Annotated in this window: 104 protein-coding genes (1 of these 104 running past the window's edge); 30 read left to right on the forward strand and 74 right to left on the reverse strand. The window is 72.7% G+C overall.

The features are described 5' to 3' along the window. Positions 1–11: 11 nt before the first annotated feature. Positions 12–662, forward strand: a complete 651-nt coding sequence (locus tag IE95_RS19440; RefSeq protein ID WP_051702692.1) for a hypothetical protein — start codon at positions 12–14, stop codon at positions 660–662. 48 nt (positions 663–710) lie between these two features. On the opposite strand, the gene IE95_RS18650 is transcribed toward IE95_RS19440, so the two are convergent. The 3 genes from IE95_RS18650 to IE95_RS0103945 are packed head-to-tail and all read right to left on the reverse strand — an operon-like array spanning position 711 to position 3,521. Beyond that, positions 711–986, reverse strand: a complete 276-nt coding sequence (locus IE95_RS18650) for a hypothetical protein (RefSeq protein ID WP_036570831.1) — start codon at positions 984–986, stop codon at positions 711–713. Further along, positions 986–2,290 carry a TFIIB-type zinc ribbon-containing protein gene (locus tag IE95_RS0103940; RefSeq protein ID WP_206053319.1) on the reverse strand — a complete coding sequence of 435 codons (1,305 nt, stop codon included), beginning with the start codon at positions 2,288–2,290 and terminating at the stop codon, positions 986–988. Before IE95_RS0103940 ends, IE95_RS18650 begins: the two co-directional genes overlap by 1 nt. Before the next feature lie 10 nt (positions 2,291–2,300). Next, positions 2,301–3,521: an SHOCT domain-containing protein gene (locus tag IE95_RS0103945; protein WP_030150328.1), complete on the reverse strand. Its 1,221-nt coding sequence runs from the start codon at positions 3,519–3,521 to the stop codon at positions 2,301–2,303. A gap of 280 nt (positions 3,522–3,801) precedes the next feature. On the opposite strand from IE95_RS0103945, the gene IE95_RS0103950 reads away from it, so the two are divergent. Then, complete coding sequence (locus IE95_RS0103950) at positions 3,802–4,230, forward strand: NUDIX hydrolase (protein ID WP_164984134.1); 429 nt, start codon at positions 3,802–3,804, stop codon at positions 4,228–4,230. Between the two features lie 123 nt (positions 4,231–4,353). On the opposite strand, the gene IE95_RS0103955 is transcribed toward IE95_RS0103950, so the two are convergent. Then, positions 4,354–5,916 (reverse strand): glutamyl-tRNA reductase, encoded by a 1,563-nt coding sequence (locus tag IE95_RS0103955; protein ID WP_030150330.1) that lies wholly within the window; start codon positions 5,914–5,916, stop codon positions 4,354–4,356. 49 nt (positions 5,917–5,965) lie between these two features. Between IE95_RS0103955 and hemE the strand changes: the two genes are divergently transcribed. The 6 genes from hemE (at position 5,966) to hemL (ending at position 13,338) form a co-directional block, all read left to right on the forward strand. Beyond that, entirely contained in the window at positions 5,966–7,075 is a 1,110-nt protein-coding gene (gene hemE, locus IE95_RS0103960; protein ID WP_030150331.1) for a uroporphyrinogen decarboxylase, read from the forward strand. Between the two features lie 105 nt (positions 7,076–7,180). After that, positions 7,181–8,623 (forward strand): protoporphyrinogen/coproporphyrinogen oxidase, encoded by a 1,443-nt coding sequence (locus IE95_RS0103965; RefSeq protein WP_240666324.1) that lies wholly within the window; start codon positions 7,181–7,183, stop codon positions 8,621–8,623. Positions 8,624–8,781: 158 nt separating this feature from the next. Next, positions 8,782–9,954 (forward strand): hydroxymethylbilane synthase, encoded by a 1,173-nt coding sequence (hemC, locus tag IE95_RS0103970; RefSeq protein ID WP_084689786.1) that lies wholly within the window; start codon positions 8,782–8,784, stop codon positions 9,952–9,954. After that, positions 9,954–10,979: a uroporphyrinogen-III synthase gene (locus tag IE95_RS0103975; RefSeq protein WP_051702693.1), complete on the forward strand. Its 1,026-nt coding sequence runs from the start codon at positions 9,954–9,956 to the stop codon at positions 10,977–10,979. Before hemC ends, IE95_RS0103975 begins: the two co-directional genes overlap by 1 nt. A gap of 32 nt (positions 10,980–11,011) precedes the next feature. Next, the gene (hemB, locus tag IE95_RS0103980) at positions 11,012–11,962 is read left to right on the forward strand and encodes a porphobilinogen synthase (RefSeq protein ID WP_051702733.1); all 951 of its coding nucleotides are present in this window, start codon (positions 11,012–11,014) and stop codon (positions 11,960–11,962) included. 5 nt (positions 11,963–11,967) lie between these two features. Further along, complete coding sequence (hemL, locus tag IE95_RS0103985; protein ID WP_030150336.1) at positions 11,968–13,338, forward strand: glutamate-1-semialdehyde 2,1-aminomutase; 1,371 nt, start codon at positions 11,968–11,970, stop codon at positions 13,336–13,338. 133 nt (positions 13,339–13,471) lie between these two features. On the opposite strand, the gene IE95_RS0103990 is transcribed toward hemL, so the two are convergent. Beyond that, complete coding sequence (locus tag IE95_RS0103990) at positions 13,472–14,059, reverse strand: HdeD family acid-resistance protein (RefSeq protein WP_036570834.1); 588 nt, start codon at positions 14,057–14,059, stop codon at positions 13,472–13,474. A 224-nt stretch (positions 14,060–14,283) separates the two neighbouring features. Between IE95_RS0103990 and IE95_RS0103995 the strand changes: the two genes are divergently transcribed. The 3 genes from IE95_RS0103995 (at position 14,284) to IE95_RS0104005 (ending at position 17,958) form a co-directional block, all read left to right on the forward strand. After that, on the forward strand, positions 14,284–14,625 hold the full coding sequence (locus IE95_RS0103995; protein WP_030150338.1) for a metal-sensitive transcriptional regulator: 342 nt from the start codon (positions 14,284–14,286) through the stop codon (positions 14,623–14,625). A 26-nt stretch (positions 14,626–14,651) separates the two neighbouring features. Beyond that, positions 14,652–15,020 carry a heavy-metal-associated domain-containing protein gene (locus tag IE95_RS20015; protein WP_084689788.1) on the forward strand — a complete coding sequence of 123 codons (369 nt, stop codon included), beginning with the start codon at positions 14,652–14,654 and terminating at the stop codon, positions 15,018–15,020. A 256-nt stretch (positions 15,021–15,276) separates the two neighbouring features. Beyond that, a complete protein-coding gene (locus tag IE95_RS0104005; RefSeq protein WP_051702694.1) occupies positions 15,277–17,958 on the forward strand; it encodes a heavy metal translocating P-type ATPase in 2,682 nt (893 codons plus the stop codon). A 145-nt stretch (positions 17,959–18,103) separates the two neighbouring features. Here IE95_RS0104005 and IE95_RS0104010 read toward each other — a convergent pair whose 3' ends face one another. From IE95_RS0104010 to IE95_RS0104040, 7 genes are all read right to left on the reverse strand, one after another. Beyond that, positions 18,104–18,406 (reverse strand): type II toxin-antitoxin system antitoxin, encoded by a 303-nt coding sequence (locus IE95_RS0104010; RefSeq protein ID WP_051702695.1) that lies wholly within the window; start codon positions 18,404–18,406, stop codon positions 18,104–18,106. Then, on the reverse strand, positions 18,403–19,353 hold the full coding sequence (locus IE95_RS0104015; protein ID WP_030150342.1) for an SPFH domain-containing protein: 951 nt from the start codon (positions 19,351–19,353) through the stop codon (positions 18,403–18,405). Before IE95_RS0104015 ends, IE95_RS0104010 begins: the two co-directional genes overlap by 4 nt. A gap of 201 nt (positions 19,354–19,554) precedes the next feature. After that, positions 19,555–20,355 (reverse strand): ABC transporter permease, encoded by an 801-nt coding sequence (locus IE95_RS0104020; RefSeq protein WP_051702696.1) that lies wholly within the window; start codon positions 20,353–20,355, stop codon positions 19,555–19,557. Continuing rightward, entirely contained in the window at positions 20,352–21,320 is a 969-nt protein-coding gene (locus tag IE95_RS0104025; RefSeq protein WP_084689819.1) for an ABC transporter ATP-binding protein, read from the reverse strand. The genes IE95_RS0104020 and IE95_RS0104025 overlap by 4 nt, the downstream gene beginning before the upstream one ends. Positions 21,321–21,415: 95 nt before the next feature. Further along, complete coding sequence (locus IE95_RS0104030; protein WP_030150345.1) at positions 21,416–21,721, reverse strand: transcriptional regulator; 306 nt, start codon at positions 21,719–21,721, stop codon at positions 21,416–21,418. Further along, on the reverse strand, positions 21,714–22,463 hold the full coding sequence (locus IE95_RS19445) for a hypothetical protein (RefSeq protein ID WP_051702697.1): 750 nt from the start codon (positions 22,461–22,463) through the stop codon (positions 21,714–21,716). The genes IE95_RS0104030 and IE95_RS19445 overlap by 8 nt, the downstream gene beginning before the upstream one ends. Positions 22,464–22,581: 118 nt before the next feature. Then, positions 22,582–23,691: a hypothetical protein gene (locus IE95_RS0104040; RefSeq protein ID WP_030150347.1), complete on the reverse strand. Its 1,110-nt coding sequence runs from the start codon at positions 23,689–23,691 to the stop codon at positions 22,582–22,584. 116 nt (positions 23,692–23,807) lie between these two features. Between IE95_RS0104040 and IE95_RS0104045 the strand changes: the two genes are divergently transcribed. After that, on the forward strand, positions 23,808–24,647 hold the full coding sequence (locus IE95_RS0104045) for a CPBP family intramembrane glutamic endopeptidase (protein ID WP_030150348.1): 840 nt from the start codon (positions 23,808–23,810) through the stop codon (positions 24,645–24,647). A gap of 84 nt (positions 24,648–24,731) precedes the next feature. Here IE95_RS0104045 and IE95_RS19450 read toward each other — a convergent pair whose 3' ends face one another. Further along, positions 24,732–25,619, reverse strand: coding sequence for an HdeD family acid-resistance protein (locus IE95_RS19450; RefSeq protein WP_051702698.1), 888 nt, complete (start codon positions 25,617–25,619; stop codon positions 24,732–24,734). A gap of 225 nt (positions 25,620–25,844) precedes the next feature. Between IE95_RS19450 and IE95_RS0104055 the strand changes: the two genes are divergently transcribed. Beyond that, positions 25,845–28,715: a lysylphosphatidylglycerol synthase transmembrane domain-containing protein gene (locus IE95_RS0104055; RefSeq protein ID WP_240666323.1), complete on the forward strand. Its 2,871-nt coding sequence runs from the start codon at positions 25,845–25,847 to the stop codon at positions 28,713–28,715. 46 nt (positions 28,716–28,761) lie between these two features. Here IE95_RS0104055 and IE95_RS0104060 read toward each other — a convergent pair whose 3' ends face one another. The 11 genes from IE95_RS0104060 to pdhA are packed head-to-tail and all read right to left on the reverse strand — an operon-like array spanning position 28,762 to position 42,217. After that, on the reverse strand, positions 28,762–29,922 hold the full coding sequence (locus IE95_RS0104060; protein ID WP_030150351.1) for an acetyl-CoA C-acyltransferase: 1,161 nt from the start codon (positions 29,920–29,922) through the stop codon (positions 28,762–28,764). Further along, a complete protein-coding gene (locus tag IE95_RS0104065; protein WP_051702699.1) occupies positions 29,919–30,680 on the reverse strand; it encodes a 3-oxoacid CoA-transferase subunit B in 762 nt (253 codons plus the stop codon). Before IE95_RS0104065 ends, IE95_RS0104060 begins: the two co-directional genes overlap by 4 nt. 1 nt (position 30,681) lies before the next feature. After that, positions 30,682–31,452 carry a CoA transferase subunit A gene (locus tag IE95_RS0104070; RefSeq protein WP_051702700.1) on the reverse strand — a complete coding sequence of 257 codons (771 nt, stop codon included), beginning with the start codon at positions 31,450–31,452 and terminating at the stop codon, positions 30,682–30,684. A 5-nt stretch (positions 31,453–31,457) separates the two neighbouring features. After that, a complete protein-coding gene (locus tag IE95_RS0104075; RefSeq protein ID WP_030150354.1) occupies positions 31,458–32,306 on the reverse strand; it encodes an HpcH/HpaI aldolase/citrate lyase family protein in 849 nt (282 codons plus the stop codon). Then, positions 32,303–32,857 (reverse strand): MaoC family dehydratase, encoded by a 555-nt coding sequence (locus IE95_RS0104080; RefSeq protein ID WP_051702701.1) that lies wholly within the window; start codon positions 32,855–32,857, stop codon positions 32,303–32,305. Before IE95_RS0104080 ends, IE95_RS0104075 begins: the two co-directional genes overlap by 4 nt. Before the next feature lie 53 nt (positions 32,858–32,910). After that, positions 32,911–34,095, reverse strand: a complete 1,185-nt coding sequence (locus tag IE95_RS0104085) for an acyl-CoA dehydrogenase family protein (RefSeq protein ID WP_030150356.1) — start codon at positions 34,093–34,095, stop codon at positions 32,911–32,913. Further along, positions 34,092–36,341, reverse strand: coding sequence for an ATP-binding protein (locus IE95_RS0104090; RefSeq protein ID WP_084689789.1), 2,250 nt, complete (start codon positions 36,339–36,341; stop codon positions 34,092–34,094). Before IE95_RS0104090 ends, IE95_RS0104085 begins: the two co-directional genes overlap by 4 nt. 5 nt (positions 36,342–36,346) lie before the next feature. Continuing rightward, positions 36,347–37,975 carry a carboxyl transferase domain-containing protein gene (locus IE95_RS0104095; protein ID WP_030150358.1) on the reverse strand — a complete coding sequence of 543 codons (1,629 nt, stop codon included), beginning with the start codon at positions 37,973–37,975 and terminating at the stop codon, positions 36,347–36,349. Between the two features lie 41 nt (positions 37,976–38,016). Further along, positions 38,017–40,023, reverse strand: coding sequence for a dihydrolipoamide acetyltransferase family protein (locus tag IE95_RS20820; protein ID WP_129429553.1), 2,007 nt, complete (start codon positions 40,021–40,023; stop codon positions 38,017–38,019). Next, complete coding sequence (locus IE95_RS0104110; RefSeq protein ID WP_030150359.1) at positions 40,023–41,054, reverse strand: alpha-ketoacid dehydrogenase subunit beta; 1,032 nt, start codon at positions 41,052–41,054, stop codon at positions 40,023–40,025. The genes IE95_RS20820 and IE95_RS0104110 overlap by 1 nt, the downstream gene beginning before the upstream one ends. Then, on the reverse strand, positions 41,051–42,217 hold the full coding sequence (gene pdhA, locus IE95_RS0104115; RefSeq protein WP_051702702.1) for a pyruvate dehydrogenase (acetyl-transferring) E1 component subunit alpha: 1,167 nt from the start codon (positions 42,215–42,217) through the stop codon (positions 41,051–41,053). The genes IE95_RS0104110 and pdhA overlap by 4 nt, the downstream gene beginning before the upstream one ends. A gap of 159 nt (positions 42,218–42,376) precedes the next feature. Between pdhA and IE95_RS0104120 the strand changes: the two genes are divergently transcribed. Further along, on the forward strand, positions 42,377–42,850 hold the full coding sequence (locus tag IE95_RS0104120; RefSeq protein WP_030150361.1) for an Lrp/AsnC family transcriptional regulator: 474 nt from the start codon (positions 42,377–42,379) through the stop codon (positions 42,848–42,850). Positions 42,851–42,899: 49 nt separating this feature from the next. On the opposite strand, the gene IE95_RS0104125 is transcribed toward IE95_RS0104120, so the two are convergent. From IE95_RS0104125 to rpmB, 6 genes are all read right to left on the reverse strand, one after another. Next, a complete protein-coding gene (locus IE95_RS0104125; protein ID WP_051702703.1) occupies positions 42,900–44,132 on the reverse strand; it encodes a YibE/F family protein in 1,233 nt (410 codons plus the stop codon). Positions 44,133–44,380: 248 nt separating this feature from the next. Next, entirely contained in the window at positions 44,381–44,662 is a 282-nt protein-coding gene (locus IE95_RS0104130) for an HU family DNA-binding protein (protein ID WP_030150363.1), read from the reverse strand. A gap of 310 nt (positions 44,663–44,972) precedes the next feature. Beyond that, complete coding sequence (locus tag IE95_RS0104135; protein WP_036570838.1) at positions 44,973–45,278, reverse strand: type B 50S ribosomal protein L31; 306 nt, start codon at positions 45,276–45,278, stop codon at positions 44,973–44,975. 23 nt (positions 45,279–45,301) lie between these two features. Then, a complete protein-coding gene (gene rpsN / locus IE95_RS0104140) occupies positions 45,302–45,607 on the reverse strand; it encodes a 30S ribosomal protein S14 (RefSeq protein ID WP_030150365.1) in 306 nt (101 codons plus the stop codon). Positions 45,608–45,628: 21 nt separating this feature from the next. Beyond that, a complete protein-coding gene (gene rpmG, locus IE95_RS0104145; RefSeq protein ID WP_030150366.1) occupies positions 45,629–45,796 on the reverse strand; it encodes a 50S ribosomal protein L33 in 168 nt (55 codons plus the stop codon). Beyond that, complete coding sequence (gene rpmB / locus IE95_RS0104150; protein ID WP_030150367.1) at positions 45,796–46,032, reverse strand: 50S ribosomal protein L28; 237 nt, start codon at positions 46,030–46,032, stop codon at positions 45,796–45,798. Before rpmB ends, rpmG begins: the two co-directional genes overlap by 1 nt. A gap of 117 nt (positions 46,033–46,149) precedes the next feature. On the opposite strand from rpmB, the gene IE95_RS0104155 reads away from it, so the two are divergent. After that, positions 46,150–47,379: a CobW family GTP-binding protein gene (locus IE95_RS0104155; RefSeq protein WP_051702704.1), complete on the forward strand. Its 1,230-nt coding sequence runs from the start codon at positions 46,150–46,152 to the stop codon at positions 47,377–47,379. Between the two features lie 101 nt (positions 47,380–47,480). Here the strand turns inward: IE95_RS0104155 and IE95_RS0104160 are convergent, their stop codons facing one another. The 5 genes from IE95_RS0104160 to IE95_RS0104180 form a co-directional block, all read right to left on the reverse strand. Further along, positions 47,481–51,821 (reverse strand): endo-alpha-N-acetylgalactosaminidase family protein, encoded by a 4,341-nt coding sequence (locus IE95_RS0104160; RefSeq protein WP_084689790.1) that lies wholly within the window; start codon positions 51,819–51,821, stop codon positions 47,481–47,483. A gap of 51 nt (positions 51,822–51,872) precedes the next feature. Then, complete coding sequence (locus IE95_RS0104165) at positions 51,873–53,771, reverse strand: glycoside hydrolase family 35 protein (protein ID WP_240666321.1); 1,899 nt, start codon at positions 53,769–53,771, stop codon at positions 51,873–51,875. Then, complete coding sequence (locus tag IE95_RS0104170; protein ID WP_240666320.1) at positions 53,768–54,721, reverse strand: carbohydrate ABC transporter permease; 954 nt, start codon at positions 54,719–54,721, stop codon at positions 53,768–53,770. The genes IE95_RS0104165 and IE95_RS0104170 overlap by 4 nt, the downstream gene beginning before the upstream one ends. Continuing rightward, on the reverse strand, positions 54,718–55,671 hold the full coding sequence (locus tag IE95_RS0104175) for a carbohydrate ABC transporter permease (RefSeq protein WP_051702705.1): 954 nt from the start codon (positions 55,669–55,671) through the stop codon (positions 54,718–54,720). Before IE95_RS0104175 ends, IE95_RS0104170 begins: the two co-directional genes overlap by 4 nt. A gap of 138 nt (positions 55,672–55,809) precedes the next feature. Then, entirely contained in the window at positions 55,810–57,117 is a 1,308-nt protein-coding gene (locus IE95_RS0104180) for an ABC transporter substrate-binding protein (RefSeq protein WP_030150373.1), read from the reverse strand. 313 nt (positions 57,118–57,430) lie between these two features. Here IE95_RS0104180 and IE95_RS0104185 point away from each other — a divergent pair, with 313 nt between their 5' ends. Further along, the gene (locus IE95_RS0104185; RefSeq protein ID WP_240666318.1) at positions 57,431–58,495 is read left to right on the forward strand and encodes a LacI family DNA-binding transcriptional regulator; all 1,065 of its coding nucleotides are present in this window, start codon (positions 57,431–57,433) and stop codon (positions 58,493–58,495) included. A gap of 99 nt (positions 58,496–58,594) precedes the next feature. On the opposite strand, the gene IE95_RS0104190 is transcribed toward IE95_RS0104185, so the two are convergent. From IE95_RS0104190 to IE95_RS0104215, 6 genes are all read right to left on the reverse strand, one after another. Continuing rightward, positions 58,595–59,608 carry a nucleotidyl transferase AbiEii/AbiGii toxin family protein gene (locus tag IE95_RS0104190; protein ID WP_129429554.1) on the reverse strand — a complete coding sequence of 338 codons (1,014 nt, stop codon included), beginning with the start codon at positions 59,606–59,608 and terminating at the stop codon, positions 58,595–58,597. Then, positions 59,589–60,155, reverse strand: coding sequence for a type IV toxin-antitoxin system AbiEi family antitoxin domain-containing protein (locus tag IE95_RS0104195; protein WP_030150376.1), 567 nt, complete (start codon positions 60,153–60,155; stop codon positions 59,589–59,591). The genes IE95_RS0104190 and IE95_RS0104195 overlap by 20 nt, the downstream gene beginning before the upstream one ends. A gap of 352 nt (positions 60,156–60,507) precedes the next feature. After that, entirely contained in the window at positions 60,508–61,797 is a 1,290-nt protein-coding gene (locus IE95_RS0104200; RefSeq protein ID WP_084689791.1) for a Dyp-type peroxidase, read from the reverse strand. Continuing rightward, complete coding sequence (locus IE95_RS0104205) at positions 61,790–62,347, reverse strand: copper chaperone PCu(A)C (protein ID WP_030150378.1); 558 nt, start codon at positions 62,345–62,347, stop codon at positions 61,790–61,792. The genes IE95_RS0104200 and IE95_RS0104205 overlap by 8 nt, the downstream gene beginning before the upstream one ends. A gap of 147 nt (positions 62,348–62,494) precedes the next feature. Further along, complete coding sequence (locus IE95_RS0104210) at positions 62,495–63,250, reverse strand: copper resistance CopC family protein (protein ID WP_129429555.1); 756 nt, start codon at positions 63,248–63,250, stop codon at positions 62,495–62,497. Positions 63,251–63,348: 98 nt separating this feature from the next. Continuing rightward, complete coding sequence (locus IE95_RS0104215; RefSeq protein ID WP_036570997.1) at positions 63,349–63,999, reverse strand: hypothetical protein; 651 nt, start codon at positions 63,997–63,999, stop codon at positions 63,349–63,351. 106 nt (positions 64,000–64,105) lie between these two features. Between IE95_RS0104215 and IE95_RS0104220 the strand changes: the two genes are divergently transcribed. Next, a complete protein-coding gene (locus tag IE95_RS0104220; protein WP_030150381.1) occupies positions 64,106–65,344 on the forward strand; it encodes an amidohydrolase in 1,239 nt (412 codons plus the stop codon). A gap of 109 nt (positions 65,345–65,453) precedes the next feature. Here IE95_RS0104220 and gad read toward each other — a convergent pair whose 3' ends face one another. After that, positions 65,454–66,854, reverse strand: coding sequence for a glutamate decarboxylase (gad, locus tag IE95_RS0104225; RefSeq protein ID WP_030150382.1), 1,401 nt, complete (start codon positions 66,852–66,854; stop codon positions 65,454–65,456). Positions 66,855–66,988: 134 nt separating this feature from the next. Continuing rightward, positions 66,989–67,417 carry a TraR/DksA family transcriptional regulator gene (locus IE95_RS0104230; RefSeq protein WP_084689823.1) on the reverse strand — a complete coding sequence of 143 codons (429 nt, stop codon included), beginning with the start codon at positions 67,415–67,417 and terminating at the stop codon, positions 66,989–66,991. A gap of 681 nt (positions 67,418–68,098) precedes the next feature. On the opposite strand from IE95_RS0104230, the gene IE95_RS0104235 reads away from it, so the two are divergent. Continuing rightward, on the forward strand, positions 68,099–69,025 hold the full coding sequence (locus IE95_RS0104235) for a quinone oxidoreductase family protein (protein WP_030150384.1): 927 nt from the start codon (positions 68,099–68,101) through the stop codon (positions 69,023–69,025). Positions 69,026–69,082: 57 nt separating this feature from the next. Then, positions 69,083–69,502 (forward strand): MmcQ/YjbR family DNA-binding protein, encoded by a 420-nt coding sequence (locus IE95_RS0104240; RefSeq protein WP_030150385.1) that lies wholly within the window; start codon positions 69,083–69,085, stop codon positions 69,500–69,502. A 92-nt stretch (positions 69,503–69,594) separates the two neighbouring features. Here the strand turns inward: IE95_RS0104240 and IE95_RS0104245 are convergent, their stop codons facing one another. Both IE95_RS0104245 and IE95_RS0104250 read right to left on the reverse strand, forming a co-directional pair. Then, the gene (locus IE95_RS0104245) at positions 69,595–71,121 is read right to left on the reverse strand and encodes a dicarboxylate/amino acid:cation symporter (RefSeq protein ID WP_084689792.1); all 1,527 of its coding nucleotides are present in this window, start codon (positions 71,119–71,121) and stop codon (positions 69,595–69,597) included. Between the two features lie 478 nt (positions 71,122–71,599). Further along, positions 71,600–73,621 carry a penicillin-binding transpeptidase domain-containing protein gene (locus IE95_RS0104250; RefSeq protein ID WP_240666317.1) on the reverse strand — a complete coding sequence of 674 codons (2,022 nt, stop codon included), beginning with the start codon at positions 73,619–73,621 and terminating at the stop codon, positions 71,600–71,602. Between the two features lie 223 nt (positions 73,622–73,844). Between IE95_RS0104250 and IE95_RS0104255 the strand changes: the two genes are divergently transcribed. Then, positions 73,845–74,492 carry a TMEM175 family protein gene (locus tag IE95_RS0104255; protein ID WP_051702710.1) on the forward strand — a complete coding sequence of 216 codons (648 nt, stop codon included), beginning with the start codon at positions 73,845–73,847 and terminating at the stop codon, positions 74,490–74,492. Between the two features lie 6 nt (positions 74,493–74,498). Here IE95_RS0104255 and IE95_RS0104260 read toward each other — a convergent pair whose 3' ends face one another. From IE95_RS0104260 to IE95_RS0104340, 17 genes are all read right to left on the reverse strand, one after another. After that, positions 74,499–75,698: a MalY/PatB family protein gene (locus tag IE95_RS0104260; RefSeq protein ID WP_030150389.1), complete on the reverse strand. Its 1,200-nt coding sequence runs from the start codon at positions 75,696–75,698 to the stop codon at positions 74,499–74,501. A gap of 51 nt (positions 75,699–75,749) precedes the next feature. Next, complete coding sequence (locus tag IE95_RS0104265) at positions 75,750–76,589, reverse strand: DedA family protein (protein ID WP_084689794.1); 840 nt, start codon at positions 76,587–76,589, stop codon at positions 75,750–75,752. 63 nt (positions 76,590–76,652) lie between these two features. Then, positions 76,653–77,240: an AAA family ATPase gene (locus IE95_RS0104270; RefSeq protein WP_051702711.1), complete on the reverse strand. Its 588-nt coding sequence runs from the start codon at positions 77,238–77,240 to the stop codon at positions 76,653–76,655. A gap of 46 nt (positions 77,241–77,286) precedes the next feature. After that, complete coding sequence (locus IE95_RS0104275) at positions 77,287–77,949, reverse strand: HAD family hydrolase (RefSeq protein WP_051702712.1); 663 nt, start codon at positions 77,947–77,949, stop codon at positions 77,287–77,289. Continuing rightward, on the reverse strand, positions 77,946–78,209 hold the full coding sequence (locus tag IE95_RS0104280) for an acyl carrier protein (protein WP_030150393.1): 264 nt from the start codon (positions 78,207–78,209) through the stop codon (positions 77,946–77,948). Before IE95_RS0104280 ends, IE95_RS0104275 begins: the two co-directional genes overlap by 4 nt. Before the next feature lie 13 nt (positions 78,210–78,222). Further along, a complete protein-coding gene (locus IE95_RS0104285) occupies positions 78,223–79,236 on the reverse strand; it encodes a beta-ketoacyl-ACP synthase III (RefSeq protein WP_030150394.1) in 1,014 nt (337 codons plus the stop codon). Next, positions 79,223–79,930 (reverse strand): AAA family ATPase, encoded by a 708-nt coding sequence (locus IE95_RS0104290; protein ID WP_030150395.1) that lies wholly within the window; start codon positions 79,928–79,930, stop codon positions 79,223–79,225. Before IE95_RS0104290 ends, IE95_RS0104285 begins: the two co-directional genes overlap by 14 nt. 46 nt (positions 79,931–79,976) lie before the next feature. Continuing rightward, on the reverse strand, positions 79,977–80,981 hold the full coding sequence (locus tag IE95_RS0104295; RefSeq protein WP_129429556.1) for an AvrD family protein: 1,005 nt from the start codon (positions 80,979–80,981) through the stop codon (positions 79,977–79,979). A gap of 95 nt (positions 80,982–81,076) precedes the next feature. After that, positions 81,077–82,573: an MFS transporter gene (locus tag IE95_RS0104300; RefSeq protein ID WP_084689796.1), complete on the reverse strand. Its 1,497-nt coding sequence runs from the start codon at positions 82,571–82,573 to the stop codon at positions 81,077–81,079. Between the two features lie 43 nt (positions 82,574–82,616). Further along, positions 82,617–83,477, reverse strand: a complete 861-nt coding sequence (locus IE95_RS20635; protein WP_164984133.1) for an MBL fold metallo-hydrolase — start codon at positions 83,475–83,477, stop codon at positions 82,617–82,619. Continuing rightward, entirely contained in the window at positions 83,474–84,322 is an 849-nt protein-coding gene (locus tag IE95_RS20640; protein WP_030150399.1) for a helix-turn-helix transcriptional regulator, read from the reverse strand. The genes IE95_RS20635 and IE95_RS20640 overlap by 4 nt, the downstream gene beginning before the upstream one ends. Then, a complete protein-coding gene (locus IE95_RS19460; RefSeq protein ID WP_051702714.1) occupies positions 84,319–85,020 on the reverse strand; it encodes a thioesterase II family protein in 702 nt (233 codons plus the stop codon). The genes IE95_RS20640 and IE95_RS19460 overlap by 4 nt, the downstream gene beginning before the upstream one ends. Positions 85,021–85,359: 339 nt before the next feature. Further along, positions 85,360–87,042: a polyamine aminopropyltransferase gene (locus tag IE95_RS0104320; protein ID WP_240668884.1), complete on the reverse strand. Its 1,683-nt coding sequence runs from the start codon at positions 87,040–87,042 to the stop codon at positions 85,360–85,362. A 2-nt stretch (positions 87,043–87,044) separates the two neighbouring features. Continuing rightward, positions 87,045–87,269 (reverse strand): DUF350 domain-containing protein, encoded by a 225-nt coding sequence (locus IE95_RS0104325; RefSeq protein ID WP_030150402.1) that lies wholly within the window; start codon positions 87,267–87,269, stop codon positions 87,045–87,047. 60 nt (positions 87,270–87,329) lie between these two features. Continuing rightward, the gene (locus IE95_RS0104330; RefSeq protein ID WP_030150403.1) at positions 87,330–88,046 is read right to left on the reverse strand and encodes a DUF4178 domain-containing protein; all 717 of its coding nucleotides are present in this window, start codon (positions 88,044–88,046) and stop codon (positions 87,330–87,332) included. A 23-nt stretch (positions 88,047–88,069) separates the two neighbouring features. Next, positions 88,070–88,426: an S-adenosylmethionine decarboxylase family protein gene (locus IE95_RS0104335; RefSeq protein ID WP_036570846.1), complete on the reverse strand. Its 357-nt coding sequence runs from the start codon at positions 88,424–88,426 to the stop codon at positions 88,070–88,072. 113 nt (positions 88,427–88,539) lie between these two features. Continuing rightward, positions 88,540–89,652 (reverse strand): serine hydrolase domain-containing protein, encoded by a 1,113-nt coding sequence (locus IE95_RS0104340; protein ID WP_051702715.1) that lies wholly within the window; start codon positions 89,650–89,652, stop codon positions 88,540–88,542. A gap of 66 nt (positions 89,653–89,718) precedes the next feature. Here IE95_RS0104340 and IE95_RS0104345 point away from each other — a divergent pair, with 66 nt between their 5' ends. Both IE95_RS0104345 and IE95_RS0104350 read left to right on the forward strand, forming a co-directional pair. Continuing rightward, entirely contained in the window at positions 89,719–90,303 is a 585-nt protein-coding gene (locus tag IE95_RS0104345) for a sugar O-acetyltransferase (protein ID WP_030150406.1), read from the forward strand. A gap of 51 nt (positions 90,304–90,354) precedes the next feature. After that, positions 90,355–91,365, forward strand: coding sequence for an LLM class flavin-dependent oxidoreductase (locus IE95_RS0104350; protein ID WP_036570848.1), 1,011 nt, complete (start codon positions 90,355–90,357; stop codon positions 91,363–91,365). 69 nt (positions 91,366–91,434) lie between these two features. On the opposite strand, the gene IE95_RS0104355 is transcribed toward IE95_RS0104350, so the two are convergent. Next, entirely contained in the window at positions 91,435–92,124 is a 690-nt protein-coding gene (locus tag IE95_RS0104355; RefSeq protein ID WP_240666313.1) for a hypothetical protein, read from the reverse strand. 214 nt (positions 92,125–92,338) lie between these two features. Here IE95_RS0104355 and IE95_RS0104365 point away from each other — a divergent pair, with 214 nt between their 5' ends. Beyond that, positions 92,339–93,556 (forward strand): AMP-binding protein, encoded by a 1,218-nt coding sequence (locus IE95_RS0104365; protein WP_084689800.1) that lies wholly within the window; start codon positions 92,339–92,341, stop codon positions 93,554–93,556. Between the two features lie 6 nt (positions 93,557–93,562). Here IE95_RS0104365 and IE95_RS0104370 read toward each other — a convergent pair whose 3' ends face one another. From IE95_RS0104370 to IE95_RS0104400, 7 genes are all read right to left on the reverse strand, one after another. Then, complete coding sequence (locus IE95_RS0104370; protein WP_030150411.1) at positions 93,563–93,961, reverse strand: arsenate-mycothiol transferase ArsC; 399 nt, start codon at positions 93,959–93,961, stop codon at positions 93,563–93,565. A 102-nt stretch (positions 93,962–94,063) separates the two neighbouring features. Then, on the reverse strand, positions 94,064–94,837 hold the full coding sequence (locus tag IE95_RS0104375; protein WP_030150412.1) for a GNAT family N-acetyltransferase: 774 nt from the start codon (positions 94,835–94,837) through the stop codon (positions 94,064–94,066). A 138-nt stretch (positions 94,838–94,975) separates the two neighbouring features. Then, positions 94,976–96,322 (reverse strand): hemolysin family protein, encoded by a 1,347-nt coding sequence (locus IE95_RS0104380; protein ID WP_030150413.1) that lies wholly within the window; start codon positions 96,320–96,322, stop codon positions 94,976–94,978. A gap of 111 nt (positions 96,323–96,433) precedes the next feature. Then, positions 96,434–97,018 (reverse strand): dienelactone hydrolase family protein, encoded by a 585-nt coding sequence (locus tag IE95_RS0104385; protein ID WP_030150414.1) that lies wholly within the window; start codon positions 97,016–97,018, stop codon positions 96,434–96,436. Between the two features lie 119 nt (positions 97,019–97,137). Further along, positions 97,138–98,238, reverse strand: coding sequence for a cell division protein ZapE (gene zapE, locus IE95_RS0104390; protein ID WP_051702717.1), 1,101 nt, complete (start codon positions 98,236–98,238; stop codon positions 97,138–97,140). Positions 98,239–98,416: 178 nt separating this feature from the next. Then, on the reverse strand, positions 98,417–98,797 hold the full coding sequence (locus IE95_RS0104395) for an SHOCT domain-containing protein (protein ID WP_030150416.1): 381 nt from the start codon (positions 98,795–98,797) through the stop codon (positions 98,417–98,419). Positions 98,798–98,926: 129 nt separating this feature from the next. After that, on the reverse strand, positions 98,927–99,958 hold the full coding sequence (locus IE95_RS0104400; RefSeq protein ID WP_240666311.1) for a LacI family DNA-binding transcriptional regulator: 1,032 nt from the start codon (positions 99,956–99,958) through the stop codon (positions 98,927–98,929). Between the two features lie 235 nt (positions 99,959–100,193). Between IE95_RS0104400 and IE95_RS0104405 the strand changes: the two genes are divergently transcribed. The 7 genes from IE95_RS0104405 to IE95_RS0104435 all read left to right on the forward strand — a co-directional run bounded on the left by IE95_RS0104405 (position 100,194) and on the right by IE95_RS0104435 (position 112,788). Further along, positions 100,194–101,132, forward strand: coding sequence for a carbohydrate ABC transporter permease (locus tag IE95_RS0104405; protein WP_030150418.1), 939 nt, complete (start codon positions 100,194–100,196; stop codon positions 101,130–101,132). Between the two features lie 3 nt (positions 101,133–101,135). After that, complete coding sequence (locus IE95_RS0104410) at positions 101,136–102,062, forward strand: carbohydrate ABC transporter permease (RefSeq protein ID WP_030150419.1); 927 nt, start codon at positions 101,136–101,138, stop codon at positions 102,060–102,062. An 88-nt stretch (positions 102,063–102,150) separates the two neighbouring features. Next, on the forward strand, positions 102,151–103,491 hold the full coding sequence (locus tag IE95_RS0104415) for an ABC transporter substrate-binding protein (protein WP_030150420.1): 1,341 nt from the start codon (positions 102,151–102,153) through the stop codon (positions 103,489–103,491). An 88-nt stretch (positions 103,492–103,579) separates the two neighbouring features. Then, a complete protein-coding gene (locus IE95_RS0104420) occupies positions 103,580–105,634 on the forward strand; it encodes a beta-galactosidase (RefSeq protein ID WP_030150421.1) in 2,055 nt (684 codons plus the stop codon). A gap of 149 nt (positions 105,635–105,783) precedes the next feature. Next, positions 105,784–109,302 (forward strand): RICIN domain-containing protein, encoded by a 3,519-nt coding sequence (locus tag IE95_RS0104425; RefSeq protein ID WP_084689801.1) that lies wholly within the window; start codon positions 105,784–105,786, stop codon positions 109,300–109,302. 240 nt (positions 109,303–109,542) lie between these two features. Then, positions 109,543–111,708, forward strand: a complete 2,166-nt coding sequence (locus IE95_RS0104430) for a SpoIIE family protein phosphatase (protein WP_051702718.1) — start codon at positions 109,543–109,545, stop codon at positions 111,706–111,708. A 66-nt stretch (positions 111,709–111,774) separates the two neighbouring features. Beyond that, positions 111,775–112,788: a sigma-70 family RNA polymerase sigma factor gene (locus IE95_RS0104435; protein ID WP_030150424.1), complete on the forward strand. Its 1,014-nt coding sequence runs from the start codon at positions 111,775–111,777 to the stop codon at positions 112,786–112,788. A 64-nt stretch (positions 112,789–112,852) separates the two neighbouring features. On the opposite strand, the gene IE95_RS0104440 is transcribed toward IE95_RS0104435, so the two are convergent. The 4 genes from IE95_RS0104440 to IE95_RS0104455 form a co-directional block, all read right to left on the reverse strand. After that, positions 112,853–113,335, reverse strand: coding sequence for a DUF1269 domain-containing protein (locus tag IE95_RS0104440; RefSeq protein WP_030150425.1), 483 nt, complete (start codon positions 113,333–113,335; stop codon positions 112,853–112,855). Positions 113,336–113,409: 74 nt separating this feature from the next. Next, positions 113,410–113,751, reverse strand: coding sequence for an SHOCT domain-containing protein (locus IE95_RS0104445; RefSeq protein ID WP_030150426.1), 342 nt, complete (start codon positions 113,749–113,751; stop codon positions 113,410–113,412). An 88-nt stretch (positions 113,752–113,839) separates the two neighbouring features. Then, complete coding sequence (locus IE95_RS0104450; RefSeq protein ID WP_030150427.1) at positions 113,840–114,274, reverse strand: DUF6325 family protein; 435 nt, start codon at positions 114,272–114,274, stop codon at positions 113,840–113,842. Positions 114,275–114,357: 83 nt separating this feature from the next. Further along, on the reverse strand, positions 114,358–114,607 hold the 3' portion of the coding sequence (locus IE95_RS0104455; RefSeq protein ID WP_030150428.1) for a DUF7144 family membrane protein. Its footprint extends 170 nt past the window's final position; the window shows 250 of its 420 coding nt (coding positions 171–420); the start codon falls outside the window, past its right edge; the stop codon is at positions 114,358–114,360.

Genomic DNA, 114,607 nt, shown 5'->3' on the forward strand with positions numbered 1-114,607 from the left:
GCAGACCCACCATGAGCACCACCCCGACGCCCCCGGCCGAGCGGCAGGAGCCCGCCCCGCCGGCTCCCCTCCCGCAGCTTCGCCTGCGACTGCCAGGGAACTGGTGGCAGGTCCCGTTGCACGACCGCGCCGAGGCACGCGCCTCGGTCCGTCGGCTCGTGGCGGCGCAGGTCGGCCCGGCCGACGACCGTGCGAACGTACGGATCGAGCTCGAACGCCGCGTCCTCGGTGCGCTCGACGACGCCATCGGTGGTGACGGCCAGGCGTTCCACGTGGCCCTGTCGATCGTCCCGGGCGTGCCGCTGCCGGTCACGGCGATGGTCTCGCTCCCCGCGCAGCAGCTCACTCCCGCGATCGGCACCAGTGCCTCCGCGACCATGGCGATCCTCGAACGTGGCCTCGCGGACCTCACCGACGGCGGCGCCGACTCCCTGCACCGCTTCACCGCGGGAGCCTCGGAGGTCGCCCGACGTACACGCCGGCACGTCGTCGCCGACCCGGACAGCGACGAGAACCTCCCGACCGTGGCGGTCGAGTACTGGATGACCGTCCCGGGGACCAAGCGGTTCGTCCTGGTGGCCTTCAGCGCACCGGCGGGCGAGCTCGAGGAGCCGTTGACCGGGCTCTTCGACCAGATCGTCCGCGTCAGCTCGTGGGACTGATGCACGTATCGCGCGATCGCGGGCGGGCTCGCGTCCCTGGTCCGACGGCTACGACCGGTGGTTCGCGCCGGACATCGAGCTGTTCGTCCGACCGATGTACCGCCGCACATGAGTGTCCGCGCCACGGACGTCGCGCACGTCCGACCGGGTCTCCCTCCGGTGGTCGTGCCGCTCGCCGGCGTTGCGGTATCGCCGCCACGTCAACCAGTAGAAGAGCGGGCCGGCGAGGAGGAGCGCGCCCACGACGACGAGCTTCACGAACCCCTCCTCGCCGGACGAGGACTCCGCGACGACCGTGAGCGCATCCAGCGCGAGCGCGTGCATCAGAACCCGATCATGACGAAGAGGGCTGCCACGGCCGCCACGGCCTCGACGACGACGGACACCGCGAACAACCGGCGACGGTTGACCGGGACGGACCCCATGGTCTCCCCCGTCCTGCCGTTGACGGCGACGTAGTGCAGGAGCGAGCTCCCGTTCTTGCGGACCTCGTGGTACGAGTACAGCCACACCGGCAGGTAGGCGGCGACCCATCGCTCGCCCACGACGTCGAGCCGCTGCTGGTCCCAACGGACACCGCGGTCGTAGGCGTCGATCATGTCCAACGCCCGGTACCGGGCGATCTCCTTGGCCTGCACCAGCGCCGGACCACGCACGTCGTCGACGTCCGTGTCGCGGCGCTCGGCGGTGAAGCCCGAGAGGTAGTTCGAGTCGTAGCGCACCGCGTTCTCGACGTCGAACGGCAGGATCGCGTTGATGACGTTGTTCGTCCTCGCACCCGCGGTGTGGTCCCGCCGATCTGCGGACGACTCGATCGTCAGGTCGTCGACGTGCAGGTCGAACTCGCGCACCACGTCGTAGAGGTCGAAGTCGTAGCGCCGCTCGTCGCGCTCCTCGCCGTCGGCGCCCTTGACCTTGACCGTGTACGACCGCACCAGGCGCTCACCCTGCCCGGCCAGGCGCGCCTCGGCGTTGAGGTCCGCGACGAGGTACGGCATGTAGACGCCGACGACGGTCTCCGGGCTGAACTCCGCACGGAACGTCTGGTGGGCGTAGAACTGCCGCTTGCCGACGAACTCACGGATGTGCGCGACGGCCACGTCCTTGGGCAGCCGGAACGGCAGCACGACGTCGGGCACCGCGCCGTTCGGGACCTGCTGGTTGACCGAGAGCACGTTGCGGCACCAGTGGCATCGCGCCTGGGTGCCGTGCGCGGTGTCGACGACGACGTCCGCCCCGCACGCCGAGCACCGGAACGTGAGGACCTCGTCGGTCGACGGGACGATGTCAGCCGTGCCCGACCCACCCACGACACCGCGCAGGGCACCGATGTCGCCGTCGAGACCGAGATCGACGAGCGTGTCGGCATCCGCCCACTCGTACCGGCAGAACCCGCAGCGCAGGTTCCCCGTCGCGACGTTGAGCGAGATCTCGGTCGCCCCGCACCGCGCGCACCTGACCAGGCCGTCCTTCGCCCCGTCGTCGGTGCGGACGACGGTCGGACCGTCCGGAGTCGGTCCGTCGGTCGCAGGCGCATCGGTCGCAGGCGCATCGGTCGCAGGCGCGCCGGTCGAGACCGGTGAGGGTGGCTGCGGTGGCGCGACGGGCTCGGGCTGGTGAACGGTCATCGTCGGTCCCTCAGAACCCGAGGACCTTGGCCTTGGCGGCGTCGTAGTCCGCCTGGGTGATGAGGCCCTGGTCGAGCAGCGACTTGAACTGGGTGAGCTTCGCCACGGGGTCGTCGGCCGCCGGTGCGGGTGCGGGCGGCGCGGCGGGTGCGGGCGTCTGCTGGACCGGGACCTGCTGGACGGGTACCACGGGCTGCTGCAGCCCGGCCATGGCCCCACCTGCGGCGTTCATCCCCATGCCGAGGATCGCCATGTTCGCCCCGCCTCCCGCACCGCCCGGGTTCTCCCCCGCGGCCTGGATGCCGCGTGCGGCGGCCTGCTGGAGGAACGAGTTGCCCCGGGCACCGGCGAGCGCGTCGGCCTTCTTGACGTCGCTGAGCAGCGCACGCGTGTCCTCGTCGTACTCGATCGCCGCGAGCGCGACCTTGACAATCGACAGTCCGCGGTAGGACGTCCACTGGTAGCCCTCCTCGACGGCACCCGCCAGGGACTGCGCGAAGCCGACCGAGTCGCTCTGGATCCGGGTGATCCGGTTCCCCTTGTCGGGGTCGTTGGTGTAGCTCGAGAAGGCTGCTGCGAGCGAGCCGACGACCTCGGTGAAGAGCTGGCTCGCGGCGTCGTTGTCGAGGTCGGTGAAGTCGAAGACCTTCGCGCTCGCACCGAGGTACGTGAGCGGCACGAACTGCTTGACGAAGAGGATCGGGTCGACGATGCGCAGGGAGTAGGTGCCGCGCGTGATCGCCCCGACCTGGGCGCCGAGGTAGGCGTCGTCCCAGTAGATCTCCGACTGCGTGCCGAACCGGTTGTTCGGCAGCTCCTTGAGGTTCACGTAGAAGCCGAGCTGCTGCGACCCGGGCTGCCCGCCGAACTTGAACCGCTCCCACGACGTCGTGATCAGGGGACTCAGGATGCCGTTGCCGGCGAAGATCGACTGGGAGTTCTGGTCGTCGGACGTGTAGACGTACCCGCCCGGCTCGGCCACGAATCCCGTGAGGGCACCGTCCTGGAAGGTCAGGAGACCGTAGCCCTCGGGGACGACGAAGCGGCTCCCGTTGGTGATGATGTTCGCGGAGCCCTTGGTGTTGGCCCCACGCCCGGCGTTCTGCCCCTGCGCGACGGCCGGGAAGAGCGCGGCGGTCGGCGCGAGGTTCGTCGGCGGCGTCAGGAAGTCCTTCCACTGGTCCGCGAGCGTGCCTCCGAGGGCACCAGCAAAGGCCTTGATGAATCCCATCGAGCTCTCCGTCCGATCGGGCGGACGGCGCCGCGCGTGACCTGTGTTCGTCGCGTCGGGCCGTGTGGGTCCGTCCGCGATCGGCACAGTATCGACTTTCGTTCCGGAACGGAACTATCGGCGAGTTTCCGGCGCATCGCCTCTCACGGACCGGACGTCGAGGGTGACGACCCCACCCGCCGACGGTGACGGCCCCACCCGCCGAGGGTGACCGACCCGCCCGCCGACGGTGACCGACCCGCCCGCCGACGGTGACGCACCGGATGACAGGATGTTCCCCGTGACCTCCCCCACCCCCCTCGCAGAACCTCTGAAGACCGTCGGCTGGATCCACGTCGTGGACGGGCGGCTGCTCGTCGTCCGCAGCCGGGACAACGACCTGTTCTTCATGCCGGGCGGCAAGCTCGATCCCGGCGAGAGCGACGAGCAGGCACTGGTCCGGGAGATCGAGGAGGAGCTCGGCGTGCTGCTCGACCCGGCCACCGTGACGTCCGGGTTCGTCGCCGAGGCGCCCGGTCATGGCCTGGGCGGGCGGCTCGTGCAGATGCACTGCCTCTACGCCGAGCCGCTCCCCGGCTCCCCCGAGCCGACACCCCGTGCCGAGGTCGGCGAGCTCACCTGGCTCGGTGCGCAGGACGCGCACCGGGTGCCGCCCGCGGGCCGGATCGTGCTCGAGCGTCTGGCGGCGAGCGGCGAGCTCGCGGCCTGACCCTGCGGAACATCCGAGCGGGTCGGCGGCGAACATGCGGTTGCCGCTCGCCGAGCATGCGGTCAGCGTCCGGATCCGGCCCGATCGCGACGTCAACCGCATGTTCGGCACCGAGGGGTCGGCTCAGCGGCCGGCGCACACCTCGTCGCGGTCCGGCACGTCGGCGCTCAGGATCGCCGCCTCGGCGTCGGCCACCACTGCCGAGGCCTCCTCGCGGGCCGCAGCCAGCGCCGACGCCCGTGCCGCGACGATCGCGTCGTGCAGCTCGGCGTGCACGCGTCGCCGGACGGAACGTGCGAGCGCCTCGGTGTCGGCGTCGTCGACCTGGCCGCCCGCGGCCCGGCGCTCGGCCACGCGTTCGGCGACCTCGGCCGCGATGCGCCGGTCGGCGTCGTCGAGCAGCGCGACGACCGCGGTGTCGGCCGCGCGCCCCAGGCGGGTCTCCTCGAAGTCCTGCGTCGCACGGTCCACGATCGTCCGCGCCTGCCCGACGACGAGCGACCCCAGGGCGGGTGAGTGCGCCTTGAGGGAGGCCAGGTCGTAGAGCAGGACGCCGTCGAGGTCCGCGACCCGCGGGTCCACGTCGCGGTGGAGGGCGAGGTCGAGGACGACCATGGGCCGGTGCGGCGCCTCGTCGCCGACGGCCTCCGCGGCGCGGGACCGGGCGCGGACGACTGCGGCGGCGTCGAGCACGTGCCCCAGGGCGTCACCGCCGCCCACGAAGAAGCCACCATCGACCGGGGCGTCGTCACCCTCGACGACCAGCACGTCACCCTCGGCCGGGTTGCCGTCACCCTCGGCGAGCAGCACGTCACCCTCGGCGACCAGCACGTCGCCCTCGGCACCCCGCCCGGTCACCCTCGGCGCACCGGCACCAGCACCAGCACCAGCACCGGCACCGGCACCCGCAGCCAGCGCCCGTCCCCGCGCACCGCTGCACGACACGACGAGGTCGGCGTCCTCGAGGGCCTCCACGAGGTCGGTCACGGCCTCGACGCCGCGGTCGGCCGCGAACTGCTCGGCGCGCCCCGACCCCGAGTACACGCGCACGTCGTCGCAGCCGCGGGCCCGCAGCGCGGCGAGCGACGCCCCGGCGTACGACCCGGTGCCGATGAGCACGGCGCGGACCTGGCGCCAGGGCGGCAGCTCGGCGCTCGCGAGGTCGAGCCCGAGGGACACGACCGACCGGCCGTTGCCCCCGAGGGTCGTCTCGTTGCTGATCTTCTTGGAGGTGCGCGACGCGGTCTGGAAGAGGAGCTCGAGCGTGGAGGACGTCACGCCGCCCTCCCGGGCTTCTTCGAGGGCGCGTTTGACCTGCCCGGCGATCTCTCGCTCTCCCACGACCATCGAGTCGAGGCCGGCGGCGACCTCGAAGAGGTGGGCGGCGACGTCGGGCCCTGTGCGGGTCGAGAACGCGCGGACGGCGACGTCCTCCGTGACGCCCGACGCGGCGGCGACGAGTCGCGCGACCTCGCGCGACGCGTGCTGCACACCCCAGCCGTCGACGGGCGACTCGACGTCCAGGTACACCTCGAACCGGTTGCACGTCGCCACGACGACGGCACCGGTGATCGCTTCGCAGGTCGCGACGGCTGCCCGTCCGACCGACCCGGCTCCGGTGGACAGGAGCTCGAGGGTGGACATGTCCAGCTCGTGGTGACTTGCAGTCATCGACAGGAGAACCACAGTGCTCCGATTCAATCATCGCGTCGGGCGCAAGGCAGAATCGGTTCTTGTGACGTTCACCGCGCTTTCCGACAACCACCCTCTCGTCGACGGTCGGACGACGAATTCCTCGCTCGTGCGCGCATTGCGCGGCGAGCGCCCCGAGACCACTCCTGTGTGGTTCATGCGACAGGCCGGGAGGTCGTTGCCCGAGTACCGCGAGCTGCGCCGGGGCGTCGGCATGCTGGACTCGTGCCTGCGCCCGGACATGGCGAGCGAGATCACGCTCCAGCCGGTGCGCCGGCACGGTGTGGACGCGGGGATCTTCTTCTCGGACATCGTGATCCCGCTCAGGCTCGCGGGGGTCGAGGTCGACATCGTCCCGGGTGTGGGCCCGGTCATGGGCCAGGCGTACCGGACGCCCGCCGACGTCGCGCGCCTCGTCGAGCACGAGCTGACCCCGGAGTCGCTCGCCCCGGTGACGGAGGCGGTCTCGCTCACGGTCGCGGCGCTCGGGTCGACGCCTCTCATCGGTTTCGCGGGGGCGCCGTTCACGCTCGCGGCGTACCTGGTGGAGGGGCGGCCGTCGCGCGACCACCTCGCGGCGCGCACGCTCATGCACGCGGACCCGGAGTCGTGGGCGCGCCTGACGGCGTGGACGGCGCAGATCACGGGCGCGTTCCTGCGGGCGCAGGTGCTGGCGGGGGCCAGCGCGGCGCAGCTGTTCGACTCGTGGGCCGGGAGCCTGTCCCTGGAGGACTACCTCGCAGGTGCGAAGCCGGGCAGCACGGTGGCGTTGTCACAGGTCAGCGACCTGGGTGTGCCTGCGATCCACTTCGGGACGGGCACGGGGCACCTGCTGGGTGCGATGCGGGACGCCCTCACGGAGGCCGGCGTGACGCACCCGACCGTGGGTGTCGACTACCGCACGCCCCTCGACGAGGCCGCCGCGGCGCTCGGCGGGTACGTGCCGGTCCAGGGCAACATCGACCCGGCGCTGCTCGCGGCACCGTGGCCGGTGCTCGAGGCGCACGTGCGCGACGTCCTGCGTCGTGGGGGCGCGGCGCCGGGGCACGTGGTGAACCTCGGCCACGGGGTGCCGCCCGAGACGGACCCGACGGTCCTGACCCGGGTGGTCGAGCTGGTCCATTCCGTCCGGAACGTGTCAGAACCTGCGTGACCTCTGGGTCTCGCACGGTCTGACACACCCTCTCAGCGGGGGCACACTTGACGTGTGCACCCCGTTGCTGAACCCTCTGGCACCTCATCTCCCACGTTCGACGCCGTGGTCGTCGGCGCCGGCATCGCCGGTCTGACCGCCGCACGCACGTTGCGCCGTCGCGGTCTGCGGGTCCTGGTCCTGGAGGCGGCCGACCGCCCGGGCGGGCCCGTGCACGGCGACAAGCTGGGCTCGACGGGTCTGTCCGTCGACGTGGGTGCGGAGTCGTTCGCGGCGCGTGGCTCGGCCGTGGGTGACCTGGTGACCGACCTGGGCCTGACGGTCGTCGAGCCCGCACCGCTCGGCGCGTGGGGCTACGCCGCGAGCCGCGCGTTCCCGCTGCCGAGGGCCGGGATCATGGGCATCCCGGCGCACCCGTTCGCGGCTGACGTGCGCCGCGCGGTCGGTTGGCCCGGTGCGCTGCGCGCGGGCATGGACCGGGTCAAGCCGCGCCGCTGGGTCGACGAGGAGAACCTCGAGACGTTCGCGCGCTCGCGTCTGGGGCGACGTGTCGCGGAGCGCCTCGTGGCGCCGGTGGCTGCGGGGGTGCACTCGGCGCCGCTCGAGCGGCTCGACGTCGACGCGGTCGCCCCGGGCCTGCGCGAGGCCTATGCCCGGGAGGGTTCGCTGACGCGTGCGGTCGCGGCGATGCGCGCCCTGGCGCCGGCGGGCTCGGCGGTGCGCGGCATCGAGGGCGGCATGCACCGCCTGGTCGAGGAGCTCACGCTCGCCGTGACGAGCGAGGGGCCCGACGGCGTCGCACCGGCCGGGAGCGCCGGCCCCGCGGGGGTGCTGCTCACGCGCCACGAGGTGGTGGACCTGGGCAGGGCCGCGGACGGGGGCTGGACGGTCCAGGTCGAGACCTCGGGGGGCCCGGCGACGTTCCGGGCGCCGCGCCTGCTCGTGACGACCCCTGCGGTCGTGGACCTGGTGTCGCCGCTCGCGGGCCGCACGGCCGACCCGGTCCCGGACCCCGAGCCGGGGGCCGACATCCGGCTCGTGACGTTGCTGCTCGAGGCTCCTGCGCTCGACGCGGCCCCGCGCGGGAGCGGTCTGCTGGTCGCCCCGAAGCCGCGCACGTGGTCGACGCGCGACGAGAACCACCGGGCGGGCGCGCACGACCCGGTCCAGGCCAAGGCACTGACCCACTCGACCGCGAAGTGGCCGTGGTTGGCCGCCCGGGTGACGGACGCCGTCGGGCCGGGGAACCATGTGGTGCGCCTGAGCTACGGGCGCATCGGGGAGTCGGTCGAGCCGAGCATCGACCAGGTGGTCCGTGACGCGTCGGTGCTGCTGGGTGTGGACCTGGAGGGGAGGGTGCGCGAGCACCTGTCGACGCGGTGGAACGGGTCGCTCCCGCCGCCCACGCCTGTGTACCGGCGTGAGGTCGCGGCGTTCGTGGAGCGGGTGTCGCACGTCGAGGGCCTGGGGGTCACGGGTGGGTGGATCGCGGGGACGGGCCTCGCGGCGATCGTGGGGCACGCGCAGGTTTCTGCCGAGCAGCTCTGATTTCTCGCGTCGGCGACATTTCCTGACGTGCTGACAATTCGTCTCTTTGTCATGACTTCATGTCAGGTCGATGTCACTCGTGGACGTTTCCCGGGAATCCGCACCGGACGGGTCGGCACGCATTTCGACATCACCGCCCGGCAGAGGACACTGGAAGCGTGAGCATTCGTGTCGGAACCCGTGGCAGCGCCCTCGCGACGACCCAGACGGGTCTCGTCGCCCGGCGCATCGAGACCCTGACCGGTCAGCCGGTCGAGATCGTGCGCGTCCGCACCGAGGGCGACGTCCGCACCGGCTCGCTCGCCCAGATGGGCGGCACGGGGGTGTTCGTGACCGCGCTGCGCGAGGCGCTGCTCGACGGCCGCTGCGACGTCGCCGTCCACTCCCTCAAGGATCTCCCGACCGGCGCGGCCGAGGGCCTGACCCTCGTGACGCCCGAGCGGGAGAACCCGCGCGACGCCCTGTGCGCCCGCAACGGCTGGACCCTGGAGACCCTGCCGCGCGGGGCCAAGGTCGGCACGGGTTCGCCGCGCCGCGCGGCCCAGCTCCTCGCGGTGCGCCCCGACCTCGACGTGCTCGACATCCGCGGCAACGTCGACACGCGCCTCGCACGGGCGCTCGGCCCCGACGCCGACCTCGACGCGGTCGTCCTCGCCTACGCCGGGCTCTCGCGCCTCGGCCGCCTCGACGCGGTGTCCGAGGTCATCGACGTGCGCATCATGGCCCCGGCCCCCGGGCAAGGCGCGCTGGGCGTCGAGGTCCGCACGGCAGACCTCTCGCCGCTGTCCTCGTTCGACCTCCTGCCCGACGGCGCCACGCACCGCCCGCTCGACCTCGCCGACGTCGTCGCGGGCCTCGACCACGTCCCGACCCGCCTCGCGGTCCTCGCCGAACGCGCCCTCCTCGCACGCCTCGAAGCCGGCTGCGCGGCGCCCGTCGGCACGCACGCCGTGGTCGAGGACGACGAGATCCGGCTCTCGGCGGTCGTCGCCCGGCTCGACGGCGGGCAGGTCCTCACGCACTCGGCGCGGGTCGCGCTGCCGTCGCCCGCGGGCACGCTGGACCCGTCGGGCGTCGCACGCTCGTCCGCCGAGAGGCACGACGCCACCGACGCGCTCGCCCGCGGCCTCGGGGTCCAGGTCGCCGACGCGCTGCTGGCCGCAGGCGCCGCCGACCTCGCGCCGCTGCGCGCGACCGGCCCCGGAGGTGACTCGCTCCCCCCGTCCGAGGCACCTGCCCTCTGGGCCCCGGGCACCGCGCCCGGCGACGGCACGGGCGACGAGCCCCCTGTCGGCGGCACCGACGCCCCTGTGGGCCCGGAGCAGCGCTGATGCCCGGACGCCTGCGCGACCCGCAGCGCGGCCGCGACCTGCCACCGCTGCACCCGGCCACTGCTGCCGGGGACACCCCCTCCGAGTCCCCCGGCCGACCGGGCGCGGCGAGCGACGCCGTCGGGCAGGACGGTGCCGGGCGGCTGGCCGGGACCACCGTCCTCCTCCCGCGGTCGCCCGAGCGTGCTGCTGCCCTCGCGGCGCGGCTGCGCACCCACGGTGCGACCGTGCTCGTGAGCCCCGCGATCGAGCGCGCCCCCATCGAGGACACGTCGGCGATGGACGCCGCCGTGGCGGACCTCGCGGCGTTCGCGTGGGTCGTCGTCACGAGCGTCAACGCGATCGACGAGCTGACCGCGAGCGCCGCACGCCGCGGTGTCTCGCTCGCCGACCTGTCAGAACGAGCGAGGGCTGGAGTGCGCGCTGGTTCTGACACGAAGTGGGCGGCGGTCGGGCCCGCGACGCGACGAGCCCTGGAGTCCGCGGGTGTCCGGGTCGATCTGGAGGCGGCCGTGAACTCGGCGGTCGGGCTGCTCGCGGCGTTCGACGCTTTTCCTGCCCCCGACCCGTCGCGGCGCGGCGTGCTCGTGCCGCAGGGCGACCTCGCGAAGCCCACCATGGCCGACGGCCTGCGCGCCCGCGGCTGGGACCCGCACGTCGTGACCGCGTACCGGACCGTCTCGCACACGCTCTCCCCGGAGGTCGTGGACGCGTGGCGCACGGGCGAGGTCGACGTGGTCGTGCTCACCTCGGGCAGCGTCGCACGCGAGGTCGCGACCCAGCTCGGCGCGGACCCGCGCGTCGCGGGCGTCGCGATCGGCGAGCCGACGGCGGAGGCCGCGCACGCCGTCGGGCTGCGGATCGACGAGGTGGCCACCCAGGCGACCGACGACTCCCTGGCCGACGCGGTGCTGCACGTCGCCGCCCGCCCCGCCACCCCCACGAACCTGTCAGAACCAGCGAGCACCCCAGGTCACGCTCGTTCTGACAACACCACCACGACAGAAGGCAGGAACCACCCGTGATCCGTCCCCGCCGCCTGCGCTCGACCCCGCAGATGCGCCGGCTCGTCGCCGAGACCCGGCTGCACGCCGCCGACCTGGTCCTTCCCCTGTTCGTCAAGGAGGGCCTGACCGAGCCCAAGCCGCTCGGGTCCATGCCGGGCATCGTGCAGCACACCGAGGAGAGCCTCGCCGGCGCCGTCGCGCAGGCCGCCGCCGCCGGGCTGGGCGGCGTCATGCTGTTCGGCATCCCCGCGCACCGCGACGCGACCGGTTCCCAGGCCGACGCACCCGACGGCATCCTCAACCGCGCGATCCGCATCGCGCGCGACGCCGCCCGGGACGCCGCCGCCGGCACGGGCCGCCCCGCCCCCGTCGTCATGGCCGACCTGTGCCTCGACGAGTTCACCGACCACGGGCACTGCGGGGTGCTGACCCCTACGGGTGACGTCGACAACGACGCGACCCTCGTCCGCTACGCCTCGATGGCCCTCACCCAGGCCGAGGCGGGCGCGGAGGTCGTGGCGCCGTCGGGCATGATGGACGGCCAGGTCGCCGTGATCCGCGAGGCCCTCGACGACGCCGGGCACACGGGCGTGAGCATCCTGGCGTACAGCGCCAAGTACGCGAGCGCGTTCTACGGGCCGTTCCGCGAGGCCGTCGACTCGACGCTCCAGGGCGACCGCCGCACCTACCAGATGGACTCCGCGAACTTCCGCGAGGGCCTGCGCGAGGCCGACCTCGACCTTGCCGAGGGCGCCGACATGGTCATGGTCAAGCCCGCGGGCTCGTACCTCGACGTGCTCGCGGCCGTGGCCGAGCGCAGCGACGTCCCCGTGGTCGCCTACCAGGTGTCGGGCGAGTACGCGATGATCGAGGCGGCCGCCGCGAACGGCTGGATCGACCGGCGCGGCGCCGTCCTGGAGTCCGTGCTCGGCATCAGGCGCGCGGGCGCCGACATCGTCCTGACCTACTGGGCCCTCGAGATCGCAGATTGGATTCGGTGACACCGATGACCATCCACCCGACCGGTTCGCCGCTGCGCGCGACCACCCTCCACGACAACCACGAGGCGTTCGTGCGCGCCCAGGGCGCGATCCCGGGCGGCGTGAACTCACCCGTGCGGGCGTACGGCTCGGTCGGCGGCGACCCGCGGTTCATCGCGAGCGCGCGCGGCGCCTACGTCACGGACGTGACGGGCCGCGAGTACGTCGACCTGGTGTGCTCGTGGGGTCCCGCGCTCCTGGGGCACGCGCACCCCGCGGTCGTCGCCGCGGTCCAGGACGCCGCGGCACGCGGCCTGTCGTTCGGCGCCCCGACGCTGGGCGAGGTCGACCTCGCGGAGGAGGTCCGCCGTCGGGTCCCTGCGGCCGAGCGCGTGCGCCTCGTCTCGACCGGCACCGAGGCGACCATGACGGCGGTGCGCCTGGCGCGCGGCGTCACGGGACGCAACCTGCTCGTCAAGTTCGCGGGCTGCTACCACGGGCACGTCGACGCGCTGCTCGCCGAGGCGGGCTCGGGCGTCGCAACGCTCGCCCTGCCCGGCTCGGCCGGGGTCACCGAGGCGAGCGCGGCCGAGACCCTGGTCCTGCCGTACAACGACCTCGAGGCCGTCGAGCGCGCGTTCACCGAGCGCGGCTCGGAGATCGCTGCGGTCATCACCGAGGCGGCGCCCGCGAACATGGGCATCGTGCCGCCGGGTCCGGGCTTCAACGAGGGCCTGCGCCGCATCACGGCCGAGCACGGAGCGCTGCTCATCCTCGACGAGGTCCTCACCGGCTTCCGTGTGGGGCCGAGCGGCTGGTGGGGCCTGGAGTCGGGTGCAGCGGCGGGCGCCGTCCCGGAGTACACGCCCGACCTGTTCACGTTCGGCAAGGTCGTCGGCGGCGGCATGCCTGTCGCGGCCCTGGGCGGCCCGGCCGCGATCATGGACCAGCTCGCGCCGCTCGGCCCGGTCTACCAGGCGGGCACCCTGTCCGGGAACCCGGTCGCAGTCGCGGCGGGCCTCGCGACGCTGCGCCTGGCCGACGACGCCGTGTACGCCCGGGTCGACCACGTCGCCCAGGTCGTGGGCGACGCCGCGAGCGCGGCGCTGGCCGCAGAAGGTGTCCCGCACGCCCTGCAGCGCTCGGGGAACCTGTTCTCGATCATGTTCGGCGACTTCGCCGCCGCGGCCGGGGTCCGCACGTACGCGCAGGCCCAGGCGCAGGACGTGTTCCGCTACCGGGCGTTCTTCCACGCGATGCTCGACGCGGGGGTCAACCTGCCGCCGTCGGTGTTCGAGGCGTGGTTCGTGTCGTCCGCGCACGACGACGTCGCGGTCGAGCGCATCCTCGCAGCCCTGCCCGCAGGGGCGCGGGCCGCGGCGCGGGCTCAACGCTAGCCCCCGCACGGGGCGAGGGGTGCCCGGCGGGGTGAGCTGCGCCGTCGGGCACCTTCCTCCGTGCCCGACGGCGCCGCTCACCTCACGCCCGACCGTGCCGTGATCGACGGCTCGGCAGGCGGCTCGGGGCCGGTCAGTAGGAGATCTGCCCGAGCTTCTTGCCGAGGCTACGGATCTGGAAGCCGAACGCGATGAGCGCGACGCCCCAGACGAGGGCGACGATCGCGAGGATCCACACGATCGACACGACGCCCGCGCTCACGTTGAACAGGACCAGGGCACCGAAGACGAGCGACAGCAGACCCGCGAAGACGCCCCAGCCCCAGCCGCTGCCGGGGACCTTGCGGAGCTCGATGCTCGCGATCGTCTGGAAGATGCCCAGGACCACGGCCCACAGACCGATGATCCACACGAGGACCTCGGCGGTCTTGCCGGGCCACACGAGGAGCACGATGCCGACGGCGACGCTCACGAGACCGACCGTGACGAGGGCCGCGGTGCCGCCCGTGCCTCGGCGGCGGATGCCCTCGACGATCTCGAACAGGCCGTCGACGAGCGTGAAGATCGCGACGATCCAGATGAAGACGACGGCCGTGATCTCGGGCCACACGAGCGCGACGACGCCGAAGAGGATCGCGACGACACCGCGGACGACTGGCCAGTACCAGACCTGCTTGGCGGTGGTGGAGAAGGCGGTGAGGATCGGGTCCTGCGTGGTCATGGTGGGCTCCTGACGTCGTGTCGTGTCCCGCCAGGAACGCTGGAGCACCGTCCGTGCGGGCTGTTCGGTTCTCATCGAACACCCGAAACGGCTGCATGTCGTGGCGAACCGCGCATTCGTCGCGGAGGGACCGTGGCCCCTTGACAAGACGATACCCCGCCGGGGTACCTTGGAGGGTTGGTACCCAGTAGGGGTATCCGAGCGAGTGATCACGGAGGCCCAGCATGAGCGACACGACCACCCAGCGCCCGGTCGAGCCGGGCGCTGCCCCCGCCCACACCGGCCCCCACGGGTACGCCTCCGACAAGGAGGCCTACCTCAAGCGCATGCGCCGCATCGAGGGCCAGGTCCGTGGCATCGCCCGCATGATCGACGAGGACGTCTACTGCATCGACATCCTCACCCAGGTCTCCGCGGTGACCAAGGCCCTCCAGGCGGTGTCCATCGGACTCGTCGAGGACCACCTCGGCCACTGCGTCGTCGACGCCGCCCGGTCCTCCGAGGCCGAGGGCGCCGCCAAGGTCCGCGAGGCGTCCGACGCCATCGCCCGTCTCGTCCGCAGCTGACACCCCACCCCTCCCCAAGGAGCACCATGAGCACCGTCACCACCCTCGGCGTCACCGGCATGACCTGCGGCAACTGCGTCTCGCACGTCACCAAGGACGTGAGCGCCGTCCCCGGAGTCGAGAACATCAGCGTCGACCTGAACGTCGGCGGCGCCTCCGAGGTCACCGTCTTCTCTGACGACCCGCTCGACGAGGCCGCGCTGCGCGAGGCCGTCGACGAGGCCGGCTACGAGGTCGTGAGCTACGACGTCCAGCTCGACGCCCAGGCCGCGCAGTCGGCCGAGCAGGCCGCCGACCGCAAGGCGCACAACTGCGGCTGCGGCTGCGGCACGGACTCGGCCGCGGACGCCGCGCCGGCACAGAAGACGTACGACCTCCAGGTCCCGCAGGCCTGACCAGTCCCGGTCGGGGTTGTCAGAACCAGCGAGGCCTCGGCCCCACGCTCGCTCTGACAACCCCACCCCGCCCCACCCCCGCAGGCCGCTTGCCGACACCTCAGCCGCGCCCCTCACGCCGCTGACCCAGGCCGCCCGCGCCGCCGCCCCGCACCTCGGGGCGCGCCCACCGTCCCCGCCCGCGACGCACGGGCCGCGACGGAGCACCCCCGCCTGGCGGGAACCGCCGGACGCACCACACTGTCGAGGAGCACCGATGACCACCCCCACCGGCCTGACCGCCGGCCCGACCTTCGTCGAGGTCGACCTCGCGATCGAGGGCATGACGTGCGCGTCGTGCGTCGCACGCGTCGAGAAGAGGCTCAACCGCGTCGACGGCGTCGAAGCCACCGTCAACCTGCCGCTCGAGAGCGCGCACGTCGTGCTGCCCGAGGGAGTCACCGACGCCGAGCTCGTCGCGGCCGTCGAGAAGGCCGGCTACCAGGCACGCGTCACGGGACGTCGCGCGGCGAGCCTCGCCGTCTCGGCGAGGGTGGCGGCCCCTGGAGCCGCCGTCGTGTCAGAACCAGCGAGCACCCCGGATCACGCTGGTTCTGACAGGCCCGCCGAGCCGGTCCCGGCCCCGGCGCCCGCTCCGTCTCCGGCCTCGGCGACCCTCGCGTCGACCGACACCTCGGCACCCACGCGCGACCGCGGCGCCGACCTCGGGCGCCGCCTCAAGGTCGCCGCGGTCCTCACGCTGCCCGTCGTGCTGCTGTCGATGATCCCGGCCCTGCAGTTCCCCGGCTGGCAGTGGGTCGTCACGGCCCTCGCCCTGCCGGTCGTGACCTGGGGCGCGTGGCCGTTCCACACCGCGGCCTTCCGCGCAGCCCGCCACGGCGCCTCGACCATGGACACGCTCGTGTCGATCGGCGTATTCGCCGCGACCCTGTGGTCCCTGTGGGCGCTGCTGCTGGGCGGCGCAGGCGAGATCGGCATGCGCATGTCGGTGTCGCTGCTGCCCTCGCGCGCCCACGGCTCGATGCCCGAGCTCTACTTCGAGGTCGCAGCCGTCGTCACGACGTTCCTCCTCGCGGGCCGCTGGTCCGAGCACCGCTCGCGCCGCAAGGCCGGCGACGCACTGCGCTCGCTCCTCGCGATGGGCGCCAAGGACGCCGAGCGCGTCACGACCGGCCCCGACGGGCAGCGCGTGACCGAGCGCGTCCCCGTCGCGGCCCTGCGTGAGGGCGACCTGTTCACGGTCCGCCCCGGCGAGAAGGTCGCGACCGACGGCGTCGTGGTCGAGGGGAGCTCGGCCGTCGACACCTCGCTCCTGACCGGCGAGCCCGTCCCCGTCGACGTGACGCCGGGCGCCGACGTCACGGGCGCGACCGTCAACACCTCGGGCCACCTGCTCGTGCGTGCGACACGCGTGGGCGAGGAGACGACGCTCGCGCAGATCGGGCGCCTCGTGAGCCAGGCACAGACGGGCAAGGCCCCCGTGCAGCGCCTCGCGGACCGCATCTCGGCGGTGTTCGTGCCGATCGTCCTGGTCCTGGCCGTGCTCACCCTGGGCGGCTGGCTGCTCGCGGGAGCCAGCACGCAGTTCGCGTTCACGGCTGCCGTGGCCGTGCTGATCATCGCGTGCCCGTGCGCCCTGGGGCTCGCGACGCCGACCGCGCTGCTCGTCGGCACGGGCCGCGGCGCCCAGCTCGGCATCCTCATCAAGGGCCCCGAGGTCCTGGAGTCCACGCGCCGCGTCGAGGTGATCGTGCTCGACAAGACCGGCACCGTCACGCAGGGCCGCATGGCCCTCGAGCGCGTGGTCACGCGCGAGGGCACGCTCGACCTGTCGTCGGACGCGGCGCGGGCTGCCGCCGGCTCGTCGAGCGAGACGCCCGACGGCGCCGCTCACCACGCCCTGCGTCTCGCCGGCGCCGTGGAGGGCTTGAGCGAGCACCCGATCGCGCAGGCGATCGCAGCCGCTGCGACGCGGATCTCGGTGCCGACCGGCGCCCGCCTGTCAGAACCAGCGGGTACTGGAGGTCACGCTGGTTCTGACAACTCAGACGCGGCGGGCGTCGAGACCGGCGCCGACGGCGTCGTGATCGGCTCGGCGCAGGTCTTCGACTTCGTGAGCTCCCCCGGCGGCGGCGTGAGCGGCCTGGTCCGCACCGCGCACTCGGGCCTGTCCCCTGACGGTGGGCTCAACGCGCAGCGGGTCCTGGTCGGTCGGCCGACGTGGCTCGCCGAGCAGGGCGTCGCGTTCGACGTGTCAGAACCAGCGGGGACCATGGGTCACGCTCGTTCTGACACCACTGAGGGTGAGCTGCGCCGCGTGTTCGACGAGGCCGAGGCCACGGGCGCGACCGCCGTCGTCGTCGCCTGGAACGGCACCGCTCAGGGCGTCCTCGTCCTGCGCGACCCCGTCAAGGAGACCTCGGCCCAGGCCGTGGCCGAGCTCCGCGACCTGGGGCTGCGTCCCCTCCTCCTCACGGGGGACAACGCGGGCGCGGCCCGCGTCGCGGCCAGCCAGGTCGGGATCGCGGACGAGGACGTGATCGCGCAGGTCCTGCCGCAGGACAAGGTCGACGTCGTCGCCCGCCTGCGCGCGCAGGGCCGCGTCGTGGCGATGGTCGGGGACGGCGTGAACGACGCCGCCGCGCTCGCCGGGGCCGACCTCGGCCTGGCCATGGGTACCGGCACCGACGTCGCGATCGAGGCGAGCGACATCACGCTCGTGCGCGGCGACCTGCGCTCGACCGCGACCGCGATCCGGCTCTCACGGCAGACGCTGCGCATCATCAAGCAGAACCTGTTCTGGGCCTTCGCCTACAACGTGGCCGCGATCCCGCTCGCCGCCGCCGGGCTGCTCAACCCGATGATCGCGGGCGCGGCGATGGCCATGAGCTCGGTGCTCGTCGTGGGCAACTCGCTCCGCCTGCGCCGAGCGGGCTGAACAGGGCTGAACAGGGCTGGACCCGGCTACCCCGGGCTACCCCACCGCGGTGCCGAGCATGCGGTTGTCGCTCGGATTCGGCCGGATCTCGACGACAACCGCATGGTCGGCCGACGACAACCGCATGCTCGGCAGCGAGCGCAGGTCACTGGGCGGGCGGGCGGCCCGGGCGGCGCGGCGGGCGCACGTCTCGTGGGAGCCGGCCCTCCGCGTCGAGGGCCCGGCGCAGCACCATGTCGATCTGGGCGTTGACGCTCCGCAGCTCGTCCGACGCCCAGCGCGCGAGTGCGTCGTGCACCGCCGGGTCGAGCCGCAGCAGGACCTGCTTCCGCTCGGTCCGGGGACGTCGAGGCGCACCCTCTCGCCCGACTGACGCTCCGCCGTCGGGCCCCTGAGCGTCCTCCCCCGGCGACCCGCCGGGGGCGGGCGCCGGGACCTCGGCGGTCACGAGTAGAGCGACCCGGCGTTCACGACGGGGGTCGCGCGGCTGTCGCTGCACAGGACGACGAGGAGGTTCGAGACCATGGCGGCGCGGCGCTCGTCGTCGAGCGTGACGATCGACTCCGCCTCGAGGCGCGCCAGGGCGTCCTCGACCATCGACACGGCACCCTCGACGATCCTCGACCGGGCCGCGATGATCGCCCCGGCCTGCTGGCGCTGCAGCATGGCCTGCGCGATCTCGGGGGCGTACGCGAGGTTGGAGATGCGGGCCTCGATGACCTCGACGCCCGCCACCACGACGCGTGCGGCGACCTCGGCGGCGATCTCGGCCGACACGACCTCCGTCGCGCCGCGCAGCGACTGCTCGCCGGCCTCGGCGTCGTCGTACGGGTGGGACATCGCGACGTGGCGCAGCGCCGACTCGGCCTGGACGCGGACGAAGTCCGTGTAGTCCTCGACGGCGAAGCTCGCCTTCGCGGTGTCCGCCACCTGCCACACGACGATCGCCGCGATGTTGATCGGGTTGCCGTCGGCGTCGTTGACCTTGAGCTCGCTCGTCTCGAAGTTGCGGACGCGGACGGACACGCGCTTGCGCGTCGAGAGCGGCACGGTGGCGACGAGCCCGGTGCGGCGGATCGTCCCGAGGTACCGGCCGAAGAACTGGACGACGAGCGTCTGGCCCGGGTTGATGACCTTGACGGTCGTGAGCGCGAGGAGGCCGAGCACGATCGCGACCACGCCGAGCAGGGTGGCGCCCGGGGTGCCGGCCATGAACAGGGGGATCGACCCGCCGAGAAGGACGAGGACGAGGAGGATCGCGAGGCCGCCTCCGCCGGCGCCGAGCGACCACGCGGGCTGCTCGGTGACGTCCACGCGGGTGCCGTCGTGCCCGACGGGGCGGCCGACCGGCTCGCCGCCCACGGACTCCTGCGGTGGGGTCGTCGTCTCGGTCATGGCTGCTCCCTCTCGTCGTCGCACGGGTGCCGGACGCCCCGCATCTATCAAAGTGATATCACATTAAACGCGGCGGGCGGAAGCGAGGTGCACAGCGCCGTCGGTGCCGAGCATGCGGCTACTGCTGCGCGAGCATGCGGTTGGCGTCGCGAATCACAGGATTCACGACGCCAACCGCATGCTCGGCACCGGGAGGGGGGCCTACTTGAAGCGGCGACCCTCGTCGCGGCGGTACGCCCACACCGCGAGGACCGCGAACACCACGGTCCAGCCCAGCAGCACGAGCCACGCGAGCGCGTACGCCGGCGCGCCCGTGAGCGCCTGGACCAGCAGGTCGCGACCGGCGCGCGTCGGGGTGGCCATCGAGATCGCGTCGAGCCACGGCGGGAACAGGAACGGCGGCACGAACAGCCCGCCCGCGAACGCCAGCGGGAACAGGATGACCTGCACCACGGGCAGCGCGGCCTTGGCCGACAGCGAGTAGCCGACCGCGATGCCCAGCAGCACGAACGGCACCGACACGAGCAGCACCGTCCCCACCCCCGCGAGGAGCTGCGTCCACGTCACGGAGGCCGCGGTCAGGAGCCACCCGATGAGGATGAGCGGCACGAGCCCGAACAGCGAGAAGATGCCGCCGTTGAGGATGCGCGCGATCATGCGCGGCGCGGGCCCGGCGGGCAGCGAGCGCAGGAACGGGTCGAACGGCAGCGCCCGGTCCTCCGCGACGCCCAGCCCGTACGTGAACAGGCTCGCGGAGCAGATCGCGAACAGCCCGAGCGACGCGACGGCCGTGGTCGCCGCGACGGGATTCCCTGCGACCGCCTCCTGCGGCACGACGAAGAAGAACATCGCGAGCGCGGGGAACAGCAGGTTCCCGAGGACCGCGATGGGCACGCGCACGGTCTCGAGGAACTGGTACTTGAGGTGGATCCAGGTGAGGGTGGCGGCACCGGGCGGGCGCCCGCTCGCACCGTGGGTCGTGGTGGCTGCGTGGGTGCTCATCGCGTGCTCCCCTCCTCGGAGGTCTGCTGGTCCTGGGTGCCCGACGGCGTCGCGCCCGTCGGGCTGGCAGTGTCACCGGGGTCGGTGGTCGCGTCACGCGAGACCATCTGCTCGAACGCCTCCTCGAGGCTCGCGCCGCGGATCTCGAGCCCGTGGAACGGCAGGCCCGACGTCACGAGGGTGCGGACGAGCTCGTCGGCGTCGGCCGTGAACAGCTCGTAGCGCCAGGTGCCGGACTTCCCCGTGCCCGCGTCGGCCGCACGCTCGGACCGCACGACGCCCGGCAGGTCGGTGCCCAGGTCCGCGGTGCTGCGCACGACCACGCGCCGCAGCCCGACGCGGCGCAGGATCGCGTCGAGCGTGTCGTCGGCCTTGACCACGCCCTGGTCGATCACGACGACACGCTGCGCGAGCGCCTGCACCTCTTCGAGGTAGTGGCTCGTGAGCAGCACGGTCCCGCCGTCCGCGTGGTACTCGCGGATCGCGGCCCACAGCGCCTGGCGTGCGCTCACGTCGAGGCCCGTGGTGGGCTCGTCGAGCAGCACGACGCGGGGGCGCCCGACGAGCGAGAGCGCGACCGCGAGGCGTCGCTTCTGCCCGCCGGACATGGCTCCGGTCTGGCGCCCGGCGAGGTCGGACAGCCCGAACTGCTCGAGCAGCTCGCCCGTGGGGACGGGGTTCGCGTAGTGCTTGCCGACGAAGTCGACGACCTCGCGCACCTTGAGGGTTGCGGGCAGGCCGGTCTCCTGCGGTGTGAGGCCCAGGCCTTGCCGGGAGGAGGCGTCGCGCGGGTCGCCGCCGGCGAGGCGGACGACGCCCGAGTCGGGCTTGCGCTGCCCGCTCACGAGCGAGAGCAGCGTCGACTTCCCGGCGCCGTTGGGGCCGAGGAGCCCGACGAGCTCGCCGGCCCCGACCTCGAGGGTCACGTCGTCGAGCGCGACGACGTGACCGAAGCGGCGGGTCACGTGCTGCACGGACACGAGGGACCCGTGCGTCGCGGTCGGGCCTCCTCGTGTCGCGGCGGCGGTGCGCCCCGGACTGGCGGCGGAGTGCTGGCTGGTCACGATCCGGCTCCTCTCAGGAGCATGCTCAAGGACTCGGTGTAGACCTCGAAGGCGCGGCGCCCGCGAGGAGTGAGGGTGATGTAGGTCGCCGGCGTGCGGCCTTCGTGGGTCTTGGTGACGGTCACGTACTCGGCGTCCTCGAGCTTGCGCAGGTGCGTCGAGAGGTTGCCCGCGGTCATGTCGAGGAGCTTCTGGAGCTTGGGGAACGCGATCTGGTCGCCCGCACCCAGCGCAGAGAGCGTCGCGACGACGCGCAGCCGTGCCTGGGCGTGGATGACCGGGTCGAGCTCGACGTCAGGCACGGGCACCTCCCGCGATCCGGCGACGGGTCCGCACGCGCAGCACCTGCTCGACGAACGCCATGAGCAGGAACCCACCGCCACCCGCGACGGCCATGACGAGGTAGAGGCCGGGCAGTCCCACGATCGTGGCGGCCCCGGCGACGAGCAGGATCCACACGCCCAGGACGTACAGGCGGACCTCCTGCCACATGGCCCCGCCCGCGAGGTACATCATCCCGACGACCAGGCACGACAGCGCGTTGCTCGCGACCGCCATGACCTCGGGGTTCGCCCCGGCGCGGGCGAGCCCGGCGAGAACGAGGCTCATGGCGGCGAACGAGATGAACCAGGCCCACCCGTAGAGCGCGCCCGAGCGGGCGCTCGCCCCACGCACCCCGCTCACGCGGGTCAGGACGTGCACGATCGTGAGCGCGACGGCCCCGATCAGGAGTGTCCCGAAGAGCGCGAACGCCCAGGGCTCGGGCTGCCCGACGGCGTCGCTCGCCCCGATCTCCAGGGTCGCCGTCGCGGGCGGCGCGGCCGTGCGCAGCGAGCTGACGTAGAGCGTGGTGTAGCCCAGGAGCCAGGCCAGCCCCCAGACGCCGTAGAGGACCCGGCCGTCGGGTTCGACGTCCTTTGCCTTCTCCTGCTGGGCCGCGATGAGGCGCAGGCTCTCGGCGGGGTCGAGCGGCCGGTCGTCGTCGGGCCCCTGGGCGGGTCCGGCGGGCCGGTCGGGTGTCTGGTCGCGTGTCCGGTCGGGCACAGGTGCTCCTCCTCCACCACGACGGTCGTGGTTTGTTCTGCAAACTACTTTGTAGCCTGCCAGGAGGGGTGCGGTCCGCGCAAGCCCCCCCACGCCGAGAGGTCGGACCTGCTGCGCGTCAGGACGTCGTGGAGCCCGAGGTCCCGGTCCCCGGAGCGTTCTCAGTACCGGCACCGGCACCTGTACCGCTCCCGGACCCGCTGCCCGTTCCCGTACCGGGCAGCTGCTCGAGGTCGCTGCCTCCCGAGCCCGAGCCGGCCCCCGAGCCACCGGTCCCGCCCGTGTCCCCGCCCGTCCCAGGCGCCGGGTCCGGCTCGGGGGTGACCGGGGTGGTCGGCTCAGGCTCGGGGGCCGTGGTCGGCGGGTCGGTCGGCGCCGGGGTCGGGGCCTCGCTCGGGGCCGGGCTGGGCGTGGTGCCCGTCGCCGGGGAGTCGCCCGTCGTGTCACCCGTCGTGCCGCCGGTCGTGTCGCCCGTGTTCCCGGTCGTCGTGGGCTCACGGGACACGACGTGGCTGATCGACGTGCCCGAACCCTCCTCGCCGCGCAGGATCTCGCTCAGCGGGCGCCCGGCGACGACCTCGACGAGGGTCACGCCCACGATCAGCACCAGGAAGACCCCGACGGCCGAGAGGATCAACGTCCTGCGGCCCGGGCGGCGGGACGTCACGTCGTCGCCGACCGGGGCGTCGCCCGAGGTGCCGTCGCCCTGCGGGCCGCCCGTGCCGTCGTCGGGCCCGTCCGTGGCAGCGGTGCGCAGGCCGTCGAGGCGCGTGCCACCCACGTCGTCGGCCGAGAGGACCGCGGTGTCCGCAGCCTGCCCGTCCGCGGCGACCGCGGGCAGCACCCTGGTGTCCCCGGAGCCGTCGCCGCTCGCCGAGTGCGACCCTGCGAGCGTCGGCAGGAGGACCGTGCGGCCGCCCTTGCCCACGGGCAGCACCACGCCCGCCTTCATCGCGGCCCTCATCTGGCGACGCGTCCTGAGGATCGAGCGCGTGTAGAGGTTGTTCCCGACGATGGTCAGGACCGACGCCACGCCCGCACCGATGATGGTCCCGGCCACGCCCAGGTACGACAGCAGGACCGTCGAGCTCACGGCTGCGAGCGCGCTCGCGACGACCTGCGTGACGGAGAGGCCTGGCGGCTTCTCGTCGAGGTCGTCGTCGGCTGCGCCCGGTGCAGGGGCGTCTGGGACGGTCGGGCTGATGGAGGCGGGTCTGTGCGAAGTCACGGTCCTCCCAGGGTAGGAAGCCCGTCTGCACGCCCCCCGGACGCCTGTTGACCAACCGACGAGGATTGTGTGAAGACCGCGCAGCACTCCCCCACGGCGGGTGCTATAACGGCCAGGTGACCACTCCTCCCGGCACTCCCCCCGAGACCGGCAAGCGCTCGCGCTGGGCGCCGACGACGGCCGACCACCCCGAGACCCGCCGCCGCATCGGGGCCGAGATCTGGATCCTGCTGGGACTGAGCCTCGGCCGGTCGGGCGTGTACGCGATCGTCAACATCGTGGCGCGCCTGACCGAGGGCACCCCGCTCGCCGAGCAGAGCACGAGCCTCAACAACTCCCAGTCGCCCCGCCCGTACCTCGACCTGACCTACCAGATCCTCAGCATCGGGTTCGCGCTCATCCCGGTCGCGCTCGCGCTGTACCTGCTCTCGGCGCGCGGCCGGTCGGTCACGCGGGCGATCGGGCTCGACGGCAGCCGGCCGTGGCGCGACACCGGGTGGGGGTTCGCGCTCGCCGCGGTCATCGGCATCCCGGGCCTGGGGCTGTACGTCGCGGGGCGCGCCCTGGGGATCACGGTCGAGGTCAACCCCGCCAACCTCGCCGACTACTGGTGGACCGTGCCGATCCTGATCCTCGCGGCCCTCCAGAACGGCCTGCTCGAGGAGGTCATCGCGGTCTCCTACCTGTTCGAGCGCACCAAGGACCTGGGCTGGGGCCGCGTGAAGTTCGTCGTGTGGAGCTCGCTGCTGCGCGGTTCGTACCACCTGTACCAGGGCATCGGCCCGTTCGTCGGGAACGTGGTCATGGGTGTCGTGTTCTCGTGGTTCTACACGAGCAGGTGGGGGCGGCACCGGGTCGTGCCGCTCGTGATCGCCCACACGATCCTCGACGTGGTCGCGTTCGTGGGCTACGCGCTGCTGCCTCGCGAGTGGCTCGAGGCGCTGGGCGTCGGCTAGCCGCCGTGGCGCATCGCTGAGTGCGGGAGCTGGACCGACTCGAGCAGCTCGTCGACCCGCGGTGGCGGCGCTGTCGCACCTGCCTCACCGGCCGCCGAGCGTCCCCGGCCCGACGTCGGAACCCGGCTCGGGCGGCCAGGTCCCGTCGCCCGGGTCTCCGGTGGGGACCGGAGGGTCGCCCGGCACGTCGCCCGACCCGGCCACCTCGCCCGCGACGTCCTCGCCCGGGGCGAGCTCCGCCGTCGGGCCGGAGGGTGCCGCACCCGGCGCAGGTGCCGCCGCTGCTTCCGCGACCACCGGGGCCGACGGCCCGGCCCCCAGGACCGACCCGCCCGTGACGACCACCCCGGCCGCGACCGCCCGCGACCGCAGGTCCGCGAGCTCGCGCGCGACCGACCGCACCCCGAAGCCCGAGACCACGTGGATCGCCCCCGCCACGAACGCGTACAGCCCGAACGCGACGACCGTGAGGCTCAGGACGTCGCCCGAGCCCACGGGCCGCGTGACGAGCATCAGGCCGAACAGCGCCGACACGATGCCGACCGTGAGCATCCACGGCCACCCCAGGTCGCGGTTGCGCACCAGACCCGCCGCCCCCACGACCGCCGTGATCCCCAGGACGAGGACCCACACGACCAGGACGTAGTAGAGCGCGGTCGTGCTGAGGTCGGGCCAGAACATGATCGCGACCCCGAAGAGCAGGTCGACGACCGCCTGCGCGAGCCACCACCGCCAGCCCACCTGCTGGCGGTGGGCCAGCCCCTGGGCCGCCACGAGGGCCGCGTCCGCGACGAGGAAGATACCGAACACCCAGCGCAGCGTCTCGAGCGCCTCGAGCGGCTGGATCATGAGCAGCAGCCCCAGGACCACCAGGAGCACACCGCGCACCACCGGGAGCCACCAGACGTTCTTGAAGGCGTTGGGCGGCTCGTGCACGTCGGTGCCGTGCTCCCTGCCGCTGCTCCGGACCATGAGCCCACCACCGTTCACGTCGTGCGCCGAGCACCTGGGCGCGGAACGCCCGCGACCCTCGTCGTCGCAGGTCAGGTGGGAGCGCTACCTACGTTCATCGTGCTGGACGTTGGTCACACTCGCGCGCCGAAGCACCCCGAACACCAGGAGCAAGCGGGCAAATCACCCGACCGAGAGTGGCGTAATACCGCGCCTCCCGGGACCCTCAGCCCTAGACTCGCAAGCATGTCTGCGCGCGCTCACGACCCGGCCGGCCCTCCGGCGACGGCCGGACCGCGCCCGCAGGTGCACGAGGTCGGATCGCTCGACACGGCCCCCAGCACCGCGCCCGACCCCCGCTCGTTCCGCGCGTTCCTCACGCCCCCACGCCCCGTGGGCGACGGCACCGACCCGACCGTCATGGTCGTCGACACCCCCGAGTCGCGCGTCCGCCACCCCAGCGACCTCGTCGGGATCGTGCTGTGCGCGCTGGGTGTCGCGCTCGTCATGTTCATGTCCGTCTACGCGCACGGCACCACCGCAGGCGTCGCCGAGGACGTCCAGGGCTTCTCCGACCTCCTCGCGCGGATCCTCTTCATCCCGGTCGCGGTCCTCGAAGGTCTCGTGACGCTCGCGATCCCCACAGCGGTGCTCATCGAGCTCGGCATCCGCAAGCTCGGGCGACAGGTCGTCGAGTCGATCGCCGCGGCCGCGCTCGGCATGATCCTGGGCATCGCCGTCACCTACTCCGTGCTGACGTTCGGCTCCGACGACCTCATCCAGGGCCTCTCGGTGCGGATCCGCGGCGAGTGGCGGCTCAGCATCCCCGGCTACGTCGCCGCGATCAGCGGGCTGCTGACCGCAGCAGGTCCCCGCACCCGGCGCCGGACCGTCGCCTGGTCCTGGAACCTGCTGTTCATCGCGCTGGGCGTCGTCCTCATCACCGCCCAGGTGTCGCTGCCCGGCACGATCATCACGCTCCTGCTCGGCCGCATCGCGGGCAACACCGTGCGCTGGGTCTCGGGCGTGCGCAGCGAGCGCGCCTACGGGCCACACCTGGTCGACGGTGTCCGCCGGGCCGGCTACTCACCCACGGCCCTCGTGCGCGTCCGTGACGTCGCCCAGCCCGCCGAGCTCGCGGAGGCCGCCGAGGACCCCATCACCGAGGTCAACGCCGACGGCGAGATCACGGGCGAGGTGCACGTCGGCGTGGTCCGCGTCGCCGGGTCCGACGAGGACTCGGCCCTGACCGCCGACGCGCGGATCGCGGGCGACCACCTGTCCGGAGCGCTCGGCGAGGGCGTCCGCGAACCCGCCGAGGCGCCGTCGGACCCCGCCGCGATCGCCCTCACCCGGTCCGGCGACAACCGCGTCTACGCGATGTTCACCGAGGACGGGGTGCGCCGCGACGTCGTCGTGCTCGACGGCGACCGACAGGTCGTCGGCTTCCTCACCCGGTTCTGGCGCTCCCTCCGGCTGCGCGGCATCGAGGGCCGCGCCGCGATCTCGCTCAAAGCCGTGGCAGAACGCACCGCCCTCCTCGCCTACGCCGCCCGCGCCGCAGGCGTCCGGACGCCGCGCCTGCTCGGCGTGGCCGAGTCCGACGACTCGATGATCCTCGTCCAGGAGCACGCCGTAGGAGCCGTCTCGCTGCGCGACCTGCCCGACGACGAGGTCACCGACGCCGTCCTCACCGAGGCCTGGCACCAGATCCAGCTCGCGCACGACGCCGGGCTCTCGCACCGCGCCCTGACCTCCGACGTCATGCTCGTGAGCCGCGGCGAACCGGGAGGGGCTGCGACGCACCCCGCCGGGACGGGCCCGGGCGCCGGCCCGGACGCCGGGTCGGCGGCCGTCGACCTGAGCCCCCGAGGCGGCCCCGACGACTCCGAGGTCAAGGTGTGGCTGACCGGCTGGGAGCAGGGCGACATCGCGTCGTCCGAGCTGTCACGTCGCATGGACCTCACACAGATGGTCGCGCTGCTCGCGCTGCGCGTGGGCGCCCAGCGGGCCGTGGCCTCGGCCGTGAGCGTGCTACCGGGCGAGGACATCGCGGCGATCGGTCCGCTGCTGCAGTCGATCGCGCTGCCCGTGAGCACGCGCGAGGAGATGCGCGCCAACAAGGAGCTCTTCAAGGACCTGCGTGCCGCGCTCGTCGAGCGCCTGCCGGAGACGGACGTCGAGCCCCAGCGCATCACACGTTTCGGCGCCCGGACGATCATCACGCTGACCCTGACGATCGTCGCGGTGACCGTGGTCGTCACGACGATGAACTTCCAGCAGATCACCGAGGCCGTCTCCGAGGCGAACCCGTGGTGGGCGGTCATCTCGTTCGCGCTGGGCATCCTCACCTGGTTCGGCGCAGCACTGACCTTCGTGGCGTTCTCGCCCGTCAAGCTGCCCATGATCCGGGCGACGCTGACCCAGATGGCCGGGTCGTTCGTGGCCCTCGCGGCACCGGCCGGGATCGGTCCGGCAGCCCTCAACCTGCGCATGCTGACCAAGCGCGGCGTCTCGACGCCCATGGCCGTCGCGACCGTCGCGCTGGTGCAGGTGTCGCAGTTCGTCGTCACGATCCTGCTGCTGGTCGTCCTGTCGATGACGGCCCGCTCGGGCGGCCTCGTCAAGCTGCCCTCGACCACGGTCCTGCTGGCCATCACCGGGGTGGCCCTCGCGGTGATCGCGACGCTGCTCGTCCCCGCGATACGGCGCTGGGTGCTCGCCAAGATCAGGCCGACCGTGCAGCAGGTCTGGCCGCGCCTGTCCGAGATGCTCAGCCAGCCGGGACGCCTGGCCCTGGGCTTCGGCGGGAACATCGTCATGACGCTCGGCTACGTGCTCGCGTTCGACGCGGCCCTCGCGGCGTTCGGCCAGGAGCTCGCGCTCGTCGACGTGGCCGTGATCTACCTGGTCGGCAACGCAGCCGGTGCGGCCGTCCCGACCCCCGGCGGCCTGGGCGCGATCGAGAGCGCCCTCATCTTCGGGCTGACGGCCGCCGGGATTCCGCTCGCGCTCGCCACGTCCGCGACCTTCCTCTTCCGCCTCGCGACCTACTGGGCCCGCATCCCGATCGGCTGGGGCGCCATGCGCTACCTGCAGCGCAAGGGCGACCTGTAGCGCTGGTTCCCGGAACGGGCGCCCGCACCGCCGCAGTCGTCGGCCCCTACCCCTGCAGCACCACCGCCGACCCCTGCCCGCCGCCGCCGCACAGCGCCGCGGCGCCCACGGCGTCGTCGCCGAGGACCGCGAGCCGCCGCGCGAGGTGACCCACGATCCGCGCGCCCGACGCCCCGATGGGGTGCCCGAGCGCGATGGCCCCGCCGTTGGCGTCGACGATCGCGGGGTCGACGCCCAGCAGGTCCGTCGACGCGAGGGCCACCACCGCGAAGGCCTCGTTGATCTCGACCGCGGACAGCTCGCCGGCGTCGAGCCCGGCCCGCGCGCACGCGGCGCGGATCGCGTTCGCGGGCTGCGCGTGCAGCGAGACGTCGGGCCCGGCGACGAGCGCGTGCCCGAGGACCCGGGCGCCGGTCAGCCCGCGCCGCGCGGCCTCCTCGTCGCTCACGAGCACGAGGGCGGCGGCGCCGTCGGAGATCTGCGACGCGTTCCCGGCCGTGAGGGTGCCGTCCTCGCGGAAGGCGGGGCGGAGCCGCGCGAGGACCTCGACCGTGGTGTCGGCGCGCACGCCGTCGTCGGCCTCGACGAGGCGACCACCGCGCCCCGGCGTCTGGAAGGGCGCGATCTCTCCGCGCAGGAAGTCGGCGGCCGCGGCGGCCCGCGCGTGCGACGACGCCGCGAAAGCGTCCTGCGCCTCGCGGCTGATCGCGAGACGCTCACCGTGCCGTTCGGTGCTGAGCCCCATCGAGTCCTGCTCGAACGCGTCGCGCAGCCCGTCGTGCGCGAGCGTGTCCACGAGGGTCACGTCGCCGAGCTTCTGGCCCGCGCGCGACCCGACCCAGGCGTGCGGTGCGAGGCTCATGGACTCCTGCCCCACGGCCACGACGACCTGCGCCTCGCCCGCGGCGATCAGCCGGTGCGCCTGCACCACGGCCTCCATGCCCGACAGGCAGACCGCGTTGAGCGTCATCGCGGGCACCGAGAAGGGCACGCCCGCACCGACGGCGGCCTGCCGTGCCGGGTTCTGCCCGGCCCCGCCCTGGAGCACCTGCCCGGCGAGGACGAGCTCGACGTCGTCAGGCGTGAGCCCTGCGTCCGCGAGCGCCGCGCCCAGCGCGTGGGACCCGAGGACGGCGGCGGGCACGGTCGCGAAGGCGCCGTTGAAGCGCACGAACGGGGTGCGCGCGTACCCCACGACGACGGTCATGACTCCTCCTGGTGTCCGGTGCGTGACGGGGTGGGAACGGGTGCCCCGGCAGGGTCGCCGGGTTCGTCCAGCCCGACGACGTAGCTCGCCTCGGTCGCGGCCCGCACCTCGTCGAGGGTCACGTCGGGCGCGACGGCGCGCAGCACGAGACGCCGCCGCGGGGTGTCAGAACCAGCGTGACCTCGAGTGCCCGCTGGTTCTGACACGTCGCCGGGCAGCACGTCGAACACCGCCCGGTCCGTGATGATCCGGTCCACCACGCCTTCGCCCGTGAGCGGCAGCGCGCACTCGTGCCGGAGCTTGGGCGTCCCGTCGCGCGCCACGTGGTCCATGAGCACGACGATCCGGGGTGTGCCTGCAACGAGGTCCATGGCCCCGCCCATGCCCTTGACGAGCCTGCCGGGCACGGTCCAGTTGGCCAGGTCCCCGGTCTCGGAGACCTCCAGGGCCCCGAGGATCGCGATGTCGACGTGACCGCCGCGGATCATGGCGAACGACGTCGCGGAGTCGAAGTAGCTCGCGCCCGGCAGGGCCGTGACGGTCTGCTTGCCCGCGTTGATCAGGTCGGCGTCCTCGTCGCCCTCGACCGGGAACGGCCCGATGCCCAGCATCCCGTTCTCGCTCTGCAGCGTGATGGTCACGCCGGGCGGCAGGTGGTTCGCGACGAGCGTGGGGATGCCGATCCCGAGGTTGACGTAGTCGCCGTCGTGCAGCTCGGCCGCGGCGATCGCGGCCATCTCGTCCCGGTCCCAGGGCATGTCAGGCGTCCTTTCCTGCGTCCGTCGGCGCGCCGACCCCGACCGCGCGGGGCCGCACCGTGCGCTGCTCGACGTCCTTGACCCGTGGCCGCGCGGGCACGAGCCGGTCGACGAAGATCCCGGGCGTGACGACGACGTCGGGGTCGAGGGGCTGGTCCAGGAGGATCTCGGCCTCGACCACCGTGACGCGCCCTGCGGTCGCGACGAGCGGGTTGAAGTTGCGGGCCGTGAACCGGTAGGTGAGGTTGCCGTAGGGGTCGGCGCGGTGCGCGTGCACCAGGGCGAGGTCGGCGACGATGCTGCGTTCGAGGACGTAGCGGCGCCCGTCGAACTCTTCGACGGGCTTGCCCTCGGCGACCGGCGTCCCGACGCCCGTGGCGGTATAGAACGCGGGGATGCCGGCGCCGCCCGCGCGCAGCCGCTCGGCGAGCGTGCCCTGCGGCACGAACTCGACCTCGAGGTCGCCGTCGAGGTAGCGCTGCGCGAACAGCTTGTTCTCGCCGACGTAGGACGACAGGACCGTGGAGACCTGGTCGCTCTCGAGCAGCAGCCCGAGCCCCTTGCCGTCGACGCCCATGTTGTTGGACACCACGGTGAGCCCGCGCACGCCCGAGTCGCGGACGGCCTCGATGAGGTCGGACGGGATGCCGCACAGGCCGAACCCGCCGACGGCGATCGTCATGCCGTCGCGCAGCAGGCCGTCGAGGGCCGTGGCGGCGTCGGGGTGGTGCTGGACCGAGCTCCGTGCCCGTCCGGTCGTGTCGGTCGTCATGGCCGCTACCTGCTTCCTGTCGGGAGGGTGCTGTGCTCGTCTCGGCCGGCGGCGCGGGCCCGTCGCAGCACGGCCTCGGCGTGCCGGAGCGAGGGTCCGTCGATCATCACGCCGTCGTGCACGAACACGCCGTCGTGCCCCTGTGCGGTGGCGAGCAGCGCGCGGGCGGCCGCGACGTCACCGGGCGGGGGTGCGTACGCGGCCCGGATGACGGGGACGTGCGAGGGGTGGATGCACGCGGTCGCGGCGAAGCCGACGGCCGCGGCGTCGAGCGCCTCGTCACGCAGGCCGTCGAGGTCGTCGATCGCGAGGTGCACCGCGTCGATCGCGGCGACGCCCGCGGCCCCGGCGGCGAGCAGCACCGCGGACCGGGCGGCGCGGGCGACGTCCCGGTAGGTGCCGTCGGGGAACCGGCTCGACGTCCCGCCGAGCGACGCGACGAGGTCGTCGGCGCCCCACATCAACGCGACGACGCCGGGGCGCCGGGCCAGCCCGGGTGCGGCCAGGACGCCTGCGGCGGTCTCGCACAGCGCGATCACGCGCAGCCCGCCGAGGTCGAGCGGCAGCCGCTCGTCGGCCTTGGGCACCATGACGGTCCGGTAGGGGGTGCGTGCGAGCGCGGCCAGGTCGGTCGCGTGGTCCGGCGTCCCGACCGCGTCGACCCGCACGATCGTCCGCGCCGGATCGAGGGGTTCGGTGAGCAGCGCGTCGCGCGCCGCGGCCTTGCGGTCCGGTGCGACGGCGTCCTCGAGGTCGAGGATCACGGCGTCGGCCCGGTCCGCGGCCTTGCGGTACCGGTCGGGCCGGTCGGCGGGGCAGAAGAGGAGCGCGGGCCCCAGGTCGAAGGTCGTCACGTCGCACCCCCGTCAGGCCCGACGGCGTCGCGCGCCACCGCGTCCGGCTCACCCTGCGCGGTGGTCGTGGCACGGGCTGCCTCGTGCGCCGCGCGGGTCCACACGAGCGTCGACCGCACGGCCCGGGCCACGAGCACGCCGTCCTGGTTGTGCCCGCGGTGCTCGAGCGTCACGATCCCCTGCCCGGGCCGCGAGGCCGACGGCCGCTTCTCCAGGACGACCGTCGAGGAGTACAGGGTGTCGCCGTGGAACATCGGGTGGGGGAACGCGACCTCGCCGAACCCGAGGTTGGCGACGATCGTGCCCTGCGTGAGCTGCGCGACCGACGCCCCGACGAGCGTCGAGAGCGTGAGCATCGAGTTCACGAGGCGCTGCCCGAACGGTTGTTCCGCGGCCCACGCCGCGTCGAGGTGGAGCGACTGCGTGTTCATGGTCAGCGTCGTGAACAGCACGTTGTCGGCCTCGGTCAGCGTGCGGCCCGGGCTGTGGACGTAGCGGACCTCGGTCTCGAGCTCGTCGTAGTAGAGCCCGCGCTGCTCGATCTCCCGCATCCTGCGCTCCTTCCTGCTGGTGGTGGTCGTTCTCGACCGCGGGGAACCGGGGCCTAGGCCGTCAGGCCCAGCCCGCGCGCGATGATCATGAGCTGCACCTCGGACGTCCCCTCCCCGATCTCGAGCACCTTGGAGTCCCGGTAGTGGCGGGCCACGGGGTTCTCGTTGAGGAACCCGTAGCCGCCGAAGATCTGCGCCGCGTCGCGCGCGTTGGCCATGGCCGCCTCGCTGCCCACGAGCTTCGCGATCGATGCCTCGACCTTGAACGGGACGTCGTTCGCGAGCTTCGACGCCGCGTCGTAGTAGCAGAGCCGTGCCTGGTGGACGCGGGCCGCCATGCGCGAGAGCGTGAACGCGATGTGCTGGTTCGAGCCGATGTCGCGGCCGAACACGTTGCGCGTCCGCGCGTACCGCAGCGCCTCCTCCAGGCACCCCTGGGCGGCCCCGGTCGCGAGCGCCGCGAACGCGATGCGCCCCTCGTCGAGCGCGTGCAGGAAGTTCGCGTACCCGCGCCCCTGCTCGCCCAGGAGGTTCGCCGCGGGGACCCGGACGTCGTCGAACGTCAGGGGGTGCGTGTCGGACGTGTGCCACCCGACCTTGTCGTACGCCGGTCCGACCGTGAACCCGGCCGTCCCGGACGGCACGAGGATGCTCGACAGCTCCTTCTTCACGGTCCCGTCGGCCCGCGTCTCCTCGCCCGTGACCGCGGTGACCGTGACGACGCTCGTGATGGGCGTCCCGGAGTTGGTGATGAACTGCTTGCTGCCGTCGATGACCCACACCCCGGCGCCGCCGTCGGGCCCGGTCTCGTGCCGCGCCGTCGTGCGCGTGGCCCCGGCGTCGGAACCCGCCTCGGCCTCGGTCAGCCCGAACGCCGCGAGCGCGCGGCCCGTGACGAGGTCCGGCAGCCACCGCTCGCGCTGCTCGGGCGTGCCGTGCCGGGCGATCGGCATGATCCCGAGCCCCACACCGGCTTCCAGGGTCACCGCGATGCTCTGGTCGACGCGTGCGAGGGCTTCGACCGCGAGGCACAGCGACAGGTAGTCCTTGCCCTGCCCGCCGTACTCGGTGGGGAACGGGAGCCCGAACAGTCCCAGGTCGCCCATCTCGCGGATGATGTCGAGCGGCAGGCGGCGCTCGGTGTCGTACGTGTACGCGGCGGGCGCGACGACGGTGTCAGCGAACTCGCGCACGGTGTCGCTGAGCTTGCGCTGCTCGTCGGTGAGCTCGGTGTTCATGGCGCTCCTGGGGTGTGGGAGGGGACGGGGACGGCCGGGGTGTCGGCCTGGGGGTGGTGCAGGGTCGCGGGCTCGTCCGCCGGGGCGGGAGCGGCGTCGTCGGGCCGTGGTTCGACGCGGGCGACCACCTCGTCGCGCCGCACCAGGTCGCCCGGGCGGGCCGTGAGCCGCACGACGCCCGCGTGCGGCGCGGTGAGCGGGTGCTCCATCTTCATGGCCTCGACCACGACGAGGACCGTGCCCGCGGCGACGGTCTCGCCGTCGGTGACGGCGACCGCGACAACCGTGCCGGGCATGCCCGCGCGGACGTCGGGGCTCGTGGGTCCGTCGGTGCGCTCGGAGGCGTCGCGGCGGGCGGCCGCGCGCCGCGCGAGGCGTTCGGCGCGCGTCGGGACGGCGACCTGCACGACCCGGCCGTCGCGAGCGAGCCACACGCTCCCGTCAGGGCCGGTCGCGAGGTGCACGGTCTCGCCCACGCCGTCCACGACCAGCCGCCACGTGTGCCCGTCGACCGGTGTCAGCGAGGCCCGCCGGGACTGGCCGTCGTCCACGTGCACGACGGCGTCGCTCGCGTCTCCGGTCACGGTCACCTCGTGGGGCTCGTCGGGCGGGGCGAGCAGCACGACCCGGCGCGGACGGGGCGCGGCGTTGAGCCGCCAGCCGTCGCCCGCACCCCACGGTCCGGTCGCGTGCGGCGCGGCGCGGCGAGCGTCCGACCCCGCGAGAGAGCACAGCGCGACCGCCACGAGGTCGTCCTCGGTCGCGATCCCCGGGGGCACTCCCCCGGCCGTCACGAACCGCTCGATCAGCCCCGTGTCGAGGTCCCCGGACCGGACGTCCGGATCCGCGAGCAGGGCCCGCAGGAAGCCGATGTTGGTGTCGACGCCCAGCACGACCGTCTCCGCGAGGAGACGGTCGAGCCGGTCGAGCGCCTGGGCGCGGTCGGCGCCGTGCGCGACGGCCTTCGCGAGCAGCGGGTCGTAGTCTCCCCCGACGCGCAGCCCCTCGGTGAGGCTGGAGTCGAGACGCCACCCGGCGCCGTCGGGCTCGACGAGCGCCAGGACCTCGCCCGTCGCGGGCAGGAACCCGCGTGCCGGGGACTCGGCGTAGACCCGGGCCTCGATCGCGTGGCCGCGCAGCACGACGTCCTCCTGCGCGAAGCCCAGCGGCTCGCCCGCCGCGACGCGGAGCTGACCCTCGACCAGGTCCAGGCCCGTGACCATCTCCGTCACGGGGTGCTCGACCTGCAGGCGCGTGTTCATCTCGATGAAGAAGAACGTGGTCGGGTCGTCCGCGGGCACGAGGAACTCGACCGTCCCGGCGCCCTCGTAGTCGACGCCGCGCGCGACCTCGCACGCGGCCTCCCCGATGCGGGCGCGCGTCGCGGCGTCGAGCAGCGGCGAGGGCGCCTCCTCGACGACCTTCTGGTGGCGGCGCTGGAGCGAGCACTCGCGCTCCCCCAGGTGCACGACGGCGCCGCGCGAGTCCGCGAGCACCTGCACCTCGATGTGGCGCGGCCGGGCGACGAGGCGCTCGACGAGCAGCGTGCCGTCGCCGAACGACCGGGTCGCGACGCGGCGGGCGCTCGCGAGCGCGGCCGGCAGGTCGTCGGCCGAGGTCACGACCTGCATGCCCTTGCCGCCGCCGCCCGCCGAGGGCTTGACGAGCAGCGGGAAGCCGACGTCGCGCGCGGCCCGTGCGAGGGCCTCGTCGTCGAGCGCCCGGCCGCTGGGGTCGCGTCCCGTGCTGCCCGGCACGACCGGGACGCCGCGCGCCGCGACGATCTCCTTGGCCGTGATCTTGTCGGCCATGGCCTCGAGCGCCGCGACGCCCGGCCCGACGAACACGATGCCTGCGTCGGCGCAGGCCCGCGCGAGCCCGGGGTTCTCGGACAGGAAGCCGTAGCCGGGGTGGATCGCGTCGGCGCCCGTCGCACGGGCCGCGTCGATGATCGCGCGCACGCTCAGGTACGAGTCGGCCGCGGGGGCCGGTCCGATGCGGACCGCGACGTCGGCGAGCGACACGTGGCGCGCGCCGGCGTCGGCGTCGCTGTGGACCGCGACCGAGCGGATGCCGAGGCGGCGCAGCGTGGCGATGATGCGGCACGCGATCTCGCCACGGTTGGCCACGAGGACGGTGCCGAAGGGGCGCGCGCCCCGGTTGTCAGAACCAGCGTGACCTGGAGTGCTCGCTGGTTCTGACAGCCCGGGGGTGACGAGCGGGGCGGGGGTGCGCAGCGGGTGCATGGCCCTCACATCCTGAAGAGCCCGAACCGCGGGCCCTCGGTCGGGGCCAGCGGCGTGCGGGCGCACACGTCGAGCGCGAGTCCCAGCACGCGGCGCGTGTCGGCCGGGTCGATGACGCCGTCGTCCCAGAGCCGGGCCGTGGCGTAGTACGGGTCGCCCTGCTCCTCGTAGCGCGAGCGGATGTCCTCGCGGAAGGCGGCCTCGTCGTCGGGCGCCCACTGCTCGCCGCGCGCCGCGAGCTGGTCGGCCTTGACCGTCGCGAGCACCGACGCGGCCTGCGGGCCGCCCATGACCGAGATCCGGCTCGCGGGCCACGACCACAGGAAGCGCGGCGAGTACGCGCGCCCGCACATCGAGTAGTTGCCCGCCCCGAACGACCCGCCGACCACGACCGTCAGCCTGGGCACACGCGTCGTCGCGACGGCCGTGACCATCTTGGCGCCGTCCTTGGCGATGCCCCCGGCCTCGGCGTCGGTGCCGACCATGAACCCCGAGATGTTCTGCAGGAACACGAGCGGGATGCCGCGCTGGTCGCACAGCTCGACGAAGTGCGCGCCCTTGAGCGCCGAGGGGCTGAACAGGACCCCGTTGTTCGCGACGATCCCCACGGGGTGCCCGTGCAGGTGCGCGAACCCCGTGACCAGGGTGTCGCCGTACTCGCGCTTGAACTCGTGGAGCACGCTGCCGTCGACGAGCCGCGCGACGACCTCGCGCGCGTCGTAGGGCGCCTGGACGTCGACCGGCACCGCGCCGTACAGGCTCTCGCCCGGCCCGCCGGCCTCGTCCTGCCCGACGACGGGCGGCGCACTCTCCTGCACGGCCCACGCGGGCGCCGGGTCCGGCGGGAGCGTCGAGACGATGCGTCGCACGATCGCGAGCGCGTGCTCGTCGTCCTCCGCGAGGTGGTCCGTGACGCCCGAGCGGCGCGCGTGCAGGTCGCCGCCGCCCAGCTCCTCGGCCGTGACGACCTCGCCGATCGCGGCCTTCACGAGCGGCGGGCCGCCCAGGAAGATCGTGCCCTGGTTCCGCACGATCACCGTTTCGTCGCTCATCGCGGGCACGTACGCGCCGCCCGCGGTGCACGAGCCCAGGACCGCCGCGATCTGCGGGACGCCCGCGGCCGAGAGCCGGGCCTGGTGGTAGAAGATCCGGCCGAAGTGGTCACGGTCGGGGAAGACCTCGGCCTGGAGCGGCAGGAACGCGCCGCCCGAGTCGACCAGGTAGATGCACGGCAGCCGGTTCTCGAGCGCTATCTCCTGGGCCCGCAGGTGCTTCTTGACCGTGAGCGGGTGGTACGTGCCGCCCTTGACGGTCGCGTCGTTGCACACGACCAGGACCCGGCGCCCCTCGACGACCCCGATCCCCGCGATCACGCCCGCCCCGGGCCACTCCCCGCCCAGCATCCCCTCGGCCGCGAGCGGCGCGATCTCCAGGAACGGCCTGCCCTCGTCGAGCAGGTGCTCGACGCGTTCGCGCGGCAGCAGCTTGCCGCGCGCGACGTGCCGGGTGCGCGACGTCTCGGGCCCGCCGAGCGCGGCACGGGCCGTGCGCTCGCGCAGCCCGGCGACGAGCCCGCGCTGGGCCGCGTCGTTGGCCAGGGCCGTGGCGGAGGCCGGGTCGACCGTCGTCCCCAGGACGTCGCCGACACCCGCACGCGTCGTCGGCAGGGTCGCGGTCACGAGGCTGCCCCCGTACCGGGGTCGCCCGGGTCGCCCGGGTCACCGGGGTCGCCCGGGTCGCCCACGAGGAGCAGCGCGAGCGCCGGGTCCGCGAGCAGCGCCCCGAGCTCGGCGAGGAACCGGGCGCCCTGCTCGCCGTCGACCACTCGGTGGTCGAACGACAGGCTCAGCGTGAGCACGTCGCGCAGCGCGACCTGTCCCTCGTGCTCCCAGGGGCGCTTGCGCACGGCCCCGACGCCGAGGATCGCGGCCTCCCCCGGGACCAGGATCGGCGTCCCGGCGTCGACCCCGAACACCCCGACGTTGGTGATCGTGACGGTCCCGCCCGTGAGCCGCTCGGGCGCGGTGCGTCCGCTCCGCGCCGTCGCGGTGAGGTCCGCGAGCGCCTGCGCGAGCCCCGTGAGCCCGAACGTGTGCGCGTCGGGCACGTGCGGCACGACCAGCCCGCGCTCGGTCGCGACCGCTGTCCCCAGGTGGACGCGCGGGCTGTGGACGATCTCCGCGGTCCCGTCCGGCAGGTCCTCCCACCGGCTGTTGAGCGAGGGGTGCCGCGGCAGGACGACGCACAGCGCCCGCGCGACGAGCGCCAGGACCGTGATCCTGGTCCCGCGGGCGAGCGGATGGGTCCGCAAGCGGTCGAGGAGCTCCATCGAGGGCGAGACGTCGAGCGTGAGGAACACGGTCGCGTGGGGTGCGGTGAAGGCGCTCGCGACCATCGCGGCGGCCGTGTGCTTGCGCACGCCGCGCACGGGCGTGCGGGTCTCGCGTGCGGCCGGGGTACCCGTCGCGCCGGCGGTCCCCGTGCCCACCCGGCCCGACGACGTCGCGCCCGCCCCGGCCACCGGTGCGGCCCGGGCGGTGCGCGGCTCGGGCGGCGGGAAGCCCTCGGCCCGTCGTGCGGCGGCGCGGGCCAGCCCGGACTGACCGAGGAGGTCTCGCAGGGAGGTCGGGCCCGAGCGGGGCGAGGCGGTCTGCGGGTACTCGTCGTCCGGGGTGCCGGTGTCGTCGAGAGCGTCCGGCCCGTCGTCCGGACCGTCGTCCGGGGCTGAGGTGATGAACCCACGCGAGGCCGGGCCGGTCGATGCGGTGCTCGGGAGCCCGTGGACGCCATTGCGCTCGCGCCCTGTCCCGGTCCGTCGTCCGCTGACCGGTGCGTCCGCCGCCGCGCCCTCACGGGCCCCGGACTGTGTGCAGCTCACGGCCGCCAGGACGTCCTCGCGGGTCACGAGGCCGCGCGCGCCGGTCCCGACGATCCGTTCGAGGTGGACCCCGAGCTGCTTGGCGAGTCGGCGCACGGGTGGGGTCGAGCGGGGGCGCTCGGTCGGGGCCGGGTCGGTGCTCCCGTCCCGTGCCGCGCTCGCACCGGCCCCCACGACAGCCGGGTCGTCGTCGGAGCGCCGACCGTGCGCTGACCCCTCCGTCGAGATGCGGCTATCTGGGGCGCTTCCCCTGTCCTCGACCCCACGTGGCCGCATCTCGCCCGTGGAGCTCGCCGGCGATCGGCGTGCTCGCCGCGTGGGCCGGCCCGATCGTTCGGGCCGCGCGCCGTATCCGACGAGGTTCGGCTGGGGCGCCTCCTCGGCGGTGCCCTGCCCGCCGCCGGCCGATCGACCGTCCGGCGCGGCGCCGTCGGGCACTCCGTCCGTCGCGCCACCCGCTGCTGCGCCGCCGTCCGCCGGACGGGCGGACGCGTCCCCGTCTGCCGGACGCCCGGCCGACGCGGCGCCGCCGGGCGTGACGCCCCCCGACGCCCCCGCCTCGTCCGGGACCTCGAACGTGACGAGCGGCTCGCCGACGTTGACCGTCTGCCCGGGCTCGGCGTGCAGCACCGTGACGACCCCGGCGTAGGGCGAGGGGAGGTCGACGAGCGCCTTGGCCGTCTCGACCTCCGCGATGACCTGGTTGAGCTCGACCGTGTCGCCCGCGGCGACGTGCCAGCTCACGAGGTCGGACTCGGTGAGGCCCTCGCCGAGGTCGGGCAGGAGGAACTCGCGCGTCGCCATCACCGTGCCACCCCCTCGAACGCCGCGTACCCCGACGCCTCGTACGCCCCGCGCCCCAGGACGCGGTCCACGCCGTCGAGGATCCGGTCCAGGTCCGGGACCTGGTGCTGCTCGGCCTTGGCGGGCGGGTACGGGACGTCGTGCCCCGTGACGCGCACCGGTGCGGCCTCGAGGTGGTCGAAGCAGCGCTCGGTCGCCGCGGCCGCGACCTCGGCGCCCAGGCCCGCCTGGTGCGGGGCCTCGTGCGCGACGACCAGCCGACCTGTCTTGCGGACCGACGCCGCGACCGTCGCGTGGTCGATCGGAGAGAGCGAGCGAAGGTCCACGACCTCGATCGAGACGCCCTCGTCGGCGGCCGCGACGGCGGCGTCCCGGGCCGTCGTGACGAGCGACCCGAACGTCACCAGCGTGACGTCCGTGCCCGGCACGACGACGCGCGCCGCGTCCATGGGGACGGCCGAGCGCAGGTCCGCCGCCTCGTTGACCTCGCCCTTGAGGTGGTAGCGGCGCTTGGGCTCGAAGAACACGACCGGGTCGTCGCACGCGATGGCCTGCTGGAGCACCGTGTACGCGTCCTGGGGGTCGGAGACCGTCACGACGCGCAGACCCGCGGTGTGCGCGAAGTACGCCTCGGGCGACTCCGAGTGGTGCTCGGCCGCCCCCAGGCCACCGCCCACGGGGATGCGGATCGTGATCGGCAGGCGCACCGCGCCGCCCGTGCGGGCGTGCATCTTGGCGAGCTGGGACACGATCTGGTCGAACGCGACGTACACGAACCCGTCGAACTGGATCTCGCACACGGGACGGTAGCCGCGGTACGCGAGCCCCACGGCCGTGCCGAGGATGCCCGACTCCGCGAGCGGCGTGTCGAGCACGCGACGCGGGCCGAACTCGGTCTGGAGGCCGTCCGTCACGCGGTACACACCGCCGAGGCGGCCGACGTCCTCGCCCATGACGACGACCTTGTCGTCGTTCGCGAGCGAGCGGCGCAGGCCCGCGTTGAGGGCCTTGGCGAGCGTCAGGGTGGTCATCGGGCACCGCCCTTCGCGTCGGAGGTGCCGGCGCCCTCGGGCCCCGGGGAGTCGGCGAACCCCTCCAGGTACTGCGCGTACGCGGCACGCTCGGCCGCGAGCGCCGCGTGCGGCTCGGCGTACACGTGGTCGAAGATCGAGAGCGCGGGCGGGTCCTCGAGCCCGATGCACCCGGCACGCAGCTCGGCCGCTGCCCGGTCGGCGACACCCTGGACCCGTGTCTCCTCGGCCTCGGTCAGCAGGCCGCGGTCGGTCAGGTACGCCCGGTACCGGGAGATCGGGTCACGTCCGGCCCACGTCTCGAGCTCGGCGGGGTCGCGGTAGCGCGTGGGGTCGTCGGCCGTGGTGTGCGGGCCCATCCGGTAGGTCACGGCCTCGATGAACGTGGGACCTCCGCCCGTGCGGGCCCGGTCGAGGGCCTCGTGCACCACGGCATGCACCGCGAGGACGTCGTTGCCGTCGACGCGCACGCCCGGCAGGCCGAAGCCCGCGGCGCGGTCCACGAGGGGCACGGGCGACTGGAGCGCCACGGGCTCGGAGATCGCCCACTGGTTGTTCTGGCACAGGAACACCACGGGCGCCCGGTAGGTCGCGGCGAACACGAACGCCTCGTTGACGTCGCCCTGGCTCATGGCGCCGTCGCCCAGGTAGGCGACCGCGACGGCGTCGGCCCCGTCGTTCGCGATGCCCATCGCGTAGCCCGTCGCGTGCAGCGTCTGCGCACCGATGATGACCTGCGGCGTCGCCATGTTCACGGCGTACGGGTCCCAGCCCGACGCCGTCACGCCCCGCCACACCCGTACGAGGTCGACGAGCGCGACCCCCCGCGTGTACGCCACGGCGTGCTCGCGGTAGCTCGAGAACACGAAGTCGTCGCTCCGCAGCGCCCGGCCCGAGCCGATCTGCGCGGCCTCCTGCCCCAGGAGCGGGGGCCACAGCGCGAGCTCGCCCTGCCGCTGGAGAGCCGTGGCCTCGGCGTCGATCCGACGCACCACGACCATGTCCTCGTACAGTCGAAGGGCCGCCGCGGGGTCTGCGTCGAGTCCTTCCAGCCACCGGTCCTGCTCCGCCGATCCGTGGCGTGCACCGGCCTCGTCGAGCACCTGGACGACGTCCTGTGTCGTCCGCGGCTCGACACGGCTGTCCACCTTGCTGGGCGTCATCGCGTCACCTCGCGTCTGCTCCCGTGCTCGTCGTCGAGCACCCCGCCGCTCACCGTCGAGCACCGGATACCGCGAACGTAACCCCGCCCCGCACATGGCTCCAGTCATGACGCGACGGCTGGGCAGTGTGCTGCCCGTCACCGGGCTAGGCTGAACACTGTGCGCAGCTACGATGCCGTCGACCTCGATCTCCTCGTCGCGCTCGCGAAGGACCCGCGCGGCACGATCGTCGCGCTGGCCGAGCGCCTGCGGCTCTCGCGCAACACGGTGCACGCGCGCATGGCCCACCTCGAGGAGGCCGGGGCGTTCCTCGACTTCGACCGGCGCATCAGCCCGGAGTTCCTGGGACACCCCCTGACCGCGTTCATCGAGGTCGAGGTCAAGCAGAAGGAGCTCGGCCGCATCGTGGCGACGCTCGCGGAGATCCCCGAGGTGCTCCAGGCGCACGGGCGCAGCGGTACCTCGGACCTGCGGGTCCTGGTCGCGTGCCGCACCACGGACCACCTGTTCCGCATCGACGCGGCGATCCTCGCGATCGACGGGGTCGAGCGCACCGAGACGTCGCTCTCGATGGGCGAGCTCATCCCGTACCGGGTGCGCCCCCTGATCGAGCGGGCACGCAAGAGCCTCTGACGCCGGCCGTCCGGCCCCGCCCGGCCCCGTCCGCGGGTGTCGGTGCGGATCAGGTGAAGGGCGTGCTCCGGGCCAGGTCGTCGGCAGCCCCGGCCGCCCCCGCAGGCCCGGCAGGCTCGTCGGGCACCCTGGACGCGGCTTGCTCGCTCGGCACCGTCACGGCCGCGATGGCCGTCGTGAGCGGGATCGCGAGCACGAGCCCGATCGACCCGACGAGCGTCCGCACGACCTCCTCCGCGATCTCCCCCGACGTGAGGCTCGTGCCGAGCGCCTGGTCGGACAGCCAGACGGCCATGAGCAGGGGCAGGGCCGCCCCGACGTAGGCGAACGCGATGGTGTAGACGGTCGAGGCGATGTGGTCCCGGCCGATGCGCATGGCCCGCGTGAAGAGCTCGCGCCGCGACGCCCAGGGCGCGAGGGCGCGCAGCTCCCACACGGTCGAGGCCTGGGTGATGGTCACGTCGTTGAGCACGCCCATGCCCGCGAGGACGATGCCGCAGACCGCGATGCCCTGCAGGTCGATCCCGGGGGCGTAGGCCGGGAGCCACAGCGCCTCCTCGGACGTGAGCCCGGTGATGTGCGAGGTGGAGGCACCCCACCACGCGAGCACCGCGGTGAGGACCAGGCCCACGAGGGTCCCGACCATCGCGGTCGAGGTCCGGACCGTGAACCCGTGCGCGACGTAGAGCACCACGAACATGACGGCCGACGACGTCACGAGCGCCACGTAGAGGACGTTCTGCCCGGCGAGGAGCGCGGGCAGCGTGAACTGGGCGATCGTCACGAGCGCGACCACGAGTCCGGCGAGCGCGGCCAGCCCGCGCAGCCTGGCGACCGCGAGCACGAGCGCCGCGTACGCGATCGCGAGCACGGCGATCGGTATCCCGCGCTCGAAGTCGAGGAACGCGTAGGGCGTGCTGCCGTCGCCCTCGGCCTGGGAGATGTAGAGCATCCGGAGGCGGTCGCCGACGTCGAAGCCGTGGTGGACGTACTCGGGCGGGGCCACGACCTCGGTCTCGGTGCCGTCGTCGAGGCGGACGGGCACGAGCCCGGTCTCGATCTCGGCCTCGCCCGTGACGACTCCGCGCACCACGTGGGTTCCCTGGGCCGTGAACGGGATCTGGTCGGGCAGGTCGGCGGCGCGGGGCCAGAGCGCGACGAGCCCGACGATCGTCAGGAGCAGGGCCGGCACGAGGATGGCCGCGAGGACGATCCTGACCCGCCGCGTGGCGGGCAGCGCCGGACCACTGCCGTGGGAGTGCCCGTGGGAGTGGTGGCTCATGACGCCCTTCGGATCAGCCGGTCGGGCGCGCGCCCAGGAACCCACCCACCCTAGAGAATGAGAACGGTTCTCGCCACGAGCGACGCGCCGGGCCGACCCGCTCCGCGCCGGCCGCTACGTCGCGTGACGCCCCACTGCGGCCCGGAACGACAGAGGCCCGGGTGACCGACGTCGTCGGTCACCCGGGCCTCTGCACGGGATGCGGGGCGCGGCCCCGCGGTGCGGCACGCCTCAGCGCGCCGCGAAGATCACTTGGTGACGGCCTTCTTCAGGAGGCTGCCGGCGCTGATCTTGACACCGAAGCCAGCGGGGATCTGGATCTCCTCGCCGGTGCGGGGGTTGCGGCCCGTGCGAGCGGCGCGCTCGACACGCTCGACGGAGAGGAGGCCGGTGACCTTGACGGCCTCGCCCTTGCCGAGCGACTCGACGAGGACTTCCTGGAACGCGTTGAGGGCGTTCTCGGCCTGAGCCTTGGTGAGGTCGGACTTTGCGGCGATGGCCGAGACGAGCTCAGACTTGTTGAGCGACATGCGGATCCCTTCATCGGTTCACGCCCCACGGTGGGCACCGCGAGACGTTGAGGTCTCAGTTTGCCAGCCCTGAGGCGGGACTTCGTGGACAACACTAAGGAATCTACGGGGTTCTGCGCGCGTTTCCGCGCCGAAACGGTTCCTCTGAGCGCAGAATCTTGTCCGATCCGCGCCGAATGTGACCTACTGGGCGCCTGCTGGGGGCCTGCTGCGCGCCTCCGAGCCGTCTCTCGGGCGTGCGACGAGCCGCCCACCCCGCAGGGTGGACGGCTCGTCGGGGGCGCCGGCTCGTCGGCCGAGCGAGCGCGCTTCAGCGACCGTCGCTCTTCGCCGCGCCTCCCGTGGCGCCCTTGCCGTAGCGCTGACGGAACTTCTCGACACGTCCGGCGGTGTCGACGACGCGCGCGGTGCCCGTGTAGAACGGGTGGCTCGCGCTCGAGATGTCGACGTCGACCACCGGGTAGGTGTTGCCGTCCGTCCACACGATCGTCTTGTCCGGGCGCCCCGGACCGGACGCCGTGCTCCCGGCGAGCGTGGACCGGGTCAGGAACGCGAAGTCGGCCGAGATGTCGCGGAACACGACCGGCCCGTACTCGGGGTGGATGTCCTTCTTCATGGGTGCTCCTCTACGTGTGGCGACTACCAGCTGGACTTGGTGACGCCCGGGAGCTCGCCGCGGTGCGCCATGTCGCGCAGCCTGATGCGGGAGAGCCCGAAGCGCCGGTTGTACGCGCGCGGACGACCGTCGACGACGTCGCGGTTGCGCAGGCGGGTCGCGCTCGCGTCGCGGGGCTGCTTGCGCAGCTCGGTCGAGGCGGCGTCCTTCTCGGCGTCCGAGGCGCTGGGCGACGCGATGATCTTCTTGAGCTCGGCGCGCCGCTCGGCGTACCGGGCGACGATCACCTCGCGCTGGGCGTTGCGTGCGATCTTGGACTTCTTGGCCATGCGGTTCCCCTTACCGTTCCTCTACCGTTCCTCGCGGAACGCGACGTGTCGTCGCGCCACCGGGTCGTACTTGAGCAGGGTCAGCCGGTCCGGGTCGTTGCGGCGGTTCTTGCGGGTCACGTAGGTGTACCCGGTCCCTGCGGTCGAACGCATCCTGACCACGGGGCGCAGCTCGGTGCGCGCTGCCATCAGACCTTCTCCCCTCGAGCGATGATTCCGGCGACGACCGCGTCGATCCCTCGACGGTCGATCGTCCTGATCCCCCGGGCGCTCACTCTCAGCCTGACATGCCGGCCCAGGGACGGCACCCAGTAGCGCTTGTGCTGGATGTTGGGGTCGAACCGACGCCCCGTGCGCACGTGCGAGTGCGAGATCGAGCGGCCGAACCCTGGCGAGGTGCCGAGCACCTGGCAGACGGCGGACATGACGGACTTCCCTTCGGTCGGTCGTGGAGACCCGACACTAGTTATTGAGAACCGTTCTCGTCAAGAGGTATGCTCCCGACTGATGAGAACCGTTCTCTGTAGAGGTGGAGCGTCCGCATGCCCGCAGATATTCCCGGGACCCCCCGCACGACCGGGACCGGCGTCCCGCTCAGCGTGCTCGCCACGATCGACCCCGTGCTGCGCGACACCGCGATCTTCGGCCTCGTGACCGACTCGCCGCGGTCGGTCGCGCTGCGCCACGACATCCACGCCGAGGACGGCACGCTGCGGCGCCTGGTCGTGGACGCGACAGGCGTCGTCGAGGACACGCTCGTCGACCTCGAGCACGCGTGCCTGTCGTGCGCGGTCCGCGAGGACGCGATCCCCACGCTCCACGAGCTCGCGCACGACGGCCGCTGGGACGAGGTCCTCCTCGCGCTGCCCGTGTCCGCCGAGCCCCTGCCCGTCGTGCGCGCCCTCGCCGCCGCCTCCCGCCCCGGCGGCGGGCTCGACGGGCTGCGGCTCGCCACGGTGCTCACGGTCGTCGACCTCGCCGCGGTCGAGACCGACCTCCTCGACGACGACCTCCTCGAGGAGCGCGGCCTCGCGCTCACCCCCACCGACCACCGCTCGGTCGGCGAGGTGCTCGCCGCGCAGGTCGAGCACGCCGACCTCGTCGTCACGACCGGCGCCCCCGGGCTGCCGGTCCCACCCGCCACGCCCGACGGCGCCACGCACCCGGGAGGGCACGCGGCGGTCCGGGCCGCGTGGGACCGGCGTCGCGCGAGCGCACGCACCGGGTCTGGTCTCGTGGACCGCCTGCGCGCGGACGCCTCGACGCGGGTCGACGGCCTCGAGAGGCTCTGCTTCGCCGACCTGTCCGCAGCCTCGCACGACGCGACCGTCGCCGAACGACGCGCGCACCCGCTCGGGGTGCGCGCCGTCGTCGGGCAGGACGACGGGACCGGGACCTGGACCCTGGAACTGGTCTCCGACCTGCCCTTCGACCCCGAGCGTCTCCTGCACCAGGTCCGCCGCCTGGGCACCGGGCGCCTGCGCAGCCGCGGCGTGTTCTGGGTGCCCAACCGGCCCGACTCGATGTGCGCGTGGGACGGCGCAGGCGGTCAGCTCAGCATCGGGGCGGTCGGGACGTGGGACGACACCGCGCCCCGCACGCGACTGGTCTTCACGGGCGCGGCCGACTCGGCCGACGACCGCACGGCCCTGGTCGCCGCGTTCGACGAGATCCTCGCGACGCGCGAGGAGGTCGCCGACGGCGGCCTGCGGTGGCTCGGCCGCGAGGACGTGCTCGCGCCGTGGCTCGGGGATCGAAGCGACGCCGTGTGACGGGTGGCGCGGGACACCGGGCACGGGAACGCCCCGGGGCTCGTGAAGAGTCCCGGGGCGTCCCTGTCGACGAGTGGTCGACGAGTGGTCGACCCGAGCGGCTAGCGGCAGCTCGTGGCCTCGAACGACCTCTCGGTCGTGGTCGTGACCTCCTCGCCGTCGACCGTGGCGGTCGCGGTGAACGTCACCGTCCCCGCCTCGATCGCCTCGCTGCGGGAGTTGAACTTCTGGCTCGCGCTCTTGCCCGGCTGGACGTTGGTGAAGGTCTTGGTGCCGTACGGCGTCGTGACCAGCACGTCGACCGGGAAGTCCTCCTCGTTGACCGCGCGCGCCGTGACCTGGGCGCGAGCGCCCGTGCACTGCGAGGTGGCCGTCGTGGTGACCTCGAGCTCGGGCTCCGGCTCGGGCTCGACCGGGTCGGCGCAGGACACCTTGGCGGAGCCCCAGTCGGCGTGGTCGTTGCCGTTGCCGTCACCACCGTCCCCGACGACCAGGTCCAGGTAGCGGACCCCCGTGACGGGCACGTTCAGGTCGACGGTCTTGCCGCCACCCCTGAGCACCTCGGTCTGGGCGAGCTGCGTGCCGTCGCCGAGGACCGTGAACTGCACGGAACCCTTGGTCGCCTGGACGTCGTCGACGCCGACGGTCGCCGTGAACGCCTCGCACTGCCCGGCGAGGAAGACCCGGACGGTCGACTTCGCGTGCGTACCCAGGCCCTTCTCGTGGACGACGCCGCGCAGCGTGAGCGGCTTGCCGTCCTTCTCGCCCTGCTCACCGTTGGACAGGTCGCGCTCGACCGGTCCCCACCCGTTGGTCGTCGAGACGAAGGGCAGGTCGCTGACCCAGTTCTCGCCGCCGTTCGGCGGGACGACGACCCACACCGACTGGCCGGCCTCGACCGACCGCTTCCCGACGGGCGCGGCCGTGGTCGTGTACGAGCCTCCCGAGGTGAGCGTGTAGGCGTCGGCCGTGATCTTGCCGTGCGGGGTGACCTGCCACGTCGTGGTCAGGACGCCGCCCGCGGGGAGCGTGGCCGCGCTCGAGGCGTCGGTCGCCTCGACCTCCCAGCCCTCGGGCACGTCGAGCGTCACGGCGACGTCCGCGACGGCCACGGGTTCGTGGATGGTCAGGCGCGTCGTGACGGTGCTCGCGACGTCGGGCTCGAACGCGACCGGTCCCGGGGAGACCGTGAGCGACGCGCAGGCCGGGGTGGCCTCGGCCGGGCCCAGGTCCACGACGCGGAAGTCGTCGAGGATCAGGTCGGACTGGTTGCCGCCCGCGGTGAGCTTGCGCAGCCCCACCCAGGTGTCGCCGCAGCCGCTCGCGACGACGTCCTCGGAGAACGTCGTGGTCGTGCGCTGCTGACCCAGCGGGGTCGCGTGCGTCTCGACCGACGCCGGGGCGCCGCTCGCGACCGAGTCGTAGCCCGTGACCCACTGGTACTCGCCGCCGTTGCCCGACTGGTAGTCGAAGCTCACGCGGTACTGACGCCCCGCCTCGAGCTTCACGGTGCTGGGCACGGTGCGGTAGACGAGACCCTTGTTCTCCTCGTGCGCCTTGAGCGACCAGTCGCCGGACAGCGCGTCGTCGACGAGCTTCCCGTTCCAGCCGGCCTGCGTGTACGGGGCGTTGCGCTTGGCGATGTGGGTGCGCGGGTCGGTCACGCCGCCCGCGTCGCCCTTGACGAACGGCCCCCAGCCCTGGGTCACGTTCTCGAAGTCGTCGAACGCGACGACCGTGCCCGTCTCGCCCTCGACGGCCGGGGCCTCCGAGCGCGTGGCGCTCACGACCCGCAGGTCGTCCACCCGCACGACGGCGTCGCCCGCTGCGGCGGAGACCGTCAGCGTCGGACGGGCCGGGCCCGCGACGTCGACGAGCACCTGGACGCGCTGGTAGTAGCGGTTGTTCTTCTCGTCGGCCGCGACGAGGTTCTTCGCGGTCGAGCGCTCGACGACGGTGCTCGCGGTCTGCGCGACGCCCTCGCCCGAGACGGACAGGGTGGTCGTGCGGGACTTCCCGGGCTGGACCTCGACCCACGCGCTCACGGCGTAGGTGCCCGTCGAGAGCTCGCCGAGCTGCTGGCTGAGCGACGACGCGCCCGCGCCGAGCGTCGCGACGCGCTGCCCGTTGGACAGTGTCTCGATGCCCGTGGTGCCGACCGTCTCGTACGCGTCGAGCGTCGCGGCGTTGAAGCCGGGGTCGACGATGCCGCTCGCGGTGCCCCACGCGACGTCGTCGGCCGAGGGCGTCGTGACGCCCTGCGGGTACAGGACGTACGGCTGGCCCGCGGTCGCCTCGACCGTGACCTCGCCGCCCGTGACCGGGACGTCCGCGACCTTCTCGCGGCCCGTCGTCGTGAGCTTGTACATCGTCAGGCTCGTGGCCCCGGAGAACTCGTCCGTGAGGGTCCACGTGGTCGAGCCGCCGGCCGGGTTGTAGTGGTAGAGCTTGCCGCCCTCGGTGGCCTCTCCCTCGAGCCCGGGGGCGTCGGACGCGTTCCACGGCAGGAGGTAGGTGCCGCCCGTGGCGACGACGGCGTCCCCGACGAGGATCTGCCGGTCGGCCGCGGTCTGGCCGCGCGCCGAGACGTCACCCGTGAAGTCGATCCGGTCGGTGCCCCAGCGCACGATCTCCTCGTGCTGCAGGAACTTGGTCGGGACGTTCGTCGTCCAGATGTTCTGGTAGAACGCGTTCCAGTCGGTCTGCCCGGTCCAGCCCTCGAACTCGACGAGGCGCGCGTTGCCGAGCAGCGGGTGCGGGTTCCAGGTGTCCTTCTCGGCGTTGTCGATGAAGCGCACGATCTGGGAGTTCAGGCCCTTGTTCGAGGCGCCGCCGTAGTTCTCGTCCGCGGACCAGTGGCTCCACAGCGAGCTCGCCTCGAACTTGTCGGACCACTCGGTCGCGATCTGGAGGTCGTTGGCGCGAGCCGCGTCCGCGAGGGCGCGGGCCTGCCAGCCGAAGTTGTAGTAGACGTCGACGTAGAGCAGGTCCAGGTTGCCCCGGGTCTCGTCGGCGAGCTGGCCGATGCGCGCGGCCAGGTCCCCGCTGTTCACGTCGCGGCGCTGGTCGATGTAGTACGACTGACCGAGCCAGTTCCAGCCCTTGGCGGACGGGTCGACGAGCTCGTCGGAGAACGCGTTCGCCTCGGCGTAGGCCTCGGTCGCGTTGATGTGGACGCCGAAGTCCGCGTTCCAGTCGCCGCCCTGCTCGAGCAGCGTGTTCATGTCCTCGAGGCCGCCCGCGCGCTCGTTGTAGTTGCCGCCGTAGTCGGGGTGCGCGGAGTCGTGCCCCTCGGACCCGTAGCCCTTGAGCAGCGCCATCTGGCCCAGGCCGTCGGTCGCGAGCGAGATGCGCTTGACGTCGTCGAGCGTGCGCAGGAACGGGTGCGTGGCCTGCGAGGCGAAGTTGAACGGGATGTGGGTCACGACGCGGTCGGCGACCTGGTCGGCGCCGAGCGCCTTGGGTGCGGTCGCACGGAACGCGATCGCGCCGTCCTGCCAGTCGACCGTGTCGTCACCGTTGGCGTCGGCCGTCACGACGACGGTCGCGTACGGCAGCTCCTCGGTGACGGGCGAGCCCTGGGCCCGGTAGGTCCACGCGCCGCTCCAGACGCCCACGCGCACGCCGCCGTCGGCCGCGCGCGCCTGGCGCTGCAGGCGGTTGCCGTCCGCGGCGGCCTTGCCGCCCGCCTCGTCGTAGACGCTGTTGGTCACGATCGTGGCCGACAGCGCGCTCGTGCTCACGATCGCGTACGCGGACCCGACCGGGTTCGCGTTGACGGGCGTCTGCCCCGTGACGGTGGTGAACGTGTCGCCGACCTTGCCGCGGTCCGGGCTGATGACGGCCGAGGCGACGACGGCCGACGGGTCGGCCGACGAGACGGAGAGCAGGTCGTGGCCCGGGACCTCGATGGTCCCGACGCGGAAGTCCTCGGTGTCGGTCACGCCCGTGACGCGGAACGTCACGGCGTTGCCGTCGACCTCGAGGCGCGTGTCGAGGCTGACGCCCGCGAGGTCGGGAAACGTCAGGTGGTAGTCGCGGCTCGTCTCACCGGGCTCGCCGGCCTCGACCGCGACCGTGCGGTCGGTGCCGTTGAGGCGCACCGTCGCGACGGTCGCGGTGCTGCCCGCGAGCGAGGCGCCCGTCGCGCGGTCGGTGTAGCTCAGGACCCGCGGGAAGTCGGCGGCGACCTGGACGTCGAGCTGGGGAGAGCGCAGCGTCGCCGCGCCCTCGACGCTCGCCGCCGCGACCTGCTCGGCCGTCAGGCCGAGGGCCGAGAGCTGGGTCGTGCTGCTCGCCGGGGCGTGGCTCGCCGCGGCCGCGGCAGGCAGTGCCGCGAACGGCACCACGACCGCGGTGGCGAGCGCCACGAGCCGGCGGGCGCGGCGCGAGCCGCCGCCCGGGAGGGAACCGGCCCGGGGGCCAGGGGAATGTCGAACCATGTGCTGTCTCCTTCGATAGCAGTTCATCGGCCGTCCCCCGACCGACGGGCGTCACAGCTCTTCGACGTACTCCTCGGGCTCGCCGAGGACGGCCTCGTCCGTCAGTTCGAGGTCGGAGCCGACCTCGTGCAGCTCGAGGACCGTGACGGTGTTGCTCCCCGCGCGCAGCAGCGGCGCGGGGACGTAGAGGGTGTGCTGCGGGCCGCGTTCCCAGTAGCGGCCGAGCAGCACGTCGTTGACCCAGACGAACCCCTTGGTCCAGCCAGGCAGCGTCAGGAACGTGTCGGCGGGCTCGTCGACGTCGAGCGTCGTCCGGGCGATCACGCCCTGCGGCCCGACGGCGTCACGGGGCACGCTCGGGGCGTCCGTGGCGTCCGGCTCACCCGCCGCCCACAGCCCGTCCACGGGCAGCAGGTCGAGCGGCAGGGACCGAGAGGTCCAGCCGTGCACGATGCGCCGCTCGACCAGGACGTCGCCGAGGATGCCCTTGTGCTCGCCGAGCCGGGGCCCGTAGTTGATGCGGCCGAGGTTCTCGACGAGGATCTCGAGCCGCACGGGCACCCCGCGACCGACGACCGTGAGCCCCAGGTGGGAGGTCTCGCGCTCCAGGACGCCGACCTCGTGGCCGTCGACGTAGACCGTCGCACGGTCGTGCAGCCCGAGGATCGAGAGCGTGCTGCTGCCGGGCGGGAGCGTCGGCGTGGCCGTGTGGAGCACGAGCCCGGCGTTCTGTCCGAGCTGCTCGAACGTGAGCGGCGACGAAGCGACCGTCGCGACTCCCGACGCCCGCAGGGCGGGCAGGAGCGGGCGGGTGCTCACCGGAGGCAGGGCCTGCGCCGGGAGCCGGGCGGGGTCCTGGATCCACCGGTCGTCCTGGGTGTCCCCGACCTCGCCGCGGTACTCGGTGAGCACCTTGCGCAGCGCGAAGAACTTGGGCGTCACGGTGCCGTCCTCGGCCACCGCTGCGTCGGAGTCGTAGCTCGTGACGGTCGGCTGGAGCCGTGTCCCGTCGTGGTTGGCCCCTGCGGTCAGCCCGAAGTTCGTGCCGCCGTGCGCCATGTAGAGGCTCACCGACCCGCCGAGGTCGAGGAGCTCGCGCACGTCGGACGCCGCGCTGTCGGCGCCGCGCACGTGGTGCGGGTCGCCCCAGTGGTCGAACCAGCCGTTCCAGAACTCGGCGCACACGAAGGGCTGCTCGCCGCGGCGGCCCGTGAGCTTGTCGAGCGCCTGGCCCGGGCGGCTGCCGAACGTGGCCGCGGCCAGCACGCCGGGGAGCGTGCCGCCGTCGAGCATGAGGTCGGTGGGTCCGTCTGCCGTGAAGAGGAGCTCGTCGATGCCCCGGGCAGCGAGCGCGTCGTGGACCCATGCCATGTAGGCGTGGTCGTCGCCGTAGCTGCCGTACTCGTTCTCGACCTGGACGGCCACGACGGGTCCGCCCCGGCGCGCCTGGAGCGCCGCGAGGCGCGGGACCAGCTCGTCGAACCACGCCGCGACCGCGGCGAGGTACGTGTCGTCGCTGCACCGCAGCCGCACACCGGGCAGCGCCGTGAGCCATGCGGGCAGGCCGCCGTTGTCCCACTCGGCGCAGATGTACGGGCCGGGGCGCACCACGACGTCGAGCCCCAGGTCGCCCGCGAGGCGCACGAACCGCTCGACGTCGCGCCACCCGGTGAAGTCGAACGTGCCGCGCTCGGCCTCGTGCCAGTTCCACGGGACGTAGGTGTCGACCGTGTTGAGGCCCATGGCGCGCAGGCGCAGGAGGCGGTCCTCCCACTGGTCGGGGTGCACGCGGAAGTAGTGGATCGAGCCGGAGAGCATGCGGTGCGGCGCACCGTCCCGCAGGAGGGTCGCGCCGTCCGCGCGCAGCGTGGGCGTGGTCGCGCCGTCGGCGCGCAGGGTCGGTCCGCCGACCGGGGACGCTGTCTGGTCGGCTGGGTGCTGCTGGTTCACTTGATGGCCCCCGCTGCGAGTCCGGAGCGCCAGAAGCGCTGGAGGGAGAGGAACGCGACGATGAGCGGGACGACCGCCACGAACGCGCCGATGATGACCATGTGCCGCTCGATCTGGCCGGCCTGGACCAGGGCGTTCCAGCTCACCAGCCCGACCGTGACGGGCCGCAGGTTCTCGGAGATGAGGACCTGCGAGGGGAGCAGGAAGTTGTTCCAGATCTCGACGAACTGGAAGAGGAAGATCGTGACGAGCGCGGGGGCCATCATCTTGAGGCTGACCCCGAAGAAGATGCGGCCCTCGTTCGCGCCGTCGAGGCGCGCGGCCTCGATGACCTCGTCGGGCACCGAGCTCGCGGCGAAGATGCGCCCCAGGTAGACGCCGAACGGGCTCACGATGCTGGGCAGGAGCACCGCGAGGTAGGTGTTGACGATGCCCGTCGCGGAGAACATGAGGAACAGCGGCAGCGTGAACAGGACCTTGGGGATGAGGACCGCGCCGAGGACCACGCCGAACAGCACGCCCTTGCCGCGGAACTCGTACTTCGCCAGGGCGTAGCCGGTCGAGACCGCGATGAGCGTCCCGAGGCCTGCGCCGACGATCGAGTAGAGCGCCGAGTTCGCCATCCAGACGGCGAAGATGCCGTCCTTGTAGGCGAACAGGTCGCCGATGTTGCCGAACAGGTCGAAGTTGGAGAACCACAGGGGGCTGCCGGCGAACGTGTACCCGGCGTCCTTGGTGGCCGCGACGAACAGCCACCACAGGGGGAACAGGAAGTACACGGCGGTGAGCGCGAGGACCGCGGTGACCGCGATGCGGCTCGTGGCCGTGGTCTCGATCGAGTCGCCGCGCAGACCCGTGCTGCCCTGGCTCCCCTTCGCGTCGGTGCGCTTGCGGCGCAGGCGGTTGCCCGCGGTCTTCTCGGCCCGGGCGGGTGCGGTGCTCGTGGTCACGAGGACCTCCTGGACGTCAGACGGAAGAAGAGGACGGACAGCACGGCCACACCGACCGCGAGCAGCACCGACTGGGCTGCGGCGTACGGGTAGTTGGCCGACTGGAGCGAGGCCTGCGCGGCCATGATCGGCGTGTAGCTCGCGTCGATCGCCCCGGTGCTCTGCTTGAGCACGAACGGCTCGTTGTAGAGCTGCGCGGAGCCGATGATCGAGAAGATCGTGGTGAGGAGGATCGCGGGCCGCACGAGCGGGATCTTGATGCTCCACGCGGTGCGCCACGGTGAGGCGCCGTCGAGCTTGGCGGCCTCGAGCACCTCGCCCGGGACCCCTTGGAGCGCGGCGTAGATGATGATCATGTTGTAGCCGGTCCAGCCCCACGTCACGACGTTCGCGACGGCCCACAGGGCGAAGTCCTGGCTCAGGAAGTTGACGTCGATCCCGACCAGCCCGAGGAGCTGGTTGAACGGGTTGTTCGTGGGCGAGTAGAGGAACGACCACATGAGCGCCGAGACCACGGTCGGCACGGCGTAGGGCGCGAAGCTCGAGAGGCGGAAGAAGCCCTTGGCCCGCGCCGAGGCCGAGTCGATGAGGAGCGCGATCCCGAGCGCGAGGCCCAGCATGACGGGCACCTGCACGACGCCGAACAGGAGCACGCGGCCGATCGAGGTGATGAACGTCGAGTCGCCCAGCGCGTACGCGTAGTTGAACAGGGGGTCGAAGATCTCCTGCGTGCCGCCCAGCCCGAGCGCGTCGCGCTGGATGCGGAACATGCTCTTGTAGATCGCGAACAGGATGGGCGCGACGTACATCCCGACGAACAGCACCACGAACGGGCCGACGAACCAGATCGCGTACCGGCTGGTCCGGCTGCGAGGTCGCTGGGGCGGCGTGGTCGCCGCGCGCTTCGTCTCGACCGGCGGCGGTGCCGCCGACGTCAGGCTCGTGGTCATGGTGGGTTCCTCAGGGGGATGCGTCGTGGTGCCCGACGACGTCACGCGCCCAGGTGCACCGGTGCTCGCAGGTGCGTGGCGTCGTCGGGCCTTGTGCTGCTCGTGCGCGGTGGGACCCGCGCGGGTGGTGCTGTCAGGTCACTCGTTGACGGCGATGCCCTGCTGCTTGAGCTCGGAGACCGTGGCCTCGCGGGCGCCCGTGAGCGCGGTCGCGACGGTCGCGCCGCTCTCCTTGGCGTAGGCCTGCTTCATGCCCGTGGCGAGCGTGCCCACGAGGGTCGAGACGCCGGGGCCCCAGGCCCAGTCCTCGTTGACCTGGCCGGACGCGGTCTTGAACACGTCGCCGATGACCTGGCCGCCGAAGTACTCGTCGCCCGTGGCGAGGAGCTCGGACTCGAGGCCCGCGACCGAGGCCGGGTACACGCCGCCGCCCTTGACGAGCTCGTCGACCGACGCGGGGTCGGTGCTGATCCAGTTGGCGACGGTCCAGGCCGCCTCCGGGTCGTCGCAGCCCTTGAGGACCGCGGAGAGGCTGCCGCCGACGTTGCCGGTCTTGGCGTCGCCCGCCTCCCACTGCGGGAGCTCGGCCACGGCCCAGTCGCCGGACGAGGCCGCGGCGGAGTCCTTGAGGATGCCCGCGAACCAGGCGGCGCCCACGATCGTGGCGATCGAACCGTCGCCGAGGCCTGCGGCCCAGTCGTCGCTCCAGATGCCCGCGCCGACCACGTCGGCGTCGATGAGGCCCTGCCAGTAGCTCGCGACCTCGAGGTTGGCCGGGGAGTCGGGCGTGATGGACCAGGCGCCGTCCTTGATCTCGTACCAGGGGGCGCCGGCCTGCCAGGCGAAGCCCGAGTAGTCGTAGTCCTCGTACGTGCCGGTCAGCTTGATGCCGGCGGCCTTGAGCGTCTCGCCCGCGGCCTGGTACTCGGCCCACGTGGTGGGGACGGCGATGCCGTTCGCCTCGAACACGGTCTTGTTGTAGAAGAGCACCATGGGGCCCTGGTCCTGCGGGGCGCCGTAGGTCTTGCCGCCCACGTTGACGCCTGCCCAGCCCGCGGGGGCGTAGAGGTCCTTGTCCTTGTCGGCGAACTCGGTGACGTCCACGACGTTGCCCTCGGCGACGAAGCTGGGGAGCGTCTCGAAGCCGACCTGGGCGATGCACGGGGCGTTGCCCGCGGTGATCGAGTTGCGGATCTTGTCGTAGCCGCCCTTGTTGCCGGGCTCGATCTGCGTGTACTTGATCTTGATGTCGTCGTGCGTGTCGTTGAAGATCTTTGCCGACTCGTCGTAGCCCGCGGCCCAGGTCCAGACCTCGATCTCCTTGACCTCGCCGTCGCCGCCTGCCGAGCCACCGGACGTCGTGTCCGACGAGCAGGCGGTCAGGCCGCCCGCAGCGAGGGTGAGGATCGACGCGACCCCGACTGCCTTGACGATCGATGACTTCATGACTCTCCTTCTGACCACACTGTGCTGAGGATGGAGCGGCGACGGCGCCGCGGTCTGCGTGGAGCACACTCTGGCACACGTTGATATGGATCACAACCCGCTCACCACGGCGCGCCACGAGTTGCGCAAACCCGTCACTTTCGGCTGCATGTTCTGGCTGTTATGGTCAACACTGGTAACAGAAGGGTGACGACGATGTGAGCCCGACAGGCTCGCGTTGTTGGCGTCCACTACGCTGCGGGGCACACCCGCGGCCCGCACACCGAGGTGCCCGACGCTCCATGCCGGCCCCTCACCGCCCGAAGGAGAGCACGTGGAACGACCGTCACCGCCCGCACGGACGGAGCCGGCACAGGGGAAGACCACGGCCGTTCCCGCCCGGGGCCGCGGCCCCGCGATGGCCGACGTCGCCCGCGTCGCCGGCGTCTCCGCCCAGACCGTCTCCCGCGTCCTGTCGGGGCACCCCAACGTCAACGAGACCACCCGCAGCCGGGTGCGCGCCGCCGTCGAGCAGACCGGGTACCGCCGCAACAGCCTCGCGCGCGCGCTCGTGACGGGACGCAGCAAGACCATCGGCGTCATCACGCACGAGACCGACTTCTACTCGGGCAGCGCCATGATGCTCGGCATGCAGCGCGCGGCCCGTGACGGCGGCTACTTCGTGAGCACCGCGAGCACTGCCTCGCTCTCCCCCGCCTCGATCGCGCAGGCCGTCGACCGCCTCCTCGACCAGGGCGTCGACGGGCTCGTCATCGCCGTCCCCGTGCGCGACGACGAGTCGCTCGGCGACCTCATCCACGGCACCCCGACCGTCGTCGTGGACGGCATGCAGTCCTCGGCGACCGAGGTCGTCGCGGTCGACCAGGTCGCCGCGGGACGCGTCGCGACCGAGCACCTCCTGGCGCTGGGCCACGAGACCGTGTGGCACCTCGCCGGCCCCGCCTCGTGGAACGACGCCAACGGCCGCACGGCCGGGTGGCAGGCCGCGCTGCACGACGCCGGACGCACCGAGCCCCCCGTGCTGTACGGCGACTGGAGCCCCGAGTCCGGCTACCGCAACGGCCTGGTCCTGGGCCGCCTGCCCGAGGTCACCGCGGTGTTCGTCGCGAGCGACGAGATGGCGTTCGGGCTGATCCGGGGACTCACCGAGAGGGGGCGACGCGTCCCCGAGGACGTGTCGGTCGTGGGCATGGACGACATCGCCCTCGCCGAGTACTGCTCACCGCCGCTCACCACGGTCCGCCAGCCGTTCCACCTGACCGGCCGCCTCGCGGTCGAGCACGTGATCGCGCTCATCGCGGACCCGACGACCGTGCACGAGCCCGAGGTCGTGCTGCCCGAGCTCGCGGTGCGCCTCAGCACGGCGCCGCCGCGCTGAGCGTCCACGCGGCGGCAAGCCCCCGGCCGACCGAGCGCACACCTCAGCCTCACCGCGTGAGGTGGAGGTTGCTACTGGTCGCGGCACGCATGCTCTCCCCTACCCTGTCTCGCCGTCGTCTTCACCTTCTTTGTCATGTGCAATGTCGTCGCCATCGTCCGCACCCCCGGTCGGCAGCACGGCAGCGTCGATCTGCGCCAGCCACGCGTTGAGCTCTGCGACCGCCTCGTCGAGCCCGATGTCGATCCGCGCATCGGCCGCAGCGCGTTCGAAGTCGGTCGGCCAGTGCGGGTGGGCGACCACGACGCATGGCCACGTACGCTCAGCTCGACCAAGAGCCTGGGCGTCGCGCGCACGTGCGTCGAAGACGTCCATGACGGCTGCACGAACGCCAGCCAGGTTCTCACCGATATCGGCGAGGTCGCGAAGCAGCAGCAGGTCGACGAGGTCGCGCGCCCGGTCGTTGGTCGCATTCGGCGGGTCGTGGGGATCGGTGCAGGCGTGAATCTTCTGCGCGACCTGATAGCGCATCGCGATGCCCACCATCACAGCGGGGCCCGGCAGCCCGAGGCCTGCCAGCGTAGGCGGTGCGAACGGTTCAGGCGCGGCTCCAGCGCCACCTTCATCTGGCGCGATCTCGACCTGGACCCTTCGCCACGTCTTGCCTCTGAGCTCGACGACGACGTCGAAGCGGCGCGGCTTGATGACGCGAGTAGGGATCTGGATGACCTCGACGGCGTCTCGCCGTAGCGTCAGCGGGCCCCAGGGTTCGGTGAGCTCGTCATCGAGCTTGGCGAGGAAGTCGTCGATGTCACCGCGGATGAGCCCGTCCACGTCCTTGGTCGCACGCGTGGGCGCACTGGGGAGCCGGTGTTGCAGCAGGGTCCCACCCTTAAGCAGGAAGTGCGGCTGACCGGTGGTGTCGAGGGCTCGCTGCAGTGCAGCGATGACAACCGTAGACGCAACGAGCCATGCCAAGCGTCCGCCCCGGCTGCCCAAGCGTCTCTCGGCCTGCTGGAGCCAAGAGTTGAGCATGGCGACCGACGCCGGCTCCTTGGTCTTTTCGGGCAGGTCGGCCAGACCAAGGGGCACATCAGCGTTCGGGTGTGTCACGGTTCGTCAGCTTCCTCTGCAGGTCGGCGCTCTCGCTCGCGGTGATGCGCCCGGTCTCACGAGCCGTAGTGAGGGCCTGGCGGAGAAGATAGGTCGGGGTGCCGGTCTCGATGCACTGGACGACCGCAGTCGCGGGTTTCACTGTCGGGATCTGTTCGAACCACCCGATATGGCGGGGATCGAGGTCTTGGTGGTGGACCTCGATCCCGTCGGCGCCAGCACGTCGGATGCGGTGGCGCCGGGGAACCGTGACGTGGATCCGGTCAGGGTTGACGTCGCCGAGCCCGTAGAGAGCCAGGGCGGTCTCGTGGGACAGAGCGGCCTCGTCGACACCGGTCCACAGCACTGCCAGGTGCAGATCGTCGTACTCACTCACGGGGACGACATTCACGCGATAGACGCCGTGAGCGACCTTCTCCAGGTAGCCGCGCGCGACGAGCTGCTTGAGTGCGTGCGGACTGTGCCCTTCGCGCAGCGCGTCGGCCCGGCGGATGAACCCGTGACGGTCGAAGGCCTCTTCGAGCAGGCGATCGCGGGTGGATGGCATGTCAAAAGGGTACCGCTAGTGGCACCCTTTTGACACAGCCTGGCGCCGAGAGGTCTTGGTCAGGGATCAGAGAAAGAGCGCCGCGGACCGACCCCGGACGCGCCGGAGGCGGCCCGTCGCGTGAGCGCCCCCCTGCAGGGCTCACACCACGGGCCGCCTCCGACCCTCACACTCGTCACGACCCCCATCGACGACCGAGCGTTCACCTGAGCAGAGGAGGGTGGCGCTCGTTTGATACAGGCGGCCGACGTGACCCCTGTCACATTCTGACATCGGGTGTCACCGAGCGCAGCAGGACGGCCCGCCCCGAGCGCCGCAGCACCCCGTACGGGCCGTCCCCGGTCGGCCGCGCTCAGCCCAGCAGCGCCTGCCCCAGGAACTCGCCCTCGGCACAGCCCGGAGGCACCGCGAACACCGCCGACCCGATCGGCGTCGTCCACTCGTTGAGCAGGTCCACCTCGTCGAGCCGTCGCTGGACCGGCACGAACTGCCGGTCCACGTCCGCCTGGAACGTCACGAACACCAGGCCCGAGCTGCTGAGCGCACCCGGGTCGGCCACGACGTCGGGCGCGTCGTCGTAGCTGTACGCGCGGCGCAGGAAGCGCTCGGCAGGGTCGTCCGTCCGGGCCCGTCGGACGTGCGCGGCCGGCCCGATCACGGTCAGCCCGCGCGGCCCGACCGCGTCGAGGTCCGGCTCGTCGTGCTCCGTGGCGCCCGTGAGCGGTGCGCCGTCCGCGAGGCGGCGTCCCATGACCGCCTCGCGCGTGGAGCGGTCGACCTCGTCCCACGTGTCGAGCTCCATGCGGATGCGCCGCACGACCATCGACGTGCCGCCCGCGAGCCACCCGTCCGCGCCGTCCGACCACACGAGCGGGGCGTCCGCGACGGGGTCCACGTTCCGCGTCCCGTCGATCTGCCCCATGAGGTTGCGCATGGTCCGCCCCGGGGCCTCGCTCCCGACCGACCGCCGGAAACCCTTCTGCAGCCACCGCAACGACGCGAGGTCGCGCGCCTCGCGGAGCAGCATCCGGACCGCGTGCGAGACCGTCACCTCGTCGTCGGCGCAGACCTGGAGCACCAGGTCACCGTCGTTCCAGCGATCCTCGAGCCGGTCCACGCCGAACGCGGGCAGAGGCCGGAGCCAGGACGGTCGCCGGTCGTCCAGCCCTGCGGCGGTGAAGACCGCGGGCCCGTAGCCGACCGTGACCGTGAGGCGTGCGGGCACCTCGGCGAGCTCGGGCTCGGTGTCGGTCAGACCGGGACGCCCCTGCGTGAGGCGCGCGACGTCGTCGGTCCAGATCCGCATGAGCCGCACCAGCGCGTCCCGGTCGGTGCCCGGGGCGAGGTTCAGCGCGACGAGCGTCAGGTACGCCTGGGGAGGCGTCTCGACGCCCGCCTGCCGCAGGCCGTGGAAGGGCACGCGCAGGTCGCCGTGCCGCGAGACCTCCTCCGTGCCCGACGGCGCCGCTCCCCGCGCGGGGGCCGTCGCCCTCCCGGCCCACGCACCTCCCGCACCGGCGACGGCGACCGCCCCGGCGGCGGCCCCGCCGACCAGGAACGCGCGGCGCGAGACCCTGGCGCGGGTGGTCGGGACGGTCCGGGTGTCCGGGCCCGCCTCGGGCCAGGGGTCGACGTCAGCCATCGTGGCTCATGTCGTGGCCCTCGTCGTAGTCCTCCTTGGCCCCCGCGAACGTGCGGGCCGGGGCCGTGACGACGAGCGTCGAACCGTCGCTCAGCTCGAGCGTGACGTCGTACTCGGCCCCGGCCTGGACCGGCGCGGACAGCTCCATGAGCATGAGGTGGTCGCCGCCGGGCTCGAGCGCGTGCTCGCCGCCCGCGGGGATGGTCAGACCACCCTCCTTCTGGCGCATGACCATGGCGCCCGAGTCGTCGGTCGCCATCTCGTGGAGCTCGACGGGAGACAGGTCGGACGCGGCGCCGACGACCGTGACGTCCTGGTCGCCGTCGTTGCGCAGGACGGCGAAGGCCGCCGTCATGCCGGACTCGGCCGCCTTGATCCAGGGGTCCGTCGCGGTCAGGTGGTCGGCCGCGGTGCTCGACGAGGTGCCGGACGGCGCGCTCGACGAGCCGGAGCCGGCAGGGGTGCCGGAGCAGCCCGTGGCCACGAGGAGGGCGAGCGTGACGGTCGCGCCGAGCAGGGTCGAGCGACGGGTGGTGGTGCGTGCAGACATCATGGGTCCTTCGGTTCGTGACCCGGCGTCGGGGCGCGCGGGGGCGGTCCGCGCCGCGGGAGCCCTTGGCCCAGGGCAGGGCCAGGGGCGCCGCGGGGTCGCGGGAACGCCCGGGCGACGACGTCGCCGGGAAGGGGTGGGGAGGGGTCAGTCCTGCTGGCGGCGGCGACGGACGATCAGCAGGGCGACGACCACGGCCGCGGCCGCGAGCACCCCGATCCCGACGAGCAACGGCATGATCGAACGAGCCTCGTCGTCGGGCGCGTCGGTCTCCTCGGGCCCTGCCGACGTGGTCGCCTCGGTCGTGTCCTCGGTGGCCGACGGCGTCACGACGGCAGGCTCGTCGGTCGCCGTGGTCGGGGCAGGCTCAGGGGCTGCCGCGACCGCGAACGCGAACGTGCCCTCGATGGGGTGACCGTCCGAGGAGACGACGCGCCACGCGACCGTGTACGTGTCGCCGGTCAGCTCGGCAGGCCAGGGGAACGTCACGGACGTGCCCTCGATCGTGGGGCTGCCCTGCGCGACGACGGTGCCGGCCGTGTCTGTCACCACGACCTGCGGCTCGACCGCGAGCGGCTCGGTGTTGAACGTCATGGTCAACGCGGCGGGCGCGGCGTCGAGCTGCGCGCCGTCCACCGGGTCGGAGCTGATGATGCGGTCGTGCGCCTGCGCCGGGGCGGCCCCGCCGACGCCGAGCAGCACGGTCGCTGCCAGCGTCGCGAGGGCCGCGAGCACCGCGACCAGGAGCCGGGCCGGGCCGGTGAGGGCAGCGGGGCGCGCGAGGGCGACGGCTCGCCCGCGACGGTCGGCCACGGTGGACAGCGCGGACGGGTGGGAGTGGTGGGGCTGGCCGGTCTGGAAAGGCTGGTCTGTCGGGAAAGGCTGGTCTGTCTGGAAAGGCATGGAAGACGCTCTCGATGAGGCGCGGCACGAGCACGCGCAGGGGGTACCCGGGGGGACAGCCGGCCTCGTCGATGGTCAGCGCGCGAGCGCGGACAGGGTCAGGAAGGAAGGGCGACGGGCCGGGCGAGCAGCGGTGGTCCGCGGGTCGTCGGGGTCCGTAGGTGGACCGTCGCCGTGCGGGGCGACGCGGCGACCGGAGCGAAGGGCCGGTGCGCGACCGGCAGCGCGGGCAGGAGGTCCGCGAGCGCCGGTCGGGGCGCGAGCCACGTCAGCAGCAGACCGAGCGCGCGCTCGCCGTGCGCGACGACCAGGGCCACGACCAGTGTCGCGGCCACGTGCGCCAGGACCATCCACGCTCCCGCGGGGGTCACGTGCGGGAGGTGCGCGACGCCGTCGGGCACGGGGGTGCTCGCCGTGCAGGCCGCGAGCGTGCCCGCCACCGCGTGACCCGCGTGACCCGCCGGGTTGCCGCCGCCCGGCCCGCACGACGCGGGTGCGGAGAAGCCCAGGCCGTGGTGCAGCGCGACCTGGCCCGTGCCGAGGACCGCGACCAGCCGGCCGAACGTGAGGCGGAAGCGGGCCACGAACGTCGCGCCTGCCATCGTGAAGGAGGCCAGGGCGAGCAGGATCAGCGGGTGCGGGAGCGTGCCGCCGCCGACGCGGTGCGCGAGCGCCGCGAGGGCCAGCACCAGGGTCGCGACGAGACCGGCGCGCGCGACGCGCAACGGACCGGCGACCTGGGTGAGCACGGGGACCACCCTAGCGGGACATGACGCGGCGTCGGATCCGGGGTGCGCAGGGTGCCCGGCCTCCCGACGCCCCTCCCGCCCGGCACCCCGCTGAGAGGATGGACGCATGACCACACGCAACAGCATCGCCATCACGAACGGCTACGTCGTCCCCGTCGCGTCCGCACCCCTGGAGAACGCGACCGTCCTCGTCGAGGACGGCGTCATCACGGCCGTCGGCCAGGACGTCGTCGTCCCGGACGGGGTCCGCACGGTCGACGCCGGGGGCCGCTGGGTCCTGCCCGGCTTCGTCGAGTCCCACGGCCACATGGGCGTCATGGAGGAGGCCGAGGGCTGGGCCGGCAACGACACCAACGAGATGACCGACCCCAACGGCGCTGCGCTGCGCGCGCTGGACGCCATCAACATCGAGGACGAGGGCTTCCGGGACGCGCTCGTGGGAGGCGTGACGTCGGCCGTCATCAAGCCCGGCTCGGGCAACCCGATCGGCGGGCAGACCGTCGCGATCAAGACCTGGGGCGGTCGGACCGTCGACGAGCAGGTCATCCGCGAGGCCGTGTCCGTGAAGTCGGCGCTGGGCGAGAACCCCAAGCGCGTCTACGGCGACCAGAAGAAGCTCCCGTCCACGCGCCTGGGCGTCGCGAACGTGATTCGCAAGGCGTTCGTCGACGCGCAGAGCTACGTCGCCAAGCGCGACGCGGCCGAGGCCAAGGGCGAGCCGTTCGACCGCGACCTCGCCAAGGAGACCCTGGGCCGCGTGCTCGCGGGCGAGCTCTACTGGGACCAGCACACGCACCGCGCCGACGACATCGCGACCGCGCTGCGCCTCGCGGACGAGTTCGGCTACAAGCTCGTCATCAACCACGGGACCGACGGCGCCGCGGTCGCCGACGTCCTGGCCGAGCGCGACGTGCCGGTCATCTTCGGCCCCCTGATCACGTCGCGGTCCAAGATCGAGCTCCGCAACCGCGACATCGCCAACCTCGGGGCGCTCGCCCGCGCCGGGGTGCGCGTCGCGATCACGACGGACCACCCCGTGGTGCCCGTCAACTTCCTGGTGCACCAGGCGTCGCTCGCCGTGAAGGAGGGCCTGGACCGCGACGTCGCGATCCAGGCGCTCACGACGAACCCCGCGGCCTTCCTGGGGCTCGACGACCGCATCGGGTCGCTGCGCCCCGGGCTCGACGGCGACGTCGTGATCTGGTCGGGCGACCCGCTGGAGGTGACCTCGCGCGCCGAGAACGTGTTCGTGACCGGCACCGAGGTCTACTCGTGGGACCGTGCGGCGGCCGGTGGTCGCGGCGCTGGCACCGTCGTGGAGCGCGGGGAGCGTTTCACGGACTGACCCGCGCGGACGAGGCGGAACCCTCTGCGAAAGGTCGGACCTGCTGAGCACCACGTCGCGCAGCAGGTCCTGCCTCGCGCCTCGCGAGGGTCTCGCTTCGTCCCGCACGTCAGTGGTGGAAGCCCGGGTGCTGTCCCTCCACCGGCATGGGGCTCGACAGTGCGTCGAGGTACGCGACCTCGGCGCGCAGGTCGTCGATCAGGCTGTGCGCGAGGTCCATGCTCAGCCCGTTGCGCACCACGATGCGCTGGACCGTCAGGGCGTCGAGGTCCGCGGGCATCGGGTACGCGGGGACCAGCCAGCCCTTGAGCCGCAACCTGTCGGACAGGTGGTAGAGGTTCCAGTTCTCCCCGTGCCCCTGCGCGAGGCTCCACGCGAAGACGGGGATGTCGCTCCCGTCGTTCCACAGGTCGAACTGCGGCATCTTCGCGATCTCGCCCGAGAGGTAGAGCGCGACGTCCTGCGAGGCCTGCTGCACCTTGCGGTAGCCGTCGAACCCGAGCCGCAGGAACAGGTAGTACTGGAGCAGCACCTGTGCCCCGGGGCGCGAGAAGTTGAGGGCGAACGTGGGCATGTCGCCACCCAGGTAGCTGACCCGGAACACCAGGTCCTCGGGCAGCGACGCGACGTCCCGCCACACGACCCACCCGAGCCCGGGGTAGACGAGCCCGTACTTGTGACCCGAGGTGTTGATCGACACGACCCGCGGGACCCGGAAGTCCCACTCGAGGCCGGGCTGGACGAACGGGGCGATCATGGCCCCCGACGCCCCGTCCACGTGGATGGGGACGTCCAGCCCTGTCGAGGCCTGGATACGGTCGAGCGCCGCGGCGATCTCCGCGACCGGCTCGTACATCCCGGTGTACGTGACCCCGAGGATCGCGACCACGCCGATCGTGTTCTCGTCCACGTACTTCTCGAGATCGTGCCCGTCGAGCACCTTGTGCTCGAGCGAGATGGGGACGTAGCGCGCCTCGACGTCCCAGTAGTTGCAGAACTTCTCCCAGCACACCTGCACCGCGCTCGACAGGACCAGGTTGGGCCGGTCCGCCGGCTTCCCGGCCGCTCGGCGCGCGTGCTGCCAGCGTCGCTTGAGCGCGAGTCCGCCGAGCATCGCGGCCTCGGACGAACCGATGGTCGACGTCCCGATCGTGTCCTGCGGGTCCGGGGCGTTCCACAGGCCACCCAGCATCTTCCAGCAGCGTGTCTCGATCGCGGCCGTCGCCGGGTACTCGTCCTTGTCGATCATGTTCTTGTCGGCCGTCTCCTCGTACAGCCGCTGCGCGTACGGGTCCATCCACGTCCCGACGAACGTCGCGAGGTTGAGGCGCGCGTTGCCGTCGAGCATTGCCTCGTCGTGGACGATCTGGTACGCGGTCTCCGGGAGGGACTCCCCCGCCGGGAGGACGTTGCGGGGCAGCTCTGTCGCCTCCCCCGGTCGGGCGAAGAGCGGGTTGAGCGCGACGACGTCACGCTCCTCGGACTCGGCACCGCGGTTGGATCCGGACATGTTGGGTCCTCCGACAGGGTGGGGCGGACCGGTCGGCCCGCCCACCGGGTGGTCCGACGCGGTCGTGCCGCCGTCCCCAGCCCGCTGCGTCCACGGTAGGTCGACAGTCCGTCGAGCGCCTGGGGAGCCCGGGACTACCTCGCCGTACGGCCCGCTGACGCGCAGGCGATGCACCGGCGGGCCGTCGGGCGCACGGCCAGACGCGCCTGCCCGACCGGACCGCCGCACGTCTCGCACGTCTCGTACGTCCCGGCGTCGAGCCGGGCGAGCGCCGCCTCCGCCTCGGCGGACTGCTGCTCGGCGAGTCGCAGCAGCGCCCCGACCTGCGCCCGCTCGAACGCGATCGTCGCACCGTCGGGGTCGTGCTCGTCGTCGGCGTTCGAGTCCTTGGACGCCTCGACGATCCCGGCCACGTCGCGACGCAGCGCCTCACGCCGCACCTCGGTCTCGTCGCGCAGGGCGAGCAGCCGCGCCCGCACGACGGCGTCACGCGCCTCACGCTCACGAGGTGCGGCGGGCGCGACGGTCGTCTCCCCGGGGGTGCCGGTGTCGGCGTCGGTCATCGTCAGGTCCAACGCGGGAGGGCTGCCCACGCTTCCCGCGACGTTCCTGCCGGCGGTGCCGGCAGCGTTCCTGGCGGCTGCCCACCGTGCTGCCGATCCGGCGCCGTCCTGACGGTCGTCCTGGCGGTCGTCCGCCGCGCGCCCTGTCGGTCCCCCGTGCGACGATCGACGCGTGCCCGTCGCCGAGTCCTCCGTGGTCGTCCTCGTGGACCCCGCGAGCGTCTGCGGAGGGTCTGCGCGCACGTGTTCCTCGTCCGCACCGGGCCGTGACGTCGGACACCCCGCCCCGGCCGCGGGCGGGGCCCCACGGCACGACGGCTTCGTGTGCCGTCCCCTGCGGCTCGCGCCCGGTGCCGAGCGTGTCGGCTCGTGGCTCCTGGGGCGCGACGTCCGCCGTCGGATCGACGGTTTGGCGCGCGGTTGTGCGGCCCTCGAAGTCGTCGCAGGGGCTCGCGGTCAGGCGGGGCCGCCGTCCACGAACCCTGGCCGTGGGCCCTCCGGACGAGCCGCGCCCGCCCCTGACGACGCCCCGGACACCCACTGAACACGCAGGTCACGGACGAGGTCACGGTCCGGCAACGCGTATGACAGGAATCGGTCCGGGATGGAAGAGTGAAGGCCGGTTTCGCGCGAACCGCACAGATTCCCCCCAGCGCCCCCGCATCTCGAAGAGGTAGACCCATGAGCACCGCGATCTTCTACGACCGCCACGGCGGGGTCGACGTCCTGCGCGTCGGCGACGAGCCCGTGCCGGCCCCCGGTGAGGGCGAGCTCGTCGTCGCGAACCGCGTGGTCGGGGTCAACCCGGCGGACGTCAAGAGGCTCGCCGGGGAGTTCGGCGGCAGCGACGAGTTCCCGCAGGTGCTCGGGTTCGAGGCGGCGGGCGTGGTCGAGGCGGTCGGCGAGGGTGTCGAGGGCTTCGCGGTGGGTGACGAGGTCGTGTGGAGCGGCACGGGCGCGCAGCGCGAGCGGTCGGTCGTCGCGGCGACCAAGGCTCGGGTCAAGCCCGCGAACGTGCCGTTCGAGCAGGCTGCGGTGCTGCCGGTCGCGGCGTCCGCGGCGTTCTCGGCGCTGGTCCAGGCAGGCGTCGGGGACAAGGACGTCGTGCTGGTCCACGGTGCGTCGGGCGGGGTGGGCTCGGCCGCGGTGCAGATCGCGAAGGCGCTCGGCGCGCGCGTCGTCGGGACGGCGTCCGCGCGCAACCACGACTACGTGCAAGGTCTCGGAGCGACTGCTGTGGCGTACGGCCCGGGTCTCGTGGACGAGGTCCGCGCGCTCCCGGACGGTCTCGCGGACGTGACCGCGGTCGTCGACACCGTGGGGTCCCCGGAGACCGTCACCCAGACGGTCGACCTGTTGGGCGCCGACGGCCTGGAGCGGGACGGGAAGCCGCGCGCCGTAACCCTGGTCGAGTCGCAGGAGTCGCTCGCTGCGGGCATCGCGTCCAAGGTGTCGCAGAAGGGCGCGCTCGCCGAGGTGCTCGCGCTCGCCGAGGCCGAGCTGCTCTCGTCGGAGATCTCGGCGCGCTTCCCGCTGGCCGAGGCGGCCCGCGCCGTCGAGCAGGTCGCGGGCGGCCACGTGCGCGGCAAGGTCGTCCTGGAGGTCTGACCCTCCCTGGGGGGGCGCCCGAGGCGCGCGTGGGTGGGGCGTGGTTCGCTGGGTGTCATGCCGACCCGCCCCGCAGTGCCCGACGACGCCGGCCTCCTCGTCGAGGTGCGTCGCCTCGCGCTCGCGTTCCCCGGGGCAGAGGAACGCATGTCGCACGGGCGCGTGACGTTCCGCGCGCGGCTCATCTTCGCGGTCTTCAGCGGCATGACGAAGGCGACTGCTTCCGCGCCGGTCCGGCAGTACCCGCGCTCTGTCCTCGTCAAGGTCGACCCCGCGGAGCACGCGGCCCTGTCGCAGGACCCACGGTTCTACGTGCCCGCGTACTACGGCCCGGCGGGCTGGCTCGGCCTCGATCTCGACGCCGCCCCGGTCGACTGGCAGGAGGTCGCGGAGCTCCTCGACATGTCCTACCGCGAGGTCGCGGGCCCTCGGCTCGTGGCCCGGCTCGACGCCGAGGGGTCACCGGCCGGGCGGTAGTCGGCCAAGAACGCTGAGTGCGGAGCAGTTGTCGTCGATGCATCGCATCGACGACAACTGCTCCGCACTCAGCGGGAGGGTGGGACGTGGCGTCAGCGCGTCCCGACCAGCTCCTCGTCGGCGGCCGAGGCCGCAGGCTTGTCGGACGCGTTCGCGGTCGACGCGTCGACGTCGGACTGGGCCGCGGTCTCGTTCGTGTCGTCGTTCGAGTCGTCGTCGTCCGTGAACAGGTCCTCGACGTTCACGCCGTCGTACTGCTCGACGTCGAGGATGCCCTCGCGCTTGGCCACGACCGTCGGCACGAGCACCTGGCCCGCGACGTTGACCGCGGTGCGGCCCATGTCGAGGATCGGGTCGATCGCGAGCAGCAGGCCCACGCCCGCGAGCGGCAGGCCCAGCGTCGACAGCGTCAGCGTGAGCATGACGATCGCGCCGGTCAGGCCCGCGGTCGCCGCAGAGCCCACGACGGACACGAACGCGATGAGCAGGTAGTCCGTGAAGGACAGGTCGATCCCGAAGAGCTGGGCGATGAAGATCGCGGAGATCGCGGGGTAGATCGAGGCGCAACCGTCCATCTTGGTGGTCGCGGCCAGCGGCACGGCGAACGACGCGTACTCGCGGGGGACCCCGAGGTTCCGCTCGGTCACGCGCTGCGTCACGGGCAGCGTGCCGATCGAGGAGCGCGACACGAACGCGAGCTGGATCGCGGGCCACGCGCCCTTGAAGTAGCTCGTGACCTTCAGCCCGTTGGTCCGCAGGACCACGGGGTAGACGACGAACAGCACGAGCGCGAGGCCGATGTAGATCGCGGCGGCGAACGTCGCGAGCGGGGACAGCAGGTCCCAGCCGTACTCCGCGACGGCGTAGCCGATGAGGCCCAGCGTGCCGAGCGGCGCGAGGCGGATGATCCACCACAGAACGGTCTGGATGATGGACAGCGCCGAGCGGTTGAACGCGAGGAACGGGTCCGCCTTCTTGCCCGACTTGAGCGCCGCGATACCTACGACCAGCGAGATCACGACGATCTGCAGGACGTTGAAGGAGATCGAGGTCGAGGCTCCCTCACCCTGCAGCTGCGTGCGCGCCCCGATGCCCAGGAAGTTGCTCGGGATGAAGCCGTTGAGGAAGTCGAGCCACGAGCCGGAGCCCGAGGGCTCGCTGCCGTCGGCCGTCGACAGCGTCGTGTTGGCGCCCGGCTGGAGCACGAGGCCCAGGCCGATGCCGATCACGACGGAGATCAGCGCCGTGATGGCGAACCACAGGATCGTCTGCCCCGCGAGGCGTGCGGCGTTGGTGACGTTCCGCAGGTTCGCGATCGACGCGACGATCGCGGTGAACACGAGCGGCGGCACGATCGCCTTGAGCAGCGTCACGAACGACGAGCCGATCGTGTCGAGCGTCGTCGTCAACCAGTTCGGGACCTCGTCGGGCGTTCCCGCACCGGACGCGGGCCCCATCGACAGGGCGACCCAGCCCAGCACGACACCCAGGACGAGCGCGACGAGGATCTGGACGGTGAAGGAGGGGAGCTTGACGCGGCGCTTGGGCGCGGGGGCACCGGTCGCGGACTTCTCCGGCGCGGCGGTGGCCGCGGCCTGCGAAGAGGAGGAGGAGGGCACGGTTCTGCTTTCTTCGTCACGGGCACGAGGGGTGCCCAGGGATCGCGAGGATCGCGAGAGGGAGGGAGTGCAGTCGTCCCGGCCCGGAGGAAGGAGGATCCCGACGTCTGGGTCGCGTGGACGCGAGCCCGTACGGGTCGCGCGTCTCGTGCGCGGCGCAGCCGGGGCGGGTCCGTGCAGCACGGGCTCGCGGCGGGCACGCCGAGGTCAGGAGGGTGGGGAGGACTGCTGTGCGGGCCTGGGGCCCAGCGGTTCAGTGGGTCAACAACAGAGCGCGCTGGCGACTCGTCGCAGATCGACGTCACGGCGCGCGGTGAAGTTCCACCGGTTCAGCAAGGATTCGACTCCCGTTCGGGCCGGCCCGGGGGCCGGCGGTGCAGGCGATCGTCGCCCACGGCTACCGATGGTAGCCGAGGAGGGAACGTCGTCGGGCCACGACTCTATTCCCTGGGACGGAAACGTCTCACGGGCCCGGCCGCTACCCGTCGGTGTTCGGGGCGTCGAGGAAGGCCTTCAGGAGAGGGCCCGCGGTCACCGACCCACCGTCGCCCGTCTCGACGAACACGGCCACGGCGAGGTCGCCCTGGATCGCGATCATCCACGCGTGCGCCTGGTTGCCGTCGCCGTACTGAGCCGTCCCGGTCTTCGCCCCCACCTCGCCGGGCAGGTCCGCGAGCAGCTTCGCGCTGCCGTCCGTGACGACCGAGCGCATGAGGCTGCGCAGCGTCGCGGCCTCGTCGGCCGTGAGAGCGGACGGCGTCGGGGTCTCGGCCGCCGCGGGCGTGACCTCGGGCCGGACCAGGACGGGCGAGACCCGCTCGCCCTTCGCGACGCTCGCCGCGAGCGTCGCCATGCCCAGCGGCGAGGCCTCGACCTTGCCCTGGCCGATCAACGACGCGGCATGCTCGGTGGCCTCGGCGGTGGCCGGCACCGACCCGAAGTAGCCGGGGGCCCCCAGGTCCGCCTCGACGCCCAGACCGAGGTCGGCGGCGGCGTCGTGCAGCGCCTGCTGCGAGACCGCGTCCCGCTGCGCGATCATCGCGGTGTTGCACGAGTTGGCGAACGCCGTCCGGAACGGCACGTCCCCGATCGCCGCCGCGGGGAACCCCGGGACGTTCTGGAAGGTGCGGCCGTCGACCGTGATGTCCGGCGTGCAGGCCACGGTCGTGTCGGGCGTGATCCCCGAGCGGAGCATCGCGAGCGCCGAGGCCACCTTGAACGTGGACCCGGGGGCGTACTTCCCGGTGGTCGCGGTGGACGTCCCGTCGCCTCCCGGACCGCTCGCCGCAGCGAGCACGTTGCCCGTCGAGGGTTCGATCGCGACGATCGCGCTCGCCGACGGGACGCCGGACAGCACGCTCTCGGCCACGACCTGCATGTCGGTGCGCAGCGTCGTCGCGAGCGGCACGCCGGCGACCGGGTCGACCGTGAAGACGTCCGTGACGTCCTCGACCGGGTCGGGCTGCCCGTCGCCGTCCAGGTCCTGACCCGTGTCCTCGCCGGCGCTGCCGTCGGCGACGACGCTCACCGTGATCCCGGGCGTCCCCCGGAGCTGGACGTCGTACTGCCGCTGGAGCCCCGACAGGCCGATCGTGTCGCCCGCGACGACCTGCCCCTCGGACTCCTCGACGGCCTCGGCCGTCGCGTCGCCCACACGCCCCAGGATGGCCCGCGCGAAGGTCCTGGTCGGGGCGAGGTCGAGCTCCCCGTCGACGACCGAGGCGCCGTCGATCGCGCGCACCGCTGCGACGTCGATGCCCGCGGTGTCGTCCGTGCGGACCACGATGGCCTCGACGAACGCCTTCTCGCCCGCCCCGGCGACCTTCTGCGCGTAGGCCTCTACGTCGATCCCGACGGCGGCGCCCACCTGGCGCGCGACCGCGTCCTGGCGCGCGGGGTCGAGGTTCATCTTGTCGACGCCGATCCGGTGGACGGGACGCGGCTCGACGACGGGTCCGCCGTCGGCGCCCAGGATCTGCGCGCGCTCGGGCCGGACGCGGGTGACCGCCAGGCGGTCGCCGTCCTTGAGGTCCGGGACCAGGACGTCGGGCTCCCACGCCACGGCCCACTGCTTCGCTCCGCCGTCCGGCGCGTCCTGAAGCACGAGATCGACCGTGGTCTCGTAGGTCCACGGCGTGGTGTCCGTGACGTCCCAGGTGTACGCGAGCGTGGCCGTCGCCTGCTTGCCCTTGTTCTCACCCTCGGTGGCGACGTCGAGCTTCGCGACGGTGACCGTGCGTCCGACCGCGGCCAGCGGCTCGAGCACCGCGTCGCGGTGCGCTGAGACGTCGAGGTTCGCCTGGGTGAGCGCGACACCCTCGAAGTCACCCTCGGCGATCGCGGCGGCGAGGTCGTCGGCGGCGCCGTCGGGGCTGGGGGCGTCGTCGCTGCACGCGGTGAGCGTCAGGGCCAGCACCGCCAGGGCGGTCGGGCCGAGCGCCCGCCGCCAGGTGAGGCGTCGTGCCTCGGTGCGCCTGTCGACCTGCTGCGTGCGAACCACGTGCTCCCCCTCGATGCCCTGCGGCAGACGGTCCGCCGACGGGTCGGCGGAAAGAGTTGACCCGGGCATCCTCGCCCGCCTGCGAGGCTAGCCCACGCCCACGCGGGAGCGCGGCCACGGCGCGCACGTCTTCTCCGGAGCGTCACAGGTTCTCCGCCAACCCGGTCCACCGCGCCGGGACGCCAGGCCCTTCCTACAGTGGAGACGACCGGAGGAGGCACAGATGCCGAGGATCCGCACCGACCGGGGGCTCGACCGCCTCGTCAACTTCACCGACGCGTCGGTCGCGATCGCGATCACGCTGCTCGTGCTGCCCCTGATCGACCTCGTGACGGACGGCGAGGAGCACTCGGTGGCGTCCCTGCTCGCCGACGAGCGCGGCACCTTCCTCGCGTTCGCGATCAGCTTCGTGGTCATCGCGAACTTCTGGGTGGGTCACCACCGGGTGTTCGAGCACCTGCGGGACTACTCGAACGCGATGCTGTGGGCCAACTTCCTGTGGCTCGCGAGCATCGTGTTCATCCCCTTCACGACCCAGCTCCTGGCCGACCAGGGCACCGACGAACCAGCGGTCAACGCCCTGTACATCTCGGTGATGATCGTGACGACGGGCAGCCTGGCACTCGTCGAGTGGCTGGCGGTCCGCGACCCCGACCTCCAGCACCCCGAGGTCCGGGGAGAGCTCGAGGTGAAGGGAGCGCTCGTCGCGGTGCTCCTGCTGCTCGTGATCCTGGTGCTCGCGGTGGTCGCCCCGGGGGTCGGCATGTTCTGGCTCTTCCTGCTGTTCCTGGCCGGGCCGCTGACCCGGTGGGCCGAGCGGCGCCGGACCGGCCGACCGCGCGAGCAGGGCGGCGACGGCGAGGCCTCGTAGGACCCGCTACACGGACGTCGGACGCACCGCCTCGCCCATCCGCCGGACGGCCTCGGTCAGCACCTCCTGGCTCGTCGCGAGGTTGAGCCGCACGTGCCCGGCCCCTCCCGGCCCGAAGTGCCGACCGTCGTTCAGGGCGACCTTGGCCCGGTCGAGGAAGAACCGGTACGGGTCGTCCGACACCGAGGACATGTCGAGCCAGGCGAGATAGGTGCCCTGCGTCGGCTGGTAGCGGACCTGTGGCAGGTGCTCCTCCAGGAGGTCGACGAGGAGCAGCTTGTTGCGGCGGACCCCGCGCAGGACCGCGTCGAGCCACGGGGTGCCGTCCGTGAGGGCGGCGACGTGCGCGATCACGGAGACGTGGCCGACGCCGTGCACGACTTCCTCGGGGATGCGCCGCAGGTCGTCGACGGCCTCGGGGCCGCCGACGGCGATCGCCGCCTTGAGGCCCGCGAGGTTCCACGCCTTGGAGGCAGAGAGGACCGCGATCGCGTTCTCGGCCCCGGCGACGGTCACGATCGGTGTGCAGGCGACCCCGGGCGCCGTGAGCGGTGCGTGAATCTCGTCGGACACGATGCGCACGCCGTGGCGGCGCGCGAGGGCCGCGAGCGCCTCGAGCTCCTCGCGCGTGTGCACGGTGCCCGTGGGGTTGTGCGGGTTGCACAGCAGGTAGACGGCCCGGCGCCCGCTCCCTGGTCCGGTCCCGTTGAGGGTGGCGCCGGTCGCGTCGGCGAAGGCACGGTCGAGCGCGTCGAGGTCGAGGCGGAAGTCGGAGGTGAGCGGTGCGGTGACGATCCGGCGCCCCTCGTTCTGCGTGAACCCGAAGAACGGCGGGTAGACGGGCGGGCTGACCACGACCGCGTCCCCCGGGCCGGTGAGGACCTTGAGGATCTCCATGATCCCGAGCATCACGTCGGGCATCATGCGGGTGCTCGACGGGTCGATCGACCAGTCCCAGCGGAGCCTCGCGAAGCCGGCGAGAGCCTCGGCGTACGAGGTGCCGTAGTCGTACCCGGTGTCCCCCGAGCGCATGGCCTCGGTCACCGCCTCGACGACGGGCGGTGCGAGCTCGACGTCCATCTCGGCGACCCACAGGGGCAGCACGTCAGGGGCGTAGGCCCGCCACTTGAGGCTGGTCCGACGGCGGAGCGCGTCCAGGCTGACGGCGTCGAGCGGGTTGTCGGTCGCGAAGGGAGAGGTGGTCACGAGATCGAGCCTACGACGGGAGCACCCGGTGGACGGGACCGCTCAGTCGGTTCAGTCGGTCGAGGGCCGCCCGGCGCCGACCCCGGACCGCTCGAAGACCCCCTGGGGTAGCGCGAGCGTCGTCGTGGGCGTCTTGGTCCGCTCCGTGGCGCCCTCGCTGGGAACCTGCGCACCGTCGTCGGGCAGGGCGGGACGCGCACGACGCCCGTGCGCCGGGGGCGCGCCCGCGAGGACCGACCGGGCGACCCGCATCACCACGAAAGCGACCACCGCGAGGGCCACGGCCCCGATCACGATCTTCTGCAGGACCCCCGCATACTCCTCGACCAGGTGCCAGCTCTCCCCCAGGGCGAAACCCGCCCCGACGAAGATGCTGTTCCAGATGAGGCTGCCCGCGGTCGTCAGGAGGACGAACTTCGGCAGCGGCATGCGATCCACTCCCGCCGGGAGCGAGATCAGGCTCCGGAAGATCGGGATCATGCGCCCGAAGAAGACGGCCATGCTGCCGTGCTTGTGGAACCAGGCCTCGGTGCGGTCGACGTCCTCGAGCTTGACGAGCGGCAGCCAGCCGATGATCCGGCGCGTGCGCTCACGCCCGACCAGGGCACCCACGTAGTACAGGGCGATCGCCCCCACGAGCGACCCGACGGTCGTCGCGATCACCGCGGCGAACACGTTGAAGCTCCCGCGGCTCGCGGTGAAGCCCGCGAGCGGCAGGATGACCTCGCTCGGCAGCGGCGGGAACAGGTTCTCGAGCGCGATCGCCAGACCGGCGCCGAACACGCCCAGCGTCTCCATGAGCGACACGGCCCAGCCCGCGACGCCACCCAGTTCGGGCTCGCTCGCGGCGGCCACGTGCACGAGGTCGACAGAGAGGTTCGCGAAGGGCATGCGCAGACACTATGCGCCGGACACCGGACATTTCGAGCTCGGGCGTGTCTCCGCTGAGCACCTTCACGGGCTGTTCACTCTCTCGTGCCGGACACGCCCCACGATCGACGCCGCGGCGGCGACCCGGTCCTCGACCGTCCCGTCGAGGAGGTGCACCGGGACGCCCGTCTCCGCGGTCGTCTCCCGCGTGAGCGCCTCGGCCTCGGCCCGGAACGACTCGCTCACCGGCCGGTCCTCGGGTGGGAGCGGGAACCGGACCGGGAGGAGCAGGAAGAGGTCGTAGGTGCGCGCCGCACGGGCACAGGCCTCACGCAGGAAACCGTCCACGACGTCGCGCAGGACGCCGTCCTGCCGCGCACCGGAGAGTGCCTGACGACGCAGCCTCACCGCGGCGTACACCCATTCGTGCAGGACCGAACCGTCGGAGATCATGTCGGGCGTCGCGCTCTCCTGCTCGACGCGCTGGGCGTACCGCCGCAGGCTCAGCTGGAGCACCTCGGCCTCGGTGCACTCGAGGAGCGACCTGGGCGGCGAGCCGACCGGGTCCCTCATGGCGTCCAGCCCGGGGACCGCGAGGCCCGTCCGGCGCCCCAGCTCCCCCGACAGGGTCGACTTGCCGACCCCGTGGGCCCCAACCACCGCGACGCGCACGCCCGTCTCCTCCCGTCGTCCCTCACCACTCCACGCCGCGCAGCCCTCAGACGGCCACGAGGCCCCAGCCACGCCGGCCCCCCACGACCGCGAGGGGTGCGCCGGGGACCGCGACGACCGTCGGGTGGCCGGTCAGCCCCATGTAGCCGGCGTCGGACAGGTCGTCGCCGTACGCGGCCGAGTGCGGCAGCGAGATCCCCTCCCGCCGCGCGTGCTCGGCGACGGCACTGGCCTTCGCCTCACCGATCATCGGGACGGCCACGCACCCCGTGAACCGCCCCTCGCGCACCTCCGGGTCGGTGACCAGCAGGTGAGCACCGCCGAGCACCTTCGCGAGCGGGGCGAGCGCGGGTGCGAAGGACCCGCTCACCAGGACCACGACGTGCCCCGCGCGACGGTGCCGCTCGACGATCGAGACCACCTGCGGGCGCAGGACGCCACCTCGACCCGCCGAGGCGAACCACCGGCGACCGACCTGCACGACGTCCCCGACCGACCTCCCCGCCCACCATGTGAAGTAGTGCCGGTTGCGCTCGGTCCGGGTCACGCCCGCCTCCCGCATCGTCGCGATGTCCCTCAGGAACGCGGCGGCCTCCTGGTCCGCTCCCCGCTCGGCGGCGTCGAAGCGGAGCAGCTCGAAGAGCGTGACACCGGTCGTCAGCGTCCCGTCGACGTCGAGGTAGGCCGCGACCCGGGGAGGCTCGCTCACACGTCGCCGCCCGCCGCGATCCGGTCCCGCACGAGCCGGCTCAGGCCGTCGAGGTCGCCCAGGCTCGCGACGTCGTAGTCGCTCACCTCGATACCGTAGGCCTGGCTCACCACGGCCGCGATCTCCGCGGTCGTGAGCGAGTCGATGGCCAGGTCGTCGAAGGTCGCGCCGGCGGGGCGCAGGTCCGGCAGCCCTGGGATTGCCCGGCTGACGAGGTCGGCGATGGACTCGGAGGTCGGGTCGAAGACGGTCTCGGTCATGGTGCGCTCCTTCTCAGAGGTCCTGGACGACGAGGCGTGGCCACGTCGCCGTCGCGGCGCCCCAGGTGGTTCCTCCACCGAAGGCGGTCAGCAGGATGCGTTCGTGCGGTGCGAACGTACGGGCGTACGCGGCCAGCGCCAACGGGATCGACGCGGCCGAGGTGTTGCCGGCGCGGTCGAGGTGGATCACGACCTTCTCCGACGCGATGCCCAGCGAGTGCGCCACGAGTCGCAGGATGCGTTCGTTGGCCTGGTGCGCGACGAACCAGTCGACGTCCTCGACCGACCACCCCGAGAGGGCGAGCGCACGGCGCGACGACGACGACATCGCCGCGACGGCAGCGCCGAAGACCGACCGCCCGTCCATCCGGAAGTACGCGTCGGAGGCGTCGACGACCTCACGGTGCGGAACCCTCGAGCCGCCGGCCGGGACGGTGATGAGGTCGTGGGCGCTCCCGTCGGAGCCGAGGTGGAACGCACCGAGGCTCCCCGCTTCGTCGGGGTCGCCCCCGTCGACGACGACGGCCCCCGCGCCGTCGCCGAAGAGGATCGACGTCGCGCGGTCGCGCGGGTCGACGATCGAGGTGAACTGGTCGGCGCCGATCACGAGCGCCCGGCGGTGGAGCCCGGCGAGCACCGCCGCACTGGCCTGGGCGAGCGCGTAGACGAAGCCCGAGCACACGGCTGCCAGGTCGAAGGCCGCCGCGGCGCCGAGCCCTAGCCTGCTCGCCACCAGAGGGGCGGTGGCCGGGCACGACCGGTCGGGCGTGCTCGTCGCGACGACGACCAGGTCCACGGCCGGTTCTCCCGCGGAGGCGAGCGCCCGGCGCCCGGCCTCGACCGCGAGGTCGGACGTCGCGCACCCCTCGTCGGCGAAGCGCCGTTCCCTGATCCCGGTCCGTGTCCTGATCCACTCGTCCGAGGTGTCGACGAGCGCCGCGAGGTCGTCGTTGCTCACGACCCGAGGCGGCAGGTACCCGCCCACACCGCGCAGGACCGCTGCGCCCGGTCGGTCACGTGAGGACATGCGCGACCACCCGTTCCTTCTCGTCCCGCACGTCGAGCAGGTCGTAGTCGACCTGTGCCCGGGCCACCGCCTCCTCGATGGTCACGACGCGCGGCAGGTCGTAGTGGTCGGTGATCGCCTGGAGGCGCTCCGGGATCGAGCCGCCGATGCTCACGTTGGGGATGCCCAGCGCGGCGATCTCCCGCTGGAGCTTCTCGTCCGCGAGCCGCCGGAACTTCTCGTTGACCGGGCGGTGCCCGTCGGCGACGAGCGGGAACTCGATGGGCAGGTGCACGAACGCGTCGTAGCTCGCCGCGGCGTGCTGCTTGGCGGGGACGCCGAGTGCGTCGATGACCTCCTCGAAGAACCGGATCGCGTCGGTGCGCTCGACGGAGTCGAGGTCGATCGAGTCGTTCGGGTTGATGCCCACCAGGACGCGCACCGTGCCGTAGACCCACTCGTGCAGCGAGGAGCCGTCCGAGATGAACGTGTCGCCCAGGTGCGACTCGTTGACCGCTCGCTCGGTGTTGCGCCGGGTGATCAGCATGAGGATCTCCGCTGCGCTGCACTCCTCGAGGGTCTTGCCGGGGACGGAGATCGGGAGGAGCTCACGCATCGTCTTGGCCGCGCTCCGGGGGATCCCGGTGAGGTGCGCGAGCGCGAGGGTGGTGAAGGTCTTGCCTGACGAGTAGGTCCCGGAGATCGCGAGCCTCATGACAGTCCTCTTTCCTCGGTGGGTCGAGCGGTGGTCGGTGGGATGGTCACCGTGGTGGTGACGGGATGCGGTGGGCGACGTCGCAGCGCACGCTCGTGCCGTGCCCGACGACGGCGCGGGCCTCCGTGCAGCGCCAGGTCTCCCCGCGAAGCACGACGAGCCGTGGTCGGACCAGGGCGACCTCGATGGGGTGGGTCGTGTCGAGCCAGAGCGCTGTGCCGTCGGACTCGACGACGGTCCGTCGCATCCACAGCGTGCTGCTCTCAGCACGCGGGACGTGGTCCAGCTCGTAGAGGAGCACCTGGGCGAGCTGGAGCGTCGCGACGAACGCCTCGACGAAGGAGAGGCTCGGGCGGGCGGTCGCCCCGATGCCGAGGTCCTGGTCCGCGGTCCCGGGAAGCGTGGCCGCGACGAGCTGCGCGTGCGCCTCGTCGTGGCCGACCGTCGCGACGTCCCGCACGTCGACCGAGCGGCCGGCGTACCCCGAGCCGTGGACGCGGCGCGGCGCAGCGCCCAGCAGCTCGTCGGGCGAGGCGACGGTCAGGTCCACGCGCCCGGCGACGGCCAGGGGTCGGTGCACGGTGACCTCGACCGTCATGGTCCCGACGAACGCGTGGACGGTCACGTCCCGGTCCCGGCACGCGTCGTCGAGCCTGGCGGACACCGCGAAGTCCTGGTGGGCCCCCTCGACCGGGTCCTTCCCGGCGACGACCACGACGCGCCGCAGCACGACGTCGACCAGGAAGGCGGGCGAGAACGTGGCGGCCAGCAGGATCTCGGCGGCCTGCACACCCAGGACCAGGACGTCGGTGGTGCTCAGGTGCGGCAGCTGGTCGACGTCCCCCTTGGTGGACCAGCGCTCCGCGACGCTGATCGACCCGCGGGCGTCCAGCCGCGAGGCCGCACCGTCGTGCCGGACGGCGACGGACCGCAGCCGGGGGTCGGTCCCCCGGTAGCCGCTGCCGAAGAAGCGCGACGCCGAGGGGCCGAGGAGGTCGTCGATCGTCGGGAGCGTGGGGAGCGCCGTCGAGGTGCCGTTCTCGGTGGCCATGGTGTCCTCCTGGTTCCTCGTGAGCGTTCCGGTCGGTCGTGTCTGCTGGGTGGCGCGGGACCCGTCGTCGTGGACCGGTCCCTCTCGCGGCGGGGTCACCCCCGGCCGTGCGGGACCGGCCGGTCTGCACGTCCCGCACCGGCGTCCGCGAGGTCGGTCGCGGACCGGTCCCCGCCGGGCCGCCGCTCGGCCGGCAGGAAGACCAGGATCAGGACCGCGGTGGCGAGGATCAGCACGGCGTTCACGAGCAGACCCGCGTGGACGCCGCCGAGCACCGCCTCGCTCGAGCTCGGGTCGTCGAACCGCCCGGTGGCGAACGCGATCGCGACTGCGCTGATGAGCGGGGTCCCCACGGTGAACGCGATCTGCTGCGTCTGGCCGGCGAGCCCGGTCGCGAGTCCCTGCTCGGAGTCGGGCAGACCCGACGTCACCGTCACCGTGTAGGCCACGATGACCAGGACGTGCCCGAACCCGCCCACGGCCGTCGCGAGGAGGATGTGGACGAACCCGAGCGCCTCGCCCACCCCGAGAAGGAGGAACGTGAGGGTCGTGACGCCCTGCAGGGTCAGACCGAGCAGCAGCGTCCCCTTGGCCCCGAGACGGTCGATGATCCGCGCCGCGACGAGCCCTCCGGTGAAGGCTCCCGCGCCCAGCACCCCGAAGGCGAGCCCCGTCGCGAGCGCCGACGCCTCGAGCACGCGCTGGAGGTACAGGGTCAGGAGGAAGACCTTGCTGCTCTCCATCGCGAACGTGGTGAACCCGGCGAGGTTTCCCCAGGACACCGTGGGCCTGCGCAGGATGGTCACGGCGGCCAGCGGGTGCGACGACCTGCTCTCGACGAACCAGAAGCTCACGAACGCCGTGACGGAGAGGGCGACGAGCCCGAGGAACGCGGGCGACCCCCACCCGGAGCGCTCACCCGTCGAGATGCCGAGGACCAGGGCGAGGAGCCCTGTCGACAGGAGCGCCGCGCCGGGGACGTCGAGCTTCTGCTGCTTGCGCTCGCCGTGGTCGGTGAGGAGGAAGGGCGCGGCCGCGAGGATGAGCAGCCCCGCCGGCACGTTGATCAGGAACGTCGAGCGCCACCCGAGGACGTCGGTGACGACGCCACCCAGGACGGCACCCACGGCGAAACCGAGCGAGAGCAGGGCGCCGTTGAGCCCCAGGGCACGGTTCCGCAGCGGTCCTTCCTCGAACGACGTGGTCAGGAGGGAGAGCGCGGCCGGCATCGTGATCGCGGTCGCGAGCCCCTGCCCGGCCCTGGCCGCGAACAGCACCCAGGGCTCGGTGGCGAACCCGCCCACGGCCGACGCCACGGTCAGCACGACCATGCCGATCAGGAACATCCGCTTGCGCCCGTGCAGGTCCGCGACCCGCCCCATCACGAGGACGAGGCTCGCCGCGGTCAGCGCGAACGCCGTCACGATCCACTGCAGGTCGGCGTCGGGGATCCCCAGGTCCTCGCCGATCACGGGCAGCGCCACCGTCACGATCGAGAAGTCGAGCGCGAACATGAACTGTGCGCCGAGGAGCACGATCAGGACGAGTCGTTGACGACCGGTGAGCGCGAGGTCCTCGCTGGTTCGTGTCATGCCTCGAGGATGGGCGCGGGCGAGCACGTCATCCAGAGCGGCCTTATAGGGGTGCTGGGACCACCAGGCTGCTCGCGTCCTCGGCGGGCGACCAGGTGCGCCCGCCCTCCCTGGAGCGGCGCACCCGACCGAGCACGACGTCGGCGAAGTGGCTGCCCGCGCCGACCGTCCTGGGCTCGGCGAGCAGGTCGAGCGTCTCGGCGCGCGTCGCCCGGGACCTGACGGGGTCGGCCTCGAAGCACGAGCCGAGCGCTGGGAGCCCCACCTGGACGCTGCTGTGCATGACGTCGCCGAAGCACAGCAGGCGTTCGCCCCGCGACTCCAGGAGGTAGGAGGTGTGGCCGGCGGTGTGCCCCGGGCTGGCGAGCGCCGTGAGGCCGGGCAGGATCGACCGACCGTGCTCGGCGACCTCCCACGCACCCCGTGCGAGCGCCGGGTGCGCGTCGAGCTCGATCGACGACGCGACGTGCGGGACCGAACGCAGCGCGGCACCGACCGGATGCTCCCCGTGCGCGAGCCAGCCCGCGTGGTCCTCGTGCAGGTGCGTGAACAGGACCCGGTCGAGCCCTTCGAGGACCCCGGGGGACAAGCGGTCGAGCCCTCCCCCGCGCAGCGTGCCGAGCGCAGGGTGCGTGGCCTCCGCGGCGAGCGTCCGAGGGCCGAAGCCGGTGTCGACCAGGACCGACCAGCCGGGTGCCTCGACGAGCAGGGCACCGACCGAGCCGACGAGGTACCCGTCCTGGTCGAGCAGCCCTGGCGGCACGCTCCGGTCGTCGTCGGGGAGCGAGAACCACCGTTGCGGGTGGAGCTGGACCGTCCCGTCGGGGACGTAACGGACCCGGAGGTCTCCCACGCGCAGGACGCGGGGGCGAGCTGGTCGGTTCCAGCGGGTCACGGCGCTCACCGGAGCCTCTGGAGAGCCTCGGCGGTCCCCGTCCCGGGTCGGGGCAGGTAGAGGAACAGCCGCAGGTCCTCGCCTCCGAGCGGGTTCAGGACGGTGCACTGCCAGGTCAGGCGGCCGATCTGCGGGTGGTCGTAGGTGATGTCGACGTGCGGCTCCACCCCGACCGAGTGCGAGGTCCAGTACGCGGCGAACTCCGGGGACGCGGCCGAGACCCGGTCGGCGAGCAGGTCGAACGTCCGGTCGGACGGGTAGGCCGCAGCCTGCCGGCGGAGCTGTCCCACGATCATGCGTCCGACGAGGGCCCGCTGGGGATAGCGCTCCGCGACCCGCTCCTCGGTGAAGAAGTCGGCGAGGCAGTTGGCCCCGACCTCGCTGCCGAAGACGTGCTCGGCGAGCTCGTTGGTCGCGACGACGTTCCAGTACCGGTCGACGACGTAGGCGGGGAGCTCGGAGAACCCGTCGAGCACGCGCACGAGGTTGTCGCGCAGCTCGGTCGGGGCGCTCGACCTCGACGGGAGCCGCGTACCGGTCAGCTCGTACAGGTAGGCGAGGTCGCCGTCCGTCAGGCGCAGGGCGCGCGCGATCGACTCGACGACGACCGCGGACACCCCGATCTCGCGCCCCTGCTCGAGCCAGGTGTACCAGGTCACCCCGACGTTGGCGAGGACGGCGACCTCCTCGCGCCGCAGGCCCGGGGTCCGGCGCCGCCTGCTGGGGGGCAGCCCGACGTCCTCGGGCTGCAGGCTCTCGCGCCGGGCGCGCAGGAACAGCGCGAGCGACCGGCGCCGCGAGTCGCCGTCGGACGATCGGACCGGGGGTGCGACGACCTGCGACGGTGCGCTCATGCGCTCAGCCCCGTGCTCGCGACGGGCCCGCGTCCGTGGCGTCGCGCGCGGGTGCAGACCGGCGCGGGGGCGCCGGGCACGAGGAGCGAGCGGACGAGCCGGGCGAGCGCGGGCGCACGGTGGAAGAGGTGCCCGTCGTCGACCGCGTGCTCGCGCAGCCGCCCGTGCGTGTACTCGCCCCAGCCGCGCATGAGCTGCGCGGTGACGACCTCGTCACGTGTCCCGTGGACGAGCTCGAACGGGGTGGGCACGGGACGGACCGGCGGCGCGTAGGCGAGCGAGCGACGCACCCCGGCCGTGGTCCGCTCGGCGAGGCCCGGCGCGGGCAGGAGCCTCGCACCGGCACGGAGCAGCGCTTCGGCGCGTCCGTCCGACGGGTCGAGCGCCCCGGGGGGTGCCACGGCCGCGAGGACGAGCGAGCGAGGGAGCGACTCGCCGCGCTCGGCCCTCGTGCGGCACAGCTCGTAGGCGACCAGTCCTCCCATGCTGTGCCCGTAGAGGTGGGCGTCGCCGAGGTCGACGCCGGTGAGGCCCTGGCCGACGTCCTCGGCGATGCTCTCGATCGTCGCGGACTCGCCAGGACGTTCGAGGGCGAGCGGGACCACGTCGACCTCGGGGGCGAGCGCCGCGCGCAGGGGACGGAACCCGGCGGGGTTCCCTCCGGCGTGGTGGAAGCAGTAGAGCGTGACGGGACGCATGGGCGGTCTCCTGGCGGGGCGTCGGGTGGGGGACGATGCGCTCGTGCGCCTCCGCGAGCGCGGGCTCGCGGGGCGGCGGTCGGGTGGTCGACATCGACCCGCCCGCTCCGGACGGTCCGCCGCCCCGGTGTGTCCAGGCATGCTCGTACGTCGTGCGATGACGTCGTCCACCGCGCTCCCCCCGCTCTCCGCCCTCTTCCTCGACCCGCGGGCGGGCGGCGCCTGTGTGCCGCGCGCACCCCGGGTCCGGGACAGCAGGCCTAGCGTCCAGCCTTGCGGCGACCGCCGCAACTGCTTCCCCCGCTCCGTCTCACCTGGCGGGCAGGGGCTCGCGGGAGGTCAGTACCGCCAGCGCGACATGTCCTGCTGGTAGGTCCGGTAGACCACGGGTGACAGCAGCGTCGAGGCCTGCATGTCGACCTCGGGTCCCGGGTGGTCGCCCGCGAGCGTCGCGGTGGCCCGCAGCGAGTCGAGCGTGTGGAAGCGCAGCCCGTCCGGGAGGGGCGTGGCGCCGAAGAGGCGCGCTGCGCCGTCGGGCCCGAGGGTCCCGGGAGCCTCCGCCTCGCCCTGCCCAGCGACGGCAGGCAGGGACAGCACGAAGCCCCACTCGCCGAACGAGGGCACGTTGACCGACAGCGGGACCACGGTCCGCCCGGGCGAGCCCGCGCGCACGGTCGCGGCGACCTGCCAGAACGCGTGCGGCGTGAAGTACGACGACGTCGCCTGGGTCGCGTACACGCCCCCGGGCCGCAGGTGGTTCGCGACCATGGCGTAGAACTCGGTCGAGTACAGCTTGGCGATGCGCTCGTTGGACGGGTCGACGAGGTCGACCAGGACCGCGTCGAACGTCTTGTCGGTGGTGTCCATGAAGCGGAACGCGTCGCCGTTGACGACGCGCACTCGCGGGTCGTCGAACGCGTGCTCGTTGAGGTCGCTCACGAGGCGGTCGGTCCGGGCGAGCTCGGTCACGGCCGGGTCGAGGTCCACGACGGTGACCTCCCGGACGCTCGGGTACCGCAGGACCTCGCGCGCGAGCAGCCCGTCCCCTCCCCCGAGGATCGCGACCGACGCGGGCGCCGCGACCGACGTGAGCGTCGCGTGCGCGAGCGTCTCGTGGTACCTGGCCTCGTCGACCGACGAGAACTGGAGCTGGTCGCTCAGGTAGAGCCGGACGTCGTCGCCGAAGCTCGTCAGGACGAGCTTCTGGTAGGCCGTCGACTCGTAGTGGACCACCGGGTCCTGGTAGAGCCGCGTGTTGATCGCGCCCTCGATCGCGCTCGACGCCGCGAAGCACGCCACGAGGAGCACGACCGTGAGCCGGGCGAGCCACGTCCAGCGCGTGCGTCGTCCCATGCGCCGCAGCATGAACACCGCGACCAGCACGTTGAGCAGCGCGACCGCGTACGCCGTCCGCATGAGCCCCAGGTACGGGAGCATGACGAACGGGAAGAGCAGCGACGCGGCGAGCGCCCCGAAGTAGTCGACCGCGAGGACCTTCGACAGCAGCCCCACGGACTCGTCGCGCCCGTGCTCCTTGAGCAGCGCGACGAGCAGCGGGATCTCGACGCCGATCCCCACACCGAGCGCGAGGGACAGCAGGACGAAGACCAGCCAGTAGATCTCGGTCAGGCTGAACGCCGCGTACAGGATCAGGACCGAGCTGCCGCCCAGCAGGGCGAGCGCGACCTCGTTGCGCACGAAGTTCAGGCCCGGGTTCGTGGCCAGGCGCGTCGCGAGGAGGGATCCGATCCCCATGCCGAACAGCGTCAGGCCCGTCGCGACGGAGAACGCGACGACCGAGTCGCCGAACAGGTAGGACGCGGCCGTGCCGAGGATCAGCTCGTAGATGATCCCGCCGACCGCGACGAGCAGCGCCGCCGCGAACACGGTCGGCTTGTCCATGCCACGGCCCGACGGCGGCGCGTCCCCCGCGGGCGGCGCGTCCCCGGCGGGCGGCCCGCCTCCCGCGGACCCGGCGCCTCCTGCGGGCCGTCCGGTCTCCGTGCGCGTCTCGCCGACCACGGTCAGGAGAGGATCGTCCCCGCGATGATGATGCCGATGGCGACGGCCAGCCCGGCGATCATGATCCCGAAGGCCGTGTTGTGCTCCTCGACGAGCTCGCGGTGCAGGTTGAGCTTGAAGAGGTAGTTGACGACCACGATCGTCAGGACGAGCAGGACGATGCCCAGCACCGAGTAGACGATCGTGGACAGGAAGGCGTCGAGGCGCAGCTCGTCGATGATGCTCATGGTTGCTCCGGGTGTCGTGAGGGTGGGTGTGGTCGAGTCGTCGTGCGGTCGTGCGGGGCGCTACTTGCCGAGGCCGCCGCCACCGCCGCCGTAGACCGATCGGCGGTAGCAGGTCTGGTCGGTCGTGACCGGGTCGCCGCTCGCGTCGTACTGCTGCTCGACCGTGCGGGGCGTGCAGTCGTCGTCGACGACGTCGCGGTCCCCGCACGCGGAGAACAGGCCGATGCCCGTCGCGAGGATCAGCACGAACGCGACCACGGGGTTGACCTTGACGTCGCGCGGCGCGACACGCTTGCCGAAGTGGGCCTTCTGGCCCGCGGCGTCCAGGACGGTGCCGTGGTAGAGGTCGATCACGCGGTCGTCGAACTTCTCGAGCGACAGGACCAGGTCCTGGGTCCGGAGCTCGGCGTACGCGACGCGCTGGCCCACCGTCAGGTCGTAGGTGAAGGACCCGTCGAGCGACGCGATGGTCCCGACCCCGACCTCCGTGACCTTCGTGCGGTACTTCCGACCGCTGAGCGTCACGGTGACGACCTGGCCCTTGCGCATCCGCGTCGGGTCGAGGGCCTCCTCGGACTCCGCGGGACGGTAGAGCGTGACGGCCTTCGTGTCGTGGTCGTACTCGACCCAGAAGTCGAGGTTCTCGTACCCGAGGACCTCCCACTCCTCCCAGTAGTACGTGACGCCGTCGCTCGGGTCCTTCTCGCCGTAGACGACGACGCCCTGTGGCAGCGACCGCCAGGGCGGCACACCGATCAGGTGCTTGCCGAGCGACATGCGCGCCCTGGGGCGGCGAGCTCTCACAGGAGGGTCCGGACGGCGACGCCGGCGGCGGAGAAGGTCTCGCGCAGCAGGTTGCGCGTGTCCTCCTCGAAGCTTCCCGACGACGGTGCGCGGCAGGTCGTGAGGGTCACGTAGGCGGTGCCGTCCTCGGGCCACGTGTGGACCGCGAGGTGGGACTCGGCCAGGAGTGTCGCCATGCTGAACCCCTGCGGGACGAACCGGTGCGAGGTCTCGCCGAGCGGGGTCAGCCCCGCACGGTCGACGAGCCGGGAGAGACAGGTGCGGACGGTGGTCTCGTCGTCGAGGAGAGCGGGGTCCCCTCCTGAGATGTCGAAGACGTAGACGAGGTTGCGGTTGACCGGATCGGTCGGCACATGTTCTCCCTGAGCAGCGGCTGGCGGCGTCACGGTAGCGGATGCCCGACGTTCCGGAAAAATGCAGATGCCGGCTGGAACCAGGCTTCACCCGACCGACGCCGCGCCCGCGGCTACTCCCCGGTGATCAGGTCGTCGAGCCGCCTGATCGGGTCCCAGGCCCCGTCCTCGCTGTTGGACACGACCGCGATCGTCACGCCGGGCTCGCCGCCCCGCCCCGGGTAGTGCTTCACGATCGCGCTCGAACCCGTGTTGATCCCGTCCTTGGACAGCGACCGCACGCTCCCGTCCTCGGTGACCTCGATCTCGAGGCCGAACGCGTGGTGCAGCGCCGCCGTCTGCCCCGGGCCGGCGCCGGGCACCTCGTGGTGCAGGGCCTGCGGGCTCAGGAACGCGTCCGTGAGGTCGGGCGGCAGCAGCTCGCCCGCCCGGACGGCGTCGAGGAAGCGGACGAGGTCGGCCGCGGTGACGTGCGCGCCGCCGTCGGGCGAGCCGATGGGCGGGTAGCTGTAGATGTTCTGCCGCCATCCCACGACGGGCGCGTCGCCGTCGGCCGCCGCCGCGCGGACGGGCTCCCAGCCCTCCGCGACGTCCGGGACCGCCTCGCGCATGTCGAAGAAGCCCGACGACGTCATGCCCGCGCGCGCGAACACGTGCTCGCGGACGTAGTCGCGGTAGGTGAGACCCGTGGCGCGCTCGAGCGCCAGCCCGGCCAGGACGTACCCCACGTTGCAGTACCGGCAGCCCTCGCCCACGGGGAACGTCGGGGTCTTGTGGACGAACTGGGGCAGGAAGTCCGCGGTCCGGGTGACCGAGTAGTTCGGCTTGTCGACCCACAGCGCCTCGTAGGACTCGCCGGCCTCCTCGTCGGCGTCGTCCGCGATGCCCGAGGTGTGCGACAGCAGGTGGCGCAGCGTCGCCTCCCGCGGGATCTGGGTACCGTCGAGGTCGACGTAGTCGTGGATCGAGGCGTCCAGGTCGAGGGTCCCGGCCGCGACCTGCTGGAGGACGGCCACCGATGTGAAGAGCTTGGTCACGGACGCGACGTCGAAGCGTGTCGAGACCGTGACGGGCACACCCCAGCGTCGCGAGGCCACGCCGTAGGCCTGCTCGAACAGCGTCTCGCGCTCCCGTGAGACGAGCACGACCCCCGAGAACTCGTCGCGCGCGGCGGCACGCCGCAGGTGGTCGTCGAACGCGGCGAAGGATCCCGTGGTGAGGCTCATGCCCTCGACGGTATGCCTCGCGGGCCGAGTCGGGCCAGGGCTTTGCGGGAGTGGCAGGATCGACGGATGGACCTCGAGGACTTCTTGGAGCACGTGAACCGCGGCGACCTCATCGAGGGAGGGTCCGCGGAGCACGCCTTCATGCACGGCGCGGCCCAGGAGGCGCTGCGGGTCGTCGCCGAGCTCAACTCCGGCTATCGCACGCCCCACGAGGTGCGCGGTCTGCTGTCGCGGCTGACGGGGGTCGTCGTGGACGAGTCGGTCACGCTCTTCCCGCCGTTCCACTGCGAGTTCGGCAAGAACCTGACCCTGGGCAAGGACGTCTTCGTCAACAGTGGCTGCCGCTTCCAGGACACCGGTGGGATCGCCATCGGGGACGGGACCCTCATCGGCCACGGGACCACCTTGACGACCCTGAACCATGCGGTCGACCCCTCCCGCCGCGCGGACATGATCCCGGCACCGATCAGGATCGGACGCAAGGTCTGGTTGGGGGCATCGGTCACGGTGGTCCCAGGCGTGACCATCGGCGACGGTGCGATCGTGGGTGCCGGAGCGGTCGTGACCAAGGACGTCCCGGCCGACACGATCGTCGCAGGGGTGCCCGCGAAGGTCCTGCGCACCACCGGGTTCGACTCGTCCCTCGGCTGACCGTGCTCGCCCGCCTGCTCCGTCTCGCGAACCGTCCGAAGGAGAACCACCGTGCCCCGTCCTCGTCTCGGCGTGATCGTGCCGCGCGACCTGCCGGTCACCGACCTGCTGCCGTTCGTCTCGCGCGCCGAGGAGATAGGCCTCGACGAGGTCTGGGTCGTCGAGGACTGCTTCTTCCGGGGCGGGGTCGCGCAGGCCGCGACGATCCTCGCGCGCACCGAGTCGATCCGCGTGGGCATCGGGATCCTGCCGGCAGCGGTGCGCAGTCCCGCCATGACGGCCCTCGAGGCCGGCACGCTCGCCGAGCTCCACCCGGGGCGGCTGCTGCTGGGGATCGGGCACGGGATGCCCGCGTGGATGCGGCAGATCGGGGTGTGGCCGGCGAGCCCCCTGACCCTGCTGGAGGAGACGACGAGCGCCGTCCGCTCGCTGCTGCACGGCGAGCGCCTCACCGTCGACGGACGCTACGTACAACTCAATGACGTTGCTCTGTACAGCGCTCCGGCTGTCGCGCCACCCGTCCTCGACGGGGTACGCGGGCCCAGGTCCCTGGAAGTCTCGGGCCGCGTCGCCGACGGCACCATCCTCGACATGCCCGTGACCCCCGAGTACCTGGGAGTCGTCCGCGAGGCCGTCGAGCGCGGCCGCGCCGCAGCCGGACCGAGTGCCCCGCCCGAGCACACGCTCGTCGCGTTCGCCCTCACCGTGGTGCACGACGACGTCGCGACGGCCCGCGAGATCGTCCGACCCGCACTGGGAACGTTCGGGGCCGCCGACTGGACCGCGCAGATCGACCCGCTGCCGTTCGCGACCGCGTTCCGGGCGCTGCGCGACTCGACCGGGACCCCCGAGGCGTTCGCCCGCGCGATGCCCGACGAGTGGGTCGACCAGCTCGCGATCGTCGGGCCCCCCGACGTGGTCCGGGCGCGACTGGCCGCGCTCGACGCGCACGGGGTCACGAGCGTGGTCGCGGTCCCCACGAGCCCCGACCCCGGACGACCGGACGACCCGTTCGCAGCGCTCGACGCGCTCGCACGGGTCGTGGCGCCCGCCGGGAAGTGACCTCACGCCCCTGACTCGCGCGAGTCAGAGGCGTGAGGTCACTTCCCGGCGGAGACGGCTCGGGCGTCGTCAGACCTGCGCACCGACGCTCCGCACCACCGGCTCCCAGTCGCTGGGCTCGAGCGGCTCGACGGGCTCGGCCGCGGCCCAGCCCCGTGCCGCCTCGATGGTCGAGGACAGCAGATCGTAGAGCGCGTCGTCGGCGTCACGGGATCCCGCCTCCGAGATGCCCTGGACCGCGGCCGCCACGATGCTCGGCGCAGCGTCGCGCGCGAACCGTGCGGGACGCAGCCGTGAGCCCTTGCAGAACGACTCCGCCCAGGCCGCCGTGCGGGGCACCATGTCCAGGGCGTCCTGCGACGCCTGCGTCCGGGTACCGGGCTCACGGCCCTCGAGCTGGTCCAGCATGCGCTCGCCCGCGATGATCGCGACCGCGAGGACGTCCTGCCGGTCGCTCGGCGAGACGGGCAGCGCCGTCTGCGCCGCACGCAGCGAGATCCACACGCTCCAGCGCGGGTCGTCGGACCGCAGCCCGATCACGGACGGGATGAGGATCGCCAGGCGCGGCCGGGCTGCATCGCTCGTGAGGTCGTTGACCGCTCGCGCGAGCATCGCGACCAGCGGGTGCGTGCACTGGGGATGGTCGCTCCAGCGTTCGCCGGCCAGGTACGACGCGAGCTCCATGAAGCACGCGCCCTTCTTCGGGTTGCGGTGCTTGCCGCGTCCAAGCATCGGTAGCACGTCGTACGTCGATGTCACGAGGGCACCTCCATCAAGGGGTCCGGTCCATTCCAGTCTGCGACCGGCGACCGTTGTTGGCAACGGGTGGGAACCGACCCGTCCGCCTCACGGGCGGGCCTGGTCACGGCACGTCGCCGAGGCGCTGGTCGAACCGCGCGAGGAAGGGTCCCTCGCCCGGCGGCCTCACCCCTAAGGCACCTCAGACCACCTCAGGCGAGATGCGCCGTCGGGCCTGAGGTGGTGGCACCCCAGAACCTGCCCGCTCGACCCGTCCACGCCCCAGCCGGCGGCCGACGACATCGCGCTCCTGCAGTACACGGGGGGCACGACGGGCACGCCCAAGGGCGCGGTCCTGACGCACCGCAACCTCGTCGCGAACACCGTGCAGGGTCAGGCGTGGGCGTCGTTCCGCGAGGGCGAGGAGACCGTCTACGGCGTCCTGCCGTTCTTCCACGCGTTCGGTCTCATGTTCTGCCTGACGCTCCCGGCGCGGATCGGCGCGACGCTCGTCGCGTTCCCCAAGTTCGACGCCGAGTCGTTCCTGGCCGCGCAGAAGCGTCGCCCCGCGACCTTCCTCCCGGGCGTCGCGCCCATGTTCGACCGCATCGCCGCCGCGGCCGCCACGGCCCGCGCGGCGGGCAAGCCGGTGGACCTGCACTCGATCCGGCTCGCGTTCGCGGGGGCGATGCCCATCAGCCCGACGACGGCGCGCACCTGGGAGGAAGCGACCGGCGGTCTGCTCATCGAGGGCTACGGCATGACCGAGGCCTCCCCCGTCGCGCTCGGCAACCCCGTCTCGGTCGACCGCCGTCCCGGGACGCTGGGCCTGCCGTTCCCGAGCACCGACATCCGGGTCGTCGACCAGGACGACCCGACGAAGGACGCCGTCCCGGGCGAGGACGGCACGGTCCGCGGCGAGCTGCTCATCCACGGGCCGCAGGTCTTCCAGGGCTACTGGAACCGCCCCGAGGAGACGGCCCACCAGCTCCTCGACGGCGGGTGGCTGCGCACGGGCGACGTCGTGACCGTCGACGCCGACGGGGTGGTCACGCTCGTCGACCGCATCAAGGAGATGATCATCACCGGCGGGTTCAAGATCTACCCGTCGCAGGTCGAGGACCACCTGCGCCTCATGCCGGGGATCCGGGACGTGGCCGTCGTGGGCCTGCCCGGCGAGGGCTCGGACGAGCGCGTGGCAGCGGCCGTCGTGCTCGACGAGGACCAGGGCACCGCGAGCGGTCTCCCGATCGACCTCGCGGCCGTGCGCGAGTGGGGCGAGCAGAAGCTCGCGCGCTACGCCCTGCCCAAGCACCTGTTCGTCGTGCCGGACCTGCCGCGCTCGCAGATCGGCAAGGTGCTGCGCCGCGTCGTGCGGGAGAACGTGCTGGGCAAGCCGACCGACGGCGACGGTCCGGGGCACTCGACGGGCGGCGCGGCCCCGACCGCCTGACCCTTCTCAGGGGACCAGCAGGTCCCGCACGTGTGCCGCGATGTCGTCGCGCACGAGCCGCATGCGCTCCATGCCCTCGATCCCGCGCAGGGACGGCTCGTCGGTGTCCCAGACCACGACGGGCGTCCCGTCGTCGGTGGTCACCTGCGCCTCGCGGCCGAGGACGACCACGACGTCCGCGGCCGCGACCAGCTCCGGGGTCAGGGGCTTGGGGTGCTCGCCCGACAGGTCGACGCCGACCTCCTCGAGCGAGGCGACCGAGAGCGCGTTGAGGCTCGACCCCGGCGAGGTCCCGGCCGAGTCGACCCGGACGTCGGGGGCGATCCGCCGGGCCAGCCCGGCGGCCATCTGCGACTTCCCGCCGTTCTTGACGCACACGAACAGGACGGATCGGGGGGTGCTCATCGGGGGGTCCTCCTGGTCGTCGGCCGACCGGACGTCGGCCGACGTCCGGCCGTGCTGGTCGCAGGTCCCACGCTACCGGTGGAGCACGGAAGGACCCAAGGGTCAGTCGGTCGAGTCGGGCGAGACGACCTCCCACGTCCCGAGCTGCGTGAACCCGGCACGGGCTGCGAGGGCGCGGGACGCGGCGTTGTCGACCTGGCAGCGGTACTGCGGCTCGTAGCCCTGCGACAGGGCGTAGCGGCTGATCGCCCGGACGACCTGGCGGGCGTGTCCCTTCCCCCGTGCGTCGGGGAGCGTCAGGACGCCCGTGTCCGCCAGTCGTGATCCTCCCCAGGGGTACATGCTCGCGGCTGCCACGAGCCGCTCGCCCTCGAACGCACCGAACACGGCCCAGTGGTCCAGCTCGACGTACGCGTCGTCGAGGTCCTGCTCGGGCGCGCTCGCCCCGAACGCGGAGAAGGCCGTGGCGTCCTGGGCGGTCAGTCGGCGCACGCCGGGTGCGTCGGCGTCGGCGCGCAGCTCCGCCTCGGCCCGGGCGGTGAGGTGGAAGACGCAGTCGGCCTCGTGCAGCGCGATCCCCGCGGTCCGCAGCGCCCGGCGCACCGACCGCTCGGTGACAGCCCGCGGTCCGGCGAGGTCCAGGAGGCCCGCGACCCGCGGGGTCACCGCCACCAGGACGGCACCGTGCCCGTCGGAGGGTGCGACCGGGTCGGCAGGTCTGCCCGAGGCGTCCGCGCCACGGGTCGTCAGCACCGTGACGCGACGGTCCTCGGGCAGGCCCGCGTCGCTCACGACCGTGAGCGCCGCGTCCCGGTACAGGACGTCGCCGCCCACGAGGGGCGCGTGCCAGAAGTCGGTGATCGTCTGGGAGAACATGGCCAGGCTCCTCGGAGGTCGCGGGCAGCGACCTGCTGCGCGTTCCGCACGGTACAGGCGCCAGGGAGCGCGCTCACCCCTTTTCACGGCCCCTGACGCGCGACCCACGCCCTGCGCGCGGCGAGGCCGACGCGCGGGTCAGCGCTCGCCGTCGGGCACCTCGCCGTGGGGGCTCGCGAGAGCCGAGAGCGTGACCTGACGGATCCGGCGGTCCTCGACCGCCGTGACGGTCAGCCGGTGCCCGGGGACCTCGACCGTGTCCCCCACGGCGCCGAGGCGTCCCAGGCGCGAGATGACGAACCCGGCGACGGTCTCGTAGGGCCCGTCGTCGAGCCGGACGCCGCTCTCCTCCGCGAACGCCTCGATCGTGAGGCCCGCGTCGAAGTCGCCCTCGGCGAGGGGCGCGTGCGCCGGGTCGTACTCGTCGCGGATGTCGCCCACGAGCTCCTCGACCAGGTCCTCGAGCGTGATGATGCCGTCCGTCCCCCCGTACTCGTCGACGACGATGGCCAGGTGCACCCCGGTGCGACGCATGAGCGCGAGCGACGGCAGGAGCTGGTTGGTGCCCGGCAGCTCGAGCACGGTCCGCGCCACGTCGCGCACCGTCCGCACACGGGCAGCGGCGCCGGGGGCAGCGCCCGCACCCGCCGACGCCGCCCCGTCGTCGTCGCCCGGGGCGCCGAGCAGGTCCCGCACGTGCAGGAACCCGACGACGTCGTCGAAGTCCTCGCCCGTGACCGGGTACCGCGAGTAAGGCTGGGAGCGCACGATCGCGGCGGCCTCGGGCAGCGTCAGGTCACCCGGCAGGAAGACGACCTCGCCGCGCGGTCGCATGCTCTCGACGACCGACCGCTTGGCCGCCGAGAAGACGTCGGTGAGGATGCGGCGCTCGTCCTCGGGCAGCGCCTCGTGCGCGATGACCAGGTCACGCAGCTCCTCCTCCGTCATCTCCTCGCTGCGTGCCGTGGGGTTGCCGCCGAGCAGGCGCACCACGACGTCGGTCGACCGCGACAGCAGCCAGATCACCGGACGCATCGCCGTCGCGAACCGGTCGAGCGGAGGCCCGACGACGAGCGCGAACTGCGCCGACCGTTGCAGGGCGATGCGCTTGGGCACGAGCTCGCCCAGCACCAGGGACAGGTACGAGATCGCGAGCGTCAGCGCGACGAGCGAGACCGTCGACGCGAGACCGGTCGGCAGGCCGATCGACTCGAGCGCCGGGACGAAGTCGGGCGCGAGCGTCGACGCGCCGTACGCCGCCGACAGGAACCCGGCCACCGTGACGCCGATCTGCACCGCGGCCAGGAAGCGGTTCGGGTCGCGTGCCACCCCGGCGACCCGGGCACCCCTCGGCCCGCGGCGCTCGAGCTGGTCGATCTGCGAGTCGCGCAACGAGACGAGGGCGAACTCCGTGCCGGCGAAGACCCCTCCGACCAGCACGAACATCAGGACGAGTGCGACGTTGAGCCAGGTGCCAGAGTCCATCGGGGGCGTTCCTCCGGTCGTGGGACGGTGGAACTGGACAACGACAGGCGCGGCCGGGCGGTTCCCTGCGGTCGGCGCCGGGCGCCCCGACGGGGGCGGCGGCGCCCGCCCTCAGCCCCCGATCCCGTCGAGGAAGCGGATGGCCCGCTCGGTGAGCAGGCGCGCCGCGTGCTCGTCGTACGAGGGCAGGCTCGCGTCGGCGAACAGGTGCGCGTCCCCCGGGTAGAGGAACAGCTCGGCCTCGCCGGGCGCGGCCTCGACCAGGGCCCGGGCGGCGTCGAGGTCGCCCTCGTCGACGAAGATCGGGTCCGCGTCCATGCCGTGGATCTGCACGGGGACCCCGAGCGGCCAGCCGTCGCCGAACTCCGACGTCGGGATGCAGGAGTAGAAGAGCAGCGCGCCCTGCGCCCCCTCGCGGGTCTGGGCGAGCATCTGCGCGGGCACCACCCCGAGCGAGAACCCGGCGAAGACCAGCTCCTCGGGCAGACCGTCCGCGACCGTGGCGCCGCGGGACAGGATCGTGTCGAACCCGATCTGCTCGACGTACCCCATGCCGCTCTCGATGTCGGGGAACGTCCTGCCCTCGTAGAGGTCCGGCAGGTGCACGACGTGCCCGGCCTCGCGCAGGGTCTCCGCGAACGCACGGACCCCGGGCGTCAGCCCGAGCGAGTGGTGGAAGAGCAGTACCTCGGCCATGGGGGCTCCTTCGCGTCACGGGCGCCGGGGGCGGCGCCGCCCTCCCGATCATCGCGCAGACCGCCCACGCGCGCCGGGTGCGAGGGCACCTCCCGCCCGCCGGCACGCGAGGTCGACGCTCACCTCCCGACCGGCGCCGGCCCCAGCCGTCGCAGCAGCGTGAGGCGGCTCGCCGTGCGCTCGACGTCGAGCGCGACGCCCTCCTCGCCGTGCCTGCGGAGCGTCTCGTCGGGGTCCTGGTGGGCCAGGACGTGCAGCGGCACGTCGCGGTCGCACAGCACGTCGACGAGGTTCGCGAACCGCTGCCCCGTGTCGGGGGCCTGCGTACCCAGGGCCGGGACGCCGTCGAGCACCACGGACGCGAACCGGTCGGCGAGGTGCAGCACGTCCGAGACCGCGGTGCGACCCGCGCACCAGTGCTCGAACCCGAGCCACACCGCGGCGTCCCCGACCGCGAGGACCGGGTGCTCGCGCGACCCGATGCGCACGGTCGTCGCCTCGGCGGGCTCGGGGCGCGCGAGGCCGGCGACCGCGAGCCGGGCGTCCGTCGCGGGCCACACGAACGCACCGCCCCGGAAGCCGCGCACGTCCTCGCTGGGCGAGCGCCGGTGGTCGCGGTCCCCGCCGATCTCGACGACGTCGAGGCGCGCGGTCAGCAGGTCGATCGTCGGGACGAACAGGTGGTGGTGGGCCGGGCTCGGCATGAGGCCCGACGGCGGGTAGTTCGACGTCAGGACCACCCGCACCCCGCGCTCGTCGAGGGCACGGACGGCACGGGCGACGAGCATCGCGTCGCCCGCGTCGTGCACGTGGAACTCGTCGAAGCACACGAGCCGGGCCCCGCCGAGGATCGCGTCGAGCGCCGCGTCGATCGACCCGCGGTGGAAACGCTCGCCGTGCAGGCGGCGCAGGAAGTCGTGGAAGTGGACACGGACCGTGGTGCTGGTGGGGCCCACGAGCGGGGCGACCGCCGCGAGGAACACGTCCATGAGCCAGGTCTTGCCGCGCCCCACGGGACCCCACAGGTACAGGCCGCTCAGCGCGTCGGTTGCCGGGTCGGCGAGCCGTCCCGCCAGGACGTCGAGGGCCAGGACCGCGGGCCCCTGGCCGGGATCGACCGCGAACCCGCGCCGGGCGGCGTCCAGCCCGACGGCGTCGCGCACCACGGTCGACGGGCCCGCCGGGGCGTCGATCAGCTCCCTCGGGCGCGCCTCGTCCACGCGTCCGAGGGTACGCGACCAGCCCCGAGCGAGCCCGATCCCGCCGCACGTCCGCAGGGGCCCGGGCGTGCGCCCGGGCCCCTGCGGACGACCGACCCGTGCGCGCCGCCCGCCGGCTCACGGGGTGAGCCGGCGGGGGCGGTGAGCTCCGCCGTCGGGCCGTGGAGAACGACCAGGCTCAGGCGAGCGCCTTGGCCTTGAGCGACGCGAACTCGTCGGGCGTGATGGTGCCCGCGTCGAGGAGAGCCTTGGCCGAGGCGATCTGGTCGGTCGGGGACTGCCCGCCCGTCGCGACCTCCCGGATGTACGAGTCGGCCTGCGCCTTGGCCGCGCTGGCCGCCGCGAGGTGCCGCTCCGTCATGCCCCTGCCCCTGGCGATGATGTAGATCAGCGCCGTGAGGAACGGGATCAAGACCAGACCCACGATCCACACCGCCTTCCACCAGCCGCTGAGCGTGTGGTCGCGGAACAGGTCGGTGAGGATCTGGAAGAGCACCATCAGGTACGCGATGAAGACGAACCACCAGATCAGAAGCCAGAAGAAGTCCCAGAATTCCATGGTGAAGCCCCGTTCGACGATCTCTGGCGCTCGCGAGCGCGAGGCGCTGAGGTCAGGTTAGTGACGGGCGTCACGATGCGCGCGGCGAAACGGGCGGGTTCCGGGTGAAGCGCCCCTGATGCGCGATCCTCACACGCGCGGCGCGGCCGTGCTGCTGCGGACCATCAGGGTCGTGGGGACGAGCGTGGTGCCGGGCTCGGGAGCGCCGTCGTCGGACCGGACCTGCCGCAGGACCCCGTCCACGCACCGGCGTCCGACCTGCGCGAAGTCCTGGTGGACCGTGGTCAGGGGCGGACTGTACGACCCTGCGTCGGGCACGTCGTCGAACCCGACGACGCTCACGTCCGCCGGCACGTCGCGGCCCTTCTCGCGCAGCGCCCGCAGGATGCCGAGCGCCATCTGGTCGTTCGCGGCGAAGACGGCTGTGCACCCCGGCTCGTCCGCGAGCAGGAGGCCGGCCCGGTAGCCGGACTCGGCGCTCCAGTCGCCCCGGATGAGCGGGGGCACGTCCCGTCCGGCGTCCGCGAGCGCCCCCTGCCAGGCGTCCACGCGTCGCTGCGACGCGAACGAGTCCTCGGGGCCGGCGACGTGCCACACGGTGCGGTGCCCCAGGCCCAGGAGGTGGTCGACGGCGCTGCGCGCCCCGGCCGCCTGGTCGGTGTCGACGACGACGTACTCGGAGCCTGCGTCGGAGTCGACGACCACGACCGGGATGCCCGGCGGGAGGGCGATGTGCGAGCGGCCCAGGAGGTGCACCTCCATGACGATGATGACGGCGTCGACCGCGAGCTCCCCGAGCCTCGAGAACGCCCCCTCGACACCGCCGGGGGTGGGGACCGCGACCGGGATGAGGGTGATCGCGTACCCCTCCTCGGCGGCCGCGACCGAGATCGCGTCGAGCGTGCGCATGTTGCCGGTCGTCGAGAGGGTGAACATGATGACGCCGATGGTCCGGAACTCGCCCCACTTGAGGGCGCGGGCGGCGCCGTTGGGCCGGTAGCCGAGCTGCTTCATGGCGTCGAGGACCTGCTGACGCGTCTCCTCGACGACGCCCGCGTGACCGTTGGAGACGCGCGAGACGGTCTGCGCGGAGACTCCCGCGAGCTTCGCGACGTCTGCCATCGAGGCGCGGCGTACCCGCTTCGGGGTGTTCGTCGTCATCGGGCTGCTTCCTCCAGGGTTCCGCACCCTGCGGCCCGACGCTCGCCCGAAGCTTCTCCGCCTGCGGACTTGACGCGCCCGCCGAACGGGTGTGACGATCAGGCTAGTCGATGTTTACGCAAACATCCATCGGGGTTCGTTCGGATGTTTGCGTAAACCTCCTCGGAACAGAGTTGATCCGCACCAGGACGTCGAACAACAACGTTCGACCCGCCGAGACCAGCAAGGACTCGTCATGACAGTGACGTCACCACCGACGGCCACACCCACCGGTGCGCCCGCCGGCGCCCGACCACCCCGACCCCGCCGCACCGGACGGTCGTGGAAGGGCTGGGGCTTCATCGGCCCCTTCATGATCGTCTTCGCGCTGGTGTTCCTCGCGCCGATCGCCTACTCGATCTACCTGAGCCTGTTCCGCAAGCAGATGATCGGCGGGAACTCGTTCGTCGGGCTCGAGAACTACCAGCAGGCGTTCTCCGACCCGCAGTTCTGGTCCGCCGTGGGACGCGTGGCTCTGTTCCTCGTCGTCCAGGTCCCGATCATGCTCGCCATCGCGCTGATCGTGGCCCTCGCGGTCGACTCCGGCCGCCTCTACGGGAGCAACTTCTTCCGCATCTCGATCTTCCTGCCCTACGCCGTGCCCGCCGTCGTCGCGACCCTCATGTGGGGGTTCATGTACGGCACGCGGTTCGGGCTCGTCGGCAACATCAACGACGCGTTCGGCATCGACCTGCCCAACCCGCTCTCGCCCGACCTCGTCCTCGCGTCGATCGGCAACATCGTCACGTGGGAGTTCGTGGGCTACAACATGCTCATCTTCTACGCCGCGCTGCGCGTCATCCCGCGCGACCTGTACGAGGCCGCCGAGCTCGACGGCGCCAGCCAGCTCCGCGTCATCACCGCGATCAAGATCCCCGCGATCCGCGGCTCGCTCGTCGTCGCGACGATCTTCTCGATCATCGGCAGCTTCCAGCTCTTCAACGAGCCGAGCATCCTCAAGAGCCTCGCGCCCAACGCGATCACGACCTACTTCACCCCGAACCTCTACGCCTACAACCTGTCGTTCTCCGGGCAGCAGTTCAACTACTCCGCGACCGTCGCGATCATCATGGGCGTCCTCACCATGATCGTGGCGTACGTCGTCCAGCTGCGTGGCATGAAGAAGGAGAGCTGAACGATGTCCGCCTCCCCCGTGACCCTTCGCCCCGCGAGCCGCCGCTCGCCCTCCACGCTCCGGCCCGACCGGCGCGGCAGCGTCAAGAAGCCGCGCCGCAACGTCCTGCTGACCGTCCTCGTCGGGATCGTGCTGGTCTACAGCCTCGTCCCGCTCGTCTGGCTCGTCATCAACGCGACCAAGACCCAGTCGAGCCTCCTGAGCTCGTTCGGCCTCTGGTTCAGCGGCGACTTCAGCCTGTTCAGCAACATCGCCGACACCCTCACCTACGACGACGGCATCTTCGTCCGCTGGCTCGGGAACACCCTGCTGTACGTGGTGCTCGGCGCAGGCGGAGCGACGTTCCTCGCCGTGCTCGGCGGCTACGCGCTCGCCAAGTTCGACTTCCCCGGCAAGCGCGCGATCTTCGCCGTCGTGATCGGCGCCGTGGCCGTCCCGGGGACCGCCCTCGCGGTCCCGACGTTCCTCCTGTTCAGCCAGATGGGGCTGACCAACACCCCGTGGTCGGTCATCATCCCCTCGCTCATCTCGCCGTTCGGTCTCTACCTGATGTGGACCTTCGCGGCCGACGCCATCCCCACCGAGATGCTCGAGGCCGCGCGCATGGACGGCGCCGGGGAGTACCGGACGTTCTTCAGCGTCTCGCTGCCCCTGCTCGGCCCCGGCATCGTCACCGTCCTGCTCTTCACCATGGTCGCGACCTGGAACAACTACTTCCTGCCCCTGATCATGCTCAAGGACCCGAGCTGGTACCCCCTCACGCTCGGCCTCAACGCCTGGAACGCACAGGCCGCCACCGCAGGCGGCGAGGCGATCTTCCACCTGGTCATCACGGGCGCGCTCCTGACGATCCTGCCGCTCATCGTGGCCTTCCTCTTCCTCCAGCGCTTCTGGCAGACCGGCCTGACCGCCGGCAGCGTCAAGGCCTGACCGGCCCGGCACGAACACCCCGCACCACCCGGCCCCGGGTCCCCGGGACGGCTCCCTCGTCTCACGACGACGTGAAAGGAAACACCTCATGAAGACCCCCTCCGGGCGCGCGACGCTGCGCGCCACCGCCCTCACCGCGACCCTGGCTCTCGCCCTCACCGCCTGCGGCTCCGGCGACTCCGGCACCGGCTCGACCGACGCCTCGCCCGACGCGGTCGCGGCAGCCCTCGAGGAGGGCGGCAAGCTCACGGTCTGGGCCTGGGAGCCCACGCTCGAGGCAGTCGTCGAGGGCTTCGAGGACACGTACCCCAACGTCGACGTCGAGCTCGTCAACGCGGGGACGGGCAACGACCAGTACACCGCCCTCCAGAACGCCGTCTCGGCAGGCTCGGGCGTGCCCGACGTCGCCCAGATCGAGTACTACGCGCTGCCGCAGTTCGCCCTGTCGGAGGCCGTGGCCGACCTGAGCGCGTACGGCGCCTCCGACCTCGACGGGACGTTCACGCCCGGCCCGTGGTCCGCCGTGCACTCCGGCGACGGGATCTACGGCCTGCCCATGGACTCGGGCCCCATGGCCCTGTTCTACAACAAGGAGATCTTCGACAAGCACGGCGTCGCGGTCCCCACGACGTGGGACGAGTACCTCGCCGCGGCCCGCACCCTGCACGCCGCGGACCCGAACCTCTACATCGCCAACGACACGGGCGACGCCGGCTTCACGACGAGCCTGATCTGGCAGGCCGGCGGCCAGCCGTACCAGGTCGACGGCTCGGACGTCACGATCGACTTCACCGACGAGGGCTCGACGGCGTTCGCCACCACGTGGGACCAGCTCGTCTCCGAGGACCTCGTCGCCCCCATCAGCTCGTGGAGCGACGAGTGGTACCAGGGCCTCGGCAACGGCACCATCGCGACGCTCGCGATCGGCGCCTGGATGCCGGCCAACCTCGAGTCGGGCGTGCCCGACGGCGCGGGCAAGTGGGCGGTCGCCCCCCTGCCGCAGTGGAAGGCCGGCGAGGACGCGAGCGCCGAGAACGGCGGCAGCTCGCTCGCCGTCCCCGCCGCGAGCAAGCAGCAGGCTCTCGCCTACGCGTTCCTCGACTACGCGAACGTCGGCGAGGGCGTGCAGACGCGCGTCGACGGCGGTGCGTTCCCCGCGACGTCGGCAGAGCTGGCCTCGGACGAGTTCCTCGGCACCGAGTTCGAGTACTTCGGCGGCCAGAAGGTCAACGAGGTCTTCGCGCAGTCCGCGGAGAACGTGCGCGAGGGCTGGTCGTACCTGCCCTTCCAGGTCTACGCGAACAGCATCTTCAACGACACGGTCGGCCAGGCCTACGTCTCGGACGAGACCGTCGCGGGCGGCCTCGCGGCCTGGCAGGACGCGTCGGTCAAGTACGGCAACGAGCAGGGCTTCTCGGTCAACAAGTAGTCCCGCACGGGTGCCGGCCGAGCTCCGGCCGGCACCCGCCCCCGGGCGGCCCTGCCCGCCCCCACGCACCAGAACGAAGGAAGTGACCATGTCATCGACCCCCACGCCGCACCGTTGGTTGCGGTGGCCCGAGGACCGCGCGACGCCGCGCCTCGGCTTCGGAGCGGACTACAACCCGGAGCAGTGGCCCCGTGAGGTGTGGGCCGAGGACGTGCGGCTCATGCGGGCCGCGGGGGTCAACATCGTCTCGGTCGCGATCTTCTCGTGGGCCCGGCTCCAGCCGACGGCCGACTCCTGGGACTTCGCCTGGCTCGACGAGATCATGGACCTGCTGCACGCGAACGGCATCGCGGTGGACCTCGCGACCGCGACCGCGTCACCTCCGCCGTGGCTCACGACGGCCCACCCCGAGATCCTTCCCGTGACCGCGACGGGCGAGACCCTGTGGCCGGGCGCACGCCAGCACTGGCGTCCCACCTCCCCCGTGTTCCGCGAGCACGCCCTGCGGCTCGTGCGCACCATGGCCGAGCGCTACGGAGACCACCCGGCGCTGACCGCGTGGCACGTGTCGAACGAGCTCGGGTGCCACAACGTCTACGACTTCAGCGACGACGCGGCCGGCGCGTTCCGCGACTGGCTGCGCGAGCGCTACGGCACGCTCGACGAGCTCAACCACGCGTGGGGCACCGCGTTCTGGTCGCAGCGCTACAGCGCGTGGGACCAGGTCCTGCCGCCGCGCCTCGCGGCCTCGCACCCCAACCCCACGCAGCAGCTCGACTTCAAGCGGTTCTCGTCCGACGCGCTCACGTCCTACCTGCGCGCCGAGCGCGACGTCCTGCGCGAGCTGACCCCCGACGTCCCGGTCACCACGAACTTCATGGTCATGGGCGAGACCAAGGGCATGAACTACGTCGACTGGGCCGACGAGATCGACTTCGTGTCCAACGACCACTACGTCCTGCCGGGCGCCCAGGCGCACGACGAGCTGTCGTTCTCCGCGAACCTCACGGGACACATCGCGGGCGGCCTGCCCTGGTTCCTCATGGAGCACTCGACGAGCGCCGTGAACTGGCAGCCGATCAACGTCGCCAAGAAGCCGGGCGAGCTGGTCCGCGACTCCCTGACGCACGTCGCGCACGGCGCCGACGCCGTCTGCTTCTTCCAGTGGCGCCAGTCGCGCGCGGGTGCGGAGAAGTACCACTCGGGCATGGTCCCGCACGCGGGTGAGGACTCCGAGGTGCACCGCACGGTGCGCGAGCTCGGCGCGACGCTCGGCGCGCTCGCGGAGGTCGCGGGCTCGGAGCAGGTCCCCGCGCGCGCCGCGATCCTGTTCGACTGGGAGTCCTGGTGGACGAGCGAGCTCGACTCGCACCCGAACAACTCGTTGCGGTACCGCCAGGAGGCTCTCGACTGGTACTCGGCGTTCCTCGCCGCGGGCGTGCGCGCCGACGTCGTCCCTGCGCGCGCCGACTTCTCCGGGTACGACGTCGTCGTCGCCCCCGTGCTGCACGTCGTACCGGGCGCGCTCGCCGAGCGGCTCCAGGCGTTCGTCGAGGGCGGCGGCCACCTGGTGACGACGTACTTCTCGGGGATCGTCGACGAGCACGACCACATCCACCTGGGCGGCTACCCCGGCGCGTTCAGGGACCTCCTGGGCATCCGGGTCGAGGAGTTCGCCCCGCTGCTCGACGGCGAGACGGTCCTGCTCGACGACGGCAACGAGGGCTCGCTGTGGTCCGAGCCGATCACGGTCACCGACCCGTCGGTCGAGGTCCTCGCCTGGTACAAGACCGGCGAGCACGGTGGGCGCCCCGCCGTCACGCGCCGACCCGTCGGGTCGGGCTCGGCGACCTACGTCTCGACGCGCCTCGGCACGGGCCTCGAGCCGCTCGTGCGCTCGCTCCTCGACGACGCGCACGTCCCGGGCGAGCTTCCCGCCGCGGTGCGCGGCAAGGTCGAGCTCGCGGTCCGCGGTACGGACGAGCACGAGTTCTGGTTCCTCATCAACCGCACGGCCGAGCAGGTCGACGTCGACGGCGTCGCGGGAGACGTGCTCGTCGGCCGCCGCCCGGGTGCAGCACCGGAGGGGACGGTCGTCCTGTCGCCTCGCGGCGTCGCGGTCCTGCGGCGTCCGAAGGTCTGAGGGCCGAGGCACCGCCCAGCCGGCACGACCAGCACCACCAGCACGACCCCTCGCGTCCACGACCGGCGCCTGCCGCACCCCGGCAGGCGCCGGCCCGAGGCGTGCACGACGCCAGATCCGCAGAGTAGCGAGAGAGAGGCAGTTCAAGGATGAACGCAGGAGCATCGAGAAGGTGGGTCGCCGCACTGAGCGTCGCCGCCGTGACCCTGAGCTGTGGTGCGTTGAGCGCCGTGGCCCAGGCGGCGCCGTCGGGCGGTGCGCTCGCCGCGAGCGCGGCCACGGCGGCGGACGCGGCCGGCGTACCCGGCGTGACCGTGCGCCCCGACCCGAGCTACGCCGGCAAGGCGTTCGAGGGCTGGGGGACGAGCCTCGTCTGGTTCGCCAACGCCACGGGCGACTACCCCGACGAGGTGCGCGACAGGCTCGCGGACATGGTGTTCGGCGACGAGGGGCTCAACCTCAACATCGCGCGCTACAACGTGGGCGGCGGGCACGCGCCCGACGTCACCGACTACCTGCGCGCGGGCGGCGCGGTCGAGGGGTGGTGGAACGCGCCCGAGGGCACGACCCGCACCGACGTCGACTGGTGGGACCCCGAGGACCCGGCCGACTGGAACGAGGACGCCGACGCGACCCAGCGCTGGTGGGTCGACCGCATCAAGGACGACGTCGACACGTGGGAGACGTTCAGCAACTCCCCGCCCTACTTCATGACGCCCAACGGCTACGTCTCGGGCAGCTTCAACGCGACCGACGACCAGCTCAAGACCGAGAGCATCGACGACTTCGCGGCGTACATGGTCGGCGTGACGGAGCGGCTCGAGAAGGCGCACGGGATCGAGGTCGGCACGATCGACCCGTTCAACGAGCCCAACACCAACTACTGGCGGACCACGCTCGACTCCTCGGGCGAGCCGGTCGGCGGGCGCCAGGAAGGCGCCCACATGGGCCCCGCCCTCCAGCAGAAGGTCATCACCGCGCTCGACGCCGCGCTCGAAGGGGCCGACACGTCGGCCGGCATCGCCGCCATGGACGAGACCAACCCGGGGACGTTCACGACCAACTGGAACACGTACCCGGCCGACGTCAGGGCCAAGGTCGACCAGCTCAACGTCCACACGTACGGCACGGGCCAGCGCACCGCGGTGCGTGACATCGCCAAGGGCGAGGGCAAGCGCCTGTGGATGAGCGAGGTCGGCGGGTCCTGGAGCAGCACCGGGCAGGACTTCGAGAGCATGGAGTCGGGGCTCGGCAGCGCGCAGCACATCGCCGACGACCTGCGCGAGCTCGAGCCCTCGGCGTGGGTGTTCTGGCAGCCCGTCGAGGACTACACCAACATGGCGCCGGGCGGCGAGAGCGCCGAGGGCATGAACTGGGGCGAGATCCAGATCCCCTTCGACTGCACCGCCGACGACACGCTCGAGACGTGCCCCATCTACACCAACACCAAGTACCTGACGACGCAGAACTTCACGCACTTCATCGCCCCCGGTGACCACCTGATCGGCGTCGACGACACGCACAGCACGGCCGCCGTGGCCGCCTCGGGCGACGCCGCGACCGTGGTCCACGTCAACAGCACGACGGCGGAGCGCGCCGTCACGCTCGACCTGTCCGGCTTCGGCAGCATCGAGGCGGGCGCGACCGTGACACCGTTCGTCACGAGCACCGCGGGCGCCCTCGTCGAGGGTTCCCCGGTCGCCGTCGAGTCGGGAGCCGCCACGCTCACCGTCCCGGCCGAGTCCGTCACGACCTTCGTGGTCGACGGCGTCGCGGGGGTCGCGGACGACGCCGCCCTGGTCCAGGACGGGCACGTGTACCGCCTCCAGGGCGTCCAGTCCGGCAAGTCCCTCGCCCCCGCGGCGAGCGGCCCGGGCGTCGTGATCCGCACGGACGACGCGGCCGCCCCGGCGCAGGTGTGGGAGCTCACGCCGCTCGGCGCCCCCGAGGGCTCCGGGTCGCACACGACCCGCTACGCCGTGACGTCCGCGGCGAACGGCAAGCAGCTCGGCGCGGTCGCCGACGGGACGGCCGTCCTGGTCGACGCGGCGGCGCAGCCCGCCACGACCGCGCAGTGGATCCTGTCCACGACCGGTGACGGTACCTACACGCTCGTCAACGCCGCGAGCGGGCGCGTGCTCGAGGTCGGCGGCCAGTCCTCGGCCGACGGCGCGACGGTGTCCACGTACACCGCGAACTCGGGCCAGAACCAGCGCTGGCGCCTGACCGACGAGACCGTGGTCGGCACGACCCCGGTCGAGGCGTTCACCGTGCCCGGCACCGTGCCGACCCTGCCGACCGCGGTCGAGCCCGTCTACCGCGACGGCGCCCGCGGCACCCTGCCCGTGACGTGGGACCTCCCGACCGAGTCGGCCTGGGCCACGGCCGGGACCGTCGAGGTCCAGGGCACCGTCACGACCCCCGGCGGGCCCGTGACCGCCACGGCAGAGGTCGTCGTCGACACCCTGACCACGACGCTGCCCGCTCGCGCCAAGGCGTACGCGGGCGGCACGCCCGTCCTACCCGCCACCGTCCCCGCCGTCACCGCGGGCGGCCGCCAGGTCGAGCGCCCCGTCACCTGGGAGGCCGCGCCCACCGGCGCGTTCGCCGAGGTCGGGGTCGTCGAGCTCGCCGGGACCGCCGACTCCGGGCTGGGCGAGGTCCTGCCCGCGACGGTCCGCGTCCAGGTCACACCCGCCGTCGACGACGGGGCGACGTCCGCCCCGGGGACGACCGCCGCGGCGACCTTCACCGAGCCGGGCTACTCGGCCTCCGGGATCGTCGACGGCAGCACCACGGACAAGGCGTGGTCCAACTGGAAGTCCTCGGACAAGAACGCCACCGACACCCTCACGGTCACGCTCCCCGCGGACCGCGACGTCACGCACGTCGTCACGACGTTCTACCGTGACGGCTCGACCGCGAGCTGGGCCCAGAGCCTTCGGGTCCAGGCCCTGGTCGACGGCGCCTGGAAGGACGTCAGCGCGTCGGTCGCGGTCAGCGGCGACACGAGCCGCGCCCCCGTGGTCGACGTCCCCGTGGACGTGCGCACCTCGGCCGTGCGGGTCGTCATGACCGCGCGGCCCAACACCCACATGGTCGTGAGCGAGGTGCAGGTGCTCGCCAAGGCGCCGGGCACGTCCGTCGACGCGGCGCTCTCCGGCCTCACCGTCGACGGCGAGGCCGTCGCCGGGTTCGACCCCGCGACGACGACCTACCAGGTGCAGGCCGAGGCCGGCGCGACGCCCGTCGTGGCCGCGGTCGCGGCCGACCCGTACGCGACGGTCGCCGTGACGCAGGCGGGGGCGGTCCCGGGGACCGCCTCGGTCGACGTGACCGCCGAGGACGGGACCGTGGCGACGACGACGATCCAGCTCGTGACCGAGACCGACCCGGGGGTCGAGTCGACCGTGCGCGCACAGTGCACGGGGCGCAGCGCGACCCTCGTCGTGCGGGCCGTCAACACGGGCGACACCCCCGTCGACGTCGTGGTCGCGACCCCGCTGGGCACGAAGACCTTCCGGGACGTCGCGCCCGGGAAGTCGGCGAGCCAGACGTTCTCGGCCCGCGCCCAGACCCTGGCCGCAGGCACCGTGACCGTCACCGCGACCCGCGAGGACGGCGTGACCACGACCCAGCAGGTCGCCTACCAGTCGACCACCTGCTGACCCGTCCCGACCACCGTCACCCACAGCAGACGGCGTGCCCTCCTGCCGGGGAGGGCACGCCGTCGTCGACGGTGACGCACCCACCCGCCGAGGGTGACGCACCCACCCGCCGACGGTGACGTGCCCGTCACCCTCGGCACTCCCCACCGTCACCCTCGGCGGGCCGTCCCCTCACCAGGAGAATCGATTCACCCCACCCTTCCCGATGACGGACGCGAGCCCGCAGGCCATACTGATGCGGTGACCGAGGCCCAGGCGATCTTCGAGCTGGTCGAAGCAGGTCTCGGCACCCCGACCGCCGACGAGTCCTTCGACCGGTTCGCCCGGTTGGCCATGCGCCAGCTCGGCGTCCCGACCGCCGCGGTGTCCCTCGTCCTGTCCGACGAGCAGGTGTACCCCGGGGCCCACGGCATGCCCGAGGACATCCAGCTGAGCCGGCGCATGCCGCTCACCCACTCGTTCTGCCAGCACGTGACGAACGACCGCGAGCCGCTCGTCGTGCCGGACACCCGCAAGGACGCCCGCGTCTGGGACAACCCGTCCATCCCGGAGTTCGGGGTCCTCGCGTACGCCGGGTTCCCGATCTTCGACCAGCGCGGACGCGTCGTCGGGACGCTGTGCGCGATGGACGACGAGCCCCACGACTGGACCGACACCGACCTCGCGACCCTCGCCGACCTCACGGCCGCGTGCACGTCCGAGCTCCAGCTGCGGATCGCGCACGAGCGGGCGACCAGGATGCAGAACCTCGCCATCCAGGCGACCCGGCGCAACCGCCTCCTGCTCATGCTCAGCGAGGCCTTCGCCGACGCGACCTCGGTCCAGGACGTGGGCGAGACCCTGGCCTACGTGGCGTCCTCGGCCATCGGGGCCCGGTACGCCGGGCTCGCGGTCGTCGACCCGTCGCGCAAGAGCCTGACGTACACGAGCATGGACCACCTGGAGCCCGCGCTCTCGCCGTCGTACCGGTACGCGCGGCTCGACGACCCGGACCGTGTCCTGTCGTTCGTCGCCCGGACCCAGGAAGCCCTGTTCTTCCGGGACGAGGCCGAGATCCTCGCGGCGTTCCCGAACATCTCCGAGGCGCTCGACGGGAGCGTCGGTGCCCGCGCGCTGCTGCCCGTGCTCTCCGGCACGACCCTGCTCGCGGTCATCTTCCTCGGGTGGGAGCAGGGCAAGACGGCCGACGACGAGTCCCTGTCCCGTGCAGGCCTCGCAGGGTTCGTCGCGCACGCCCTCGAACGCGTCAAGCTGCTCGAGGAACGGCGCGACGCGGCCACGACGCTCCAGGCCGCGATGCTCACCGCCCTCCCCGACATCCCCCACCTCGAGCTGGCGTCGACGTACTCGCCCGCGACCCTCACCGACCAGGTCGGTGGCGACTGGTACGACGCGGTGGTGCACGACGAGGACGCCTCCGTCCTCATGATCGGCGACGTGACCGGCCACGACATGCGGGCCGCCGCGGAGATGGGCCAGCTCCGGTCGATGCTCCGCACGTTCGCCTGGAGCCACGACGAGTCCCCCTCGGCCCTGCTCCGCCTCCTCGACCGGGCGAACACCGGGCTCTCGCTCCACGCGAGCGGGACCGCCGTCGTCGTCCGGCTCGACAGGCGTGGCGACTTCTACGACCTGTCGTGGTCCAACGCGGGCCACCCCCCACCCCTGATCCTGCGGTCCGACGGGAAGGTCGAGCTCCTCGACACCCGGCCGGACATGATGCTCGGGTTCGTCCCCAACGCCGCCCGCAGCGACCACATGACCCACCTCGGCCCGGGGGACACCCTCCTGCTCTACACGGACGGGCTCATCGAACGACGCGGGGTCCCCCAGAGCGCGCGCCTGTCCGGGCTTGCCCAGGCCCTTGCAGCGCTGCGGCACGGCTCGACGCTCGCGCTCCCGAACGCCCTGGTCCAACGCCTGGTCGGCAGCGACCAGCGCGACGACATCGCGGTGCTCGCGGTCCGCGTCCGCGCCGCGGTCGACTCCCACCCGACGCCTGCGTGCCCCACCCGGATGACCCGCGACGTCGAGCACACGACCGCGGCGATCTCGCCGGCTCGACGCTGGGTCGACGACATCCTGGAGAGCTGCGGGATCAACCGCGACCAACGGCGGACCATCATGCTGCTCGCGAGCGAGACCCTGACGAACGCGGTGCAGCACGCGCAGGGACCGCTCGAGGCGGTCGTCGAGGTGTGGCCCGCGACCGTCCGGGTCGGCGTCCGGGACGCCTCCCCCGACGAGCCGACCCTTCACGACCCCGAACCGCACGAGACCGGGGGGCGCGGCATCCAGTTCCTCGACCGGTTCGCCGACCGGTGGTTCGTCGAGCAGAAGACGTCGGACGGTCCGGGCAAGACCGTGTGGTTCGAGCTCGCCCGGCAAGAAGCCCTCTCCCGCTGACGGTGTCGGTGGTGCGCGCTACGGTGTGAACTGGCGCACATCGCCGCGCGCCCACGAGAGGACACCATGACCGAACGTACAGCGACCGTCGCGGACGAGGACCTCGGGGAGCTGCTCGACCAGTACCGGTCACAGCTCACGGGCTACTGCTACCGCCTGCTCGGTTCCTCCTTCGAGGCGGACGACGCGGTCCAGGACACCATGGTCCGCGCCTGGCGCTCCTACGACCGCTTCGAAGGACGCTCCGCGCTGCGGTCCTGGCTCTACCGCATCGCGACGAACGTCTGCTTCGACCACATCGCCCAGCGCAAGCGCCGCGAGCGCCCCATGGGTCTCGGGGCCGCACAGACGGCCGAGGAGCGGAACCTCGGTGAACAGCTCTCGGAGGAGACGTGGGTCGAGCCCGTCCCCGACGACCGCGTGCTGCCCCGGGACGGCGACCCGGCCGACGTCGCGGTCGGGCGTGAGTCCATCCGCCTCGCGTTCGTCGCGGCCCTGCAGTACCTGCCGCCCAAGCAGCGCGCCGTCCTCATCCTGCGGGAGGTCCTGCGCTGGCAGGCCAGCGAGGTCGCCGAGCTCCTGGAGACGTCGGTGCCGTCGGTCAACAGCGCGCTCCAGCGTGCGCGGGCCACCTTGTCGGCCCAGGCGCACTACGGGTCGGCTCCAGGAGCGGACGGCGCCAACCTGCCGACCGAGCCCGTGGACGAGGACAAGTACGAGCTCCTGGAGAAGTACCTCGACGCGTTCGAGCGCTACGACATGCCCGCACTGGTGGCGCTGCTCCACGACGAGGCCACGCTCTCGATGCCGCCGTACGCGCTGTGGATGCGGGGCCCGGTCCAGATCGAGCGGTGGATGGTCGGGCCGGGCGCGGAGTGCCGGGGATCGCGCATGGTGCCGGTGCGGGCCAACGGGACGTTCGGCTTCGGCCAGTACCGCATCTCGCCCACGGGCGGGTACGACGCCTGGGCGCTCCAGGTGATCGACACCGCGGACGGCAAGGTGACCGGGATCAACGCGTTCCTCGACGTCGAGGCCTGGTACCCGCTCTTCGGCCTGCCGCTCCACCTCGACGCGTAGGACGCGGTCGAGGGCGGGCCGGAGATCCGGCCCGCCCTCGCGCACTGCGTCGAGGTGGTCGTGGTCAGTCGAAGGTCTCGAGGAGCACGCGACGCTCCTCCGCGGTGAGGTTCGTGGCGACGAGCTCACCGTGCAGACCGTGGAACCGCTCGCCCACTCGGTCCAGGTTGCCGTCCTCGGTCACGGCGAACAGCGCCGACGTTCCTTCGGTGACCTGCGCCCTGATGCGTTCGAGCTGATCCTTGTTCAGTCCCACGGCCTCCATGGACTTGTGGATCGCCCCCAGGGCCGCGCCGGCGGCGACACCGATCACGGGCACGAAGAAGAGGGCACCGAACAACAGTCCCCAGAACGCCCCCCAGCCGGTGCCGCGCCACTCGTCCTCGTGCGTGTGGTGCGTCGTGGGCTTCTTCGCCCCCTCGGGCCAGGTCACGATCGCACGGTCGACGATCTTGATCAGCCCTTCGGACGCCGCGTCCCTCAGGACGCCGGACGCGGTCTCGGCGCCTCCGGGGGTGTCGAACGACCAGACGGTGAAGGTAGCCATCGTTGTCCTCTCGGGTGGGTCCGGTGGTGCGGGAAGCCGCGCAGCGAGAGCGGCGGGTACAGCCGGCACAGCGGTCAGCCGAGCACCTTGGCCTTGGCGGCGGCGAACTCCGCGTCGCTGAGGACGCCGCTCGCACGGAGCTGGCCGAGCTGTTCGAGCTGCGCCAGGAGGTCGTTCCCGGCCGCGGCAGGGGCCGCGGGGGCGGCCTGCGCCGCCTGTGCCGCCGCGGCCTGCTGCGCAGCGAGCTGTTGCTGCGCCTGCTGCTGCGCCTCGTACTGCTGCTGCGCCTGCTGATCCGCCTTGCCCTGCTGGTGCCGGTTCACGGCTCCGGCCGTGGCGGATGCCGTCCCGGCGACGACGGCCGTGCGGGCCACCGTCCCCAGCAGACCTGGGCGTCCTACGCGTCGTAGCGGCATGGTGTGCTCCGTTCCTCGTGCGGTGTCATCGGCGTACGTGCAGTTCTCGTGCGGGGACGTCCGTGGGTCCGTCCTGTCAGGGGTGCCCTCAGCCGACCTCGATCTCGGCGAGCTCGACGATCTCGTTGACGACGTCGGCGGGGATGCGTTCCTGCGCGATCACCGCTGCCCCGGCGTCGTGCACGGCGCCGACGAACTGCCGTGCCCAGGAGTGCTCGACGATCAGGACGAGCGCGGACGTCCCGGGCTCGAGGTTCGTCGCGACGTCGTCGATGTCCTCCTGACCGGCGAGGCCCGAGCTGCCGAGCTGGGTCTCGGTGATGTCGAGCTCGTCACCGAGGTCCTCGACCTCGATCACGTCGACCTCTCCACCGACGCCCTTGCGGATCACGGTGAGGTCGAGGAGCCTGACGACGTCGGCCCCGAGGAGGTCCGCGATGGCGATCTTGACGGCGTCGGGGACCCGCTCGGACGGGAAGGCGATCGCGACGAACTCGACCGGGCCGAACTGTGTCGTGGCCATGGGTGGTGCTCCGTTCGTGGTTGCGGGTGCGGAAAGCAGGGGGCTGCGCCCGCAGAGTGCAGGCGAGCGACGTCAGGCGGTCGTCATGGCAGCGACGACTGCGACGCCCGCTGGGCCTCGTCGCCGTGGACCACGAGCGCCCACAGCACGAAGATCCCCAGGACGATCGTGACGACGGACCACCACGGGCTCGCGGGGAGCGCGACGAACTGGGTCAGCACGTTGAGCACGACGAGGACGATCGCGACGAGCCGTGCCCATCCGCGGCCTGCGAGGAGGGCGAAGCCCACGATCACGAGGAGCGCCCCGACGACCAGGTGGATCCATCCCCAC

It is taken from the genome of Oerskovia turbata (assembly GCF_000718325.1).
In the GTDB taxonomy this organism is placed as follows: Bacteria; Actinomycetota; Actinomycetes; order Actinomycetales; family Cellulomonadaceae; genus Oerskovia; species Oerskovia turbata.

Excerpts from the sequence above, each read along its gene's own strand:
- IE95_RS19440 (WP_051702692.1), top strand. The coding sequence starts at position 12 with ATGAGCACCACCCCGACGCCCCCGGCCGAGCGGCAGGAGCCCGCCCCG.
- IE95_RS18650 (WP_036570831.1), bottom strand. The coding sequence starts at position 986 with ATGCACGCGCTCGCGCTGGATGCGCTCACGGTCGTCGCGGAGTCCTCG.
- IE95_RS0103940 (WP_206053319.1), bottom strand. The coding sequence starts at position 2,290 with ATGACCGTTCACCAGCCCGAGCCCGTCGCGCCACCGCAGCCACCCTCA.
- IE95_RS0103945 (WP_030150328.1), bottom strand. The coding sequence starts at position 3,521 with ATGGGATTCATCAAGGCCTTTGCTGGTGCCCTCGGAGGCACGCTCGCG.
- IE95_RS0103975 (WP_051702693.1), top strand. The coding sequence starts at position 9,954 with ATGCCCGGACGCCTGCGCGACCCGCAGCGCGGCCGCGACCTGCCACCG.
- hemB (WP_051702733.1), top strand. The coding sequence starts at position 11,012 with ATGCGCCGGCTCGTCGCCGAGACCCGGCTGCACGCCGCCGACCTGGTC.
- hemL (WP_030150336.1), top strand. The coding sequence starts at position 11,968 with ATGACCATCCACCCGACCGGTTCGCCGCTGCGCGCGACCACCCTCCAC.
- IE95_RS0103990 (WP_036570834.1), bottom strand. The coding sequence starts at position 14,059 with ATGACCACGCAGGACCCGATCCTCACCGCCTTCTCCACCACCGCCAAG.
- IE95_RS0103995 (WP_030150338.1), top strand. The coding sequence starts at position 14,284 with ATGAGCGACACGACCACCCAGCGCCCGGTCGAGCCGGGCGCTGCCCCC.
- IE95_RS20015 (WP_084689788.1), top strand. The coding sequence starts at position 14,652 with ATGAGCACCGTCACCACCCTCGGCGTCACCGGCATGACCTGCGGCAAC.
- IE95_RS0104005 (WP_051702694.1), top strand. The coding sequence starts at position 15,277 with ATGACCACCCCCACCGGCCTGACCGCCGGCCCGACCTTCGTCGAGGTC.
- IE95_RS0104015 (WP_030150342.1), bottom strand. The coding sequence starts at position 19,353 with ATGACCGAGACGACGACCCCACCGCAGGAGTCCGTGGGCGGCGAGCCG.
- IE95_RS0104020 (WP_051702696.1), bottom strand. The coding sequence starts at position 20,355 with ATGAGCACCCACGCAGCCACCACGACCCACGGTGCGAGCGGGCGCCCG.
- IE95_RS19450 (WP_051702698.1), bottom strand. The coding sequence starts at position 25,619 with ATGGTCCGGAGCAGCGGCAGGGAGCACGGCACCGACGTGCACGAGCCG.
- IE95_RS0104055 (WP_240666323.1), top strand. The coding sequence starts at position 25,845 with ATGTCTGCGCGCGCTCACGACCCGGCCGGCCCTCCGGCGACGGCCGGA.
- IE95_RS0104060 (WP_030150351.1), bottom strand. The coding sequence starts at position 29,922 with ATGACCGTCGTCGTGGGGTACGCGCGCACCCCGTTCGTGCGCTTCAAC.
- IE95_RS0104065 (WP_051702699.1), bottom strand. The coding sequence starts at position 30,680 with ATGCCCTGGGACCGGGACGAGATGGCCGCGATCGCCGCGGCCGAGCTG.
- IE95_RS0104070 (WP_051702700.1), bottom strand. The coding sequence starts at position 31,452 with ATGACGACCGACACGACCGGACGGGCACGGAGCTCGGTCCAGCACCAC.
- IE95_RS0104080 (WP_051702701.1), bottom strand. The coding sequence starts at position 32,857 with ATGCGGGAGATCGAGCAGCGCGGGCTCTACTACGACGAGCTCGAGACC.
- IE95_RS0104085 (WP_030150356.1), bottom strand. The coding sequence starts at position 34,095 with ATGAACACCGAGCTCACCGACGAGCAGCGCAAGCTCAGCGACACCGTG.
- IE95_RS0104090 (WP_084689789.1), bottom strand. The coding sequence starts at position 36,341 with ATGCACCCGCTGCGCACCCCCGCCCCGCTCGTCACCCCCGGGCTGTCA.
- IE95_RS20820 (WP_129429553.1), bottom strand. The coding sequence starts at position 40,023 with ATGGCGACGCGCGAGTTCCTCCTGCCCGACCTCGGCGAGGGCCTCACC.
- IE95_RS0104110 (WP_030150359.1), bottom strand. The coding sequence starts at position 41,054 with ATGACCACCCTGACGCTCGCCAAGGCCCTCAACGCGGGCCTGCGCCGC.
- pdhA (WP_051702702.1), bottom strand. The coding sequence starts at position 42,217 with ATGACGCCCAGCAAGGTGGACAGCCGTGTCGAGCCGCGGACGACACAG.
- IE95_RS0104125 (WP_051702703.1), bottom strand. The coding sequence starts at position 44,132 with ATGAGCCACCACTCCCACGGGCACTCCCACGGCAGTGGTCCGGCGCTG.
- IE95_RS0104130 (WP_030150363.1), bottom strand. The coding sequence starts at position 44,662 with ATGTCGCTCAACAAGTCTGAGCTCGTCTCGGCCATCGCCGCAAAGTCC.
- IE95_RS0104135 (WP_036570838.1), bottom strand. The coding sequence starts at position 45,278 with ATGAAGAAGGACATCCACCCCGAGTACGGGCCGGTCGTGTTCCGCGAC.
- rpsN (WP_030150365.1), bottom strand. The coding sequence starts at position 45,607 with ATGGCCAAGAAGTCCAAGATCGCACGCAACGCCCAGCGCGAGGTGATC.
- rpmG (WP_030150366.1), bottom strand. The coding sequence starts at position 45,796 with ATGGCAGCGCGCACCGAGCTGCGCCCCGTGGTCAGGATGCGTTCGACC.
- rpmB (WP_030150367.1), bottom strand. The coding sequence starts at position 46,032 with ATGTCCGCCGTCTGCCAGGTGCTCGGCACCTCGCCAGGGTTCGGCCGC.
- IE95_RS0104155 (WP_051702704.1), top strand. The coding sequence starts at position 46,150 with ATGCCCGCAGATATTCCCGGGACCCCCCGCACGACCGGGACCGGCGTC.
- IE95_RS0104160 (WP_084689790.1), bottom strand. The coding sequence starts at position 51,821 with ATGGTTCGACATTCCCCTGGCCCCCGGGCCGGTTCCCTCCCGGGCGGC.
- IE95_RS0104175 (WP_051702705.1), bottom strand. The coding sequence starts at position 55,671 with ATGACCACGAGCCTGACGTCGGCGGCACCGCCGCCGGTCGAGACGAAG.
- IE95_RS0104180 (WP_030150373.1), bottom strand. The coding sequence starts at position 57,117 with ATGAAGTCATCGATCGTCAAGGCAGTCGGGGTCGCGTCGATCCTCACC.
- IE95_RS0104195 (WP_030150376.1), bottom strand. The coding sequence starts at position 60,155 with ATGCCATCCACCCGCGATCGCCTGCTCGAAGAGGCCTTCGACCGTCAC.
- IE95_RS0104200 (WP_084689791.1), bottom strand. The coding sequence starts at position 61,797 with ATGGCTGACGTCGACCCCTGGCCCGAGGCGGGCCCGGACACCCGGACC.
- IE95_RS0104205 (WP_030150378.1), bottom strand. The coding sequence starts at position 62,347 with ATGTCTGCACGCACCACCACCCGTCGCTCGACCCTGCTCGGCGCGACC.
- IE95_RS0104210 (WP_129429555.1), bottom strand. The coding sequence starts at position 63,250 with ATGCCTTTCCAGACAGACCAGCCTTTCCCGACAGACCAGCCTTTCCAG.
- IE95_RS0104220 (WP_030150381.1), top strand. The coding sequence starts at position 64,106 with ATGACCACACGCAACAGCATCGCCATCACGAACGGCTACGTCGTCCCC.
- gad (WP_030150382.1), bottom strand. The coding sequence starts at position 66,854 with ATGTCCGGATCCAACCGCGGTGCCGAGTCCGAGGAGCGTGACGTCGTC.
- IE95_RS0104230 (WP_084689823.1), bottom strand. The coding sequence starts at position 67,417 with ATGACCGACGCCGACACCGGCACCCCCGGGGAGACGACCGTCGCGCCC.
- IE95_RS0104235 (WP_030150384.1), top strand. The coding sequence starts at position 68,099 with ATGAGCACCGCGATCTTCTACGACCGCCACGGCGGGGTCGACGTCCTG.
- IE95_RS0104240 (WP_030150385.1), top strand. The coding sequence starts at position 69,083 with ATGCCGACCCGCCCCGCAGTGCCCGACGACGCCGGCCTCCTCGTCGAG.
- IE95_RS0104255 (WP_051702710.1), top strand. The coding sequence starts at position 73,845 with ATGCCGAGGATCCGCACCGACCGGGGGCTCGACCGCCTCGTCAACTTC.
- IE95_RS0104265 (WP_084689794.1), bottom strand. The coding sequence starts at position 76,589 with ATGCCCTTCGCGAACCTCTCTGTCGACCTCGTGCACGTGGCCGCCGCG.
- IE95_RS0104280 (WP_030150393.1), bottom strand. The coding sequence starts at position 78,209 with ATGACCGAGACCGTCTTCGACCCGACCTCCGAGTCCATCGCCGACCTC.
- IE95_RS0104285 (WP_030150394.1), bottom strand. The coding sequence starts at position 79,236 with ATGTCCTCACGTGACCGACCGGGCGCAGCGGTCCTGCGCGGTGTGGGC.
- IE95_RS0104290 (WP_030150395.1), bottom strand. The coding sequence starts at position 79,930 with ATGAGGCTCGCGATCTCCGGGACCTACTCGTCAGGCAAGACCTTCACC.
- IE95_RS0104295 (WP_129429556.1), bottom strand. The coding sequence starts at position 80,981 with ATGGCCACCGAGAACGGCACCTCGACGGCGCTCCCCACGCTCCCGACG.
- IE95_RS0104300 (WP_084689796.1), bottom strand. The coding sequence starts at position 82,573 with ATGACACGAACCAGCGAGGACCTCGCGCTCACCGGTCGTCAACGACTC.
- IE95_RS20640 (WP_030150399.1), bottom strand. The coding sequence starts at position 84,322 with ATGAGCGCACCGTCGCAGGTCGTCGCACCCCCGGTCCGATCGTCCGAC.
- IE95_RS19460 (WP_051702714.1), bottom strand. The coding sequence starts at position 85,020 with ATGCGTCCCGTCACGCTCTACTGCTTCCACCACGCCGGAGGGAACCCC.
- IE95_RS0104325 (WP_030150402.1), bottom strand. The coding sequence starts at position 87,269 with ATGAGCATCATCGACGAGCTGCGCCTCGACGCCTTCCTGTCCACGATC.
- IE95_RS0104330 (WP_030150403.1), bottom strand. The coding sequence starts at position 88,046 with ATGTCGCTCGGCAAGCACCTGATCGGTGTGCCGCCCTGGCGGTCGCTG.
- IE95_RS0104340 (WP_051702715.1), bottom strand. The coding sequence starts at position 89,652 with ATGAGCCTCACCACGGGATCCTTCGCCGCGTTCGACGACCACCTGCGG.
- IE95_RS0104345 (WP_030150406.1), top strand. The coding sequence starts at position 89,719 with ATGGACCTCGAGGACTTCTTGGAGCACGTGAACCGCGGCGACCTCATC.
- IE95_RS0104370 (WP_030150411.1), bottom strand. The coding sequence starts at position 93,961 with ATGAGCACCCCCCGATCCGTCCTGTTCGTGTGCGTCAAGAACGGCGGG.
- IE95_RS0104375 (WP_030150412.1), bottom strand. The coding sequence starts at position 94,837 with ATGTTCTCCCAGACGATCACCGACTTCTGGCACGCGCCCCTCGTGGGC.
- IE95_RS0104380 (WP_030150413.1), bottom strand. The coding sequence starts at position 96,322 with ATGGACTCTGGCACCTGGCTCAACGTCGCACTCGTCCTGATGTTCGTG.
- IE95_RS0104385 (WP_030150414.1), bottom strand. The coding sequence starts at position 97,018 with ATGGCCGAGGTACTGCTCTTCCACCACTCGCTCGGGCTGACGCCCGGG.
- IE95_RS0104395 (WP_030150416.1), bottom strand. The coding sequence starts at position 98,797 with ATGGAATTCTGGGACTTCTTCTGGCTTCTGATCTGGTGGTTCGTCTTC.
- IE95_RS0104400 (WP_240666311.1), bottom strand. The coding sequence starts at position 99,958 with ATGACGACGAACACCCCGAAGCGGGTACGCCGCGCCTCGATGGCAGAC.
- IE95_RS0104405 (WP_030150418.1), top strand. The coding sequence starts at position 100,194 with ATGACAGTGACGTCACCACCGACGGCCACACCCACCGGTGCGCCCGCC.
- IE95_RS0104410 (WP_030150419.1), top strand. The coding sequence starts at position 101,136 with ATGTCCGCCTCCCCCGTGACCCTTCGCCCCGCGAGCCGCCGCTCGCCC.
- IE95_RS0104415 (WP_030150420.1), top strand. The coding sequence starts at position 102,151 with ATGAAGACCCCCTCCGGGCGCGCGACGCTGCGCGCCACCGCCCTCACC.
- IE95_RS0104420 (WP_030150421.1), top strand. The coding sequence starts at position 103,580 with ATGTCATCGACCCCCACGCCGCACCGTTGGTTGCGGTGGCCCGAGGAC.
- IE95_RS0104425 (WP_084689801.1), top strand. The coding sequence starts at position 105,784 with ATGAACGCAGGAGCATCGAGAAGGTGGGTCGCCGCACTGAGCGTCGCC.
- IE95_RS0104435 (WP_030150424.1), top strand. The coding sequence starts at position 111,775 with ATGACCGAACGTACAGCGACCGTCGCGGACGAGGACCTCGGGGAGCTG.
- IE95_RS0104440 (WP_030150425.1), bottom strand. The coding sequence starts at position 113,335 with ATGGCTACCTTCACCGTCTGGTCGTTCGACACCCCCGGAGGCGCCGAG.
- IE95_RS0104445 (WP_030150426.1), bottom strand. The coding sequence starts at position 113,751 with ATGCCGCTACGACGCGTAGGACGCCCAGGTCTGCTGGGGACGGTGGCC.
- IE95_RS0104450 (WP_030150427.1), bottom strand. The coding sequence starts at position 114,274 with ATGGCCACGACACAGTTCGGCCCGGTCGAGTTCGTCGCGATCGCCTTC.